This window comes from Streptomyces lincolnensis, assembly GCF_021173675.1.
Taxonomy (GTDB): Bacteria; Actinomycetota; Actinomycetes; order Streptomycetales; family Streptomycetaceae; genus Streptomyces; species Streptomyces lincolnensis_B.
This window is the reverse complement of the sequence record NZ_JAIHON010000017.1, coordinates 111,212-218,433: the sequence shown is the minus strand read 5'-3', so window position 1 is coordinate 218,433 and position 107,222 is coordinate 111,212. Positions and strand designations below refer to the sequence as shown.

The following is a 107,222-nucleotide window of genomic DNA, read 5'->3' as shown; positions in this document are numbered from 1 at the left end:
ATAGTGTTTCGGTGGTTATAGCGTGAGGGAAACGCCCGGTTACATTCCGAACCCGGAAGCTAAGCCTTACAGCGCCGATGGTACTGCAGGGGGGACCCTGTGGGAGAGTAGGACGCCGCCGAACAATCTTTAGAAAAGCCCCGTGCCATTGGCACGGGGCTTTTTGCATTTCTGGAGGCCCCCGCTCGGGCTCGCTCGGGGCGGCTAAAGCCGCCCCGCCGACTTCAGTGCCAGGTATGCGTCTGCCAGTGCCGGTGCCAAGTCGTCGGGGGTGGCGTCGACGACAGTTACGCCGTGGCGGCGGAGCTGCTCTGCCGTGCGATGGCGTTCTGACTGCGCCTGGGCTGCTGCTGCGGCCTCGTAGACGGCTTCGGCGTTTCCGCGGGCCGTTGCCATGCGGGCGATGTGGGGATCTGCAACTGAGGCCAGTAGGACTGTGTGGCGCTGGGTGAGCTGCGGGAGGACGGGGAGCAGGCCCTCCTCGACCGGAGCTGCGTCGAGGGTCGTGAGCAGGACGATCAGGGAGCGGCGAGGGGCCGACCTGAGCGCCGTAGCCGTAAGGCCTCGGGAGTCTGTTTCGACCAGTTCGGGTTCCAGGGATGCCATGGCGTTGACCAGGGACGGCAGGACGTCGCCTGCGGTGCGGCCCTGGACCAGGGCGCGGACGCGGCGGTCGTAGGCGAGGAGGTCGACGCGGTCGCCGGCGCGGGAGGCGAGGGCGGCCAGGAGGAGGGCCGCGTCCATGGAGGCGTCGAGGCGGGGGGCGTCGCCGACGCGGCCCGCGGAGGTGCGGCCGGTGTCGAGGACCAGAAGGATGTGGCGGTCGCGCTCGGGGCGCCAGGTGCGTACGGCGACCGTGGTCTGGCGGGCCGTGGCGCGCCAGTCGATCGAGCGGGTGTCGTCGCCGGGGACGTATTCACGCAGGCTGTCGAATTCGGTGCCTTCGCCGCGGGTGAGGACGCTGGTGCGGCCGTCCAGTTCGCGCAGGCGGGCCAGCTTGGAGGGCAGGTGCTTGCGGCTGGTGAACGGCGGCAGGACGCGGACCGTCCAGGGAACCTGGTGGGTGCCCTGGCGGGAGAAGAGGCCGAGAGGGCCGTAGGAGCGGATCGTGACGCGGTCCGCTTGGCGGTCGCCGCGGCGGGTTGGCCGTAGACGCGTGGTCACGCGGCGGCGTTCGCCAGGGGGCACTGTGAGGCGGTGGCGGGATGCCTCCACCTCTGTGCCGGGCTGCCAGCTGCTGGGGGGCCAGGCGTCGCGCAGGTGGGCGCGGAGGGGGCGGCGGGAGGTGTTGGAGACGGTGAGGGTGACGTCGGCGGTGTCGCCGAGGCGTACGGAGGTGTCGCCGGAGCGGGTCAGGCCCAGGCGGCGTACGGGTGCCGCCAGCGCGAAGTCGCAGGCGCACGCGAGGGCGAGGGGGGCGTTGACCGCGAGGATGCCTGTCCAGCCGGGTTCCCAGATGCCTACGGGGAGGGAGCCCAGGGCGGCGAGGAGGGCGGCGCGTCCGGTGAGGGCCATCAGCGGGGGACCGGGACGTGGGCGAGGATCGCGTTGATCACCGAGTCGGGCGTCACGCCTTCCATTTCGGCTTCCGGACGGAGCTGGACGCGGTGGCGGAGGGTAGGGAGGGCGAGCGCCTTGACGTCGTCGGGGGTGACGTAGTCGCGGCCGGTCAGCCAGGCCCAGGCGCGGGCCGTGGCGAGCAGGGCCGTCGCGCCGCGCGGAGAGACTCCGAGGGTGAGGGACGGCGACTCGCGGGTGGCGCGGCAGATGTCGACGACGTAGGCGGTGATCTCCGGGGAGATCGATGTCTTCGCCACGGCGGCTCGGGCCGCTTCGAGGTCGGCGGGGCCCGCTACGGGGCGTACGCCGGCGGCGTGCAGGTCACGCGGGTTGAAGCCCTCGGCGTGGCGGGTGAGGACGTCGATCTCGTCCTGGCGGGAGGGGAGGGGGATGGTGAGTTTGAGGAGGAAGCGGTCCAGCTGGGCTTCCGGGAGGGGGTAGGTGCCCTCGTACTCCACCGGGTTCTGGGTGGCCGCGACCAGGAACGGGTCGGGGAGTGGGCGGGGGGTGCCGTCGACCGTGACCTGGCGTTCCTCCATGGCCTCCAGGAGGGACGACTGGGTCTTGGGCGGGGTGCGGTTGATCTCGTCGGCGAGGAGCAGGTTGGTGAAGACCGGGCCGGGCTGGAAGGAGAACTCGGCGGTGCGGGCGTCGTAGACGAGGGAGCCCGTGACGTCGCTCGGCATCAGGTCGGGAGTGAACTGGACGCGCTTGGTGTCGAGTTCGAGCGCGGAGGCGAGGGCGCGGACCAGGAGGGTCTTGGCGACGCCGGGGACTCCTTCGAGGAGGACGTGTCCGCGGCACAGGAGGGCGACGACGAGGCCGGTCACGGCGGGGTCCTGGCCGACCACGGCTTTGGCGATCTCGGCGCGCAGGGCTTCCAGGGAGGCGCGGGCGGTGTCCGCGTCCCCGGTCTTCCCGGCGTTGTCAGTGGTCGGGTCCATCATGGACGGCGTACCTCTCTTTCGAGGGCGTCGAGTTGGTCGGCGAGCGAGATCAGTGCCGCGTCGTCGCTGGGCGGCGGGCCGAAGAGGAGCGTGTGCATGGCCTGTCCGTCTCCGGGTGTGTGGAGGTGGGCGGACAGGGCGGGGAGCAGGGCCTCGGGCGCGTGCGCCTGGGTGACGGGGACACCGACGAGGGGGGCGAGGCGCGTGCGGGTGGTGGAGCGAAGAGCGGTGGCCGCGCGGTCGCGGGCGTTCGCCTTGCGGTAGAGGCGGGCCCGGCCTTCGACGGATTCGGAGGCGCGGATCGCCACGGGGAGTTTTTCGGGCACGAGGGGGCCCAGTCGGCGTGCCCGCCAGAAGGCGGCGAGGCCCGCGGCGATGAAGAGCTGGAGCGTGCCCCAGAGCCAGCCCGAGGGGAGCAGGTCGAAGAAGCCCTTTTCGTCGTCCGGGTCGGCGGCGGAGCTGTCGGAGAGCGAGGGGAGGTACCAGACCAGATGGGGGCGGGAGCCGAGGAGTTGGAGGGCGAGCGAGGCGTTGCCCTGCTTGTCGAGGTGATTGTTGAAGAGGATGTCGGGGGCGCCGAGCACGACGGTGTCGCCGGCGCCGGTGTCCGCCGGGAGGCGCACCAGGGTGGCCAGGCGTTCGCTGGGGTAGCACTTGTCGGCGCCGGGGCGTGTGACGGTGTAGCGGATGCCGCCGGTGTCGGCGCTGCCGGCGCGTCGGGCCGCGGGCAGGTCGCAGGCGGGGGAGAGCGTCGAGTCGAGGCTGGTGGCGGGGGCGGCGACGATGCCGGGGGCGAGCCGTTCGACGGAGGTGCCGCCGGGGGCGACGAGGACCGTACGGCCCGCGGATTCGGCGGTCGCGGAGTAGAGCCGGCCCTGTTGGCGCTCGGTCAGCAGGTCGGGGACGGCGACCAGGAGGGTGGTGTCCGGGCCGGCCGCGGCGCGGGCCTCGTCGAGGGTGGTGACTACGCGCGTGGAGACGCCCCGGTCGGCGAGGAGTTCGGCGACGGCGCGGCTGCCGTAGGGGTCGGCGGAGCGGGGGTCGAGTTCGCCGTGGCGGGCGTCGGAGCGGACGGCCGCGATCGCGACGGCCGCCGCCAGGAGCACCACGAGGGCGAGGACGACGCCTCGCGCGCGGGTCCACACCTGGCGGGCGGTGGGCGAGGCCGAGGTGGAGGGGAGCGTGGCCTCGGTGGTCATTCGGCGGCTCCCTGGCGGGTGGTGGGGGCCGTGCTGGGGCTGCTGCTGCTCGCGAGCTGGGGCTTGGTGCGCTCCAGGTCGCGGTCGAGTTCGGCGATGCGGTGGTACGACTGCTCGCTCGCCCTGCGGCCGCCGTATGTCACGTCGTCGAAGTCCCGGGCGGCGGAGCGCAGTCGGTCGGACTGTGAGGGCAGGGTGCGGCCGGCTTCCGCTGCTGCCTCGTCGGCGGTGCGGCCGGGGCGGGTGTCCAGGAGGGCGCGTTCCTCCAGGGAGCGCACGATGGCCCGCATGCGTTCCTGGACGGCCTGGTTCCAGTGGCCCTGGGCGGCGTGTGCCTCGGCGGCCGCGCGGTGTTCGGCGGCGCTGCGGGGGCGGTCGTCGAACAGGGTCGGGGCGGACGCCGGTTCACGGCGTGGGGTGCCCAGGCGCCACCACAGGGCGCCCAGGACCGCGATGACGACCAGGATGACGACGACCAGGCCGAGCGGGCCGCCAGGGGTGGCGGCCGACGCGCTGTCGAAGAGCTTGCCGACCCACTCCCAGAAGGCGTCGAGGGCGCGTTGGAGCAGGCTGGGGTCGTTCTCGTGGTACATCCGCTTGGTCAGCTCACGCCGGGCGGCTTCCCGCGCGGGGTCGCGCGGGGTCGTCAGCGGCGGGGCGTCGTCGGAGCGTGCGAGCGACAGGACGGACGCGGTGTCCGCGGCGCGCAGGACGGCACGCAGGGATGTGTCGCCGACGTGCAGCGCGATGCGTACGGTCGAGTCGGCGGCGTGCGGCAGTGCCGGTACCGCTGTGAGACCTCCCCCCGCCAAGCTCACGGCATCAGCTCCCGGGGGTGGGGCCGGTGCCGTAGCCCTGGACGCCGGCGGCGCGGGCCAGGTCGAGGTCGAGGGCCTCGCGGCGGATGCGCTGGTCGATGTAGAGCAGCACGGTGACGCCGGCCGTGATCGGGAAGGTGATCATGGAGCCGATCACCGAGCCGACGCCGCTGACGACCAGGAAGGTCCAGCCGAGGTCGCCGGTGCCGTCGAGGAACCCGCCGATGCCGTCGCCGCCCAGTGCCGCGGCGAGGAAGGTGAAGGGGATGACGACGATCGCCGCGACGATGTTCGCGATGATCGTCGCGAGCAGCTGGATGCCGAAGACCCGCCACCAGGAGCCGCGGACCAGCTTCGCGGAGCGGCCCATCGACTTGGTGATGCTCTGCTTCTCCAGCATCAGCGCGGGGGAGGCCAGGGAGTAGCGGACCGCCAGCCACAGGGCGAGGATGCCGGTGCCCAGCATGCCCAGGAAGGCGAGTACGACGCCGCCGGTGGTCTCTCCGGAGACGACCACGAGGATGCCGGGCAGCGCGCCGGCGAAGACGACGCCGACGGTGATGAGGAGCAGCAGGAGGATCAGGCCGAGCAGCTTCAACACCTGCGGGCGGGCGTCGCGCCAGGCCTCGGCGGTGGTGACGGACTTGCCGAGGACGGCGCGGCTGGTGACGGTCGTGAGCAGGGCGGTGGCCGCGACCGTGCCGATCAGCGAGATCACGAAGAGGACGCCGGAGCTGAGGGCCGCGTCGCCCATGGCCCGGGAGAGTTCGTCGAGCGTGGCGCTCGGGTCGTTGAGTGCCTCGGTGTCGGCGCTGTCGTTCAGGACGAAGCCCTGGAGCAGGATGGCGACGACCTCGGTGAGGACGGCGACGGTCAGGGAGATGCCCAGGACCGTGCGCCAGTGGGTGCGCATGGTGGAGACCGCGCCGTCGAGGATCTCGCCCACGCCGAGGGGGCGGAGGGGGATCACGCCGGGTTTGGCGGCGGGAGGGGGGCCGCCCCAGCCGCCGTAGGCACCGTAACCGGGGTAGCCGCCGGGAGGGCCGTAGCCGCCTCCCCAGCCGTTGTGACCGCCCGGTCCGCCGCCGGGTCCACCGGGCCCGCCGGGAGGGCCGTAGCCGCCGGGGCCGCCAGGGGGTGGCGGGGGCGGGGTGCCCCAGCCGGGGCCGGGTGGTGGGGGCGGCGAGGCCTGGTCCGGGGCTGCGGGGCCGGTGGGGGCGGACCACTGGGCCGGCGGCGGCTGCTCCTTGGACCACTTCGTGCCGGGGCTCTCAGGATCCGTGCCGGGCTGATCCGCGGGGTTCGCGGGGCCGGGGCGGTCGGTCGGCTCGGTGGGGCCGGACGCACCGGGCTCCTGCCCGTCGGACGGGGCGGATCCGGGCGAGGCCCAGCCCGGAGTGTCGTTCATCGTCGCTCCTTCACGGTGCCCGTCCGCGGTCGCGGTGGCAGGTTGGCGCCCATCGTGCCATGGGGTGGTCACCGAGTGACCAGCCGCGGTACGGGCTGCACACCTTCAATTGTCCGCCGGATAAGGGGCAGACTGACCGCATGGCTGATCAGCACGCGCAATCCGGCGAGGACAGCAGGCCGACCGAGATACAGGCGATCCGTTGGGAGGAGCCACCAGAAGGTCCCGTACTGGTACTTCTCGACCAGACGAGGTTGCCGGCCGAGGAGGTCGAACTGGTCTGCACGGACGCACCCGCGCTGGTGGAGGCGATCCGTTCGCTCGCGGTGCGCGGGGCGCCGCTGCTCGGCATCGCGGGGGCGTACGGTGTCGCGCTCGCCGCCGTGCGCGGCTTCGACGTGGACGACGCGGCGAACTCGCTCGCGGGTGCGCGTCCCACCGCGGTGAACCTCGCCGTCGGTGTGCGCCGGGCGCAGTCCGCGTACCACGCCGAGCTCGGCAAGGGCGGTGACGTCCGGCAGGCCGCCGAGGCGGCGCTCGCCGCCGCGCGCAGGCTGCACCGGGAGGACGCCGAGGCCAGCGCACGGATGGCCGAGCTCGGGCTGGCTCTCCTGGACGAGCTGTTGCCCGGTGGCGGGCACCGCATCCTCACCCACTGCAACACCGGATCGCTGGTGTCCGGTGGTGAGGGAACGGCGTTCGCGGTGGCCCTCGCGGCGCACCGGGTGGGGCGGCTGAGGCGGCTGTGGGTGGACGAAACGCGCCCGTTGCTGCAAGGTGCTCGCCTGACGGCGTACGAGGCGGCTCGCAGCGGTATGGCGTACACCTTGTTGACGGACAACGCGGCGGGCTCGCTGTTCGCGGCCGGAGAGGTGGACGCGGTGCTGATCGGGGCGGACCGCATCGCGGCCGACGGCTCGGTGGCGAACAAGGTGGGAAGCTATCCGCTCGCGGTGCTCGCTCGGTACCACCACGTGCCGTTCATCGTGGTGGCACCGGTGACCACGGTCGATCCGGACACGCCGGACGGGGCGTCCATCGAGGTGGAGCAGCGCCCCGGTCATGAGGTGACCGAGGTCACAGCACCCCAGGTGCCGGTGGCCGGAACGGAAGCGGGAGGCGGGATTCCGGTGGCACCCCTGGGGACCCAGGCGTACAACCCGGCGTTCGACGTGACGCCGCCCGAGCTGGTGACCGCGATTGTCACGGAAGAGGGCGCCGTTTCGCCCGTGACCGCAGAGGCTCTTGCCGAGCTGTGTGCCAGGTCACGCCAGGTAACGATTAGCTAATGGGATGATGTCGTTTATGAAGGGACGAGTCCTTGTCGTCGACGACGACACCGCACTGGCCGAGATGCTCGGCATTGTGCTGCGTGGTGAAGGTTTTGAGCCGTCTTTCGTAGCCGACGGCGACAAGGCGCTGGCCGCTTTCCGTGAGTCCAAGCCCGATCTGGTGCTGCTCGATCTGATGCTGCCGGGGCGGGACGGTATCGAGGTGTGCCGCCTGATCAGGGCGGAGTCCGGGGTGCCGATCGTGATGCTCACGGCCAAGAGCGACACCGTCGACGTCGTCGTGGGCCTGGAGTCCGGCGCCGACGACTACATCGTGAAGCCGTTCAAGCCGAAGGAACTCGTGGCCCGGATCCGGGCGCGGCTGCGGAGGTCGGAGGAGCCGGCTCCCGAGCAGCTCGCCATAGGTGATCTGGTCATCGATGTGGCCGGTCACTCGGTGAAACGGGACGGGCAGTCGATCGCGCTGACGCCGCTGGAGTTCGATCTGCTGGTGGCGCTGGCGCGCAAGCCGTGGCAGGTGTTCACGCGTGAGGTGCTCCTGGAGCAGGTGTGGGGCTACCGGCACGCCGCGGACACCCGTCTGGTGAACGTGCATGTGCAGCGGCTGCGCTCCAAGGTCGAGAAGGACCCGGAGCGGCCGGAGATCGTGGTGACCGTGCGTGGTGTGGGATACAAGGCAGGACCCAGCTGACATGTCCGGAGACAGCGCCGCTTCGTCGCCCGGGCGGACCGGGGCTCGCGCGGGGCGGCCTGTCGGCCGGAAGACGGCGGGTTCCCGCTGGGGACGCTTCCTGGAGGGCGGATTGCTCCAGGGCGGCGTCCAGGGCAGCCCGGTCCTTCGGCTGTTCATGCGGTGGGTGCGGCGGCCGCTGCTGCCCGTCATGCGGCTGTGGCGGCGCAACATCCAGCTCAAGGTCGTCGTCACCACGCTGCTGATGTCCCTGGGTGTCGTGCTGCTGCTCGGGTTCGTCGTGATCGGGCAGGTGCGCAACGGGCTGCTCGACGCCAAGGTGAAGGCCTCGCAGAGCCAGGCCACCGGCGGGTTCGCGGTGGCCAAGCAGAAGGCCGACGAGGCGGGGGCCGGGACCGGTGAAGACGGCACCGCCGTGGACGAACGCACCGACCAGAACGTCATCCAGTGGATGAGCGATCTGGTGGAGTCGCTGTCCAGCGGTGGTCAGGGCGCCTTCGACGTGGTGACGCTCCCCGCCGCCGGCGATGCCAGCGGCGGCGGTCGCGGACCGCGCGCCTCCGGTGACGTGGACTGGGCGGCCAGCGTGCCCGAGGCCCTGCGCGAGCGCGTCGACAGCAGTACGGCGGCGGCCCAGAGCTACACCCGGATCGCCTACGACGACGACTCCGGCAAGGCGTCCCAGCCGGGCCTCGTCATCGGCAAGCAGGTCAGCGACCCGAACGACGACCCGTACCAGCTGTACTACCTCTTCCCGCTCACCCAGGAGGAGAAGTCGCTGAGCCTGGTCAAGGGCACCCTGGCGACGGCCGGCCTCTTCGTCGTCGTACTCCTCGGAGCCATTGCCTGGCTGGTCGTGCGGCAGGTCGTCACCCCGGTGCGGATGGCGGCCGGGATCGCGGAGCGGTTGTCCGCCGGGCGGCTCCAGGAGCGGATGAAGGTCACCGGCGAGGACGACATCGCGCGGCTCGGCGAGGCCTTCAACAAGATGGCGCAGAACCTCCAGCTGAAGATCCAGCAGCTGGAGGACCTGTCGCGGATGCAGCGGCGGTTCGTGTCGGACGTGTCGCACGAGCTGCGGACGCCCCTGACGACCGTACGGATGGCCGCGGACGTCATTCATGAGGCGCGGGAGGATTTCGACCCGGTGACCGCGCGGTCGGCGGAACTGCTCGCCGACCAGCTGGACCGGTTCGAGTCGCTGCTCGCGGACCTGCTGGAGATCAGCCGTTTCGACGCGGGCGCGGCGGCGCTGGAGGCGGAGCCGATCGACCTCAGGGAGGTCGTACGGAGGGTCGTCAGCGGGGCCGAGCCGCTCGCCGAGCGCAAGGGCACGCACGTCCGTGTGGTGGGCGACCAGCAGCCCGTCGTCGCCGAGGCGGACGCCCGGCGGGTGGAGCGGGTGCTGCGCAATCTCGTCGTCAACGCCGTGGAGCACGGCGAGGGCAGGGACGTCGTCGTCAAGCTCGCCGCGGCGGGCGGGGCGGTCGCGATCGCGGTGCGCGACTACGGCGTGGGGCTCAAGCCCGGTGAGGCGACCCGCGTCTTCAGCCGCTTCTGGCGGGCCGACCCGGCACGCGCGCGTACCACCGGCGGTACGGGTCTGGGGCTGTCCATCGCCCTGGAGGACGCGCGGCTGCACGGCGGCTGGCTGCAGGCGTGGGGCGAGCCGGGCGGCGGGTCGCAGTTCCGGCTGACGTTGCCGCGGACCGCGGACGAGCCGCTCAGGGGCTCCCCGATACCGTTGGAGCCCAAGGACTCCCGGCGCAATCGCGGGCTCGACGACGCCGGTCTGCCGCGTGGGAACGCGGAGAAGGCGGCCACCGTGCCGGCCCAGCCGAGCCGTGACCCGGTGACGTCCCGGGACCCGATCGCGCCGCGCACGAGTGCCGTGGTGGCCACCGCGGATCCCACGGCGCTGCCCGGCAACGGCGCGCGCGTGGTGCCGCGGCCCGCCTCGGGCGTACGGCAACAGGACGACACGTCGGGCGGGGACGCGCCGCGCGGTGGGGCGGCGGCCGGTCCGGGCAGCGGGCCGGAGGCCTCGCGAAGGCGCCCGGAGGACCCGCACGGGCACCCGAAGGACCCGAACGTGCACTCTGAGGACGACCCGTCCGAGCAGGCGCGGGGCTCGTACGGACAACAGGACTCGCACAGCCAAGGGGAGGCATTTCGTGGGCGCTGACCGCGAGGGACGCGCCCGGCGCGGACCGGGGCGCGCGGCCGCGTACGCCGCCTGTGGGGTCGTCCTGCTGGCGGGATGCGCCTCCATGCCCGACAGCGGGGATCTGCGCGGCGTCGACTCCACACCGCGTCAGGACGGACAGGTACGGGTCTTCGCGATGCCGCCCCAGGAGGACGCCACGTCGGGGGAGATCGTGCAGGGCTTCCTGGAGGCCCTGACCAGTGACGATCCGAACTACGAGACGGCGCGCCGGTACCTGACCGCCGAGGCGGCGCGGACCTGGCATCCGGAGCTGTCCACCACGGTGCTCGCGGAGGCGCCGGACATGGACCCCCGGCGGGCGGGCGGCCGGGAGGACACGGCCGACGACCTGTACACGCTGACCGGCACCAAGGTGGCCACGGTGGACGCGCAGCAGTCCTACGAACCCGCCAAGGGGGCCTACGACCAGTCGGTGCACCTGATCCGTGACCCGAAGACCAAGCAGTGGCGTATCGACGGGCCGCCGGTGGGCGTCGTCATGGGCAAGTCGGACTTCCAGCGCAACTACATGTCCGTCAACAAGTACTACTTCGCCGACCAGCCGCTCTCGGGGACGAGCCCGACGACCGTGGCCGTCGCCGATCCCGTGTATGTGCGTGAGCGCGTCAACCCCATGACACAGATGGTGCGTTCGCTGCTGAACGGGCCCACGTCCTGGCTCGAGCCGGTCGCCAGGTCGAGTTTCCCCACGGGGGTGCGGCTCCCGGAGGACGCCTCGCTGACGCCGGACGACCAGAACAAGCTGACCGTGCCGCTGAACGACAGGGCCGCCCGGGTCGGGGTGTCGGTGTGCCACCGTATGGCGGCCCAGATCCTGTTCACCCTGCAGAACCTCACGCCCGCTGTGGACGAGGTCGAACTGCGCGCGGACGGCAAGCAGTTGTGCACCCTGGGGGAGGACGAGGCGCCCGCCGTCGCCACGCAGGGCTCGGAGGAGCAACCCCAGTACCTGTACTTCGTGGACGCCAGGAAGCGACTCGTGCGGATGGCGGCCGACAGCACCGGCAGGCAGCACGATCCGGTGCCGGGCGCGCTGGGCGACGGCGACAAGGCCCTGCAGTCGGTGGCCGTCTCGCGCGACGAGCACAAGGCCGCCGGGGTCGCCGCCGACGGCAAGGAGCTGTACGTCGCGTCGCTGGCGGCGGCCGGGTCGCTCGGTGACGCGGTCCTGACCAGCAAGGGCGCGACGGCGAACGACCGGCTGACGACACCCAGTTGGGACGCGCAGGGCGACCTGTGGGTGGCCGACCGCGACCCGCGTGACGCGCGTCTGCTGCTGCTGGAGGACGGTGGGGGCGATCCGCTCACGGTGGACACCCCGGGGCTCGACGGGCGGATCAAGGATGTCCGGGTGGCCGCCGACGGGGTGCGGATCGCGCTCGTCGTGGAGAAGGGCGACGAGCAGTCCCTGCTCATCGGCCGGATCGAGCGCGGCGAGAAGAGCGAGCGGCCCGCCGTCGCGGTCCGGGAACTGCGCTCCGCCGCACCCGAGTTGGAGGAGGTCGCGGCCATGTCGTGGGCCGGGGACAGCCGGCTCGTGGTGGTCGGGCGCGAGCAGGGCGGTGTGCAGCAGATGCGGTACGTCCAGGTCGACGGCTCCACACCGGAGGGGCCCGCGCCCGCCGCGCTGACGGGGGTGAAGGAGATCGCGGCGTCCGAGGACGACCAGATGCCGTTGGTGGCGTACTCGGAGGACGGGATCGTCCGGCTGCGGACCGGGACGCAGTGGGAGAAGGTCGACGCGGAGGGGATGGCGCCGGTTTATCCGGGGTGAGGTGTGGGCGCGGGGTGGCCGGAAGGCCGGGGCTGGGAGGCCGGGGCCGAGTGGTCTGGGCTGAAGGCCTGGGCATAGAGCCCAGGGCTGAGAGGTGGGCGGCCGCTTCTGTCGGGAGATCCCGGGGGAGGCGGCTGTTTTCGTTGCGTGCGGGGCGGATGCGGGGCGAGCACGGGTGCGGGGCGAGCACGGGGGTGTCGGACGCCGACCGCTTCGGGGCTCCGAGCCGGGCTCCGAGCCGGGCTTCGATCCGGGGCTCGGAGTTGTCCACAGGGAGTTATCCACAGGGGTGGCCGGGTGGCGGCCGGGTTGGCACAGTGGTGGGCATGCGGGGGTGGTGGCAGGACCTCACCGACCTGGTGCTGCCGGCCGAGTGCGGAGGCTGCGGGAGGCCTCGTGCGGTGCTCTGCCCGGAGTGCCGTGGCGTTCTGGGCGGAGCCGTGCCGCGCCGGGTGCGGCCGGTGCCGGAGCCGCCGGGGCTGCCGGTCGTGCACGCGGCGGCTCGGTACGCGGACGAGGTGCGGGCGGCACTGCTCGCCCACAAGGAACGAGGCGCCCTGGCGCTCGCGGCACCGCTCGGCGCTGCCCTCGCGGGAGCCGTGCGAGCGGGGCTCCAGGAGGCCCGGGGACGGGCCGAGAGGGGCGACGTGGCCGAAGGGACGGGGATGAGGGTGGACGGCCGGGAGAGGAGGGCCTGGGGGCGCGACGGGGCTGCGTGGGGCGGGACGCGGGGTGGCCACGGTCGTCTCCACGGCCACATGCCTGATCACGCTCACCGCCGTGGGCGGATGGATGCGGCCGGCGGGACCGTCCTGCTCGTTCCCGTGCCGTCCGCGCGGCGGGCGGTCCGGGCGCGGGGGCACGACCCGGCGCGGCGGATCGCGCTCGCGGCGGCCGGTGAACTCCGGCGGTCCGGGACGCCCGCCCGGGTGCTCGCCGTGTTGCGGCAGGGGCGGCACGTGGCCGACCAGGCGGGGCTCAACTCCTGGCAACGGCTGGAGAATCTCGCGGGCGCGTTGGAGGTGGCCCCGGGTGCCGGACGGCTCCTCCACGAGGGGCCGGTGGTTCTCGTCGACGACCTGATGACGACGGGGGCGTCCCTGGCGGAGGCGGCCCGCGCGGTCCGGGCGGGGATGGCGGAGGGAGCGGAGCGTGAGGCGGACCGCGGAGGAGCGGGGCGCGGTCGGCGGGTGGGCGGACGCGGCGGTACGGCCGTATCTCGGGCGGCGTTCGCGCGGGGCGTGTCGGTCGGGGCGGGTGAGCGTGAAGAGGTGGCGAGGGCGGTGTACAGCGCCGTGTCTCGGGAAAGCACAGGGGAACGGATGACCGTGGTGACGGAGGAGGAGACGGCGGCGGTGCCCCCTCGGCCGGGAATGACGGGCGTCGGGTCCGCTCATGACGTGATCTGCGCGGCCGTGGTCGCGGCATCACCTGATTCTTTCGAAATAAACCGGAACTGACTGCGAACTTGCATCGTTGCAGGTAATGACAGGACCAATTCACCTGAACGGAGGTACGCCGCAGTAGAGGGTGACGACATCCGTCCAGGCGAGATATGTTCGGTTGTGAGAGAAAGGCGCAGGCCACACCTCTCGTATCCGATTGCGGCGCCGCGGGATTTTCAGCGTCACCCGCGTCGGTGGAATGGAGATCTTGCCCGCGGGGGAGGAGGTGGGAGTCACCGAGTCCGAGGTTCCGGGGCTCACCGGAGCCTGGTGCAAAAGGGAGATGCTCCGCAGCGAGGCGGAGCGATCCGGGAACGGAGTTCTGCGTGGACATCGTCGTCAAGGGCCGCAAGACCGAGGTGCCCGAGCGGTTCCGCAAGCACGTGGCCGAGAAGCTGAAGCTGGAGAAGATCCAGAAGCTCGACGGCAAGGTGATCAGCCTCGACGTCGAGGTGTCCAAGGAGCCGAACCCCCGACAGGCCGACCGCTGTGACCGAGTGGAGATCACGCTCCGCTCCCGCGGTCCGGTGATCCGGGCGGAGGCGGCAGCCAGCGACCCGTACGCGGCACTCGACCTGGCGGCGGAGAAGCTGGACGCCCGCCTGCGCAAGCAGCACGACAAGCGCCACACGCGTCGCGGCGCACGCCGACTCACGGCGGCCGAGGTCCCCGACCACGTTCCGGGCGCGGCGACACTCAACGGCAACGGCCACACCGTCCGGGAGGAAGAACCCGACGGAGTGCCCACCAAGAAGATCGGCTCGCTGGAGATCAAGGGCGAAGGCCCCCTGGTCGTCCGTGAGAAGACCCACGTCGCTTCCCCGATGACCCTCGACCAGGCCCTCTACGAGATGGAACTGGTCGGCCACGACTTCTACCTCTTCATCGACTCCGAGACCAAGGAACCGAGTGTCGTCTACCGGCGACACGCCTACGACTACGGCGTCATCCACCTCAGCACGGACCCGATGGTCGCCCAGGCACAACCCCCGGCGGCGGGGGGCACGCTGGGTGGCTGATCACCCGGCAGGCGGTTGAGCAGGTGCCCCTGGTGCGCGTGTGCGCCCCCAGGGGCACCGGTGTGCGACCACTTCGCGCCCCGCTCCGTGACCGCAGTGTCGCCCGGGCGTGAAATCATGGCCGCATCGGCCCAACCGGTGGGCCGAAGCCTTGGGTTGGCGATGGCGCAGGACCACAGGCCACAGCCTTCAGGGGGAGGAACGATGGCGGACAGCTTCGGACCGATGCAGGACGAGGGCGCCGGCGACGGCGCCGTCGGCATGGGGCCGGACGAGGGCTCTCCACGCAAGGAGCCGATCCGTGTCCTGGTGGTGGACGACCACGCCCTCTTCCGCCGGGGCCTGGAGATCGTGCTCGCGGCCGAGGAGGACATCCAGGTCGTGGGTGAGGCCGGGGACGGCGCGGAGGCCGTCGACAAGGCCGCCGACCTGCTGCCGGACATCGTGCTGATGGATGTGCGGATGCCCAAGCGGGGCGGGATCGAGGCGTGCACCTCCATCAAGGAGGTGGCGCCCAGCGCGAAGATCATCATGCTGACGATCAGCGACGAGGAAGCCGATCTCTACGACGCGATCAAGGCGGGTGCCACCGGATATCTCCTCAAGGAGATCTCCACGGACGAGGTGGCCACCGCCATTCGCGCGGTGGCCGACGGACAGTCGCAGATCAGCCCCTCCATGGCGTCGAAACTGCTCACCGAGTTCAAGTCGATGATCCAGCGCACCGACGAGCGCCGACTCGTGCCGGCGCCCCGGCTGACGGACCGTGAGCTGGAAGTGCTCAAGCTGGTCGCCACCGGGATGAACAACCGGGACATCGCCAAGGAGTTGTTCATCTCCGAGAACACCGTGAAGAACCACGTGCGCAACATCCTGGAGAAACTGCAGCTGCACTCCAGGATGGAGGCTGTGGTGTACGCGATGCGGGAGAAGATCCTCGAAATCCGGTAAGGGCGGGTAGGCGTCCGGCAGGGGTCAGGGCGTCGCGCGGGTGAGTTCCCGTGCGAGGGCCTCGCGGAGTTCCGGGGCGTCCACCTTCTCCACGCGTACGTCCGTGCAGTTCACCCAGCTCGCCGCCTCGACCAGGGCCTGCGCGACCGCCGGAACGGCCTTCGGGCCGTCCAGCGTGACCTGCTTGGCGACCAGGGTGCTCCCCTCGCGGGCCGGGTCCACCCGGCCGACGAGGTGGCCGCCGGCGAGCACCGGCATCGCGAAGTAGCCGTACACCCGCTTCGGCTTGGGGACGTAGGCCTCCAGGCGGTGGGTGAAGCCGAAGATGCGTTCCGTGCGGGCCCGTTCCCAGATGAGGGAGTCGAAGGGGGACAGGAGCGTCGTACGGTGGCGGCCGCGCGGCGGTGTCTGCAGGGCCGCGGGGTCGGCCCAGGCGGGCTTGCCCCAGCCCTCGACCGTGACCGGGACCAGACCCGAGTCGGCGATCACCGCGTCGACCTGCTCGCCCTTGAGGCGGTGGTAGTCGGCGATGTCGGCGCGGGTGCCGACGCCCAGGGACCGGCCGGCCAGGCGGACCAGGCGGCGCAGGCACTCGGTGTCGTCGAGGTCGTCGTGCAGGAGGGAGTCGGGCACCGCGCGTTCGGCGAGGTCGTAGACGCGCTTCCAGCCGCGGCGCTCGACGCAGACCACCTCGCCGTACATCAGGGCGCGCTCGACGGCCACCTTCGTGCCGGACCAGTCCCACCACTCGCTGGTCCTCTTCGCACCGCCCAACTCCGTCGCGGTGAGGGGGCCCTCGGCGCGGAGCTGCTTGATGACCTGGTCGTACACGCCGTCCGGAAGCTGGTGGTTCCAGTGCGGGCGGTTGCGGTAGGCGCGGCGGCGGAAGGCGAAGTGGGGCCACTCCTCGATGGGGAGGATGCAGGCGGCGTGGGACCAGTACTCGAAGGCGTGCGTGTCTGTCCAGTAGGCCTTCTCGACGGTCTTGCGGTCCACGGCTCCCAGGCGGGCGTAGGGGATGAGCTCATGGGAGCGGGCGAGAACCGAGATGGTGTCGAGTTGGACCGCACCCAGATGACGGAGGATGCCGCGGACGCCGGCCTTGCGGTCGGGGGCGCCGAGGAAGCCTTGTGCCCGCAGGACGATACGGCGGGCCTCGTCTGCCGAGAGCTGGTTGGTCGGAGGCGGGGTGGTCATGGGCCGCACGATAGGGGGTAGCACTGACAACAGGCGCTGAGCTGCTGATTCATCCAGAAATGCCCACGGTGGCGGCCGACCCGCGACGACGGCTAGGCCGGCTGTACCGGCGCCGGCAGATAGGGCGCCGTCGACGGCAGTGCGAGGTCCGACGGGAGCAGGGCGCCCACCCAGCAGTCCCGGCGGGCGCCCCGGTGGATGATCGCGGAGCGCATGACGCCCTCGAGGACGAACCCGGCGCGTTCGGCGACCGCGAGGGAGGGCGTGTTGCCGACCTCCGCCCGCCATTCGACGCGATCGAGCGACAGGTCGGTGAAGGCCCAGCGGGCCACGGCGAGGACGGCCTCGGTGACGTAGCCGCGGCCGCGGTGCTGCCCGGCGCTCCAGAAACCGATCTCGGCCGCGCCCAGGGAGCGCATGGTGAGGCTGAGCATGCCCACCAACTCCTCCCCTTCGGGGAGGAAGAGGCCCCAGGTGAGCATCGAGCCGTTCGCCCAGCCCTCGGGGACCATCTCGTCCGTGAAGCCGCGGGCGTGCTCGGGCAGGTACGGCGACGGGATCGTGGTCCAGCGCTGGATGTCGGGATCCTGCGCGGCGGCGTACACGGCGTCGGTGTCCTGCGGGCCGACCGTGCGCAACAGGAGACGGTCGGTGGTGAGCGTGACGGGGTCCATCGGCCGATTCTGCTCAGGAGGCCGACGAGGACGCCATCTTTTAGCCGTGTGTGAGCGGGCGATCACAATTCGCGCAATTCGTGGCCGGGGCGCGGCACCATCGGCGTCGCCCGTCCGTTGTCCCCTTTGAAGCAGATTTGAAAGAGCTGACAGTCGGCCTACCCGGCAGGCCTCCCGGCGCGGTGGGGTCCTCGCATACGATGGCCGTTGCTCAGTGAGTCAAATGGAAACCGACCGTCCCAGGCCCGACCGGCAAGGAGACCAACCCCCGTGTCCGTCCTCTCGAAGATCATGCGTGCAGGCGAAGGCAAGATCCTGCGCAAGCTGCACCGCATCGCGGACCAGGTCAACTCCATCGAAGAGGACTTCGTCGACCTCTCCGACGCCGAGCTGCGAGCCCTCACCGAGGAGTACAAGCAGCGCTACGCCGATGGCGAGACCCTGGATGACCTGCTTCCCGAGGCGTTCGCCACCGTCCGTGAGGCCGCCACGCGCGTTCTCGGCCAGCGCCACTACGACGTGCAGATCATGGGCGGCGCCGCCCTCCACCTCGGCTACGTGGCCGAGATGAAGACCGGCGAGGGCAAGACCCTCGTCGGCACGCTCCCCGCGTATCTGAACGCGCTGTCCGGCAAGGGCGTCCACCTGATCACGGTGAACGACTACCTGGCCGAGCGCGACTCCGAGATGATGGGCCGGGTCCACAAGTTCCTGGGCCTGGAAGTGGGTTGCATCCTCGCGAACATGACGCCGTCCCAGCGTCGTGAGCAGTACGCGTGCGACATCACCTACGGCACGAACAACGAGTTCGGCTTCGACTACCTGCGCGACAACATGGCCTGGTCCCAGGACGAGCTCGTCCAGCGCGGCCACAACTTCGCCATCGTCGACGAGGTCGACTCCATCCTCGTCGACGAGGCCCGTACGCCGCTGATCATCTCCGGCCCGGCCGACCAGGCCACCAAGTGGTACGGCGACTTCGCCAAGCTGGTCATCCGCCTGAAGAGGGGCGAGGCCGGCAACCCGCTCAAGGGCGTCGAGGAGACCGGCGACTACGACGTCGACGAGAAGAAGCGCACGGTCGCCATCCACGAGTCCGGTGTCGCCAAGGTCGAGGACTGGCTGGGCATCGACAACCTCTACGAGTCGGTCAACACGCCTCTGGTGGGCTACCTGAACAACGCCATCAAGGCGAAGGAGCTCTTCAAGAAGGACAAGGACTACGTCGTCATGGACGGCGAAGTCATGATCGTCGACGAGCACACCGGCCGTATCCTCGCCGGCCGCCGGTACAACGAGGGCATGCACCAGGCGATCGAGGCGAAGGAAGGGGTGGACATCAAGGACGAGAACCAGACGCTCGCCACGATCACCCTCCAGAACTTCTTCCGCCTCTACAAGCGCCACGACCACAACGGCAAGGAACAGCCCGGTCTGTGCGGCATGACCGGTACGGCGATGACCGAGGCCGCCGAGTTCCACCAGATCTACAAGCTCGGCGTGGTGCCGATCCCGACCAACCGGCCGATGATCCGAAAGGACCAGTCGGACCTGATCTACCGCACCGAGGTCGCGAAGTTCGAGGCGGTCGTCGACGACATCGCCGAGAAGCACGAGAAGGGCCAGCCGATCCTCGTCGGTACGACGTCGGTCGAGAAGTCCGAGTACCTCTCGCAGCAGCTGTCCAAGCGCGGTATCCAGCACGAGGTGCTGAACGCCAAGCAGCACGACCGTGAGGCGACGATCGTCGCCCAGGCCGGCCGCAAGGGCGCCGTGACGGTCGCGACGAACATGGCCGGCCGTGGTACGGACATCAAGCTCGGCGGCAACCCCGAGGACCTCGCCGAGGCGGAGCTGCGCCAGCGTGGCCTCGACCCCGAGGAGCACATCGAGGAGTGGGCCGCGGCCCTGCCCGCCGCCCTGGAGAAGGCCGAGCAGGCGGTCAAGGCGGAGTTCGAGGAGGTCAAGGACCTCGGCGGCCTCTACGTCCTGGGCACCGAGCGGCACGAGTCGCGCCGTATCGACAACCAGCTGCGCGGTCGTTCCGGCCGTCAGGGCGACCCGGGCGAGTCCCGCTTCTACCTCTCCCTCGGTGACGATCTGATGCGCCTGTTCAAGGCCCAGATGGTCGAGCGCGTGATGTCGATGGCGAACGTCCCGGACGACGTGCCGATCGAGAACAAGATGGTCACGCGCGCGATCGCGTCGGCCCAGTCGCAGGTCGAGCAGCAGAACTTCGAGACCCGTAAGAACGTCCTGAAGTACGACGAGGTCCTCAACCGCCAGCGCGAGGTCATCTACGGCGAGCGGCGCCGCGTCCTGGAGGGCGAGGACCTGCACGAGCAGGTGCAGCACTTCATGGACGACACCATCGACGCCTACGTCGGCGCGGAGACCGCCGAGGGCTTCCCGGAGGACTGGGACCTCGACCGGCTGTGGGGCGCGTTCAAGCAGCTCTACCCGGTGAAGGTCACCGTCGAGGAGCTGGAGGAGGCGGCCGGCGACCGGGCCGGGCTGACCGCCGAGTTCATCTCCGAGTCCATCAAGGACGACATCCACGACCAGTACGCGGCGCGTGAGGCGCAGCTCGGCTCCGAGATCATGCGTGAGCTGGAGCGCCGGGTCGTGCTGTCGGTCCTGGACCGCAAGTGGCGCGAGCACCTCTACGAGATGGACTACCTCCAGGAGGGCATCGGCCTGCGCGCGATGGCGCAGAAGGACCCGCTGGTCGAGTACCAGCGCGAGGGCTTCGACATGTTCACCGCCATGATGGAGGGCATCAAGGAGGAGTCCGTCGGCTACCTGTTCAACCTGGAGGTCCAGGTCGAGCAGCAGGTCGAGGAGGTCCCGGTCGAGGACACCAAGCCCTCGCTGGACAAGCAGGACGCGGTGCCGGCGCAGGCGGGCGCGCGTCCCGAGATCCGGGCCAAGGGCCTCGATGTGCCGCAGCGGCGCGAGCTGCACTTCTCGGCGCCCACCGTGGACGGCGAGGGCGGTGTCATCGAGGGCGACTTCGCCGAGGACGAGCCGGTGCGCTCGGAGTCCGACGGCCTCACGCGTGCGGAGCGGCGCAAGCAGTCCCGTGGTGGGCGGCGTCGCAAGAAGTAATGAAGTGACGGTGCGGCCGCCTGTGGCGCCGTAGCGGAGTGAGGGGCCGGATCACCCGAGGGTGGCCCGGCCCTTACGCGTTCCCCGGGCTCAGTCGTCGTCCGTGCGGGGCCTGCGGGGGCCGCCCAGTTCCACCGCTGTGCAGCGCCAGCGCAGGTCGGGGCCCTGTTCCAGCCGGAAGGCCATGGCGCGCAGCTGGTCGCCTGCGCTGATACGCGCGAACGCCTCGATGGCGCCGGGCCGGGTGACCTCGTAGCCGATGTCGCGGACGACGGGCACGGTGCCCCGGGTGGTGCGCAGGGGGCCGCGTTCGGCGAGCCAGGCCAGTTCGTCGTAGGCGCGGCCCGCGGTGTGCCGGAGCATGCAGTGGACGGGGCGGCGGCCGCTGAGGACCGCGAGGAGGAGGTCGGCGAAGCGGTCGGTGGGGCGGGGCTGCGGGACCGTCGACCTGCGGGAGGCCTGAGCCGGGACGGTGGGGGTGGAGAGGGCAGCGGTGGAGGCGCTGGGGGTGGCGACCGCCGTGAGGGTCGGTGGGCGGCTGTCCGCGGGCCTGGTGCGGGCGGACCGTCCTCCGCCGCCCGGTGAGCCCGGAGGCCGGCCTCCCGGGGCCGTGGTGCGGGCGGGGCCGCCGCCCGGCGTGCGAGGCGGTGTACCACCCGGGCGGCGCAGGTCACGGCGGTTCGGCGGGCGGGTGCCCGGGTGGTGGTTCGCCCTGGTCATGACCTTGGTCATGGCTGTCCCCGTTCGGGTCGGCCCGGATGGTACCGGGCGGTAACTTCTGGCTTGGGGATCTTGTACGGGGTCATGGAGCGCGACGGCAAGCGGTCGCGGGGCCCGGTCGGGGCGGTCGACCGGTTCACCTATCAGGGTGGTTCGGGTGGGTAAAAGCCCGTGAGAACGGGGGTGGGGCGGGTGAGTTTCGCGGCGTCGGGTTGACGCCCGCGGAGGCGTGGGCAGGGACTCGAAAGGGGACGCCCCGCACGTATCCTGAAGGTCTTCGGGAGACGCCGACGGCCCTCACGGAACCCGTGCGGAGTCCCTCCGACGACTACTCGACCGACTCAACCGACGACGAAAGCGGCAGGCCATGCGCGTCTACGTCCCCCTGACCCTTCCCGGTCTCGCCGAGGCGTACAAGACGGGAGAGCTGGGGCACGGGCCGATCGTCGCGTACGCGGTCACGCCGGCGTTGCGCGAGTGGTACCTCTCCGACGACATCGAGGAACTGGAATACGCGGCGCTGAACCGGGCCGCGCTGGCCTCCCTGCGGCTGGTGGCGTTGGATCCCGGGGCGGTCCGACGCCGGGTGGTCGTCGCCGTGGACGTGCCCGACGGCGCGGCGACCGCCGACCCCGACCGGGCGCTCGATCCGACGGCGCTCGGCGAGGTGCGGGTCGCCGGGCCCGTGCCGCTGGGCAAGGCGGCGGCCGTGCATGTCGACGCGGCCGACGCGGAGGCGGATGTGACCGCGGCGGCCGACGCGCTCGGGGCGGCGGACAGCGGGGACGACGACGCGCAGTTCGTGGTGGACGGGGCAGAGGACCACGAGCTGCTGTGGTTCGCGACGCAGGAGATCCCGAACCTGGTGGGGCTCGGGGACTGAGCGTCCGCCTGCGGCCGTAGCGCTCTGCTGCCCCACCCCGACCTGCGGATCTCTTGATTGTCAGTGGGGGCGGGTACGGTTTTTCTCATGGGGAAGCAGAGCGACGCGCACATTGTCTGGGACTGGAACGGCACGCTGTTCCACGACAATGACGCGATCATCGGGGCGACGAACGCGGCGTTCGCGGAGTTGGGGCTGGCGCCGATCACGATGGAGCAGTACCGGGCGATGTACTGCGTGCCGGTGCCGAAGTTCTACGAGCGGCTGCTGGGGCGGTTGCCCACCGAGGCCGAGTGGGTGGTCATGGACGAGACCTTCCACCGGTACTACGCCGAGCACCGGGTGGGGTGCGGGCTCACGGCGGGAGCGGCGGAGCTGCTCGCGGGGTGGCGGTCGGCGGGCGGCAGTCAGTCCCTTCTCAGCATGTATGTCCATGACGAACTCGTGCCGCTGGTGCGGGGGTTCGGGATCGAAACGCACTTCATACGCGTGGACGGGCGGACCGGCCCGTCCGGGGGGAGCAAGGCGGAGCACATGGTGCGGCACCTCGCGGCCCTTTCCGGGGTGAACCCCACGCGTACGGTGGTGATCGGAGACGCCGCGGACGACGCGGTGGCGGCCCTGCACGTGGGGGCGCGGGCCGTCCTGTACACCGGGGGGTCGCACAGCCGGGCGAGCCTGGAGGTGGTGGGCGTGCCGGTCGTGGACACGCTGGAGGAGGCCGTGACAGAGGCGCAGCGGTTGGCGGCGTAGGGGCTGCCGGGCCGGCCCCCGTCCTTCCCGTCATGTCATGTCACGTCACCGGTGCCTTGGCCCGCAGCACCGTCAGGAACTCCCGCATCCAGCGGGAGTGGTCCGGCCAGGCCCGCGCGGAGACGAGGGTGCCGTCGACCACGGCCTCGGCGTCCTGGAAGGTGGCGCCGGCGGCCTGCATGTCGAGTTCCAGGGCGGGGTACGCCGTGACGCGGCGGCTGTCGATCGCGGCGGTGAGCAGAGGACCGTGGCAGATCTGGGCGACGGGTTTGTCGGAGTCGAAGAAGGACTTGAGGATCTTGCGGAGTTCGGGGTCGTTGCGCAGATACTCGGGGGCGCGGCCGCCGGGGATGACGAGGGCGGCGTACTGGCCGGGATCGACCTCGGCGAAGGCCAGATCGGCGGGCCAGGTGTAGCCGGGTTTCTCGGTGTAGGTGTCGAAGCCGGGTTCGAAGTCGTGGACCACGAACCGGAGCTTCTTGCGGGCGGGGGCGGCGATGTGGACGTCGTAGCCCTCCTCGCGGAGGCGCTGGTAGGGGTACAGGACCTCCAGCGACTCCGCTGCGTCGCCGGTCACGATGAGGATTTTCGCGGTCATGTCGGCAACGTGCATCCGCGGCGCGGACTTGCCAAGGGGGCGTGCAGGGCGGCCGGGGCCGGAGCCGCGCGCAGACACTGTGCAGAGTGTCAAAGTTCCAGCCCTGGTTTTGTACACATACGGCTCGTGACGGGGCCCCTGTAAGGAGCGATAGCCTTGGTGGCGTGATCAGCGCGATAGCTCGCGGGGGCACTGGTGCCCCTGCCCTGCGCCCGGCGAGCACGGAACATCTCCGTGACCGGGCGGCGGTCGCTGGTCTTCGCGGGCGGGACGGGGCCGGAAGGGCTCCCGGGATGCCACACACCACCTGGGGACGGGCGCCGCAGAGAGTAGCGTCACACCCCCTGGTCAGCTCAAAAGTGGCTCATATTTCACCGCCCATCTCACCTTGCGGCATAGCGTCGGACCAGACCGGAGACCCCGGGCCGTGGCGTCGAGCCGCAGGGGAAGAGACCGTACTTCCTTCTACGTCACGCAACGGCGCGCGACAGGAGCCAGAGGACAATGCAGACCAAGCTGGACGAAGCCAAGGCCGAGCTGCTCGAGAGGGCTGCCCGGGTAGCTGAGAACAGCCCGGTCGGTGGGCACCTACCGACCGGGACGACGGACGAGAGCACACCCGGCACCCCGGACAGTGAGACCGTGCTCGCGTTCCTCCAGCGCTACTACCTGCACACCGCCCCGGAGGACCTCGACGACCGTGACCCGGTCGACGTCTTCGGCGCCGCGCTCTCCCACTACCGGCTGGCCGAAACCCGCCCGCAGGGTACGGCCAACGTGCGGGTGCACACCCCGACCGTCGAGGAGAACGGCTGGACGTGCAGCCACTCCGTCGTCGAGGTGGTCACCGACGACATGCCCTTCCTCGTCGACTCGGTGACGAACGAGCTGACGCGGCAGGGGCGGGGCATCCACGTCGTCATCCACCCGCAGATCGTGGTCCGGCGCGATGTCACCGGCAGGCTCATCGAGGTGCTCACCGCACCGGCCACCGGCGACCTCCCGCACGACGCGCACACCGAGTCCTGGATCCACGTCGAGATCGACCGGGAGACCGACCGCGGCGACCTGAAGCAGATCACCGCCGATCTGCTGCGCGTCCTGTCGGACGTCCGTGAGGCCGTCGAGGACTGGGACAAGATGCGGGACGCGGCCATGCGCATGGCCGACGAACTGCCCAAGGAGCCCATCGCCTCGGACCTGCGCGAGCAGGAGATCGAGGAGGCCCGCGAGCTGCTGCGCTGGCTGGCCGCCGATCACTTCACCTTCCTCGGCTACCGCGAGTACCAGCTGCGGCAGGACGACTCCCTGGCCGCCGTGCCCGGCACCGGCCTGGGCATCCTGCGCTCCGACCCGCACCACGCCGAGGGCGACAGCCACCCGGTCAGCCCGTCCTTCGAGCGGCTGCCGGCCGACGCCCGGGCCAAGGCCCGCGAGCACAAGCTCCTGGTGCTGACCAAGGCCAACAGCCGGGCCACCGTGCACCGGCCGTCGTACCTCGACTACATCGGGGTGAAGAAGTTCGACGCGGACGGCAATGTCGTCGGCGAGCGGCGGTTCCTCGGGCTGTTCTCCTCGGCCGCGTACACCGAGTCGGTGCGCCGCGTGCCCGTCATCCGGCGCAAGGTCGCCGAGGTGCTGGAGCGCGCCGGGTTCTCGCCCAACAGCCACGACGGGCGCGACCTGCTCCAGATCCTGGAGACCTACCCGCGCGACGAGCTCTTCCAGACCCCGCCGGACGAGTTGCAGGCCATCGTCACCTCGGTCCTGTACCTCCAGGAGCGCAGGCGGCTGCGGCTGTACCTGCGCCAGGACGAGTACGGGCGCTACTACTCGGCCCTCGTCTACCTGCCGCGAGACCGGTACACCACCGGCGTACGCCTGCGGATCATCGACATCCTCAAGGAGGAACTCGGCGGCACCAGCGTCGACTTCACCGCCTGGAACACCGAGTCGATCCTGTCCCGGCTGCACTTCGTCGTCCGGGTCCCGCAGGGCACCGAGCTGCCGGAGCTGTCCGACGCCGACAAGGACCGTATCGAGGCGCGGCTGGTGGAGGCAGCGCGGTCGTGGGCGGACGGGTTCGCGGAGGCGCTGAACGCCGAGTTCGGCGAGGAGCGCGCCGCCGAACTGCTGCGCCGCTACGGCAACGCCATCCCCGAGGGCTACAAGGCCGACCACAATCCGCGTGCCGCGGTCGCCGACCTCGCGAACCTCGAACAGCTCAGCGAGGAGAAGAGCTTCGCGCTCAGCCTGTACGAGCCGGTGGGGGCCGCGCCCGAGGAGCGCCGGTTCAAGATCTACCGCAAGGGCGACTCCATCTCGCTGTCCGCGGTGCTGCCGGTCCTCAACCGGCTCGGCGTCGAGGTCGTGGACGAGCGGCCGTACGAACTGCGCTGCTCCGACCGGAGCGTGGCCTGGATCTACGACTTCGGGCTGCGCATGCCCCAGCCGAAGAGCGGGAGCGGCGACTACCTCGGCGACGACGGACGCGAGCGGTTCCAGGACGCCTTCGCCGCCACCTGGACCGGGCAGGCGGAGAACGACGGGTTCAACGCCCTGGTGCTGAGCGCCGGCCTGAACTGGCGTCAGGCGATGGTGCTGCGGGCGTACGCCAAGTACCTGCGGCAGGCGGGCTCGACGTTCAGCCAGGACTACATGGAGGACACCCTCCGCAACAACGTCCACACCACCCGGCTGCTCGTCTCCCTGTTCGAGGCGCGGATGTCGCCGGACCGGCAGCGGGCCGGGCACGAGATCGTGGACGCCCTGCTGGAAGAGGTCGACGCGGCCCTCGACCAGGTCGCGAGTCTCGACGAGGACCGGATCCTGCGGTCCTTCCTGACCGTCATCAAGGCGACGCTGCGCACGAACTTCTTCCAGGAGGCGGCGGGCGGCAGGCCGCACGACTACGTCTCCATGAAGTTCGACCCGCAGGCCATCCCCGATCTGCCCGCGCCGCGACCGGCGTTCGAGATCTGGGTGTACTCGCCGCGGGTGGAGGGCGTGCACCTCAGGTTCGGGAAGGTCGCGCGCGGCGGACTGCGCTGGTCCGACCGGCGTGAGGACTTCCGGACCGAGATCCTCGGCCTGGTCAAGGCGCAGATGGTGAAGAACACCGTCATCGTGCCGGTCGGCGCCAAGGGCGGCTTCGTCGCCAAGCAGCTGCCCGACCCGAGCGTGGACCGGGACGCCTGGCTCGCCGAGGGCGTCGCCAGCTACAAGACCTTCATCTCCGCGCTGCTCGACATCACCGACAACATGGTGGCCGGCGAGGTCGTCCCGCCCGCGGACGTGGTCCGGCACGACGAGGACGACACCTACCTCGTCGTCGCCGCCGACAAGGGCACCGCGACCTTCTCCGACATCGCCAACGGGGTCGCCGAGCAGTACAACTTCTGGCTCGGCGACGCCTTCGCCTCCGGCGGCTCGGCCGGCTACGACCACAAGGGCATGGGCATCACCGCCCGCGGCGCCTGGGAGTCCGTCAAGCGGCACTTCCGGGAGCTGGGCGTGAACACGCAGGCCGAGGACTTCACGGTCGTCGGCATCGGCGACATGTCCGGTGACGTGTTCGGCAACGGCATGCTGCTCAGCGAGCACATCCGCCTGGTCGCCGCCTTCGACCACCGGCACATCTTCATCGACCCGAAGCCGGACGCGGCCGTCTCCTACGCCGAGCGCCGTCGCGTCTTCGAGCTGCCCCGCTCCAGCTGGGCCGAATACGACACCGGCCTCATCTCCGCGGGCGGCGGCGTCTTCCCGCGCACCGCCAAGGCGATCCCGGTCAACGCGCACATCCGCGAGGCCCTCGGTATCGAGGGCAAGGTCGCCAAGATGACGCCGGCCGACCTCATGAAGGCGATCCTCAAGGCGCCGGTCGACCTGCTGTGGAACGGCGGCATCGGTACGTACGTCAAGTCCGGTACGGAATCGCAGGCCGACGTCGGTGACAAGGCCAACGACCCGATCCGCGTCGACGGCGCCGACCTGCGCGTCAAGGTGGTCGGCGAGGGCGGCAACCTGGGCCTGACCCAGCTCGGCCGGATCGAGTTCGCGCTGCACGGCGGCAAGATCAACACCGATGCCATCGACAACAGCGCGGGCGTGGACACCTCCGACCACGAGGTGAACATCAAGATCCTGCTCAACGGCCTGGTCGCGGACGGCGACATGACGGTCAAGCAGCGCAACAAGCTGCTCGCCGAGATGACCGACGAGGTCGGCCGTCTGGTCCTGCGCAACAACTACGCGCAGAACACCGCCATCGCCAACGCGCTCGCCCAGTCCAAGGACATGCTCCACGCCCAGCAGCGCTACATGCGCCACCTGGTGCGCGAGGGCCGCCTGGACCGCGCGCTGGAGTTCCTGCCCACCGACCGCCAGATCCGCGAACGGCTCGGTGCCGGGCAGGGGCTGACCAGCCCGGAGACGGCCGTCCTGCTGGCGTACACGAAGATCACGGTCGCCGAGGAGCTGCTGCACACCTCGCTGCCGGACGACCCGTACCTGCGCGGCCTGCTGCACACGTACTTCCCGGCCGCGTTGCGCGAGCAGTTCGCCGAGCGCATCGACGGTCACCCGCTGCACCGCGAGATCACCACGACCGTCCTGGTCAACGACACGGTCAACACGGGCGGTACGACCTATCTGCACCGCTTGCGCGAGGAGACCGGCGCCTCGCTGGAGGAGATCGTGCGGGCGCAGACCGCGGCCCGGGCGATCTTCCGCTCCGGTGTCGTGTGGGACGGGGTCGAGGAACTCGACAACCGGGTCGAGGCCGCCGTGCAGACCCGGATCCGGCTGCACTCGCGGCGGTTGGTGGAGCGCGGCACCCGCTGGCTGCTCAACAACCGGCCGCAGCCGCTCCAGCTCGCCGAGACCGTCGACTTCTTCGGCGACCGCGTCGAGCTGGTGTGGTCGCAGCTGCCGAAGCTGCTCAGGGGCGCGGACCTGGAGTGGTACCAGAAGATCTACGACGAGCTGAGCGCCGCCGGGGTCCCGGACGAACTGGCCACCCGCGTGGCCGGGTTCTCCTCCGCCTTCCCGACGCTCGACATCGTCTCGGTGGGCGACCGCATGGGCCGGGACCCGATGGACGTCGCCGAGGTCTACTACGACCTCGCCGACCGCCTCCACATCACCCAGCTCATGGACCGCATCATCGAGCTGCCCCGCGCCGACCGCTGGCAGTCCATGGCCCGCGCCTCCATCCGGGAGGACCTGTACGCGGCCCACTCGGCGCTGACCGCGGACGTGCTCGCCGTCGGCAACGGCACCTCGACTCCCGAGCAGCGCTTCAAGGCCTGGGAGGAGAAGAACGCGGCGATCCTCGGCCGGGCGCGCACGACCCTGGACGAGATCCAGGGCTCGGAGACCTTCGACCTGGCGAACCTGTCGGTGGCGATGCGGACCATGCGGACGCTGCTGCGGACGCATTCGTAGGCGATACGGCCATACAGCGGTACGGCATACAGCAGGGCGCCCCGGGCCATGACGGCTCGGGGCGCCCTCGTGTACTTCAGGACCCTCGTGCAGTTCGGGACCGGCGGCGCCGCGGTGTGGACCGCCCCGCCCTCAACGGGCCGCCGCGGCGGCCGCCTTCGGCTTCGGCGCGGCCTTGTCCGGGCCGCCGGTGAAGGCCTCGTAGGCCTCCAGGACCTCGTCGGTGGGGCCGTCCATGCGCAGTTCGCCGCGCTCCAGCCACAGCACGCGGTCGCAGGTGTCGCGGATCGACTTGTTGCTGTGGCTGACCAGGAACACCGTGCCCGCGTGCTTGCGCAGCTCGCGGATCCGGGCCTCGGAGCGCTTCTGGAAGGAGCGGTCGCCGGTGGCGAGGGCCTCGTCGATGAGCAGGACGTCGTGGTCCTTGGCGGCGGCGATGGAGAAGCGGAGGCGGGCCGCCATGCCGGAGGAGTAGGTGCGCATCGGGAGGGTGATGAAGTCGCCCTTCTCGTTGATGCCGGAGAAGTCGACGATCTCCTCGTAGCGGTCCCTGACCTGCTCGCGGGACATGCCCATGGCGAGGCCGCCGAGGTAGACGTTGCGCTCGCCGGTGAGGTCGTTCATCAGGGCGGCGTTGACGCCGAGCAGGGAGGGCTGGCCGTCGGTGTAGATCCGGCCGTTCTCCACCGGGAGCAGGCCGGCGACCGCCTTGAGCAGGGTCGACTTGCCGGAACCATTGGTGCCGATCAGGCCGATCGCCTCGCCCTTGTACGCCACGAAGGACACGTTCTTCACGGCGTGCACCTTGCGGACGCCCGCCGCCTTCTCGGTCTGCTTGCGGCGCAGCATGCGGTTGAGGGCGGCGGTGGCGGAGCCCTTGCCGGCGCCGGTGCCGTTGACGCGGTAGACGATGTCGACGCCGTCGACGACCACGGTGGGGATCTTCTCGTTGTCAGCCACGACCGTACGTCTCCTCGGCCTTCCAGAAGTAGATGAAGCCGCCGACTCCGGCGAGCAGGGCCCAGCCGATCGCGATCGCCCACACGTGGTGCGGCAACTGGCTGGAGTGGAAGCTGTCGATCAGGGAGTACCGCATCAGGTCGATGTAGATGGCCGCCGGGTTGGCCTGGAGGACGGGGACCACCCAGGACGGCCAGTCGTGGTGGCCCTTGGCCAGGTGGTCGATGCTCCACATCACGCCCGAGACGTACATCCACGTGCGCAGGACGAACGGCATCAGCTGTGCGATGTCCGGCGTCGACGCCCCGAACCGGGCCATGATCATCGAGACACCGGTGTTGAAGGTGAACTGCAGCACCAGGGCCGGGATCGCCAGCAGCCAGGACGCGGAGACCGGTACGCCGAAGCAGAGCAGGATGACGACCAGGGCCCCCATCGAGAACAGCAGCTGCTGGAGCTGCTGGAGGCAGAAGGAGATCGGCAGGGCCGCCCGCGGGAAGTGCAGGGCGCGCACGAGGCCGAGGTTGCCGGAGATCGCCCGGGTGCCCGCCATGATCGAGCTCTGCGTGAACGTCCAGATGAACACACCCGTGACCAGGAACGGGATGTAGTCCGGCACGCCCTTCTTGGTGCCGAGCAGGATGCCGAAGATGAAGTAGTAGACCGCCGCGTTCAACAGCGGGGTCATCACCTGCCAGACCTGGCCCAGTTTCGCCTGGCTGTACTGGGCGGTGAGCTTGGCCGTCGAGAACGCGGCGATGAAGTGGCGCCGCGCCCACAGCTGGCGGACGTACTCGGGCAGCGAGGGACGGGCACCGCTGACCGAGAGGCCGTGGCGGGTCGCGAGGGCCGTGAGGTCGTCGGCGGCGGGTGCCGTCGTCGGGGGCGGTGTGTGGAGGACCTGACTCACATCCGCTGCTTTCGCTCGGGGGGTGGTGTGGGGCGTGGGGTGACGCGTGGTGCCGGTGCGGGTCGATGCGCTCGTCGTCCGGCGTTTCCTTACGCGTCTCTTGCCGTTTTCTTACGTCGGGACGGGACCGTATCGTCGCAACGTGAGAGTAGGCCGATCGCACGTCGGAACGCAACCGTTTCGTCGTGACGGATTCCGAGGGGACGGTACCGTTTCGTCGTGACGCCGTCCGTCGGCACGGCACGGTTTCGTCGTAACGCTTCGCGTCGGGACGGGACCGTTTCGTCGTAACGCCCTATGCTGGGGCGCATGACGACCAACGCCGAGGAGTCGCAGACGCGTCCGCGCCGCCGGGCCCCCGCGGGAGCCGCCGTGCTCCGGGAGGATGTGACGGAAGCCATTCGGGCGGCCGTCTTCGAGGAGCTCGCGGCCGTCGGCTACGCGCGGATGTCCATCGAGGGCATCGCGCGCCGCGCGGGCGTGGGCAAGACCGCGGTCTACCGACGCTGGCGCTCCAAGCTGCACCTGGTGCTCGACGTGGTGTCCGCGATCGCGGTGATGGGCCTGCCCGTGCCGGACACGGGCTCCCTGGAGGGCGACCTGCGGCTGCTGTACGAGGTGACCTCCCGCGCCCTGCGGCACCCCGTGGCCTCGCAGATCATCCCCGATCTCCAGGCCGAGGCCGCCCGCAACCCCGAGATCGCCGAGGCCCTCCAGAAGGCCCTGCGCGAGGGGCAGGAGGGCGTGGCCAGCAAGATCGTGGTGGCGGCGGAGCAGCGGGGTGAGATCCGGCGCGGCTTCGACGAGGAACTCGCCCTGGACCTCATCTCGGGCCCCCTGTACTGGCGCTCGGTCGTGATCCGCAGCCCGAAGCTCCCGAAGGGCTACCTGGAGGCCCTGACCCGGGCCACCGCGGGGGCGCTCAAGGCGCTGTGAGCGCCGCGCGGGGGAGGAGGCGCTCCCTCCCCCGGCACCGGGCGGGTGTGCTTCAACGCCGGCCCGCGCGCAGGGCGAGCAGCTCCGGGGCGACGATCCGGATGCGTCCGGGGTCGGACCAGCGGATCAGGCCGTCGTGGCGCAGCCGGGACAGGGCGCGGTTCACCGTGACGCGGGTGACGCCCAGGAGGTCGGCCAGTTCGCGCTGACCGCCGGGCAGGTCGACCTCGCCGGCCGTGGCCTGCCGTTCCAAGAGCCAGGCGGCCAGGCGGGCCTCGCACGGCAGCGCGACCGTGTCCGTCAGCCGGTGCTGCTGGGCGCGCGCCTGGGCCGCCAGGAGGCGGAACACATGGGCGCGGACCGCCGCCGAGTCGTCGAGCAGCGCCGTGAACCGGGCCCGCGGTACGGCCCGTACGGTGCACGGGGACACCGCCGTGAACGTCGCCGTGTGGCCCGCCCCGTCGAGCAGCGCCACCTTGTCCAGCGCGCAGGGCGCCGCCCAGGTGCCGAACCCGACGACCCGTCCGCCCGCGGTCGTGGCGGAAGCGGCCGTGCGGCCCTCCAGCAGCACGAGCAGGTGATCGGCGGGGGAGCCCTGGACGCGCAGGGTCTCTCCGGAGTCGTATCGGCGCGGTACGGAGACGCTCCACAGGGCGCTCAGGGTGTCGTCCGGCAGCGCCGCGAACAGGGGCACGTCCCGCAGCCGCCGCCGGCCGAGCCCGCCGTCCCCGTCCATGCCCCGTCCTCCGCCCTCGTCGTGCCCCTCACCCCGCCTCGTGCCCGCCTGTATCGCGCGATACAGCACACCCCCGGACGCCGAGCCTAGCCTCGCCGAAGTCGCCCTTCACCGAGCCGGGTCAACCGTAGGAGGAACCCCCATGCACGTCGTCGAACTCGCCTTCACCCCCGCCCCCGAACGCCTCGCCGCCCGCCCGGTGCACCGTGAGACCCTCGCCCGCCTGCACGCCGAGGGCAGCCTCGTCACGGCCGGCCCCTGGGCCGACGACAGCGGCGCGCTCCTGGTGTTCGCCCTGGACAGGCCTGCCCTGGAGGCGGTGCTGCGGGACGACCCGTACTACCGGCGCACGCCCGGTGTCGAGGTGCGGTCGGTCCGGGAGTGGAAGCCGGTCGTGGGGGACCGGCGAAGCGAGGTGTGACGTACGGCTGCCGCACGGCCCGTACGGCCTCAGGCGCGCGTCGGGATGCAGCCGTACCCACCTCAGGCGCGCGCCGCCTCCGGATGCAGCCGTACCCAGCCCTCCCACGCGGAGGTGATCATGTCCTCGATGTCGTGCTTGGCGGTCCAGCCGAGTTCGGTGGCGGCGCGGGCGGCGGAGGCGACGACGCGGGAGGGGTCGCCGGGGCGGCGGGGGCTGACGGTGGGGGGCAGGTCGTAACCGGTGAGGGCGTTGATGCGGTCGATCATCTCGCGGACCGAAACGCCTTCGCCGCGGCCGATGTTGAGGGTCAGGTCGCGGCCGGGGGAGGACTGGAGGGCGTGGGCGGCGGCGACATGGGCGTCGGCGAGGTCGACGACGTGGATGTAGTCGCGCACGCAGGTGCCGTCCGCGGTGGCGTAGTCGGCGCCGAAGATGCGCGGGGGCGCGTGGTCGGTGAGCCGCTCGAAGACCATCGGGATGAGGTTGAAGACGCCTACGTCGGCGAGGTCGGGGCCGGCGGCGCCCGCCACGTTGAAGTAGCGCAGCGAGGCCGTGGCCAGGCCCGTCGCCCGGCCCGTGGCCCTGACCAGCCACTCGCCGGCCAGCTTGGTCTCGCCGTACGGCGACATGGGGAGGCAGGGCGTCTCCTCCGTGACCAGGGGGACGTCCGGCATGCCGTAGACCGCCGCGGAGGACGAGAACACGAAGGACGGCACGCGCGCCTCCGTCACGGCCTCCAGCAGGACGCGCAGACCCTCGACGTTCTCGCGGTAGTAGTGCAGCGGCAGCTCCACCGACTCGCCCACCTGCTTCTTCGCGGCCAGGTGGACCACGCCGGTGACCTCGTGGTCGGCGAGGGTGTGCGCCAGGTGCTCCCCGTCCAGGGTCGAGCCCCGCACCAGGGGTACGTCCTCGGGGACGCGGGCGGCGATGCCGGTGGAGAGGTCGTCGTACACCACGGTCCGCTCGCCCGCCGCCGTCATCGCCCGTACGACATGTGCCCCGATGTAGCCGGCGCCACCGGTGATCAGCCAGGTCATGTGCGGCCGTCTCCTCGTCAGTTGGACCGTCTTGGTGGTGCATGCGTGTGTGCGCGTGCGTTCATCAGTGAAGCAGGCGGCGGGGGTGTACGGAGGCGACTTCGATGACTCGTTGTGAACGTCCGGCGACTCACGGTGTGTCATGTACGCGGAGCGTCGACGGGCCGACCAGCGGGTCGACTACCGGCACCCCGGCGTCTCCTCCAGCGCCGCCGGGTCCAGCCCCGCCGAGTCCAGAGTCTCCGTGAGCCGGTCGAGGCGTTCGCGCAGGTCGTTGATCTCGCGGGGGTCGAGGCCGGTGGCCTCGGCGATGCGGCGGGGCACCTGGAGGGCGCGCTCGCGCAGGGCCGCGCCCTCCTCGGTCAGCCGCACCTCCACCGAGCGCTCGTCGCGGGCGCTGCGCTCACGTCGTACGAGACCGGCCGCCTCCAGGCGCTTGAGGAGCGGGGAGAGTGTGCCCGAGTCGAGGCGCAGGTGCTCGCCGAGCTTCTTCACGGGGAGTTCGTCCTCCTCCCACAGCACCAGCATCACCAGGTACTGCGGATAGGTCAGTCCGAGCTCCTTGAGGGTCACGCGGTAGACGCTGTTGAAGGCGCGCGAGGCGGCGTGCAGGGAGAAGCAGATCTGGTTGTCCAGGCGGAGCCACTCGGCTGAGGCTGCCGCCGGTGTCGGCGTCGGTGTCATGTCTCCAGGATAGACCCGGTGGGCCATTTAGTTGTGTGCAATTGAATTGTGTGCTCTACTAGTCGTCGTGAGGGCGGCCGGACCGGGCCGCCGGACCCCACCACGTGATCTCCGAGAGGGATGGTTCTCCCATGGACGCGCTCTACACCGCCGTCGCCACCGCCACCCACGGCCGGGACGGCCGCGCCTACACGAACGACGGCAAGATCGACGTCGCTCTCGCGCCGCCGGCGGAACTGGGCGGCAACGGCCAGGGCACCAACCCGGAGCAGCTCTTCGCCGCCGGCTACGCCGCCTGTTTCGGCAGCGCCCTCGGTCTCGTCGGCCGCCAGGCCAAGGTGGACGTGAGCGACGCCGCCGTCACCGCCGAGGTCGGCATAGGCAAGCAGGGCGAGGGCTTCGGCCTCAAGGTCGCCCTCCGCGTCGAGCTGCCGGACTCCGTGGACCAGGAGACCGGCCGCAAGCTGGTCGAGCAGGCCCACCAGGTCTGCCCCTACTCCAACGCCACCCGCGGCAACATCGAGGTCGACCTCGTCATCGAGTAACCACCCCACCAGGTCTCACCCCACCGGGTCTCACCCGACCCGCGCCAGCACCTCCCCCGTCCGCTCGCTCCACGCCACCACCACCGCCTCCTCGGGCACCGGGTGCCAGCGGGTCAGCAGCAGCCACCGCACGTGATGGCGGCGGGCGACGGCGGTGCGCTCGGCGCGGGTCGAGGTCGGGGCGAGATAGGCGCGGACGTCGGCGGCCCGCCGCAGCCGCTCCCGTTCGTCGAGGGCCGGGTCGGGCCAGGCGGGGGCGGCGAGGTTCGGGCCGTACCCCGCGATGGCGTGGACGGCGTAGTAGCCGTCGGTGATCACGACCTCGCCGGGCCCGATGTGCCGCGCGGCCCACTCGTACGTCGGCCAGCGCGGCGGCTGCGCGAAGCCGACCGGGTCCAGCGCGCGCGGGACGACCGCGCCCGCCTGCACGGTCAGGAACCCCACGCAGGCCCCGACCGCCGCTGCCGCGCCGAGCACCTTCCGCCGGACGGGCCACGGCCGCGGCGCCGCCAGCTCCACGGCGAGCGCGAACTGCAGCGGCACCAGCGTCAGCCCGAGGATCCTGCCGTACGTGTAGTGCCCGCTGATCCAGCCGTACGCCACGACCAGACAGTCGAGCGCGAACATCAGCACCAGCGGATCCCGCCACGAGCCGGAGCCCCCGCGCGTGCGCAGCCACAACGCCGGCAGGCCCAGCAGCAGCGCCAGCCCGAAGTGCCCCCCGAGGTTCAGGTACAGCGTCCGGTGCATCGCGTCCACGCTGCCGTTCCCGGCCAGCGCGAACACGTCGAAGTACGGCCAGCAGACCGCGACCGGCAGGGCTGCGGCCCCCGTGGCCGCCCAGCGCCCGACGACAGCTCCGGACCACCCCCGCTGCCACCCCGCGACCAGGGCCACCGCCCCCAGCAGCGCCGCCACCGCCGTGATCGGGTGCACCAGCAGGATCACCCCGTACAGCGCGCCCGGCCCCGCGTACCCGAGGAGCCCCCGCGGACCGCCGCGCGCCCGCGCCCCCGTCAGCGCCCAGGCCCAGAACGTCAGCCCGATCGCGAACGCCGACGGGTACGCCAGGTTCCCCGTCATCGACATCAGCCCGAGATACCCGCTCCACCAGGCCCGCTCGGTCCCCCACAGCAGCGTCATCGCGGCCAGCGCGAGCACCGGCGCCCACTGCCTGGGCGTCAGCACGCGGACGAAACGGCCGAGGCCGGTCAGCAGGACGAGCAGGTTCACCGGACCGGCGAGCTTGACCACCTCCCAGCCGCCCAGCCCGGTCAGCCGGGCGAACACGCCCTGCGCGACCGCGTAGGGGGAGTAGTACGGGCTGCCCGCGCCCGGCAGGTCGGCCATCGGGTGGCGGGGCCGGAGCAGATGGCTCTTGAGGCGTTCGACGACCGCCGCGTGCTGGCCGGCGTCGCAGCACAGCGGCACCCGCCAGTAGGCCAGCGTCATCACGAGCCAGAACAGGAAGCCGAAGACCTGGTACGGGGTGGGGCGCCACGGGCGGCCGCCGCGGAGGGCGGTCGCACCGCGCGCGGTCCGCCGGACGAGGAGCGTTGAGGGCATCTGCCGTATGTTCCCGAGGGGGTCAACGACATGACGTCACGTCACCTCAACGAGTGAGCCCGATCGGGGGGTCCCTGGGCCGGCAGGAGGACCCGCTCCCGCGCGACCCGCTCCAGCAGCAGCGGCACCCCCACCACCGGCAGCAGCCACGCCAGCACGATCAGCCGACCGCCCCAGATGGTGATGTCCGGATGCGCGGCCTGGGTGAGGATCCCCGTGCCCGCCGCCGCGACCAGGAAGGCGCCGAAGACGGGCCGGCGCAGCGCGCCCCACGCCCCGGCCGCGAGCGCCGCGACGAACAGCGGCTCCCAGAGCTGGCGGCGCAGCCACTCCACCCAGAAGGTGAACTCCAGGTGCAGGAACTCCCGCCAGGGACGCGTCCGGTCGGGACGGGTGAAGTGCGCGGTCAGCAGGTCCTGGAGGCTCTCCGACTCCGACGGGTAGCGCAGGGCACGGGCCAGCAGCACCGTCCCGAGCGCACCGGCCAGGCCCACCGCGACGATCGCCCCCACCCCGCGCCCGCCCCGCCGCCGGGCGAGCAGCACGGCACCCGCCCCCGCCAGGCACAGGCCGAGGAACAGCGCCTGCGAGTGCTTGACCGAGAACAGCGCCAGCAGCGAGCCGCCGATCAGCGCGAGCCCGGACCGCGGCCGGTGCGCGTGCAGGACCAGCGCGCAGCCCCACACCGCGACCAGTGTCGCCGCCAGCAGCAGCCCCTCCGTCATCGGCCGCATGGCGGTCGTCCCGCACGGCAGCACGTAGTACAGCGCCTGGCCGGTCAGCGCGAACGGCACCGGCACGGACAGCGTGCGCAGGATCAGGTACACCAGGACCCCGCCCGCGACCGTGATCACGACCCCGGCGGCCCACACGCCCCACGTCATCCCGAACGCGGTCAGGAACGGCACCAGGAACGCCGGATACCCGGGCCGCACCTCGAAGATCCGCATGAACCGCTCCGGCATGAACGGCACGGTGTGCCCGCCGGTCTGCCCGGCCCGCAGCCGCGCCTCCACACCCCGCCACTCCGCCGCCCTGCACGACTCCTCGACCCGTCGGGTGGGGCTCGGGGCGTGGAAGCGGATCACGTCGACGCTCTGGTTGCGGCGCGCGATCGACGCCCGGCCCGCGCAGGCGTAGTCGATGGTGGCGGCGGCCGCCTCCCGCTTGCCCTCACCGCGCAGACTCAGGGCGTACGACAGGTAGTTCTTGGTGTCGGGGGTGTCCCGGCCGGTGACGTTCGCGAGCTGGAGCACGGCGAACACCGCGGCCAGGACCAGCACCCAGGTGCGCGGCCTCACGACGAGGAGGTCAGCAGGTCACGGTCGGCGGCGGCGGGCACCGCCGGGGACTCCTCCGCCGGCGAGGGCCCGGGCACCCAACCGTCCTCGCCGAGCAGCAGCGTCCGTACGACGCGTTCGGCGGCGTGGCCGTCGTCGTACTCGCAGAACCGGTCCCGGAAGGCGGACCGCAGGCGTGCCGACTCCTCGTCCCGCCAGGTCCCGGAGGCGAACAGCCAGGCCAGTTCCCGGTACGAGCGCGAGACATGGCCCGGGGGCTCGGCGGTGAGGTCGAGGTAGACGCCCCGGCTCGCCGCGTAGGCGCCCCAGTCGTCGGCGTGGACGACGATCGGCCGGTTCAGCAGGGCGTAGTCGAACATCAGGGAGGAGTAGTCGGTGACCAGCACGTCGGCGGCGAGCAGCACGTCCTCGACGTGCGGTTCGTCGGTCGCGTCGACCAGGACCCCGCGCCGGTGCAGCTCGGCCAGGCCCAGCCCGCGCGCGGGACCGGCGGCGAGGCCGGGGTGGAGCCGGACGACGAGGGTGTGGCCCGCGCCCAGGTCCTCGGCGAACCGGGCCGGGTCGAACCGGTCGACATGGCCGCCCCGGCGGTAGTCGCGGCGGGCCGGCGCGTACAGCACGACCCGGTGGCCGGCCGGGATGCCGTGCCGCAGCCGGAACGTGGCCCCGCCCTCGGAGGTCCCGCCCGCACGCTCCCCGTCGACCAGGACGTCGTTGCGCGGGCTGCCCGTGCGCACCGAGGTGAAGTGGCAGGGGTACGCCCGCTCCCACACCAGCTCGGAGTGCCGGTTGGCGACCAGGCTGTAGTCCCAGCGGTCGGCGCGCCGCAGCAGCCGCGGCACGTCGAGGCCGAGCCGGGCACCGGGCTTGTCCAGCAGGTCGGCGCCCAGGTACGCGAGTGGGGTGCCCTGGTGGGTGTGGATGTGGACGCTGCCCGGGCGCTTGGGCAGATCGCCGGGCCAGTTGACGTCGTTGACGAAGTACATGGCCCGCGCGGCCAGCCGGCGGTGGCGCGGCGAGTCCAGGAGCACGTGCTCGACGTCCGGCGGCAGCAGCCCCGCCGTGGCCGCCTCCTCCTCGTCCCGCACCACCCACACCCCGCGCAGGTGCGGCGCGATCTCCCGCGCCTTGCGGTGGATCGCGGCCGGGTCGCCGAGGACGCCCCGGTGGGAGGAGGCCGCGTACAGGACGAGGTCCGGGTCCAGCGGGCGGTGGGCCGCCAGGACGGACCCCGCGCGCGCCGCCCGTACCGCGGCCGCCCCGCGTGCCTGCCGGGCGCGCCGCGCGAGCTCCCGGCCGGCCCGCCCCGCCTGCCGCTTGACCCGGTACGCCGCGTAACCGCCCTCCAGCACCCGCAGTTCGGGCGGGACGACGGCACCGTCCGGCCTGTGCCCGCGGAACAGCTCGGCCGTACGGCGGAAGAACTCGGCCTTGTCGGACGGGGGCAGCCGGTCCGGCTTGGAGAGGATGTCCAGGCAGTGTTCGCCCATCTTGGCGTGCAGGTACGGGCGCCAGCTCGCGAGCGCGGGGCGGGAGTCGAGGAACGCGAAGACCCGCTCGTACTGGTCGTGGATGTCGAAGTGCCTGCGGCTGGTGGTGGTCAGGATGTTGCCCTGCCGGCGCTGGCGGTAGTTCAGGCAGATCCGGTCGAGCGTGGCGATCCGCTCCGCGCTGAGCATGACCGGGAACGTCCAGGGCGTGTCCTCGTAGTAGCCCGGCGGGAAGGTGAAGCCCTCGCGCTCGACGAAGTCACGGCGGTAGACCTTGTTCCACACCACCATCAGCAGGTCGAGGATCTCGGGGCGTTCGGCGGCCGTGAAGGTGCCCTCGGCGGCCTGGGCGAGCAGGTGGGCGAGGACGTTGCGGCGGGTGCCGCCCCACCAGTAGGTGCGGGCGTAGTCGAAGACCAGCACGTCCGGGTCGGAGGTCTCGGCCAGCCGGTCGGCCATCGCGCGCAGGGCGCCCGGGGTGAGGGTGTCGTCGCTGTCGAGGAAGAACAGGAAGTCGCCCGTGGCGTGCGGCATCCCGGCGTTGCGGGCGCGGCCGAGACCGACGTTCTCCGGCAGGTGCAGCACCCGCACCCGCTCGTCGCGCGCCGCGTACTCGTCGAGGATCGCGCCGCAGGCGTCCGGCGAGCAGTCGTCCACGGCGATGACCTCGATGTCCCGGTAGGACTGCTCCAGGACCGAGTCGAGGCACTCGCGCAGGAAGCCCTGCACCCTGAAGACGGGCACGATGATGCTGAAGCGGGGCACGTCAGCTCCTTACGAGGGTCGTCGCGGCGGGGGCGGGCACACGCTCGGCGAGGGGGATCACCGGCGGGATCGCCTCGGGCGGCTCGCCCAGCAGCACCCGCCGCACGACCCGCTCGGCGGCCCGCCCGTCGTCGAACTCGCAGAACCGGGTGCGGAACGCGGCCCGCGCGGCCGCCGACTCCGGGCCCCGGTAGGAGCCGTCGCGGAAGACCCGCGCCAGCTCCTCCGGTGTGCGGGCCACCGGTCCCGGCGGTGCCGCGAGCAGGTCGAAGTAGACGCCCCGGGTCTCCCGGTAGACCTCCCAGTCGTCGGCGTACACGACGATCGGGCGGTCGAGGTTGGCGTAGTCGAACATGATCGAGGAGTAGTCCGTGATCAGCGCGTCGGCGGCCAGGCAGACGTCCTCCGAGGAGCGGTGCGCGGTGACGTCGATGATCCGGCCGGTGGCCCGGGACAGGCCGCGGTCGTAGAAGTAGTGGGCGCGCAGCAGCACGACCACGTCCTCGCCGGCCTCCTCGCAGAACGCCTCCAGGTCCAGGGCGGTCTCGAAGCCGGTGTGGTGGTCGCGGTGGGTGGGGGCGTACAGCACGGCCGTGCTGCCCTCGGGGACGCCCAGCTCGCGCCGGACGCGGGCCACGTCCTCGGCGGTCGCCGTGCAGAAGACGTCGTTGCGCGGATAGCCGTACTCCACCTGCTCGTACGAGCCGGGGAAGGCGCGCTCCCACATCTCCGTGGAGTGGCGGTTGGAGGAGAGGTTGTAGTCCCAGCGGTCCACGCGTCCCAGCAGCTTGGCGAAGCTGCCGGTCGCGGCGGCCACCACGGGGTACGTCGACTGGTCGACGCCCATCTTCTTCAGCGGGGTGCCGTGCTGGGTCTGCAGGTGCACGCTGCCGCGGCGCTTGACCACGCCCTCCGCGAAGTTGGCGTTGTTGATCAGGTACGTGGCGCGCGCCAGGACCTCCCAGGAGCGGCGGCTGCCGATCACGGCGTACTCGACGCCCTCGGGCACGGCGTGCGCCTGGCCCGGCTCGACCAGGAACACCGAGCGGATGTGCGGGGCCAGTTCGCGGGCCTTGGCGTGGATCGCGGCCGGGTTGCAGGCGTAGCCGCGGCCCCAGTACGCGCAGTACACGGCGAGGTTCGGATCCAGCGGGCGGCTCAGGTGCAGGCGGTAGAGGAGGCGGGTGCGCAGGCCGCGGGGGCGGGGGACGGCCGCGATCGCCCTCGCCGCCCGCTGGTTGGCGCCGCGCAGTACCCGGAAGGCGGTGTACGCCCCGGACGCGAGCAGCCGGTGCTGAACACCCGGGCTGCCGCCCGGCACCCGGTACCCGGCCGGACGGTGGAGGCGGTACAGGCGGCTCGCCCGGCGGAAGAAGGCGCGGCGCCGCGAGGGCAGCCGGCGCGGATGCGCGGCCGTCTTCAGGACCGCCGCGAAGAGCTGCTCGAACAGTTCCTTGTACCGCTCCCCGGACAGCCCCTCCTCCACGGCCCGCGTCAGCAACGCCTCCGCCTGGTCGAGGAGTTCGACGTGGTGCTCGCCCGGCAGGTTCAGCCGGCTGCCCTGCCGGCGCACCAGATGCCGTACGACGACCGAGCGCAGCACCGCGACCCGCTCGGCGCGCAGCGCGCTCAGGCCGGCGAAGCCGATGTCCGTGAAGTGGCCGTCGGGGAAGGCGAGCCGGTGCTCGGCGACGAACGCCCGACGGTAGGCGGCGCTCCAGGCGGGCAGCCGGACGCCGGTCAGGTGCGGGGCCTCCTCGGGCGAGAACGCGCCCTTCGGTGTCCTCGCGAGGACCTGCGCGGCCGGGTTGGTGGGCTCGCCCTCCCACCACGGGGTCCGCTCGTGCTCGAAGTGCAGCACGTCGACGCCCCCGGTCGTCTCCAGCCGCGCGGCCAGCTCCGCCAGCGCTCCCGGCACGAGGACGTCGTCACCGTCGAGGAACAGCAGATACGCCCCGGTCGCCGCCCGCATCCCGGTGTTCCGCGCCCCGGCCGGTCCCGCCGACGGCGGCGAGTGCACCGGGGCCACCCGGGAGTCCCGGCGGACGTACCCGGCGACGACGTCCGCGGCCGGGGACCGAGGGCCGTCGCAGACCGGGATCAGCTCGAAGTCGCCGAAGGACTGGGCGAGGACCGAGTCCAGCGCCAGGGACAGCCGCCCCACGACCCCATGGGACGGCACGATGATGCTGAAGCGGGGCATTCTGCTCTTTCTGTCGGTGGTCCCAGGCTGTCGGTGGTCCCGGGGAGGGCGTCAGACACCGCGGCGGCCGGGCCGTCCCGCCGGACGCCAGGTGTGGGGCCGGGTCGGAGTGGGCCGCGAGGGACTGGAGGGCATGACGGACTCCCCGGTGCGGGATCGGCGGTCGGGCGCGGTCGGGCGCGGTCAGATGCGGTCAGGCTCGGTCGGTGAAGGTGCCCGCCGTGAAGGCGCCGTCGACGAAGGCGTCCTCGGGGAAGGCGCGATCGCCGGCCGTCGACAGCTCGGTGGGCTGCGGGGAGTGCGGGAGGGACGCGGCGGCGGAGGGCACCGGGTGGCGCTCGGCCGGCGGGATCACCGGCGGCAGCGCCGACTCATCCTCGCCCAGCACCACCTGGCGTACGACCCGCTCGGCGGCGCGGCCGTCGTCGTACGGGCAGAAGCGCGTCCGGAACGCGGCGCGCAGCTGGGCCGAGCGCGAGCCGCGCCAGTGGCCGGTGGCGAAGATGTCGATCAGCTCGTCCTCGGTGCGCGCGACCGCGCCCGGCGGGAAGGACCGCAGGTCGAAGTAGGTGCCCCGGGCCGCCTCGTACGCCTCGCGGTCCTCGGCGTGGATCACGATCGGGCGGTCCAGGTTGGCGTAGTCGAACATGAGGGACGAGTAGTCGGTGACCAGGGCGTCCGAGGCCAGGCAGAGCTGCTCGACGCTCGGGTGGCCGGTGACGTCGACGACCCGCGCCGAACCCCGGGCCAGGGGCGTGCCGTGGACGGGGTGGGCGCGGGCCAGGACGACGAAACGGGGGCCGAGGCGGCGCAGGACCCGCTCCAGGTCGAGGCCGGGCGGCTGGGCGCGGCGGTAGTCGCGATGCGTGGGCGCGTACAGGATCGCCACCGAGCCCTCGGGGATGCCGAGGGACTCGCGCAGCCGGGCCACGTCCGCCGAGGTGGCCTGCTGGAAGACGTCGGTGCGGGGCTGGCCGTGGCAGAGCGAGCGGTAGGCGCCGGGGAAGACGCGCTCCCAGGTCAGGGCGGAGTGGCGGTTGGCGGACAGGACGTGGTCCCAGGTGTCCACCGAGCGCAGCATCAGGTCGAAGTCCGTCTCCCGGGCGGCGGCCGGGCGCTCCCGGAGGTCGAGGCCCATGTGCTTGAGCGGGGTGCCGCGCTGCGTCTGGACGACGATCTGGCCGGGCCGCTTGACCTGCCGGGGGCCGAAGTCGGCGTCGGTCACCAGGTACTTGGAGCGGGCCAGCGCCGTCCAGTACGCGGCCGTGCCCGGGGTGAGGCGGCGGGTGGCCGTCGGGATCGTGTGGTGGTGCTCGGGGCGGGCGATCCACGCCGTGCGGATGTGCGGCGCGAAGGTGCGGAACGCGGTCTCCAGGGCGCCGGGGTTGCAGCCGTGCCCGAGGCCGCCGTACGCGGCGAACACCGCCCGGTCGGCGCGCACCGGCAGCCGGAGCTGGACACGGTAGTGCGCGCGCAGGGCGACGGACCGCAGCACCCTCAGCAGATCCGCGGCGGCCCCGCCGGTGCGGCGGCGCAGCGTCGCGGCGCCCTGCAGCGTGCGGAAGGTGCGGTGCATGCCCAGCCGGACCAGGGTGTGCCTCAGGCGCGAGCTCACCGGGACGGGGTGGCCCGGGGTGCGGTAGCGGCGGCAGTGGGTGCGGGCGGTGCGCAGGAACTCGGCCCGGCACGCGCGCGGCAGCCGGTCGCGGTCCGCGAACACCGTGGCCAGGTGGTCGACCATGCGGCGGAACAACACCGGGCGCCAGGAGGCGAGTTCGGGGTGCGCGTCGAGGTGGGCGAAGACCCGGTCGTACTGTTCGAAGACGTCGAAGTGGTCGCGGCCGGGGGTGGTGGGGGCGGCGCTCTGCCGTGGCTGCAGGGGCCGGCGGGGCTGTCGGCGTTGCCGCTGGTGCACGCACACCCGGTCGAGCGTGGCGATCGACTCGGCGCCCATCAGGACCGGGTACGTCCACGGGACGTCCTCGTAGAGCCCGGACGGGAACGCGAAGCCGCCGTGCTCGACGTACTCCCGGCGGTAGACCTTGTTCCAGGCCACCGGGAGCAGGTGCAGCAGGCCGGGGCGGTCCTCCAGGCGGAAGGGGGCCGGGCCCTGCTCGGTGAGCTGGACGGCGGCCCGGTTGCGGACGGTCTCGCCGTTCCAGTGGGCGCGCGCGTAGTCGTGGACCAGGACGTCCGGCTCGCCCGTCTCCTTCAGCCGGTCCGCGATCGACCGCAGCGCGTGCGGGGTGAGGGTGTCGTCGCCGTCCAGGAACAGCAGGTAGTCACCCGTCGCCACGTCCGTGCCGGCGTTGCGCGCCCGGCCCGGCCCCTGGTTCTCGGACAGATGGACGGCCTTCACACGTGGGTCGCGAGCCGCGAACTCGTCGATGATCACGTCGCAGGCGTCCGGCGAACGGTCGTCGACCGCGATCAGCTCCAGATCCGGATACGACTGGGACAGCACCGATTCCAGGCACTCGTGCAGGTACGCCTGAACCTGGTACGCGGGGACGATGACACTGAACCTGGGCAAGGGACATCCAAGGGTCGTCGCGGGCGTTCTGCCCGGGAACGCCCGATGAGGCCACCTGGTTACGCTCCGTACGGCATACGGGGGATTGTCGGTGAACGGGAAAGGGCGGACCGGTGACGGTCCGCCCCTTCGTCGATCCTCTTGTCGTACGGGCTACTTGACCGCGCCCGCCATCACCCCGGAGACGAACTGCCGCTGGAACGCGAAGAACACGGCCAGCGGGATCACCATGGAGATGAAGGCGCCGGGGGCCAGGACGTCGACGTTGTCGGCGAAGGCCCGCATCTGGGTCTGGAGCGCGACCGTGATCGGCTGGCTGTCGGCGTTGGAGAACACCAGCGCGATCAGCATGTCGTTCCACACCCACAGGAACTGGAAGATGCCCAGGCTCGCGATCGCGGGCCCGCCGAGCGGCATCACGACCCGCGCGAACAGGCGCAGTTCACCGGCGCCGTCCAGCCGGGCCGCCTCCAGCAGCTCCTTGGGGATCTCGGCGAAGAAGTTCCGCAGCAGGAACACCGCGAAGGGCAGACCGAAGCCGGTGTGGAACAGCACCACGCCCAGGATGGAGCCGAACAGGCCGATCTTGCCGAAGAGTTCGGCGACCGGGATCAGCGCCACCTGCACCGGCACCACCAGCAGGCCGACCACGCCCAGGAACCACCAGTCACGGCCCGGGAACTCCATCCACGCGAACGCGTAGCCCGCGAGCGCGCCGATGACGACGACGAGGACCGTCGCCGGGACCGTGATCAGCACGGTGTTGACCAGCGAGTTGGTGATGTCGCTGTTCTGGAGGAGCTTGTCGTAGCTCTCCAGGGTGAGTTGGGACGGCTTGCTGAAGACCTCCCACCAGCCGCTCGCCGTCATCTCCTGCGGCGGGCGCAGCGACGAGATCAGCAGACCGATCGTCGGGACCAGCCAGAACAGGCCGACGACGATGAGGAAGATCCGGACCGCGCCCCCGCTGACGGCTTCCGCCAGCCGCGCGCCGACCGACCGCTTCGCCCTCACCTCGGTGGTGTCCGGCGGTGCCGCCTTGGTGAGACTTCCGGCGTCCGCTGTCATCGCCGCACCTCCCGCCTGAGCCTGCGGATGTTGAACCACATGACGGGGATGACGAGCAGGAGCAGGAACACCGAGATGGCGCTCGCGATGCCCGGCTGGTCCTCCGAGAAGCCCTTGCGGTACAGCTCCAGGGCGAGGACGTTGGCGTCGTCCTGCGAGGAGCCCGGGGCGATGATGAAGACCAGGTCGAAGATCTTCAGGACGTTGATCATCAGGGTCACGATGACGACCGCGAGGACCGGCGCGAGCAGGGGCACCGTGACGCGCCGGAACACCTGCCACTCGGTCGCGCCGTCGACGCGGGCCGCCTCCAGGAGCTCGCGTGGAATGCCCGCGAGTCCGGCCGCGATCAGCACCATCGCGAAACCGGCCCACATCCAGACGTACGAGCCGATGATGGCCGGGGTGACCAGGGACGGGCCGAGCCAGTCCAGGCCGTTGTACGGCTCCTTGAAGTTGCTCGCGGGCAACCGGAGTTGGGCGCCGTCGGCGGAGGCGGGCAGCGTGAAGGTGCCGTCGTCGGCGGCCTTCGTCGACGCGACGACCTTGCCGTCCTTGACCGCCTCGATCTTCATCCCGGGGTAGCCGAACTCGGACGCGTCGACGCCGCCGAGCGTGCCGACGCCCTTGCCGCGGGTGAAGTCCTGCCAGGTCGTACCGGTGATCTTCCCCGGGTCGGCCTGCGGGGCCGCGGCGGCCTTCGCGCTGTCCGGCATCTGGTCGGGGGCGACCCCCACCAGGGGCAGGGCGACGGCCTCGCCCGTGCGCACGGGCTCCTTGGTGATGAACCCGCCGCTCTGCGCCACCAGCGGCGACTCGCGGCCCGGGTGGGCCTTCGGGAACGCGGACGACTCGGCGAAGGTGTCGTGGATGCCCACCCACACCGCGTTCGCGAACCCCTTGTCCGGGTCCTGGTCGTAGACCAGCCGGAAGATGATGCCCGCCGCCAGCATCGAGATCGCCATCGGCATGAAGACGACGAGCTTGAACGCCGTGCCCCAGCGCACCCGTTCGGTCAGCACCGCGAAGATCAGACCGAGCGCGGTGGCGACCGTCGGGGCGAACACCACCCAGATGATGTTGTTCTTCAGCGCCGTACGGATCCCTTCGTCCGTGAAGAGCGCCTCGTAGTTGTCGAACCCGGCGAAGCCGCTGCCCGACTGGTTGTAGAAGCTGCGGATCAGCGAGTACCCGATCGGGTAGACGACGAGCGCGCCCAGCAGCACGAGAGCGGGCAGCAGGAACAGCACTGCCACGCTCTTGCGGGTGCCGGTCACGCTCTTGCGCGACTTGGGAGCGGCAGGGGTCGGTGGGCCCCCTGCCGCCGTGGCGGACGTCATGCCCTCAGCCTCCGTAGGCGGCCGCCGCGTCCGCCTCCAGCTTCTGCTGGGTGCCCGCGATGTCCTTCGGGTTGTTCAGGAAGTCCGTGAGCGCCTTCCACTCGCCCTTGCCGGGCGTGCCGCCGAAGGCCTGCGGGGCCTGGTCGGACATGTCGAAGCGGAAGTCGTCACCCGAGTCGATCAGCGCCTTGGCGATCTTCTGCTGCACCGGGTTGGGATACGCCGACATGTCCACGCTCTTGTTCGGCGAGAGGTAACCGCCCAGCTTCGCCTGGATCGTCGCCGCGTCCGGGGAGGCCAGGAAGGTGGCCAGTGCCTGCGCCGCCTCGGAGTCCTTCAGGATCACGGCCGCGTCGCCGCCGGAGACCACGGGGGCCGTGTCGCCCACCGCCGGGAACGGGAACACCTTCGCGTCGGTGCCCACCTTCGCCCCGGCCGTACCGATGTTGACCTGCGCGAAGTCGCCCTCGTAGACCATGGCCGCCTTGGGCTGGTCACCGCCCTTGAAGGTCTGGGTGACCGAGGCCGGGAAGTCCGTCTGGAGCGCGCCGGTGGCGACGTAGTCCTTCTTGCCCCAGACCTGGGCCAGGGTGGTGAGCGCGTCCTTGACGGACGGGTCCGTCCACTTGATCTCGTGCTTGGCGAGCTGGTCGTACTTCTCCGGGCCGGCCTGCGAGAGATAGATGTTCTCGAACCAGTCGGTCAGGGTCCAGCCCTCGGCGCCGCCGACGGAGAACGGGGTGACACCGGAGTCGTACACCGTCTGGGCGGTGGTGAGCAGCTCGTCCCAGGTTTTCGGCTCGGTGGCGCCCGCGTTCTCGAAGACCTTGGCGTTGTACCAGATCAGCGACTTGTTGGCGGCCTTGTAGTACACGCCGTACTGCGTGCCGTCGACCTTGCCGATGTCCTGCCAGCCCTGCGAGTAGTTCTTGGCGAGCTCCGCCTTGGCCGCGGTGCCGATCGGCTTGGCCCACTTCTTGTCGACGGCCTGCTTGATGGCGCCGGGCTGCGGGAGCATCGCGACGTCCGGTGGCTGGCCGCCCGCGATCTTCGAGCCGAGGAAGTTGATGATCGGGTCCTGCGCCGGTACGAACGTCACCTTCGCGCCGGTGCGCTTCTCGAACTCCGCGAGGACCTTCTTGAAGTTGGCCTGCTCCGCGCCGGACCAGACGGCGGCGACCTCCAGGCTCTTGCCGTTCAGCTTGGGCAGGGTGACGGTGGCGCCGGTCTCGGTACCACCGGTCGCGCCGGTGTCACTGCTCTTGTCGTCATCGCCGCCGCACGCGGTGAGCGAGAGGGCTCCCGCGAGGAGGACGGCCACGGCTGGGATGAACCTGCGTGTCCGGTATGTGCTGCTCGTGCTGCGCATCACGACCCCGTTCTTCGTGCCTCGTCGAACGTTGGAGCGCTGTCCCGTGCGGTCTGGTCTACGCCTGGGATGTTGTGGTCGGCAAGGGCGCGTTCGCTGTCAAGGGCGGGATCGTGATCCGCCTGTGACCAGGTGCCGCGTGTCTTGGTGGCCGAGTCTGGGGGCTGCCGCCCCCAGGCCCCCGCTTCGGCCCTGAAGGGGCCTCGTCCTCAAACGCCGGACGGGCTGGTGGTGCTGGACGTGGGCTGGGGAGCCGACCGTGGCTGGGGAGTGCCCGGGGGTACTCCTGTGGTGTCTACAGCAGCGAAGGTACCTCCGCCGCCGACACCTCGCGCGCCGCGCGCTCCAGGGCGCTGGCCAGGAGGGCCAGGTCGGTGGGGCCGTTGCCCAGTTCCCGTACGGGGCGACGGGCCGGAGGATCACCCATCCGGTCCCACTCCAGGGGGACGACGGTCGGTCGCAGGGTCGCGGTGCGGGGGATGCGGCCCGTGACACGGCCGCCCTGGAAGGGGGTCGTACGGCCGTCCGCCCAGGACAGCCGACCGCGGCCGGGGGCCGGTTCGTCCGGGCCGGGGGTCGGGGCGTCGAGCGTGACGCGCAGGGCGGCGCGCTTGGCGGGCTCCGACTCGGCCGTACGGCCACCGGCGGTGGCCGCGGCGACGAGGTGCACGCCGAGCCGCTCGCCGTCACGGGCCACGGCCTCCAGCGCGCGTATCACCGAGCCCGCGGCGGGCCTGCCCGGGGAACCCAGCGCGGGGGAGACCAGGGCGTCGAGATCGTCCACGACCACGACCAGCCGGGGGAGTGGCGGTGCCGTCTCCGTCCGGCGGCGGGCCGCCGCGGGGCGCAGCCGGATCGTGGAGCTGGGCGGGGTGTCGAGATCACCGGTGCCCTCGCCGGTGGAGTGGCCGCGCGCCGCCGTGGTCCGTTGCGTGACCATGCGGCCCGACACCTCCCGGCCGGTGTGCCACTCGGCGAAGTCGGACCGCCCCAGCAACTCCGCGCGCCGCTTCAGCTCAGCGCTCAGGGACTGGGCGAACTCCCGCATGCGCACCGGGTCGTTGGCGGTGAGATGGGTCGTGACATGCGGTACGTCCGTACAGACCCGCAGGCCCTCGCCGTGTCCGCCGCCGTCCGTGCCCACGCTGTCCCGGCCGTCTATCAGCACGACGCTCAGCCGGTCGGGACGCTCGGCGGCGGCGAGCGAGGCGACGAGGGCGCGCAGCAGTTCCGTACGGCCGCTGCCCGACGGCCCCTCGATCAGCAGGTGCGGGCCCTCGGCCGCCAGGTCCGCGCAGACCGGGCCGCGCGGTCCGGCGCCGAGCACGGCCCAGGCCCGGCCGCCCAGCGACTCGGTGTCGTCGGCCGCGTCCGCCCAACGGGCCATCAGGGACGCCGGGGTGGCCCGGGCCAGCCCCAACTCGTCCAGCAGCCGGGCCGCCTGGGGCAGCGGCGCCGACACACGCGTGTGCCGCTCACCGGCGGTGCCCTCGGCGCGCAGCGGTGCCAGTGCCCGCGCGAACCGCTCGGCCCAGGCGAGCGAGACGGCGTCCACGGCGGCGACGGTGCCGTGGCCGACGGGGCCGGAGCGGAGCGTGTCGGGGGTGGCCGCCCCGGCTGCTCCGGTGTGCTCGGTGCCGGTGCGGGCCACGCGCATCAGGCGCAGCGCGGTCGCCACGTCTCCGCTGAGCAGCGCCACGGCACCGCACTCCCGGAACGGTGGGACCGCCGCGCAGGCCGCCTCGTACGTCTCGGTCACCGGCGACGCGGGGGACGCGGGCGCGGTCTCGGCGAGGCACACGACATGGATCCCGGCCCGGGGGCCCTCCAGGGCCAGCCGCGCCACCGCCTCCCGCACGGCGGCGCCGCCGGGGTCGCCGTCCACGACGACGACGGTGTACGGGCCTGTGAAGCCTCCGGTCAAGTCCTCCGCGTCCTCGTCCCTGGCCCAGGAAGGGCGTCGGGCCGGCGGGCGGGAGGTGGTCGGGGTCTGCCGCGCGGGTCCGGCCGCCCCTGCCGCGTCCGTCAGGTGGTCCTCCAGACGGCGCAGGAGCTCGTCGGTGCGGGCCGTGGCCTGCTCGCGGTCGTAGGCGAGCAGGAGGCGGCAGTCCTGGCCGTGGCCCGGGCGGACATGGGGGAGCCAGCCGAGCCAGGACCACTCGGCGGTGCGCTCCTGGAGCGAGCGGGAACGGTCGGTGCTGATCAGCACGACTTCCAGGGCGTCCGGGGAGTGCAGCGCGGTGAGCTGGGCGACGACCGCGCGGGCCAGCCCGGCGAGCCGCGCGCGCGGTCCGGCGAGCCCCAGGGCGCCCGCCTCGCGGAGATCCGCGGTCACGGGGACGGCCGGCAGCAGGCCCGAGCCGTCGGGCGCGGCCCGGTCGGCGGTGCCCAGCCGGACGGTGAGCGCCTCCTTGTGGCCCGGAGCGCGTTCCCACAGGCGCGGTCCGGGGCCCAGTGCCGTCAGCAGCAGGGCCGCCGGGTCCGGCCAGGTCTCGGGCGCCTGGGTCGGGGCGGCCGGGGGTGCGGTCGCCTCCTCGTCACGGGCGCTGCTCCCGGTCTCCTCGTACGTCCCGCCGTCGGCCGGCTCCCGCTCCCCGCGCCCACCGGTCAGCCGCCGCGCCCACGCCGACAGCCCACCGCGCTTCCGCACACCCTGCGGCACGTCGGTCCCGCGCAGCGGGGTGCCCTTGCGCCGGCTGCCCTCCGCCGAGACCGCATCCCCGTCCGCCCGCCCCGCCTCTCGCGCGGCGTCGCGCGGGTCCCTCCCGGAGGGCGCGCTCGGACCCTGGCCACGCGGATCCCGCTGCGCGGGGTCGCCGAGGGCTTGGCCGTGCGGGGTGGTGGAAGAGGGGCCGGCAGGGGCCCGGTGCTGTGGATCGGTGGCTGAAGGGCCACCGTGGGTCTGTCCCCCGGGGGTGGTGGCCGAGGGGTCGCCTTGAGTCTGCCCCCGTCGGTCCGTGGCCGAAGGGCCGCCGTAGGTCCGTTCGCGGGTGTCGGCCGACGAGGGGGTACCGGGGGCCTGGCCCCGTGGGTCCGCTCCCGCCGGGCCGCCGGGCGCCTGTCCCCGAGGGGCAGCCGTGGGGTCGCCGTGGGCCCTGCCGCGCGGGTCGGCCGAAGCGGGGTTGCCGGGGGCTTGGCCACGCGGGGCGGTGGAAGAGGGGCCGCCGGAGGGCCGTCCTGCGGCGCTGTCGGTCGGCGAGCCCTCAGGGGCGCGTCCGTGTGGGGCGGTCGGCGAGGAGGCGCCGTAGGACGGTCCACGCGGGTCCGTGCCGGACGGGTCGCCGGGCCTCTGGCCCCGGGAGTGGGGCGCCGAGGGGTCGCCGTGGGTCTGACCGCGCGGGGCGGCTGTCGCCGGGCCGTTGGGGCTCTGGCCCCGGGGGTCGGTGGCCGAGGGGTCGCCGTGGGCACCTCCGCGCGGGTCGGCCGGAGAGGGGCTGCCGGACGCCTGGCCTCGGAGGCCGCTCGGTGCGGAGGCATCGTAGGACGGTCGGCGCGGGTCCGTGCCCGACGGGCCGCCGGGCCGTCGGCGCTGTGGGTCGGTGGCCGAAGAACCACCGTGGGTCTGGCCCCGGGGGTCGGTGGCCGAGGGGTCGCCGTGGGCACCTCCGCGCGGGTCGGCCGGAGAGGGGCTGCCGGACGCCTGGCCTCGGAGGCCGCTCGACGACGAGGCGTCGTAGGACGGTCCACGCGGGTCCGTGCCGGACGGGTCGCCGGGCCTCTGGCCCCGGGAGTGGGGCGCCGAGGGGTCGCCGTGGGGCCGTCCGCGTGGGGCGGTGGGGGAGGAGTTGTAGGGCGTCTGGCCCCGGAAGGCGGTTGCCGGAGGGGTGCCGTCGGCTGAGGGCGGCGCGTCGGACGTACCCGCGCCGGGCAGGTTCCCGCGCGTCCCTGGGGGGTTTCCGGGGGTCGGGGGTCGGGAGGCGGTCGTCCCGGTCACGCCGGATCGGCCGGCGTGGGTCGTCCCGCTGTCGCCGGGACCGGTGCCGGAACCCTGTCGGGGGACGGCCGGCCGTGCTCCCCGTGCCTCGATGCGCGGGGCTCCGCCCTGGCCCGGGACGACGAGCGGTGCTGCGGCGGGGCGGTGGCCCTGGGCGTCGGAGGTGGCCGCGGAGGTGCCCCAGCCCGCGGTGCCGTAGGCATGGTGGGTCTTGCCGGACGGTCCGCCGGCCGTGGTGGATGCCGAGGGCGTCGGCGCGGAGCCGTCGGGCGTGGGTCCCGCTGCCTCGCCGCTCTCGCCCTCCGGAGCCGTCTCCACGCGCACGTGTCCCTCGCCGTCGGGAGCCGTGTGCACGCGGGCCCCCGGGCCGCCGGTCGGCGCGAGGCGCAGTGCCGACTCGCCGATGCGGAGCAGCGCGCCCGGGGTGAAGCGGACCGGGCGGGTGCCCACGCGGACGCCGTCCAGCGTGGTGCCGTTGGTGGAGTCGAGGTCGGCGACCGAGACGCGGCCGTCGGCGCCGACGGTGACCGCGCAGTGCAGACGGGAGACGTCCGGGTCGTCGAGCGGGACGTCGGCGTCGGCGGAGCGGCCGATGTGGATCTGGCCGCCGTGCAGGAGGTGGACCCCGCCCGCGTCGGGCCCGGCGATCACATGGAGCTGGGTCGGGGCGTCGTCGAGCTCGGGATGGGCCTCGGGCTCGCCCGGGGTGCCCAGGGACAGCACGGCGCCGTCTATGAGCGGGGGCTCGCCGAGCGTGCAGCGCTGGGTGTCGAGGCGCTCCTCGGCGGCGTAGAACACGACCTGTCCGCCGCCGCGTTCGGACTCGCCCGCGCGCGAGGTGCCCGCGCCGGAGACCGCCGAGGCGAGCGCCGAGGCGACCGCGGCCAGGGCGGTGCCCGCGGGCGCGGTGACCAGCACGTCACAGCTCGCGGCCCGGCCCGACGCCGGATCAGGGGGGCCCAGCGGGTCTATGACGGTCAGCCGGATCTGCATCGCCGTCAGGGGTCCCTTCCGCACGGGCGCCCGAACGGGTACGGAGCCACCCCGCGGTCCCCCACCGCGGACTTCCCCCACCGCCACGAGCACATCGGCCAGTACTGGAGGCATCCTCGCACCTGCCACTGACAACGCGCCCGCCGCCCGGCATCAAATGATCTTGATTGGTCGGCTCTGCCCGCAAAAGTGCCTGACCGGTGGCGCACTGGTGACCGCTTGAGATCGATCACGTCCGCCCGCGGCAACCAAGCCGACCGAGCCGAGCGTCTTTCCTTCGAACGGAGACGGGAACCGGTACGTAAGACGCACAGAAAGGCGACAAGGGGCCGTCGCGCGTGACGGCACTACAGTGGGTCGGAATACTCGGAACATCGGAACACTCGGACACAAGGCATGCAGCAGGCAAGCAGCAGGGAGTGCATGACGTGCGGCCGGTAGGCAGCAAGTACTTCCTCGAGGAGCCGATCGGACGCGGCGCCACGGGGACCGTCTGGCGAGCCCGCCAGCGCGAGGCCGCCGGCGCCGAGGCGGCGGTGCAGGGCCAGCCCGGGGAGACCGTCGCGATCAAGGTCCTCAAGGAGGAGCTCGCGAGCGACCCCGACATCGTCATGCGGTTCCTCAGGGAGCGCTCCGTCCTGCTCCGCCTGACCCACCCGAACATCGTGCGGGTGCGTGACCTGGTGGTCGAGGGCGATCTGCTGGCCCTGGTCATGGACCTCGTCGAGGGCCCCGACCTGCACCGCTACCTGCGTGAGAACGGGCCGTTCAGCCCGGTCGGCGCCGCGCTGATGACCGCGCAGATCGCCGACGCGCTCGCCGCCAGCCATGCCGACGGCGTCGTCCACCGCGACCTGAAGCCCGCCAACGTCCTGCTGAGGCAGTACGGCGGCCAGATGCACCCGATGCTGACCGACTTCGGCATCGCCCGTCTGGCGGATTCGCCCGGACTGACCCGTACCCACGAGTTCGTGGGCACGCCCGCGTACGTCGCGCCCGAGTCCGCCGAGGGCCAGCCGCAGACCTCCGCCGTCGACATCTACGGCGCCGGCATCCTGCTCTACGAGCTGGTCACCGGCCGTCCGCCGTTCTCCGGCGGCTCCGCCCTGGAGGTCCTGCACCAGCACCTGAGCGCCGAACCGCGCCGCCCCTCCACGGTCCCCGACCCGCTCTGGACGGTCATCGAGCGCTGCCTGCGCAAGAACCCGAACGAGCGGCCCAGTGCCGAGAACCTCGCGCGCGGTCTGCGTACGGTCGCCGAGGGCGTCGGTGTGCACGCGAACTCCGCGCAGATCGCCGCCGCGGAGAGCGTCGGCGTCCTGCTCGCCCCCGACCCGGCCCCGGCGGCCGTCCCGGGCGTCCCCGGCGCCGCCGACCCGACCCAGGTGCTGCCGCACGGCGCGGGCGCCTACGACCCGAACGCCGCGACCTCCGTCATGCCGCACACCGGCGGCCCGGCCGGCGCCGCCGACCCGACCGCCGTCATGCCGCCGGTGCCGCCCGGGCAGCCCGGCCAGGGCGGCCAGGGGGGTCCCGAGGACCCGCACCCCTGGCAGAACCAGCTCCGCGCCGCCCGCGACCGCAACGAACAGACACAGGTCCAGTACCTCGACCCGAACGAGGACCCGCTGCGCCGCCGCCCCCAGCGGCAGGTGGCCCGTCCGCAGCAGCGGCCCCCGCAGCGCCCGCCGCAGCGACCCCAGCAGGGCTACGGCCATCCGCAGCAGCAACAGCCCCAGCAGTACGCCGCACCGCAGCAGCAGCCCCGGCAGCAGCCGCAGCCGCAGCGGTACGCGCCGCCGCCCCAGCCGGAGCCGCGGCGGCCCGCGCGCGAGCCCCGCGAGCCGCGCCAGCGCAGCTCCAACCCGATGAAGATCCCCGGGCTCGGCTGCCTCAAGGGCTGCCTGTTCACGATCGTCATCCTGTTCGTCGCGAGCTGGCTGGTGTGGGAGCTGAGCCCGCTCCAGGACTGGATCGGCACGGGCAAGGGCTACTGGGACCAGCTCGGCGACTGGTTCAGCACGGTGTCCGGATGGTTCGAGAAGCTGGGCGGGAGCTCCTCCTCCCAGTAGCTCCCCGTGGTTTCCGTGACTTCTCGTGGCGAGCTTGGGGATTTGTCGACACCTGGCGGGTGATTTCCGTCTCCGCGGTGAAGGTTGGCTCTTCCGACGCGTACTTTTAACCGCAACACGCGTCTGTAGGAGCAGCCTTGGCACGGAAGATCGGCAGCCGGTACACCGCACACCAGATCCTGGGGCGGGGCAGCGCCGGCACGGTGTGGCTGGGCGAGGGGCCCGAAGGGCCCGTCGCCGTCAAGCTGCTGCGCGAGGACCTCGCGTCGGACCAGGAACTCGTCGGCCGCTTCGTGCAGGAGCGCACGGCACTGCTCGGCCTGGAGCACCCGAACGTGGTCTCCGTACGGGACCTGGTGGTCGACGGCAACGACCTCGCGCTCGTCATGGACCTCGTCCGGGGGACGGATCTGCGCACCCGGCTCGACCGCGAGAAGCGGCTCGCCCCCGAGGCGGCGGTCGCGATCGTCGCGGACGTCGCCGACGGACTGGCCGCCGCGCACGCGGCCGGGGTCGTGCACCGCGACGTCAAGCCGGAGAACGTGCTGCTGGACATGCAGGGGCCGCTCGGCCCCGGCGGGGCGCACCCGGCACTGCTGACCGACTTCGGTGTGGCGAAGCTGATCGACTCGCCGAAGCGGACGCGCGCCACGAAGATCATCGGGACGCCGGACTATCTGGCGCCGGAGATCGTCGAGGGGCTGCCGCCGCGGGCCTCGGTCGACATCTACGCGCTGGCGACCGTCCTGTACGAGCTGCTGGCGGGCTTCACCCCCTTCGGTGGCGGACATCCGGGCGCGGTGTTGCGCCGGCATGTCACCGAGACGGTCGTTCCGCTTCCCGGCATTCCCGACGAGCTCTGGCAGCTCGTCGTGCAGTGCCTCGCCAAGGCGCCGGCCTCGCGGCTGCGGGCCTCCGAGCTGGGGGCGCGACTTCGGGAACTGCTGCCGATGCTGGCCGGGATGCCTCCGCTGGACGTCGACGAGCCGGACACCGAGGCGGAGGAGGACGCGGGGGAGGCCGCCGTGCCGTCAGGGCCGGTGGCCTCCTCGCGGGTGCGGCGGGGGGCTGTGCCGCTGGTGCCGGGGGCGAAGCCGGCCGACTCCAACCGGGACACGCATACGTCGATGCGGGTGCCGGCGCCGGACGAGTTGGCCGGGGGTGCGCGGGGGACTGCGCGGGCGCCGCGGGCCACCGGGGCGCCGCGGCCGGGGTCGGCGCGGAATCGGGCGGCCGCTCGGCGGCGGCGGGTGGTGTTGGGAGTTGGGGCGGTGGTGCTGGCCGCGGCGGTTGGGATGGGGGCTTGGGCGGCCACGGCCGGGGATGATGGCGGGGGGAGTGCTCCCCAGGACACGAAGAACTCGGCGCCGTCGTCGCCGTGACCCCGGTGGGGCAGACGCAGGACGTTCTCGCCCCCGCCGCCCCTACCCGTCCCATCCTGAAGGGGCTCCGCCCCTTCGACCCCGTTTCGGGGGCCGGCCCCCGGACCCCCGCTCCTCAAACGCCGGAGGGGCTGATCTTCCCCGCACCTCTCAGCGCCGGTCAGGCAATCTCAGCCCGTCCGGCGTTTGAGGACGAGGCCCCTTCAGGGCCGATCGGGGGTCTGGGGGCGGAGCCCCCAGGGACGGGATCCGGGGATGAGGCTCGGCGGAGCTTCGTTGCGGTTGCCGTTAGGCTGGAGGCGTGGCAGTCGTCGATGTATCCGAAGAGCTCAAGTCCCTCTCCTCGACCATGGAGTCGATCGAGGCCGTTCTGGACCTCGACAAGCTGAGGGCAGACATCGCCGTGCTCGAGGAGCAGGCGGCCGCGCCGTCCCTGTGGGACAACCCGGACGAGGCGCAGAAGATCACCAGCAAGCTGTCCCACCTCCAGGCCGAGGTCAGGAAGGCGGAGGCGCTGCGCGGCAGGATCGACGATCTCTCCGTGCTCTTCGAGATGGCCGAGGAGGAGGACGACCCGGACACCCGCGCCGAGGCCGAGTCCGAGCTCACCGCCGTCAAGAAGGCACTGGACGAGATGGAGGTCCGGACGCTGCTGAGCGGTGAGTACGACGCCCGCGAGGCGCTCGTGAACATCCGCGCCGAGGCCGGTGGCGTCGACGCCGCCGACTTCGCGGAGAAGCTCCAGCGGATGTACCTGCGCTGGGCGGAGCAGAAGGGCTACAAGACCGAGGTCTACGAGACGTCGTACGCCGAGGAGGCCGGCATCAAGTCGACCACCTTCGCCGTGCAGGCGCCGTACGCCTACGGGACGCTCTCCGTCGAGCAGGGCACGCACCGGCTCGTGCGCATCTCGCCGTTCGACAACCAGGGACGCCGGCAGACCTCCTTCGCGGGCGTCGAGATCCTCCCCGTGGTCGAGCAGACCGACCACATCGAGATCGACGAGTCCGAGCTGCGGGTGGACGTGTACCGGTCGTCCGGGCCCGGTGGCCAGGGCGTCAACACCACCGACTCCGCGGTGCGGCTGACCCACCTCCCCACCGGCATCGTGGTCTCCTGCCAGAACGAGCGCTCGCAGATCCAGAACAAGGCGAGCGCGATGAACGTGCTCCAGGCCAAGCTGCTGGAGCGGCGCCGCCAGGAGGAGCAGGCCGCGATGGACGCGCTCAAGGGCGACGGCGGCAACTCCTGGGGCAACCAGATGCGTTCGTACGTCCTGCACCCGTACCAGATGGTCAAGGACCTGCGCACCGATTTCGAGGTCGGCAACCCCGAGGCCGTTTTCAACGGTGAGATCGAGGGATTCCTGGAGGCCGGCATTCGCTGGCGCAAGCAGCAGGAGAAGTAAGTTTGTCGACAAGGCAACCGCCGCCCGCCGGGCGGCGGTTGCCTTTTCCGTGCCCGGTTCTATGCCTGATGTCTGGGTTTTACGTCACACTCACACACTCCATCTCCCGGCAAAGATCCCGAAGCTGGACATTGCGCGCGCAATGGCCTTGACGTTGCTTTGAAAAATGGGAAGGGTGACGCTCGGCATGCGTATCTCTGGGGCGCATGTGAACCGGGGGATCTGAAACGCAGTTGTCTCCCCCCGTCGATCACGGCCCCCGAGCGCCGCCTCATTGACGATGAGCTACTGGGGGTAGCAACCACATGACGAAGAAGACGCGGATCCGGATCGCGCGCATAGCCGCCGGTGCCGTGATCGCCGCCGGCGCCTCACTGACCGCTGCCGGCGCTGCTTCCGCGCTGGAGATCGGTGTGAGCGTGGGCGAGAGCGGGGTCGGCGTGAACGTCGACACCGGCCTCGGCGACGGCGACCCGACCGACCCGACCGACCCGGGTACGGGCATCCCGACCGAACCCAACGAGCCGCCGACCACCCCGCCGGTCACCGAGGACCCGACGGACCCCGAGGAGCCGCCGACCACCCCGCCGGTGACCGAGGACCCGACCGACCCGACGGACCCCACTGACGAGCCGACCGAGCCCACCGAGGACCCGACCGACCCGGGCAACGGGAACGGCAATGGGAACGGCAACGGCGGCGGCAACGGCAACGCCGGTGGCGGCAACAGCAACACCGACCCCGACGGCGGTTCCGGCACCTCCGCCCAGGAGGAGGGCTCCTCGGCCCTCACCGACACCGGCACGGACACCTCGTCCGAGACGTCGGCCCAGGGCAACGGCGCCGAGCTCGCCGAGACCGGTGCCGCGCAGACCACCTTCCTGGTGATCGGTGCCGCCACGATGATCGCCGGTGGCATCGGCTTCCGCATCCTGCCGCGCCTGGTGGGCGGCCGGGGTGGCGCCGTCGCCTGACGGTAGCCGTCCGATGATCCACCGTATGCGTGACGTACGGTGAAGGGCCCGGAGCGAGACCTCGCTCCGGGCCCTTCGTATGCCTCGTACGCCCTCGCGGACCGCGCGCTAGGCGGTCTGGTGCGCCAGCAGCGCCAGGGCCGCGATCAGGACCGCCAGCAGCACGATCAGCGCCATGGGGTTCAGTCCGGCGAAGGGGTTGTCCTGCTGCAGCCGCTCGCGGTTGGCGCGGCACACGGGGCACCGGCCCTCGCTCACGGGCGCCGCGCAGTTCGCGCACACCAGCCGGTCGTACGTCATGCGCCTCGCCCTCCTAGCACCGGTTCCATGTGTGTCAACGCTCTCGGGAGTCAGAACGTTCCCCCTCCCCTACTGTGCCAGGTTCCTCCGGGGGCTGCCTGTGCGCTCCCGGAAGGCGCTGTACAAAAGGGCACAAGCTCCACGCAACCGCGACCGGTGCCTGCGCCGGTACACCCGGTTCGCGTATGGTCACGCTCATCTACCCCCGGCGACCCGTGGTGCATCCGTGATCCGATTCGACAACGTATCCAAGGTCTACCCCAAGCAGACCCGCCCCGCACTCAGGGATGTGTCCCTGGAAGTGGAGAAGGGCGAGTTCGTGTTCCTCGTCGGGTCCTCCGGCTCCGGAAAGTCCACCTTCCTGCGGCTGGTCCTTCGCGAGGAGCGGGCCAGCCACGGTCAGGTGCACGTCCTGGGCAAGGACCTCGCGCGCCTGACCAACTGGAAGGTGCCGCAGATGCGGCGCCAGCTGGGGACGGTCTTCCAGGACTTCCGGCTGCTGCCCAACAAGACGGTCGCCGAGAACGTGGCCTTCGCGCAGGAGGTCATCGGCAAGTCGCGCGGCGAGATCCGCAAGTCCGTTCCCCAGGTCCTCGACCTCGTCGGGCTGGGCGGCAAGGAGGACCGGATGCCCGGTGAGCTCTCCGGTGGTGAACAGCAGCGGGTGGCGATCGCGAGGGCCTTCGTCAACCGGCCGAAGCTGCTCATCGCCGACGAGCCCACCGGCAACCTCGACCCGCAGACCTCCGTCGGCATCATGAAGCTGCTGGACCGGATCAACCGGACCGGCACGACCGTGCTGATGGCGACGCACGACCAGAACATCGTGGACCAGATGCGCAAGCGCGTCATCGAGCTGGAGAAGGGCCGTCTCGTCCGCGACCAGGCACGCGGCGTCTACGGCTACCAGCACTGACGACCGATCTGCTCCACGGAAAGGCTTAACCAGACGCCATGCGCGCCCAGTTCGTACTCTCCGAGATCGGTGTCGGTCTCCGCCGCAACCTGACGATGACCTTCGCGGTGATCGTCTCCGTCGCCCTGTCGCTCGCCCTGTTCGGCGGGTCGCTCCTGATGAGCGACCAGGTCAACACGATGAAGGGCTACTGGTACGACAAGGTCAACGTCTCGGTCTTCCTCTGCAACAAGAGCGACGCCGAGTCGGACCCGAACTGCGCCAAGGGCGCGGTCACCGACGAGCAGAAGCAGCAGATCAAGTCCGACCTGGACAAGATGTCCGTCGTCCAGACGGTGACGTACGAGTCGCAGGACGCGGCGTACAAGCACTACAAGGAGCAGTTCGGCGACTCCCCGCTGGCGGCCTCCCTCACGCCGGACCAGATGCAGGAGTCGTACCGCATCAAACTGAAGGACCCGGAGAAGTACCAGGTCATCGCGACCGCCTTCGACGGGCGGGACGGTGTGCAGTCGGTGCAGGACCAGAAAGGCATCCTGGACAACCTCTTCGGGCTGCTGAACGGCATGAACTGGGCCGCGCGCGCGGTGATGGCGCTGATGCTGGTCGTGGCGCTGATGCTGATCGTCAACACCGTGCGCGTCTCGGCGTTCAGCCGTCGGCGCGAGACCGGGATCATGCGGCTGGTCGGCGCCTCGGGCTTCTACATCCAGGCGCCGTTCATCATGGAGGCCGCGGTCGCCGGTCTCATCGGCGGGACGGTCGCCTGCGGGTTCCTGGTGATCGCCAGATACTTCCTCATCGACCACGGCCTCGCCCTCCAGGAGAAGCTGAACCTCATCAACTTCATCGGCTGGGAAGCCGTCCTGACGAAGCTGCCGCTCATCCTGGCGACGAGTCTGCTGATGCCCGCGTTGGCGGCGTTCTTCGCGCTGCGCAAGTACCTGAAGGTGTGACGCACGCCAAGAGGGCCGTACGGTCAACCGACCGTGCGGCCCTCCGCGTTGTCCTAGACTCACCGGCATGTCAGGCCGAGACCTGTTCTGCCAGCCCCGCCGCATCCGCCGCGGGGCCGCCCTGACATTGGTCTTCGCGAGCGTGCTGATGGCCGGTGCGGCGACCGGTTCCTTCCCGGAGGCCGACCGCCCCGGCCGGAAGACGCCCGCTGACCCCGGCCGTCCCACCGCCCCCGTGAACACGCACGAGGACGTGGCGCAGGCCGCCCAGGAGGCCATGGCCGCCGGCACGTCCCCCATGGAGGCCGCCGAACGCGCGGTCAGCCGCAGCGGGGACCGGTGGGGCGCCGTCTACTCCCAGGGGGAGTACGAGGAGTTCGAGGAGGCCCTCGACGGCCAGTACACCGGCGTCGGCCTGTGGGCGCGGCGCGAGAGGGACGGCCGTATCGAGGTCGCCAGGGTGCGTTCCGGGTCGCCGGCGGCCGCCGCCGGGATCCGCGAGGGCGACCGGCTGCGCAGTGTCGACGGCAGGAAGGTCGACGGACGTCCGGTCACCGACGTGGTCTCCTTACTGCGCGGTGACGCCACGGACGCGGCCGCCGGTACGGCCGTCCGGCTCGGACTGGAACGCGGCACGCGCGCGTGGCAGCTCACCGTACGGCGGGCCCTGCTGTCCACCGACTCGGTCACCGTTCGCACGCTCGACGGCGGGATCACCGTCGTCAGGATCTCCGCCTTCACCAAGGGCTCCGGCGACGCCGTCCGCACCGCGGTACGGCAGGCCCCGGCCGGTGCCGGGATCATCCTCGACCTGCGCGGGAACTCCGGCGGCCTGGTCACCGAGGCCGTCACCACCGCCTCCGCCTTCCTCGACGGCGGCCTCGTCGCCACCTACGACGTCGAGGGCGACCAGCGCGCCCTGCACGCCGAGCCCGGCGGCGACACCACCAGACCCCTGGTCGCGCTCGTCGACGGCGGCACGATGAGCGCGGCCGAGCTGCTGACCGGTGCCCTGCAGGACCGCGGCCGCGCGGTCGTCGTGGGCTCCCGCACCTTCGGCAAGGGCTCGGTCCAGATGCCGAGCCGGCTGCCCGACGGTTCCGTCGCCGAGCTGACCGTCGGCCACTACCGCACCCCGTCCGGCCGCGGGGTCGACGGCCGGGGCATCACGCCCGACCTGGAGGTCGAGCGGCAGGTGCTGGAGCGGGCCGAGACGGTACTGAGCGGCCTCGGGCAGTGAGCCCCGCTCCCCTCCCTCTTTAATGCGCTTCCCGTACACCCCCCGCGTAGTGCGAAAATGGACGGCACTATGAGCAAGGGAATGTACGTACCCAAGGAGTCCCAGCCCAAGCAGGGTGGGGCGGCCGCCAAGTCCAGGGACGGCGAGAAGGGCGGCAAGCGCAAGATCGTCGCCCAGAACAAGAAGGCCCGGCACGACTACGCGATCATCGACACCTATGAGGCCGGCCTGGTCCTCATGGGCACCGAGGTCAAGTCGCTGCGCGAGGGCCGGACCTCCCTGACCGACGGCTTCGTCCAGATCGACCGGGGTGAGGCGTGGCTGCACAACGCCCACATCCCCGAGTACCACCAGGGCAGCTGGACCAACCACTCCGCGCGCCGCAAGCGCAAGCTGCTCCTGCACCGCGAGGAGATCGACAAGCTGGAGGCCAAGGCCCAGGAGACCGGCCACACCATCGTGCCGCTGGCCCTGTACTTCAAGGACGGCCGGGCCAAGGCCGAGATCGCCCTCGCCCGCGGCAAGAAGGAGTACGACAAGCGCCAGACCCTCCGCGAGAAGCAGGACCGGCGGGAGTCGGACCGCGCGATCGCGGCGGCGAAGCGGCGGCAGCGGGGCCAGTAGGAGGCGCCGGGAATACGGTGGCATCGACGTGCGTTGGTCACGTACGATGGCATCAACACCGGCCAAGGTCGGTGGGCTCATTGATAAAACAACATGGGGATGATCGGTTTCGACAGCGGCTGTCGAAGCAGGGGAAGCGTGTCGAGGAAGCGGCAATGATCTCGTAAACCATATGTCGCAACCAATAATCGCCAATACCAAGAGCGATTCCCGCGCCTTCGCCCTCGCTGCCTAATAAGCAGTGAGTGAAGGCCCTAACGGGTGTCAGACCGGGGATGTTCCCGACCCGGACCCTGGCATAATTTAGGGGACTAAACCATCGAGCCCGGTCACGGGGCCCGATGGGAAATCAAACAGTGACTGGGCCCGTCGGCGACTTGTTCGCGTGATCGCCGGGGCCGAGAAAATCGCAGCGAACTGCACACGGAGAAGCCCTGATTCCGCACCGTTGGACGCGGGTTCGATTCCCGCCATCTCCACTCACCCACACCGATGGGTACCCCATGTGGGCAAAGGCCCCGTCGCTTCGAGCGGCGGGGCCTTTGTCATGCGCTCAGCCGTGGACCAGCGGGGAGCCGAGGAGCTGGACCGTGGTGGCGCCCTTGCCGTCGCCGGCGATGTCGTAGACGACCGTGGAGTCGGAGGACCACCAGACCTCGCCGTCGTAGGTCGTGGACGGGGCGGCACAGGTGTTCTGCGGCTCGATGACGAACCACGAGTAGTTGGCGTTGACCAGCTGGGTCAGGTCGCAGGTCTTCGATGCCTCGATGACGTCGGCGCTGTCCTTGCCAGGTCTGGACTCCAGCCGGTTGGTGATCTTGAAGCTGGTGAAGCGGGTGGAGTTGTCCACCACCTGGTCGTCGATGATCTGCCAGCTCACGACCGACTTGACGGTGATCTTCCCGGAGACCACCTTGGCCTCGTTGTCGACGTGGTACATCTGCTGCGGACGCGCGTCGGGGTAGACGACGTCGAAGGTGGTGCTCGCCGAGACGGCGGCGGCCGGGGAGGCGGTCAGGACGCCGGCGGCGAGGGCCGAGGCGGCGAGGCCGAGGACGGCCAGGGGCTTGCGCATGATGCGGTCTTCCTTCGGTGTCGGCCGGATGCGGCGATCACCATACGTACATGTCAAAGGGGCGCGGCAAGAGAAGGACGGACGCGTGGCGCATTGCCGCCAGCCGGTGCCGACGGCCCTGCGCCACGCGCCTGTTCAGCGGATACTGAACGTCGAGAGCCGCACACCCCCGCTCAGCACCAGGTACACGTCCGCCCGCCCCCGCTCGACCCCCGCGAGCCCGACGGTCACCGTCTCGTAGGTGTACGGCGACGACGTGCCGGAGAAGCGGGCCGTACCGGCGAGCGGGCCCGTCGGTGAGCCCAGGCGGACTTCCAGGGTGCCGGGCGCGCCCGCGAGGCGTGCCGTCACTTCACCCGCGCCCCCGCCCAGTCGGGTGTCCGCGAACTTCAGCCACCCGCCGTCGGCGGACGTGCCCACCGCCGTCCCGCGCACCTTGGACTCGTCGACCAGCCGGACACCGGAGTAGTCGTCGAAGTTCTCGGCGCGGGTGGTGCGGGCCAGGTCGCGGGGCGGGATCGTCTCGCCGCGTACGGTCCACGCCGTGCGGGCGCGCAGGTCCGTGGCCGAGGCGCCCGCCATGACGTCGTAGGTCCCGCTCTCGGTCACCCAGCGGGAGCGGGTGACGTCCCAGTGGGCCAGGTCCCGGGCGGTCAGCGGCAGCCGGACCGTCCTGGACTCGCCCGGCTTGAGCGAGACCTTCTCGAACGCCTTCAGCTGCTTCAGGGGCTGCTTGTCGCGGGAGACGCGCTGATGGACGTACAGCTGCACGACCTCGGCGCCCGCGCGGCTGCCCGTGTTGGTGACCCGCACCTGGTAGCCGTCGCCCACGCGCTTGAGGTCGCCGTAGCGGAAGGTCGTGTACGACAGGCCGTGGCCGAAGGGGTAGAGGGGCCGGCCCTTGAAGTACTGGTAGGTGCGGTCGGACTTGATGATGTCGTAGTCGAGGATCGACGGGAGGTCGGACTCGGAGCGGTACCAGGTCTGGGTGAGGCGGCCGGAGGGGTTGGCGTCGCCGTAGAGGAGGTCGGCGAGCGCGTTGCCGGTCTCCTGGCCCGCGTGGGAGGTCCAGAGCAGGGCCGGGACCTCCTGCTGGAGGGCGCCCAGGGTGGTGGGGTAGCTGTTCTCGACGATCACGACCGTGTGCGGGTTGGCCTGGTGGACTGCCTTGACCAGGGCTTCCTGGGCGGGGGCGAGGCTCATGTCGGTGCGGTCGTGGGCCTCGCGGCCGTTGATCGACGGGTTGGAGCCGACCACGACGACGGCGGTGTCCTTGCCCTTCACCGCGGCGACCGCCTCGGCGATGCCGTCACGGACGACGTCCTTGGTGTAGCGGGCGGCCTTGTCCTTCGCGACCAGGCCCAGGGTGCCGTCCGCGTCCGTCGGGCCCACGTAGACCGGGTTCGACCACCAGGGCTCCTCGGTCTCGTAGCCGGCGTACCGGAGCAGGTGGGTGCCGTCGGGCTGGGCCTCCAGCTTGAACTGCTGCTGGGCGAACCAGCCCCCCGGCTGCACCTGGTCGTTGACGAACGAGGACCAGTTGTAGCCCACGTACTTGCCGTTGGCGGCCGAGCGCAGGGTCACCACGCCGCCGCCCCAGTCGAAGACGTCGAACTGGGCGCTGGTGTCCGAGGCCGACGTCTCCTTCAGCGGCTCGCCGTCCGCGTCCGTGCCCGCCGTGACGTACGTGCCGGTCGCCGCGTTCTTCAGCGCGATCCGGTCGACGCCCTCGCTCTGCGCCACCTGCGGAACGCCCAGCTTGGCCGCGATGCCGTCGGCGGGGGTGACCGCGTAGGGCAGGGTGCCGGAGTACCAGTCGGTGTAGAGGGTGTCGGCGAGCGGGCCGACGACGGCCACGTCCTTGGCGGACTTCTTCAGCGGGAGCGCGCCCGCCTGGTTCTTCAGCAGCACCGCGCCCTCGGTCGCGGCCTCGCGGGCCAGCTTCTGGTGGGCCGGGCTGTTGATGACGGACTTGTCGATCGAGCCGTACCTGCCGCCGCCCGGGTCGAACTCGCCGAGCCGGACCCGGACGGACAGGATGTGCCCGGCGGCCTCGTCGACGTCCGACTCCTCCAACAGGCCTTGCTGCAGAGCCGACTTGACCGCTCCGGTCGTCACCGACGAGTTCGCGTCGTTGTCCGTGAAGCTGTCGAGACCGGCCTTCATCGCGGCCGCGTCACCCTCCACCACGCTCGGGAAGTACTTCTGGTCGCCGTGGAGGTTGCCGGGGGCGAAGGCGTCGGAGACGTTCAGCAGGTCGTACGAGGTCCACTTCCGCACGACGTCGTTCAGGTCCGGATTCACCGTCGCGGGGCGGCCGTTGACGAGGTTGTAGGAGGACATCACGCCGGTCGCCGCGTTCGCCTGGATCGCCGGTTTGAAGGCCGCCTCGTCGTACTCCTTGGCGACGCGCGGGCGCAGGTCGGAGGAGGTGGTGGTGCGGTGCCACTCGTTGTTGTTGGCGAGGTAGTGCTTGAGGGTGGGGGCCGTCTTGAGGTGGTCGGGGTCGCCGCCGGTCAGACCCTCGCCGTAGGCCGTCGACAGGGCACCGGTCAGCCGCGGGTCCTCGCTGTAGCCCTCCTCGTTGCGGCCCCAGCGGGGGTCGCGCAGCGGGTTCACCACGGGCGCCCACAGGTTCAGGCCCCAGCCGGCCGGGCGTTCCTGCTGGAAGCCGCGGGCCTCGTCGCCGACCGCCGAGCCGACCCGCTCCATCAGGTCCGGGTCCCAGGTCGAGGCCAGCCCGACGGCCTGCGGGAAGACGGTGGTCTCGCCGAGCCAGGCGACACCGTGCAAGGCCTCGGTGCCGGTGCGGAAGGACTGGATGCCCAGGCGGGGGATCGCGGGCTGGTACTGGTGGAGCAGGGAGATCTTCTCGTCGAGGGTGAGGCGGTCGAGCAGGTCGTCGACGCGGCGGTCGACGGACAGGGCGGGGTCGCGGAAGGGGAGCGGGGCCTCGGCGTGGGCGGGTGCGGTGGCGCCGAGTCCCGCGATCAGGACCGGCGCCAGCAGCAGGATCACGCTACGTCTCTTTCTGCCTTTCATGTCACGGCTCCTTCAAGTAGGGCCTTGCACGCGGGTGTTGCCGGACATCAGGGGGCGGCGCGGGGCCCCGTGCTCGCCCGTGCCGTCAGCCGGGGCGGCAGCAGCGTCTTCTCGGGCACGGTGGATCCGCCCCCGAGTTTGCGGATCAGCAGCTCCACGGCCCGGGTGCCGATCTCGGCGGAGGGCAGGGCGACGGAGGTGACCGGGACGCGGACGGACTCGGCGAGTTCGTCGGGGCAGATGGCGGTGACGGACAGGTCGCCGGGCACGCGCAGCCCGAGCTGCTCGAAGGCGTCGATCAGCGGTTCCAACAGGGGTTCGTTGTGGACGACGACCCCGGTCAGCGCGGGCTGTTCACGCAGCAGCCGTTCGGCGACGGCACGGGCGGAGCCGGGTGTCGCCTCGCAGGGGTGGACCGTGGAGGAGAGCCCGTTGCGGTCGGCGGCGGCCGTGAAGCCCTGTACCACGCGCTGGGCGAACGCGGTCTGCCGCACGTACACCTCCGGTGGCGACCCGACCAGTGCCACCACCCGGTGACCGAGCCCCGCCAGATGCTCCACGCACCGCTCGCCGGCCGCCTTGAAGTCGAGGTCGATGCAGGTCAGGCCCTCGGAGGAGGCGGGGAAGCCGATCATCACGGAGGGCCGTTCCAGGGTCCGCAGCAGGGGCAGCCGGGGGTCGTGCAGCTGGACGTCCATCAGGATCAGCGCGTCGACCAGGGCCGTGTCGGCCACCCGGCGCAGGCCCTCCTCGCCCTCCTCCTGGGTCAGGAGCAGGACGTCGTGGTCGTAGCGTCTGGCCGTGGTGACGACCGACACCGCGAACTGCATGACGACCGGTATGTGGATGCCGGCCCGCAGCGGGATCACCAGCGCCAGCACATTGGACCTGCTGCTGGCCAGGGCCCGGGCGCCCGCGTGCGGACGGTAGCCGAGCTCGTGGATGGCCTCGTGCACCCGGCGCCGGGTCTCCTCGGAGATGGGCCGCTTGCCGCTGAGCGCGTAGGACACGGTGCTCGGGGAGACCCCGGCGTGCCGTGCCACGTCCGTGATCTTCACCATCAGGCCCACTCCACCGTCAGAAAACCGGTCCCGGCCTCCGCCCGTACCTCGCGCTCGCCCACGGCCAGCCCCCAGGGCGCCGCCGGGTGGCTGCACGAGGCCCGCAGCAGATCGCCCTCGCGGACGACGGTGAAGGTCACGTCCCCGACCCGGACCGTCCTCTGGTCGCCCCGCCGGAGGTTGTACGCCCGCAGGACGACCCCGTCGGCGTGGTCGTAGTCGGGCCGGTCGGCCACCGCGCCCACCGGGATCACCGCGCCCGGCCGCACCAGCAGCGGGGCGCTCAGGAAGTCGTGCTTCTCCCGGGTCCAGCGCGGCCCGGTGACCGTCTCGCCGGTCACGAAGTGGGTCCAGGTGCCCTCGGGGACGTAGTAGGAGACCTCGCCCTCGTCGCTGAAGACGGGCGCGACCAGCAGATCGGGACCGAGCATGTACTGCCGCTCCAGATGCGCGCACCCCGGGTCGTCCGGGAACTCCAGCACCATCGCCCGCATCACCGGCACGCCCTCGGCCCGGGCGGTGCGCGCGGCCTCGTACAGATAGGGCATGAGGCTGAGCTTCAGCCGGGTGAAGTGCCGCAGCACGTCCACCGATTCCTCGTCGAAGAGCCACGGGACCCGGTAGGAGGAGCTGCCGTGCAGCCGGCTGTGGGAGGAGAGCATGCCGAAGGCCAGCCACCGCTTGAAGAGCGCCGGGCTCGGGGTGCCCTCGAAGCCGCCGATGTCGTGGCTCCAGAACCCGAACCCGGACAGGCCGAGGGAGAGCCCGCCCCGGAGCGACTCGGCCATCGACTCGTACGTCGACTCGCAGTCGCCGCCCCAGTGCACCGGGAACTGCTGGCTGCCGGCCGTCGCCGAGCGGGCGAAGACCACCGCCTCCTGCTCACCGCGGTGCTTGCGCAGCACCTCGAAGACCGTGCGGTTGTAGAGGTACGTGTAGTAGTTGTGCATCCGCTCCGGGTCGGAGCCGTCGGACCACACCACGTCCACCGGCACCCGTTCGCCGAAGTCGGTCTTGAAGCAGTCCACGCCCTGCGCGAGCAGCGCCTCCAGCTTGGCCGCGTACCAGTCGCGGGCCGCCGGGCTGGTGAAGTCGACCAGCGCCATCCCGGGCTGCCACAGGTCCCACTGCCAGACGCTGCCGTCCGGCCGCCTCAGCAGATGGCCGAGCGCCTTGCCCTCCGCGAACAGGGGGGACCTCTGGGCGATGTACGGGTTGATCCACACGCTCACCCTCAGGTCCCGCGCGTGCAGCCGGGCGAGCATGCCCTCCGGGTCGGGGAAGACCCGCGGGTCCCACTGGAAGTCGCACCAGTTGAACTCGCGCATCCAGAAGCAGTCGAAGTGGAAGACGGACAGCGGCAGTTCGCGCTCCCGCATCCCCTCGATGAACGACGTCACCGTCTCCTCGTCGTACGACGTGGTGAACGACGTCGACAGCCACAGACCGAACGACCAGGCCGGCGGCAGGGCCGGGCGGCCGGTGAGGGCCGTGTACTTGCGCAGGATCTCCTTGGGGCTCGGGCCGTAGACGACGTAGTACGTCAGTTCCTGGGTCTCCGCGCTGAACTGCACCCGGGAGACCGTCTCCGAGCCGACCTCGAAGGAGACCTTGCCCGGGTGGTCGACGAAGACGCCGTAGCCCGCGTCGGTGAGGTAGAACGGCACGTTCTTGTAGGCCTGTTCGGTGGCGGTGCCGCCGTCGGCGTTCCAGATGTCGACGACCTGGCCGTTCTTGACCAGCGGGCCGAAGCGTTCACCGAGGCCGTACACCGAGGTGCCGACGCCGAGGCCGAGCTGTTCGCGCAGGTAGTGGGCGCCGGTCGCGTCCCGCATGATGCCCATGCCCTTGGGGCCGCTGCCGGTCAGCACCCGGCCGCCCGCGAGGAAGTCGACGTGCCAGGAGCCGGTGCGGGCCACCCGCACCGACAGCGCGCCGGAGGTGAGGGTGGCGTGCTCCTCGTCGTACTCCGTGTGCGGGGTGTGGTTCTCCTTGCGCACCTCGAACTCGGGGCCGGCGGACTGCTCGCCCTCGAAGTGGGTGAAGGTGACGCCGATGACGTCGGGCATCGGGGCGTGGGCGCTGATCGTCACGACCGGTCCCTTCAGCAGGTCGCCGCGGCGGCGGATGGGCTGGGTCGGCGCGAGGACGTCCAGCCGGCCGTCCGCCGAGGTGACCTCGTGGACCGCGGCCGGATGGGCGGCGGTGACACCCTCGCGCAGCAGCCAGTAGCCGTCGGAGAACTTCATGTGGGGGGATCCTTACTTGACTGCACCCACGGCGATGCCGCGGGTGAGGGTCCGCTGGAACACGAGGAAGAAGACGATCGCGGGGAGGATGCCGAGCAGGGCGGCCGCGTTGGTCATCGTGGCGTCCATCAGACGCTGGCCCTGGAGGACGCCGAGGGCCACCGACACCGTCTGGTTGTCGTTGGAGATCAGCATGACCAGGGGAAGCAGGAACTCGTTCCAGGTCCAGATGAAGAAGAACACCAGCAGCACACCGAGGGTGGGGCGGCTGACGGGGACCACGATCCGCCACAGCACCTGCCATTTGCCGGCCCCGTCGATCCGGGCCGCCTCCAGGATCTCGCGCGGGAACTGGCCCAGTACGGAGGAGAGCAGGTAGGTGCCGAAGGCGGCCTGGATCACCGTGAACACGATGATCACGCTGAGCCTGGTGTCGTAGAGACCGGCCTCCTTGCTCAGGTAGTAGATCGGGTAGACCAGCGCCTCCTGCGGCAGCATGTTCGCCAGCACGAAGAAGGCGAGCACCCAGGTGCGGCCCTTGATCCGGCCGATGCCGATCGCGTACGCGTTCAGCACCGACAGCACGACCGCGAGCACGGCCACCGCCCCACTGATCAGCACCGAGTTGACGAGCTTCTGGCCGAAGTCGACGCGCTCCCAGAAGTCCTTGATCCCGTCGAGGTAGAGGCCCTCGGGGAGGCTCAGGGGCCCGTTCTGGGCGTACTCCGTCGGCGACTTGACCGCGTTGACGGCGACGATCGCGAACGGCACGACCATGAAGAGGGCGCCGATGCACAGGGCGATCAGCACCGGATAGCGGCGCAGGGCAGTCGTCATGCGCGGGCTCCTTCCTGAGAGCCTGTCCGCGAGCCCCCGCCTGCGCTGCGACGCCCGGCACGCACGCTCGCGGCGTTGCCGGAACGCCCACGTGGCTCCTCCCCCACGCTCGAATGCGCTCGCGCGGGGGGACCCCCATCGAGGTCGCTCCGGCGCCTTGCGATCGCACGCACCGGACGCCGCAGCGCCCGTCCTGCGGGCGGACGACGGGGGCTCGCGGACAGGCTCTCCGCGTCCTCGGCACGGGTCTGGAGCTTGAGGCCGATCAGGGAGAGGGCGAGGATGATCACGGTGAGCACGGTGGAGATCGCGGCGCCGTAACCCACCTGCGTCTTCTCGAAGAACGTGGCGAAGGAGAAGTAGGAGGGCACGTTGGTGGCGCCGCCCGGCCCGCCCTTGGTCAGGACGTAGACCGCGCCGAACACCTTGAGCGCGGCGATCGTGCACCAGGTGAGGACGACGTAGATCTCCGGCCGGATCTGGGGCAGCGTGATGTGCCAGAAGCGGCGCCACCAGCCGGCGCCGTCCAGCTCGGCCGCCTCGTGCAGCTGGGGGTCGACGCGCTGGAGTCCGGCCATGAAGATGACCAGCGGGAAGCCGAGCTGCACCCAGACCATCACGCCCATCACGCTGTACAGGGCGATGTCCGGGTCCCCGAGCCAGTCCTGCTGCCAGGAGGAGAGCCCCACGGCCTTCAGGACCTCGTTGAGGGAGCCGTTCTCGGGGGCGAGGATCCAGCTCCAGACGATGCCGGCGACCGCGATGGGCAGCACCTGGGGGAGGTAGAAGCAGGCGCGGAGCACGGCCGCGACCTTGCTGCCGAAGTGCCTGCCGACGTAGTCGAACAGGGCCGCGGCCAGCACCAGCCCGATCGCCGTCGGTACGGCGGCCATCGCGACGACCATGAAGAGGCTGTGCCGGAACGACGCCCAGAACTCGGAGTCGTCCATCAGCTCGCGGTAGTTGGCGAGCCCGGTCCACTCCGGGGAGCCCACGCCCTGCCAGTCCGTGAAGCTCACACCCGTGTTCATCAGGAACGGCACGACGATCACGGTCAGGAAGGCGAGGGCACCCGGCAGCAGGAACAGGGCGTAGGAGGAGCGGGGGCGGCGCGGGGGCCGGGCGGCGGTGCCCTTGCCGACCGCCCGCGCACCCCGTTCGACGGTCACCGTCATGGCTTCGGCGCGTCCTTGTCGTACGCCTCCTGCAAGGCGTCCAGATAGCCGTCCGGCTTCTCGCCGCCCGTCATCAGCTTCTGGGTCTCGGAGACCAGGACGTCGTAGTAGCCGGGGGCCGGCCAGTCCGGGTAGAAGGCCAGGCCGTCGCGCTGGGAGACGGTGTTGAAGTTGGCGATCAGCTCCTTGGACCTGGGGTCGGTGATGGCACTGGCGTCGGCCGCCACCGGGACGCCGCCCTTGTCGCCGAGCAGGTTCTGGATCTTCTTCGACATGGTGATGTCGATGAAGTCGTAGGCGAGCTTCTTGTTCTTGGCGCCCTTGGGGACCACCCAGAGGTTGCCGCCGGAGCCCAGGGTGAGGGTGGAGTCGGGCCACAGGGTGGTGCCCCAGTCGAACTTCGCCTCGTCGGCGAAGCGGCCGTACCACCAGCTGCCGGAGAAGAAGATCGGTGCCTTGCCCTGGATGAAGGAGACGCCGGCGTCCTCGGCCTTGGCGCTGGTGGAGGCCTTGGCGATGTATCCCTTGCGCACCCAGTCGGCGAAGGTCTCGGCGCCGTAGCTCCAGGCGGCGTCGTGGAAGTCGGGCTTGCCCTTGTAGAGCTGGTAGGCGTCGACCCAGGAGCGGTCGGCCTTCGACAGGGCGAGTTGGTAGAGGTACTGGTGGGCGGGGTACTCCGCGCCGCTGTTGGCGAGCGGGGTGATCTTGTTGCGGACGAAGACGTCCATCGCGGCCGTCAGGTCGTCGAGCGTCTTCGGTTCGGGGATCTTGTACTTGGCGAAGAGGTCCTTGTTGTAGAAGACCATCGTGTACTCGGCGTAGTTGGGCACGCCGTACCACTTGCCGGAGCCCATGACGCCCTGGGCGTCGTACTGGCTGGTGGTGCGGACGCCCGCGCTCAGCTTCTTGTCCCAGCCGCGGGTCGTCACCTCGGAGGTCAGGTCCGTCAGCAGGCCCTGCTTGGACAGCAGGCCCGCCGTCGCGTTGCCCTTGTTGTACTCCATCACGTCGGGCGCGTCGGAGGAGTTCAGGACCATCGGGGCGGTCTTCTGGATCTGTTCGAAGCCCTTCGCCTCGAACTCCACCTTCACACCGGGGTGCTTGGCCTTGAACTCCTTGATCGCCTCGTTCCAGGCCTGCCCCATCGCGCTGTTGGGGGCCTCGTAGTGCCAGAGCCGCAGGGTCTTGCCGTCCTCGGACGACCCGCTGTCCGAGTCACCGCAGGAGGTCAGGAGCAGCGCGCCGCTCAGGGCCGCCGCGGCCAGGGCCGTCACACGCCTTCGTGCCGTCAACATTCCGTGCCTCCATGACGTCGGAGCCGGATGGGTCTCGGGGCGTCGCGCAACGATCGTCGAATCGGTTCGATGCCAGACGTCGAAGCGCTTCGACGGGCGAACGTATGTGTCCCCTGTGGAGGCGTCAATGGGGCGCGTAGGAATCGGTGAGCGAATCGGTGAAGCGATTCGAGGGGCCGAACGGCCGGAGCGGGGTTGTCGGAGCGGGGTCACGGGAGCGCGGTCGCCGGGAGTGAGGTCACCGGAGTGCCGTCATCGGAGCGCGATGATGAGTGCCACCGTGGCCGCCGTGACCGGCACGCCGTATCCGGCCGTCGCCGACACGTGCTCCACCGTCCAGCCTCCTACGGCGCTCCCGCAGGCGATGCCGCCGAGCAGGCCGGTGACGGCGAGCGTCATGCCCTCGTTCAGGCGGCCCTCGGGGGTGCGCTCCTGGACCAGGGCCATGCCCGTGATCATCGTCGGGGCCGTCGCCATCCCGGCGACCAGCAGCGCGGCCGCCAGCACGAGCAGGGAGCCGGTCAGGAAGGCGGCGAGCAACGGGAGGGTCAGCAGCGCGGTCATGGCGGCGACGCACCACGGAAGGCGGTGCTCGGCGGGCCCTCTCGGCCGCACGGCCCCGTACAGCAGGCCCGCCGCGCAGGAGCCCGCCGCCTGGAGGGCGAGGACCACGCCGGCCGTCGAACGGTGTCCCTGCGCGTCCGCGAAGGCGATCGTGACGATCTCCGTCGCCCCGAACACCGTCCCCATGGCGCAGCAGATCGCGAGCAGCGCGGGCATGCCGGGGGCGCGCAGGGGAGCCCTCGCGGGGGCCCGGTCGCGCACCGGCGGTTCCGTCGAACGCTGGGCGGCGAACAGCAGGATGCCGCTCACGAGCAGCGCGACGCCGACGAGGGTGCCCGCCTCCGGGAAGAGCGTCCCGCACAGCAGGGCCGCGAGCACCGGGCCCAGCATGAAGCAGAGCTCGTCCGCGGCCTGCTCGAAGGAGTTCGCGGTGTGCAGGGACTCCGGCTTCCCGGCCAGCAGATGGGCCCAGCGGGCGCGGGACATGCCCCCGGTGTTGGGGGTCGTGGCGGTGGCCGCGTACGACACGAAGAGCGTCCAGGCGGGCGCCCCGGACCGCACGCACAGCACCAGCGCCAGTGAGCCCAGCGCCGCGAGCAGCGTGGCGGGCACGGCGATCCGGGCCTGCCCGTACCGGTCGACGAGCCGCGCGGTCCACGGCGCGACCACCGCGGTCGCCGCCAGGCCGGTCGCGGTGACGGCACCGGCGAGGGCGTACGACCCCCGGGTCCCGGCGATCATCAGGACCGCGCTGACGCTGAACATGCCCATGGGGAGGCGGGCCAGCAGGTTCCCGACGGTGAAGGCGCGGGTGCCGGGGAGGGCGAACAGGCGACGGTACGGACCGGGTTCGCGGGCTGTGCGTGCCTCGCGTGTTCTACGGGTTCTGCGGGTTCTGCGGGGTCCGAAGTCGACGGCGACGAGGGTGTCGGCGGTGACGGTGAGCAGGGGAGGTCTTCCGGGGGTCCCGGACGTGGGGCGCGATGTGGGATGCGGCATGGATCAACGGTCGCCCGTGGGCGATCAAGGGGTCCAACACCTGCTCGGCCCGCATTCACGCACCCCGGTTGTGAATTCCCGTACCGATTCACGCACCCGGGTTGTAACTTCGCCGGATGCCCGCCACCGGTCACCCACTCGACCCCCGTCTCCTGCGCGCCTTCCTGGCCGTCGCCGAGGAACTGCACTTCACCCGCGCCGCCACCCGGCTCTACGTCGCCCAGCAGGCGCTCAGCCGGGATGTGCGGCGGCTGGAGCGGGAGTTGGGTGTCGAGCTGTTCGTCCGGACGACCCGGCGGGTGACGCTGACCGCCGAGGGCGAGCGGCTGGTGCCGTACGTGCGCCGGGTCCTGGCGGCGCAGGAGGAGCTGCTCGCCGCCTTCGGGCAGGCCCGGCCCCTGCTGGTGGACCTGAACCACCCGGATCTCGGCACCAGTCGGCGGGTGCTGCACCGGGCCCGTGAACTCGCGCCCGAGCACGAGCTGATGGCCCGCTACGAGAGTGGGCTGACCGGGGCGGCGGGCGAGCTGCTCGCGGGCCGGCTGGACGCCTCCTTCGGGCGGTTCGCCGGGCTGGACCCGGCGCTGCGGGCGGGCCTCGACCACCAGCTCGTACGCCTGGAACCGATGGCCGTCGCGCTGCCCGAGGAACACCCGCTGGCGGCGCTGGAGGCGGTGCCGCTCGACGCGCTGGCGGGGGAGGCGGTGTACGCGGGTGCCGGGAATCCGCGCACACCGGAGTGGACCGATCTTGCGTACCGCCTCTTCGAGGGGCGGGACATATCGGTCGCGCCGCCCGCTCCGCTGGCCGTGGGGCACGAGGAGTTCTGGCGGATGATGGCAAAGAGGCGCGACCCGATCCTCGCGGTGGTGGATTTTCCGGCCATGCCCGGGAGGGTGCTGCGTCCGCTCATAGATCCGATTCCCCTGTCGCCGGTGTCACTGGTGTGGCGGAAGGGGCTGGTCCATCCCGGCTTCGACGCGCTGCGTCGGGCCGCTGTCGAACTCGCTGTCGAACAGGCTTGGCTGCGCCGACCTGCGGACGGATGGATTTCAGCCACTGATGTGGACCTGATGAGTGTCCACGATTGACCACGCGGCAAACACGGAACCTCCATGTGCGCTACATTCGAGGCCTGAGCACAGTGTGATAAAGGGGGCGCTCGGACCGGGTGGGGGCTCGGTTCGGCCGACGGGTGCTCGAGTCGAAAGCGCACCTGGAACCGTCCCGTGGGGGGATAGCGTGCGCGTGAAGAAGTGGCGGGAAGACGCCCAACCGGAATGGCCCGAGGCCGCGTCGGAGCAGGATCCTTCGCCCACCGGGCGAGGTACCCAGGCGTTCCCGGAGACCAGTGGAACGAAGATCCCGGCCCAGCCCGGAAGCGGAATCCCGGGCGGGAACGGCCGGTCTGCCTCCGTGGCGGACGGGACGAGAGATCTCGGCCGGGACGTCCGGCGTGTCCCGGACACCGGCCGGGCCGGCCGGGCCGACGTCCTCGCGTCGCCCGGCGGGGCCGTGGCGGGTGTGAACATCGCCGGTTCTACGGCCGCCGTCCGTGACCCGTGGCAGGAGTCCGACGCGTCGGGTTCCGGCCAGGAGGGCGCTGTCGGGGGGACCCCGCCCGCGCATGATCCGCACGAGGTGACCGTCCAACTCGACAACATAGGTGAGCAGTTGGAGGACCTGCTCGTGCGGCAGGCCAAGGGGGGCGGACCGGGCGGCGGACCCGCGGGCGCCCAGGACGGCTCCGACGGGCCCGTCTTCGTCGACGAGTCGGGCCGCCGCAGCCGCCGCTTCCGCCGGATCGGCACAGCCGTCGGCCTCGCCTGCGGGACGTACGCCGTCGTCATCGTCGCCACCCTGCTGTCCGGCAACTCCAACGCGGCCTGGCTGCCCGTACCGGGCCAGGACGAGGGCAAGCCGGCCGGCAAGGTCGACACCCCGCCGCTGCCGGCCGAGTCGGCGCCGCCCTCCGGCGTGGCGGGCGTCTCTCCCGGGCCCACGCCCACCGCGGGGCAGGCCACCGGCACCGCTCCGGCGCCCGGCGCCAGCGCGCCCGGTGCCACCACCAGCCCCGGCCGGCAGGGCACACCCACGGCCACCGCGCCGACCCCGACCGGTACCGCCACGGGTCCGGGCACCAACCCGAGCGTGCCCAACCCGACGCCGACGACGACCCCGCCGGTCACACCCACGCCCACCCCGACCCCGACCGTCACCGGCCCCACCGCCACGCCGACCCCGACCACGGGCCCCGGCGACAGCGGCGGCCCCGGCACCGTGGCCGACGGACCGCCCACCCCGGCCCCCGTCGCCACGGAACCGACCACCACCGACCCCGCCCCCTCGACGTCCTCCTCGTCCACAACGCCCATCGCCTGATGACAGTGCCTTTCCCGACACGCCCGGAGCGAGGCGGGTCCAGCGGAGTGGCGAGGCCCGGCGTCGGCCGCCCACTGACGGCCGGCGGCCGGCGGCCGTGGAGCGAGGACGAACAAGGCGACGGCAGCTGGGCCCTCACGGGACTTCCCGGTGCCGGTGCGGGTCGCTCCGGATTCCGGCGGCCCGTGGTCTGCGCCGGGCGGTCCGCTACTGCTGCCGTCTCCGTCCCCGGTTGTCGGTGGACGTGGGTCGGCGGTGGGCGAGCCGGAGGGCGGGCGGCCACGGGACTCCCTGGTCCCGGTGTCCCGTGCTCCGGACTCCGCCGTCACTGGCGGTCGTCGGTCCACAGTGGGCTGGGCGGCGGAAGTTCGGTGGCCGTGGAACCTCTGGGTCCCGGACTTGGCGCTGGTTGTCCGCGGTCGCCGAGATCCTGCCGCGTGCTCTCCGGCGCCCATGCCGGTCGTCCCGAACCTCGCCGCCCCACGGCCCGCGCCCGGCAGCCCGCCACCGCCACCTGCGGCCCGAGACCCCGCGTCCGGCGTCCACTCGTCGCCGGCGTCGGCGGGCCCAGACCCCGCTTACGTGGACCTGGCCCGGGAGACACCGCACCCCGGTGCCCGACCACGGCAGGACCCGTGCCGCTGGTGCCTCTGGACCAGGGGCGCCCGCACACCGTATGCCCCGACCCAGGGTCGCTCGGACTCCCGGTGCCTCTGACCTAGAGGAGTCCGGACTCCCGGTGCCTCCACCCCAGAGGCTCCGGCACCCTCGGCGTCCCCACCCGGCGGCCCCCGAAGGACCGGTGCCCCACCCAACGGCACCCCCCCGGTGCCCCACCCAACGGCACCCACCCCCCCCGTGCCCCACCCAACGGCACGCGCACACCCGGTGTTCATCCTCTGATGGCACTCCCGAACCCGGTGCACATCCTCTGATGGCATCCCCGTCCCCGGAGCACAACCTCTGATGGCAACCCGCACCCGCCGTCCCGGGGCCGCGACCGGAGCCGCCGACGGCTCCCGGCGTCGCCGCCTGCCCATGCGTCTGCTGCTGCCCGTACTGGTTCTCGCCGCGCTGATGGCGATGCTGATGCTGCGCGGCTACGTGCACAGCGAGATCCTGGCCGACCACAGAGTCCGGCCTGCGGTGGCGGCCGACAAGGTGCCGCAGAAGATCATCGACGGTGGACCGGTCATCGACACCCGGGGCGAGAACCCGGCCACGCTGAGGGTGCCCGACCAGCGGATGGTGCTCACCTTCGACGACGGCCCGGACCCGGCCTGGACCCCGAAGGTCCTGGACGTGCTGAAGGAGCACAAGGCGCACGCCGTCTTCTTCGTCACCGGCACCATGGCCTCCCGCTACCCGGACCTGGTCAGGCGCATGGTCGACGAGGGCCACGAAATCGGCCTGCACACCTTCAACCACCCCGACCTCTCCTACCAGTCGAAGAAGCGCATCGACTGGGAGCTGTCCCAGAACCAGCTCGCCATCACCGGCGCCGCCGGCATCCGCACCTCGCTCTTCCGGCCGCCGTACTCCTCCCAGGCCGGCGCCATGGACAACCAGTCGTGGCCGGTCACCCAGTACATCGGCAGCCGCGGCTACATCACCGTCGTCACCAGCGTCGACAGCGAGGACTGGCGCAAGCCGGGGGCCGCGCGGATCATCCGCAACATCACCCCGAAGGGCGGCGAGGGCGCCGTCGTCCTCCTGCACGACTCCGGCGGCGACCGCCACCAGACCGTCGAGGCCCTGGACCGCTTCCTGCCGCAGATGAAGGCGGAGGGCTACGCGTTCCACAACCTCACCGAGGCCCTGGACGCGCCCACCGCGCACACCGAGGTCGCCGGCCTCGACCTGTGGAAGGGCAAGGCCTGGGTCTTCCTCGTGCAGGCCTCGGACAACATCACCGCCGTCCTCGTCGTCGGCCTCGCGATCATCGGCTTCCTGGTCCTGGCCCGTTTCGGCCTGATGTTCCTGCTCTCCGGCATCCACGCCCGCCGGGTCCGCCGCCGCGACTTCAGCTGGGGGCCACCGGTCACCGAACCGGTCTCGGTGCTGGTGCCGGCGTACAACGAGGCCAAGTGCATCGAGAACACGGTCCGCTCACTGATCGCAGGCGAGCATCCCGTCGAGGTCATCGTGATCGACGACGGCTCCAGCGACGGCACCGCCCGGATCGTGGAGAACCTCGCCCTGCCCGGCGTGCGCGTGGTCCGCCAGCTCAACGCGGGCAAGCCCGCCGCCCTCAACCGCGGTGTGGCCAACGCCCGCTACGACCTGGTCGTGATGATGGACGGCGACACCGTCTTCGAACCCTCCACGGTCCGCGAGCTCGTCCAGCCCTTCGGCGACCCCCGCGTCGGCGCGGTCGCCGGCAACGCCAAGGTCGGCAACAAGGACACCCTCATCGGCGCCTGGCAGCACATCGAGTATGTGATGGGCTTCAACCTGGACCGCCGTATGTACGACGTCCTGCAGTGCATGCCCACCATCCCGGGCGCGGTCGGCGCCTTCCGCCGCACCGCCCTGGAACGGGTCGGCGGCATGAGCGACGACACGCTCGCCGAGGACACCGACATCACCATGGCCATCCACCGCGACGGCTGGCGGGTCGTCTACGCCGAGAAGGCCCGCGCCTGGACCGAGGCCCCCGAGTCCGTCCAGCAGCTGTGGTCCCAGCGCTACCGGTGGTCGTACGGCACCATGCAGGCCATCTGGAAGCACCGCCGCGCCCTCTTCGACAAGGGCCCCTCGGGCCGCTTCGGCCGCGTCGGCCTGCCGCTGGTCTCCCTCTTCATGGTCCTGGCCCCGCTGCTCGCGCCCCTGATCGACATCTTCCTCGTCTACGGCCTGGTCTTCGGCCCCACCGAGAAGACGATCCTCGCCTGGTTCGGCGTCCTGGCCGTCCAGGCGGTCTGCGCCGCGTACTCCTTCATCCTCGACCGCGAGAAGCTCACCCCGCTGATCTCGCTGCCCCTCCAGCAGATCCTCTACCGGCAGCTGATGTACGTCGTGCTGCTCCAGTCCTGGATCACCGCCCTCACCGGCGGCCGCCTGCGCTGGCAGAAGCTGCGCCGCAAGGGGGGCGTGTCCGCCCCGCCGAGCGAGGCGGCCGGACGCGGCGGACAGGTCGTGGGCGGGAGGACGGTCGCATGAGTACGACGCCGTACGAACCCCAGGCACCCGCACTGCCGGACGAGCCGCTCCCGGACGTACCGGAGCAGCGGAGCCCCGCCGCCGGCCCCGGCCGTGACCGCTACTTCGACCTGCTGCGGGCGATCGCCCTGTTCCGGGTCGTCTTCTACCACCTGTTCGGCTGGGCCTGGCTCCCGGTGATCTTCCCGTCCATGGGCGTGATGTTCGCCCTGGCCGGCAACCTCATGGCCCGCTCCCTCGGCAGGCGCCCCGCCGTGGAGGTCGTACGCGGCCGGATGCGCCGGCTGCTGCCGCCGCTGTGGCTGCTGGGCGCGGTCGGCGTGACCGGCATGCTGCTCCAGGGCTGGGGACCGGACGCCGAGGGCCGCCCGGGCTGGTGGTGGCTCCACCTCGGCTACTGGATCCTCCCGCTGAGCGATCCGCCGTACGGCGAGGGCCTGCACGGCGTCAGCGGGCTGATCGGGCCCGAGTGGGCCGAGCAGATGGCCGTACCGCTCTGGTACATCCGCGCCTACCTCTGGTTCGTGCTGCTCTCGCCGCTGCTGCTGAAGGCGCTGCGCGCGCTGCCGTGGCCGACGATCCTGTCGCCGATCGCGCTGTCGGCGCTGCTGGAGACCGGCTGGCTGAGCGTGCCCAGCTGGCGGATCGACTCCGCCCTGGTCGACTTCGGCGCGTTCGGTGCCTGCTGGCTGCTCGGCATGGCCCACCAGGAGGGCATCCTCCAGCGGCTGCCCCGCTACCTCGTGCCCTCGATCGCGCCCGTGATCGGCTGTGTGGGCCTGTGGTACATGCTCACGCACGGCTTCAAACCGGACCACGACCTCGACGACATCCCCTTCGCGCAGTCCCTGTGGTCCTTCGCCACCGTGCTGCTGCTCCTGCACCTGAGCCCCTCCTGGTCCCAGTGGCCGCGTCCGCTGCGCCGGTGGGACCGGCTGATCGCCCTGTTCAACTCCCGCGCGGTGACGATCTACCTCTGGCACAACCTGTGCATCGTCGTCGCCCAGTCCCTGTGGGACCACCTGTGGAACGTGCCGCTGCTGGAGCAGAACGTCCCCTGGCTGCTGGAGAGCTCCTGGCCGCTGCTGGCCGTCGTCTGGGTCCTCACCGTCGGCTGCGTCCTGTGCTTCGGCTGGGTGGAGGACGTGGCGGCGAAGCGGAAACCGCGGCTGTGGCCGAACGGCAGGCGAGGCGGCCGCGGCGGCGCGGAAGGGGGTCGCAGCGGCCGGCACCGGTGACCTCATCCGCCCTGCCCGTGTTCGCTCCGGTATGAACCGGGTCACATGGGGTTCCGAAACCTCTCATCCCGCCTCCACTCTCGGTGAGAGCAAAGTTCCTTACCGGTCACTCGCTGCCACAGCCCGGAAACGCGCCCTCCCTACCGTCGGGACTCAGCCACTCCCTTGAACGACCGAGCCCCGTCGCACCGTGGAGGCGTCATGACAGCCCCGAGCACAGCCCCCGCACCCCCGAGCAGGGGCGGCCGCTGGATCGAGCAGTGGGATCCGGAGGACGAGACCTTCTGGAAGCAGACCGGAGAGAAGGTCGCGCGCCGCAACCTCATCTTCTCCGTCCTCTCCGAGCACATCGGGTTCTCGATCTGGACCATGTGGTCCGTGCTGGTGCTCTTCATGGGCCCGGAGTACGGGCTGACCCCGGCCGACAAGTTCCTGCTGACCTCGTTCGTGACCCTGGTCGGAGCCGTCGTCCGGGTCCCCTACACCTTCGCCGTGGCGATCTTCGGCGGCCGGAACTGGACCATCGTCTCGGCCGCCCTCCTCCTCGTGCCCACCGTCGCCGCCTTCACGGTGATGGAGCCCGGGACCTCCTTCAACACCTTCCTGCTGGTCGGCCTGCTGGCCGGTATCGGCGGCGGCAACTTCGCCTCCTCGATGACCAACATCAACGCCTTCTTCCCGCTCCGGAAGAAGGGCTGGGCCCTCGGGCTCAACGCGGGCGGCGGCAACATCGGCGTCCCGGTCATCCAGCTCGTCGCGCTCGCGATCATCGGCGCCAGCGGCGGTCCCCGCGTGCTGCTCGGGATCTACATCCCGCTGATCGTCGTCGCCGCGATCCTCGCCGCGCTGTACATGGACAACATCGCGTCCGTGAAGAACGACACCGGTGCCGCCAAGGACGCCGCGAAGGACGTCCACACCTGGATCATGTCCTTCCTCTACATCGGCACCTTCGGCTCCTTCATCGGCTACAGCTTCGCCTTCGGGCAGGTGCTCCAGAACCAGTTCGGACGCACCCCGCTGGAGGCGGCCTACGTCACCTTCATTGGCCCCCTGCTCGGCTCGCTGATCCGTCCGGTGGGCGGCTCGCTGGCCGACAAGTACGGCGGCGCGAAGATCACGCTGTACAACTACGTCGGCATGGGCGTCGCCACCGCCGTCCTCATCGCCGCCAGCATGGAGAAGTCGCTGGCCCTGTTCACCGTCGCGTTCGTGGTGCTGTTCGTCCTCACCGGCCTCGGCAACGGCTCGACGTACAAGATGATCCCCGGCATCTTCCAGAACAAGGCCCTCGCCAAGGGGCTCCAGGGCGAGGAGGCCGCCGCCTACGGCCGCCGTCTCTCCGGCGCCTCCATGGGACTCATCGGCGCGGTGGGCGCGCTCGGCGGTGTCGGCATCAACCTCGCCTTCCGCCAGTCCTTCCTCTCCTACGGCTCCGGCACCGGCGCGTTCGTCGCCTTCCTCGCCTTCTACGCCGCATGCTTCGCGGTCACCTGGGCCGTATACCTTCGCCGCTCGGCCGCCAAGACCGGGACCACGGCAGCCACAGAAGCGAACCCGCAGCTCAGCTACGCCGAGGTGTGACGTAACACTGGCGACATGAAGCCGAACCGAGCCTGTCACGAGCCGTTGACAGGCTCGGTCGGCATGCTGGTGCCCTCACCTGCTGGGTAGGTGCAAAACGACTCCGGGACGAGAAGTTATGTACGACGAACAACAGCGACCGGACCACGGACCCCTCGCGGGGTTCACCGTGGGTGTCACCGCCGCGCGCCGGGCCGACGAACTGGGCGCGCTGCTTCAGCGTCGCGGCGCCGCCGTGCTGCATGCCCCCGCTCTGCGCATCGTGCCGCTCAGCGACGACAGCGAACTGCTCGCCGCCACCAAGCAGGTCATCGACCAGGCGCCCGACGTGGTGGTCGCCACGACCGCGATCGGCTTCCGCGGCTGGGTCGAGGCCGCCGACGGCTGGGGACTCGGCGAGGACCTGCTGACCCGGCTGCGCGGGGTGGAACTGCTCGCCCGCGGCCCCAAGGTCAAGGGCGCCGTACGCGCGGCCGGCCTCACCGAGGAGTGGTCGCCGTCGTCGGAGTCCATGGCCGAGGTGCTCGACCGGCTCCTGGAAGAGGGCGTCGAGGGCCGTCGGGTCGCCGTACAGCTGCACGGCGAGCCGCTGCCCGGGTTCGTGGAGGCCCTGCGCGCCGCGGGAGCGGAGGTGCTCGGGATCCCCGTCTACCGGTGGCTGCCGCCGGAGGACATCGGGCCGGTGGACCGGATGCTGGACGCGGCCGTCTCCCGGGGCCTGGACGCGCTCACCTTCACCAGTGCCCCGGCGGCGGCGTCGCTGCTGTCGCGGGCCGAGGACCGCGGGCTGCTGCCCGAGCTGCTGGCCGCCCTCAACCACGATGTCCTGCCCGCCTGTGTCGGGCCGGTCACCGCGCTGCCGCTCCAGGCCCGCGGTGTCGACACGGTCTCGCCGGAGCGGTTCCGGCTCGGGCCGCTGGTGCAGCTGCTGTGCCAGGAACTGCCCGGACGGGCGCGGTCGTTGCCGATCGCGGGGCACCGGGTGGAGATCCGCGGGCACGCGGTGCTGGTGGACGGGGAGCTCAAGCCCGTGCCGCCCGCCGGGATGTCGTTGCTGCGCGCGCTGTCCCGGCGACCAGGGTGGGTCGTGCCGCGGTCCGACCTGCTGCGGGCGCTGCCGGGTGCCGGGAAGGACGAGCACGCCGTGGAGACGGCGATGGCTCGGCTGCGGACCGCCCTGGGGGCGCCGAAGCTGATCCAGACGGTGGTGAAGCGGGGGTACCGGCTGGCGCTGGACCCGGCGGCCGACGCGAAGTATTCCGACACGTGAGAAGCCACCCGGCGTCTGGGTGACCGTATCTGGGGGCTGCCGCCCCCGGACCCCCGCTGTCGGCCCTGAAGGGGCCTCGTCCTCAAGCGCCGGACGGGCTGGGATTGTCCGGGCCGGTGAGGGGATTGCGCGGGGTGGCGCCGAGGTGGTCCTGATCGGCGTCGGAAGCCCAACCGCCGTCTGGGTGACCGTATCTGGGGGCTGCCGCCCCCAGGCCCCCGCTGTCGGCCCTGAAGGGGCCTCGTCCTCAAGCGCCGGACGGGCTGGGATTGTCCGGGCCGGTGAGGGGATTGCGCGGGGTGGCGCCGAGGTGGTCCTGATCGGCGTCGGAAGCCCAACCGCCGTCTGGGTGACCGTGTCCGGGGGCTGCCGCCCCCAGGCCCCCGCTGTCGGCCCTGAAGGGGCCTCGTCCTCAAGCGCCGGACGGGCTGGGATTGTCCGGGCCGGTGAGGGGATTGCGCGGGAGGGTGTTGAGGTCGTCCGGACCGGCGCCTGCATCCGAACCGCGTTGCGAACCGCCGTGCAGCATCAGTGCCCGTGCCAGGCACCCCAGTGCCACCGTCGAGAGCAGTGCCCTTACCGCGTTCCACGCGACCCAGGGGTCCTCGTAGGCCTCGCGGAGGGCCGTCGGGTCACCGGTGGCGTGCAGGTCGTTGTTGAGGGGGATGTTGAACGCGACGGTGACGAGGAAGCCCAGGGCGTAGGCGACGAACGCGGCCGCGGCCCAGCGCAGGTGGGGCGTGCCGCGGGACTGCCAGGTGGTGATCGCCGTCAGTAGGAGGGCGCCGTTGAAGGTCAGCAGGAAGGCCGGGTTCTGGATCACGTCGTCGATGTCCCGCATGACCTGGACGAAGACCCGGTCGTCGCTGCGCGCCAGGGCCGGCATCACGGCGAGGACGAAGATGTAGAAGGTTCCGGCGATCAGGCCCGTGGCGACCGTGGCCACGCCCAGAACGCCTCCGGCGGTGCTGTTCTTCTGCTGTGTCATGTCCTTCAGTCAAGGACCGGGCCGGCCGCCGGAACATGGCCGACGCTCGCGCCCGCATACGCGGGCGTCCACAGCCGTCCGCCCGTACGAGGGGTTCCGGCCGCGAGAGCGGGCAGGCACTGTTAGAGGGAACGGTTCACCAGCCCTCCTCACTGGCATCTCACCCACCCCGCCCTCCCGGGGTGACCTCTAGGCGGTGACAGGCACATGGCATTGGGTACGGCCACGGTCGCGTACGAGCTGCGGTTCGACTCCGGGCGGACCTGTCTGGATCTCCTCGCGACCACTCACCCCGTCGAACGCCTCGACTCCGTCACGGTGCTGTGCGCCTGGATCACCGGTTCGGGACTCGTCCCGGCGGGCACCCCACTGACCCACGCCGACGCCTCCTGGCTCGTCGGATTCCGCGAACTGCGCGGCCGTATCGGACAATTGGTGCCCGGCGGACTCGCGCCGGAGGGCCGGCCGTACGACGTCGCGCTGGCGCGGGTCAACGAGATCGCCCGTGCCGCGCCGCCGGCGCCACGGGCCGTGCCCGGTGAGGACGGCGCGCTGGTGCGGGAGTTGGCCGGTCCGCCGGGGTGCGAGGCGCTGCTCGCCGCCGTCGCCCGGGACGTCGTGGAACTGCTCACCGACCCGGTCGCCCGAGCGGGGCTCAGGCAGTGCGAGGGGGACAACTGCCCGATCGTCTATCTCGACACCTCACGGGGACGCAGGAGGCGTTGGTGCTCCAGTGAGGTCTGCGGAAACCGCGAAAGGGTGGCCCGGCACCGGCGTCGGGCGGCCCTCGCCCGCGCCTGAGAGAGCGTTATGTCCCTTCTGTGGAGGGGCTGTCGAAGTGATTTCGATTACACGCCGTTTACTTTCCGGCCGCTCCGGGCAGCTGGCTTGATTTTGTCGATGTGGCGAAAATGTAAAGATCACGCGGCGGGAATGTGCTGTCATGTCCGGCCTCGTCACGACACCCACAGGAAAACTGTCGCGCGACTTTGAACACACAACTGCCCGCGTCCGTACCCGTGGAGGAGCGACCGACTGGGGGAACCCCCGGACATCGGAGGTGGGCGTGCGCAAGGATTCCGTCGTGGCCAATGAACGTGGATCGAGGGCCCGACATCGCATGTCCCAGCCCTCGGAACCAGATGAGGAGCTGATGCGTGCGCTGTACAGAGAGCACGCCGGACCCCTCCTTGCGTACGTCCTCCGTCTTGTCGCCGGCGACCGGCAGAGAGCCGAGGACGTGGTGCAGGAGACACTCATCCGTGCCTGGAAGAACGCCGGCCAGCTCAATCGAGCGACCGGATCGGTACGCCCCTGGCTGGTGACGGTCGCACGCCGCATCGTCATCGACGGCCACCGCAGCCGGCAGGCCCGGCCGCAGGAGGTCGACCCGTCGCCGCTGGAGGTCATCCCCGCGGAGGACGAGATCGACAAGGCGCTGTGGCTGATGACGCTGTCCGATGCGCTCGACGACCTGACCCCGGCACACCGGGAGGTGCTCGTCGAGACGTATTTCAAGGGGCGTACCGTCAACGAGGCGGCCGAAACCCTGGGCATACCCAGCGGAACCGTCCGCTCCAGGGTCTTCTACGCCCTGCGCTCGATGAAGCTGGCTCTGGAGGAGCGGGGGGTGACGGCGTGATGAGTGTTTACGGGGGAAACCAGGGATTCGGTACAGGTGGGTCGGGTATGTCTGGAGCCATGATGGGATCTCCGGGCCCGAGTGAGCATGAGACCGTCGGCGCCTACGCCCTCGGGATCCTCGACGACGCCGAGGCAACCGCTTTCGAGGCCCATCTCGCCACCTGCGAATGGTGCGCCCAGCAACTCGACGAACTCGCCGGCATGGAGCCGATGCTGGCCGCGCTCGCGGACCTGCCCGGATCCGGCACACCCGCCATCGGCGAGTCGCTCTCCGCCAAGCCCAGCCCCCGGCTGGTGAACAAGCTGGTGGACGACGTCGCCGAGAAGCGCGCACAGAAGCGCCGGCGCAGCTTCTACATGGTGGCGGCCGCGGCCGTACTGATCATCGGCGGCCCGTTCGCGGCCGTGGCGGCCAACGGCGGCGACTCGGGCGGCGGTGCCAAGTCCGGCGAGACCTTGGCGGCGAACCCCGCCAAGGACCTCTTCGAGGACATCAACCCCGGCGACAAGGTCTCGGTGACCGACGCCACGACGAACGTCAGTGCCACCGTGGCCATGCAGGAGAAGGCCTGGGGCATCAACTCCGTGCTGGAGCTCAAGGGCGTCAAGGGCCCGCTCAAGTGCTCCCTGATCTTCGTCAGCAAGAGCGGCGAGCGCGAGACGGCCGCCTCCTGGTCGGTCCCCAAGTGGGGCTACGGCATCCCGGACGCCAAGACCGAGCAGGCCAAGAACCCGCTGTACATCGGCGGGGGCGTGGCCATGGAGAAGAGCCAGCTGGACCACATCGAGATCATGACGTTCGAGGGCAAGAAGCTCGCCCAGATCGACGTGTGAATCGCTGAGAGCGGACACATAGCTTCCCGGGCCCCCCTTCGCGTACGGTTGACGGCTGCCCAGCACGTCAGAAGGGGGCCCGGTGGCCGCTCAGGCTCAGCAGGAAACCGCGGTTCACGGCTCCGCACAGGACTCCACCCAGGATTCCGTGCGGGGGCGGGAGATCAGCGTCGAACAGGAACACCTGGACCGGGTGTACCGGCGGCTTGAGGAGAAGATCCACGAGGCCGAGTTCCTCATGAACGACGCGGCCAAGCGCGGCCAGGTCGGCACGCCCGGCGCACTCGCCGAGCGGGACGCGCAGGTCTTCCGGGCCGGTGTCCACCTCAACCGGCTGAACAACGAGTTCGAGGACTTCCTCTTCGGCCGGATCGACCTGCTCCTCGGCAAGGACGGCAAGAAGGGGCCCGACGGCGCCTACACCGCCGTGGAACCCGCCGAGGGCGCCGTGCGGGAGGACAACACCGCCGACATCGCCGAGACCCTGCACATCGGGCGGATCGGGGTGCTCGACCAGGACTACGCCCCGCTGGTGATCGACTGGCGGGCCCCGGCGGCCGCCCCGTTCTACCGCTCCACCCCGGTCGACCCAGGCCGGGTCGTCCGCCGTCGGGTCATCCGCTCCAAGGGGCGCCGGGTGCTCGGCGTCGAGGACGACCTGATGCGCCCCGAGCTGAAGGCCTTTCTCGGCGGCCACGAACTGCCCGTGATCGGCGACGGCGCCCTGATGGCCGCCCTCGGCCAGGCCCGCACCCACACCATGCGGGACATCGTCGCCTCCATCCAGGCCGAGCAGGACCTCGTCATCCGCGCCCCCGCCTCCTCCGTGACCTACGTCGAGGGCGGCCCCGGCACCGGCAAGACGGCCGTCGCCCTGCACCGCGCCGCCTACCTGCTCTACCAGGACCGGCGCCGCTACTCGGGCGGCATCCTCATCGTCTCCCCGACCCCGCTGCTGGTGGCGTACACCGAGGGCGTGCTGCCCTCCCTCGGCGAGGAGGGCCAGGTCGCCATCCGGGCCATCGGCTCGCTCGTCGACGGCGCCGAGGCCACGCTGTACGACTCCCCGTCGGTGGCCCGCGCCAAGGGGTCGTACCGCATGCTGAAGGTGCTGCGGAAGGCGGCCCGGGGGGCGCTGGAATCGGGCTCCTCCCCATCGGGCTCCTCCCCGGGCGGCACCGCCTCGGGCCAGCTCGCCTTCGGGGACGACGACACCGGGCCCCAGGCGCCGGCGGGTCCGCCCACCCGCCTGCGGGTGGTCGCCTTCGGGCGCCGGCTCGAACTGGAGGCGGCCGCGCTGGAACGTGTCCGCCACACCGCGCTCAGCGGCACCGCCCCCGTCAACCTGCTGCGCCCCCGGGCCCGCAAGCTGCTCCTGGACGCCCTGTGGGAGCAGTCCGGGGCGGGCTCCCGGCACACCGACCCGGAGCTGGCCGCCGAGCTGCGGTCGTCGTTCGACGAGGACGTCGCCTCCGAGGACAGCTTCATCGCCTTCCTCGACGCGTGGTGGCCGGAACTGACCCCGAGGGCCGTCCTCACGGCGATGACCGACGAGCGGCGCCTCGGCCGCTGGGCGCGGCGCATCCTCAACCCCGGCGAGGTCCGCAAGGTCGCCCGCTCGCTGCGGCGCGAGGGCCTCTCCGTGCACGACATCGCCATGCTGGACGAGCTCCAGGCGATCCTCGGCGCCCCGGCCCGCCCGCGCCGGAAGCGCGACCTCGACCCGCTCGACCAGCTCACCGGCCTCGAAGAGCTGATGCCGGTCCGCGAGGAGTCCCAGCGCGAGCGGGCCGAGCGGCTCGCCCAGGAGCGCACCGAGTACGCACACGTCATCGTCGACGAGGCCCAGGACGTCACGCCCATGCAGTGGCGCATGATCGGCCGCCGCGGCCGACACGCCACCTGGACGGTCGTCGGCGATCCGGCCCAGTCCTCCTGGTCCGACCCCGACGAGGCGGCCCAGGCCCGCGACGAGGCCCTCGGCACCCGGCCCCGGCGCCGCTTCCAGCTGACCGTGAACTACCGCAACCCGGCCGAGATCGCCGAGCTGGCCGCCAAGGTGCTGGCGCTGGCCATGCCGGGGGCCCAGTCCCCGTCGGCCGTACGGTCCACGGGCGTCCGGCCGCGCTTCGCCGTCGTACAGAAGTCACTCGCGGAGACCACCCGTGCGGAAGCGGCCCGGCTCCTCGGTCTCGTCGACGGCACGGTCGGCGTCGTCGTCGCCATGAACCGCCGCGAGGAGGCCAGGCGCTGGCTCACCGGACTCGGCGACCGGGTCGTGGCCCTCGGCAGCCTGGAGGCCAAGGGACTGGAGTACGACGCCACGGTCCTCGTCTCCCCGGCCGAGATCGCCGACGAGTCCCCGGCCGGCCTCAGGGTGCTGTACGTCGGCCTCACCCGGGCGACCCAGCAGCTCACGGTGGTCTCGGGGGACCGGGACCAGCCGGACGCGAACGGGGTTCCCGATCTGCTGAGAGATTGAACTCCCGGTGAGGGAATGGCCTTACGGGATCCGTTTGTTAGCCTGGGTGTGACACCGGCCCGATCCAAGCCCCCGGGCCCAACCTTCGTCGCTACGAGCGACCACTTGCCGCGAGGCGAGCATGGCGGGTCGGTGTCACTGAACTGAGTCACAGAACCGAGAGAGGCCCGCGTCACACGGTGACGCGGGCCTCTTCTTGTCGAGTTCTTGTTGAGAACAAAACGTTCGCAACCCCACCCGGCTAACGCCTACTCGACGGTAGGTGCGACGATCGGACGGCATCCAGCACCACAGGTGAAAGCAGAGGAAGTCGGCCATGGCAACGGCGCCCAGCGTCTCCTACTCGATGACGGTCCGGCTGGAGGTGCCCGCGAGCGGAACCGCGGTCTCGCAGCTCACCGGGGCCGTGGAGTCCCACGGAGGCTCGGTGACCGGCCTCGACGTGACCGCGTCCGGCCACGAGAAGCTTCGTATCGACGTCACCATCGCGGCGACCTCCACGTCGCACGCGGACGAGATCGTCGAGCAGCTGCGTGGCATCGAGGGCGTCACCCTCGGCAAGGTCTCCGACCGTACGTTCCTCATGCACCTCGGCGGCAAGATCGAGATGCAGTCCAAGCACCCCATCCGCAACCGTGACGATCTCTCGATGATCTACACGCCGGGTGTGGCCCGCGTCTGCATGGCGATCGCCGAGAACCCCGAGGACGCGCGCCGCCTCACCATCAAGCGCAACTCCGTTGCGGTCGTGACGGACGGCTCCGCCGTGCTGGGCCTCGGCAACATCGGCCCCAAGGCCGCGCTGCCGGTCATGGAGGGCAAGGCGGCCCTCTTCAAGCGGTTCGCCGGCATCGACGCCTGGCCGCTGTGCCTGGACACCCAGGACACCGACGCGATCGTCGAGATCGTGAAGGCGATCGCCCCCGGCTTCGCGGGCATCAACCTGGAGGACATCTCCGCGCCCCGCTGCTTCGAGATCGAGGCCCGGCTGCGTGAGGCCCTCGACATCCCCGTCTTCCACGACGACCAGCACGGCACGGCGATCGTCGTCCTCGCGGCCCTGACCAACGCGCTTCGCGTGGCCGGCAAGGAGATCGAGAACATCCGGGTCGTCATGTCCGGCGCCGGCGCGGCCGGTACGGCCATCCTCAAGCTGCTGATCGCCGCGGGCGTGAAGAACGCCGTCGTCGCCGACATCCATGGCGTCGTGCACGCCGGCCGCGAGGACCTCGTCGACGCCGCCGCGGACTCGCCGCTGCGCTGGATCGCCGACAACACCAACCCCGAGGGCCTCACCGGCACGCTCAAGGAAGCGGTGCGCGGCGCGGACGTCTTCATCGGCGTCTCGGCTCCCAACGTGCTCGACGGCGACGACGTGGCCGCCATGGCCGACGACGCCATCGTGTTCGCGCTCGCGAACCCCGACCCCGAGGTCGACCCGGCGATCGCCCGCCAGACCGCGGCCGTCGTGGCCACCGGCCGCTCCGACTTCCCGAACCAGATCAACAACGTGCTGGTCTTCCCGGGTGTCTTCCGCGGTCTGCTGGACGCGCAGTCCCGCACGGTCAACACCGAGATGATGATCGCGGCGGCGAAGGCCCTCGCCGACGTGGTCACCGAGGACGAGCTGAACCCGAACTACATCATCCCGAGCGTCTTCAACGACAAGGTCGCGGGCGCGGTGGCCGGTGCGGTGCGGGAGGCGGCCAAGGCGGCGGGCGCGACGGCCTGACGGCCCGACAGGCCCATCGGTCCCGGGCCCGGGGGACTCCACACGGGTGGCCGGGGCTGTGAGGATCGCCACGGCAAGGCCTTGCATCGGCGCGTCGTGGAACCGGGGGCCGCTGACGGGCGTTTATCGTGTCGGCCAGGCTCCGTCCCCTCTTTCCGTGTGACTCCCAGGGGTGTTCTAGCGCCTCCTGGGGGTGCCGGATTGGCTTTCCCGCCGCAGGTAGGGGCAGGATGCGTCCCTGGGCGCGAGGGTCTGACGACGGACCCGGGTCCGGGGACTCACCGAGGACCCTGGCAGCATCGGCTTTCGCAGCGCCTGGCATGCGGCTCCGCCGCGTGGCACGCCTCAACGGCAAGTTAGACACGGGAGTAACAACATGAACCGCAGTGAGCTGGTGGCCGCGCTGGCCGACCGCGCCGAGGTGACCCGCAAGGACGCCGACGCCGTTCTGGCCGCGTTCGCCGAGACCGTCGGCGAGATCGTCGCCAAGGGCGACGAGAAGGTCACCATCCCCGGCTTCCTGACCTTCGAGCGCACCCACCGTGCCGCTCGCACCGCGCGCAACCCGCAGACCGGCGACCCGATCCAGATCCCGGCCGGCTACAGCGTCAAGGTCTCCGCGGGCAGCAAGCTCAAGGAAGCCGCCAAGGGCAAGTAAGCCTTCGCGTACGCGACGGGACCTGCGTACGAGGCTCAGTAACGCGAATGGGGCGACCACCTGAGGGTGGCCGCCCCATCGTCGTACGCGGGTTGTGGGCTATCCGAGTGCCTTGCCCGGCAGCTCTACCTTCGCCCCCAGTTCCACGAGCTTCTCCATGCTGTGTCTATCCGGGGGATAACCCCCGGACCCCCAGCCGGGGGTGCTGCCCCCGGGCCGGAGCGACGAGCGTGCGGTTTAGCCGAGCGCCTTGCCCGGCAGCTCTACCTTCGCCCCCAGTTCCACGAGCTTCTCCATGCTGTGTCTATCCGGGGGATAACCCCCGGACCCCCAGCCGGGGGTGCTGCCCCCGGGCCGGAGCGACGAGCGTGCGGTTTAGCCGAGCGCCTTGCCCGGCAGCTCTACCTTCGCCCCCAGTTCCACGAGCTTCTCCATGAAGTTCTCGTAGCCGCGGTTGATGAGGTCGATGCCGTGGACGCGGGAGGTGCCCTGGGCGGCCAGCGCGGCGATCAGGTAGGAGAAGCCGCCGCGCAGGTCGGGGATGACCAGGTCGGCGCCCTGGAGCCGGGTGGGGCCGGAGACGACCGCCGAGTGGAGGAAGTTGCGCTGGCCGAAGCGGCAGTTCGAGCCGCCCAGGCACTCGCGGTACAGCTGGATGTGGGCACCCATCTGGTTCAGCGCGGAGGTGAAGCCGAGCCGGGACTCGTAGACCGTCTCGTGGATGATGGACAGGCCCGTGGCCTGGGTGAGGGCGACCACCAGTGGCTGCTGCCAGTCCGTCTGGAAGCCCGGGTGGACGTCCGTTTCGAGCGCGATGGACTTCAACTGGCCGCCCGGGTGCCAGAAGCGGATGCCCTCGTCGTCGATCTCGAAGGCACCCCCCACCTTCCGGTAGGTGTTCAGGAACGTCATCATCGAGCGCTGCTGGGCGCCGCGGACGTAGATGTTGCCCTCGGTCGCCAGCGCCGCGGACGCCCAGGAGGCGGCCTCCAGGCGGTCCGGGAGGGCCTTGTGGTTGTAGCCGCCGAGCGAGTCCACACCGGTGACGCGGATGGTCCGGTCGGTGTCCATCGCGATGATGGCGCCCATCTTCTGCAGCACGCAGATGAGGTCCTCGATCTCCGGCTCCACCGCCGCGTTCGAGAGCTCGGTGACACCTTCGGCGAGGACCGCGGTGAGCAGCACCTGCTCGGTCGCGCCGACCGACGGGTACGGCAGCCGGATCTTCGTACCGCGCAGGCGGCGGGGCGCCTGCAGGAACTGCCCGTCCGCGCGCTTCTCGATGGTCGCGCCGAACTGCCGCAGCACCTCGAAGTGGAAGTCGATGGGCCGGCCGCCGATGTCGCAGCCGCCGAGGCCGGGGATGAACGCGTGGCCCAGCCGGTGCAGCAACGGGCCGCACAGGAGGATCGGGATACGGCTCGATCCCGCGTGGGCATCGATGTCGGCGACGTTGGCGCTCTCGACGTGGGTGGGGTCCATCACCAGCTCGCCCGGCTCCTCACCCGGACGGACCGTCACCCCGTGCAGCTGGAGCAGACCGCGTACGACCCGCACGTCACGGATGTCCGGAACGTTGCGCAGTCGACTCGGCGAGCTGCCGAGCAGTGCGGCGACCATGGCCTTCGGTACGAGGTTCTTCGCACCGCGGACACGGATCTCGCCCTCCAGCGGGGTTCCGCCGTGGACGAGCAGTACGTCGTCATTGCCGTTGACGGTCATGTATCTCGCGTTCCGATGAGTCGGGCAGGGCCAGAAGGGAAAGGGTAATCGCCGCCGACCCCCCTTCCGTAAGCCCAAGTGCGGTGCGGGGACGTCATAGCTGTGTCACAACACGAACCGTTCCGCTTCGGGCACATGCGGTCACGGGCGTGGTGCGTGCGCGTGGGGCGCATCGGTGCGCCCTCCCGTCTCCCACCACCACCCTCAAACGAGGCCCTGACGGGCCGCTTCTTTTGATTCATGGCTGCATCCACTGCCGTAAGCGCATTGCCTCCCCACTTCACGGGAAGATGCGGGATCATGTCTGGCATGACCGAGGTGTCCTCGCTCACAGGGCGGTTGCTCGTGGCAACGCCCGCCCTGGCGGACCCGAACTTCGACCGTGCGGTGGTGCTCCTTCTCGACCACGACGAGGAGGGCTCCCTCGGTGTCGTCCTCAACCGGCCCACTCCGGTGGACGTGGGCGACATCCTGGAGGGCTGGGCGGATCTCGCCGGCGAACCCGGTGTCGTCTTCCAGGGCGGCCCGGTCTCCCTGGACTCGGCGCTCGGCGTCGCCGTCATCCCGGGCGGCGGTTCCGCCGACCGGGCTCCGCTGGGCTGGCGCCGGGTGCACGGCGCGATCGGTCTGGTCGACCTGGAGGCACCGCCGGAGCTGCTCGCCTCGGCCCTGGGCTCCCTGCGGATCTTCGCCGGATACGCCGGCTGGGGCCCCGGCCAGCTGGAGGACGAGCTGGTGGAGGGCGCCTGGTACGTCGTCGAGTCCGAGCCCGGAGACGTCTCCTCCCCGTCGCCGGAAAGACTCTGGCGCGAGGTCCTGCGCCGTCAGCGCAACGAACTCGCGATGGTGGCCACGTACCCGGACGACCCTTCGCTCAACTGATGCGTGTGACCTTCAGTACCCTTGGCATTTATGAGCACTCTTGAGCCCGAGCGCGGGACTGGTACGGGGACCCTCGTAGAGCCGACGCCACAGGTGTCCCACGGCGACGGCGACCACGAGCGCTTCGCCCACTACGTCCAGAAGGACAAGATCATGGCGAGCGCCCTCGACGGGACCCCCGTCGTGGCGCTGTGCGGCAAGGTCTGGGTGCCCGGCCGCGATCCGAAGAAGTACCCGGTGTGCCCCATGTGCAAGGAGATCTACGAGTCCATGGGCTCCGGCGACGACAACGACAACGGCAAGGGCGGCGGCGGCAAGTAGCCCCCTTCCGCCGGGGTTCCGGCCGAGGTTCGGGCTGGGGTTCCGAAGGCCCCCGGACGCGCTGAGGTGCGTCCGGGGGCCTTCGTGTGTCACGAAGTGGTTGAGACCTCTTGCGGACATGTTCATGTAGTCCATAGCCTCCGTTGCGTTGTGCAGAGCGAAACCGTCATTGCATATGTTGCAACGCACGTCCGGAGGATCACTCCATGAAGCTCTCTCCCCGTCTCCCCGCCCTGCTGCTGGCCGCCCTCGTCGTCACGGCCTGCGCACCCCAGACCTCCGACAACACCTCCTCCGACAAGGACGAGAAGACCGGCACCCTGCGCGTCTGGCTCTTCCAGGAGGTCGGCAACAAGCCCAAGGAGAAGGTCGTCGACTCCGTCGTCACCGACTTCCGGAAGGCCCACAAGGACACCAAGGTCGAGGTCGAGTACATCCCCGTCGAGACCCGCGCCCAGCGTGTGAAGGCCGCCTTCAACGACCCGGCCTCCGCCCCCGACCTCATGGAGTACGGCAACACCGACACCGCCGGCTACGTGAAGGACGGCGGACTCCTCGACGTCACCCGGGAGTTCGGCGCCTGGAACGAGTCCAAGGACACCGACCCCACCGCGAAGACCTCGGTCACCGTGGACGGCAAGGTCTACGGCTCGCCCTTCTACGTCGGCGTCCGCGCCCTGTACTACCGCACGGACGTCTTCGAGGAACTCGGCCTGCGCGTCCCGAGAACCATGGCCGAGCTGGCCTCCACCGCCCGCGAGATCCGGGCCGCGAAGCCCGACCTGTACGGCCTCGTCGTCGGCGGCGCCTACACGTACGGCGCGATGCCGTTCATCTGGGCCAACGGCGGCGAACTCGCCACCGGCAAGGGCGGGTCGTACGCCTCCGCCATCGACAGCGCCGCCGCCCAGAAGGGCATCAAGGCGTACACCTCGTTGTTCGGCGACGACAACTGCCCCGCCGCCAAGTGCGCGGGCATGGGCGGCAACGACACGATCACCGCGTTCGCGGCCGGCAAGGCCGGGATGGCGATCGGGGGCGACTTCAGCCACACCGCCGTGGAGGCGGGGAAGGTCAAGGGGAAGTACGCGGTGGTGCCGCTGCCCGGGGTTTCCGGCGGGTCGATCGCTCCCGCGTTCGCCGGGGGCAACAACATCGGTGTCCTCAAGAGCACCTCGCACCGGACGCTCGCGGTCGATCTGATGGAGCGGCTGACGTCGAAGAAGACGCAGGCGTCGATGTTCGACGCGATGGGGTTCCTGCCGACGTTCGGGGACGTGCGGCGGGATGCGGCGGCACGGGAGCCGTATGTGAAGCCGTTCGCCCAGACGCTGGCGGCGGGGACGAAGTTCGTGCCCGCGTCGCCCGCGTGGGCGCAGATCGACTCGTCGTTGGTGTTGCCGACGATGTTCCAGTCGGTGATCAGCGGTAAGGCGAGTGTGGGGGTGGCTTCGCGGGGGGCGGCGCAGAAGATGGACGCGGCGTTCGGCTCCGCCGGATGAGCGGCGCGCCTACGGGGGTGGGGGGTTCTGGGCGTGCGCGGCTGACGGTTGTTCGTGGCTTGTCGCGCAGTTCCCCGCGCCCCTCAGGGCGTTCGGGTGCACCTTGGCTGTATCTGGCCCCTGCCCTGGTCGTCCTGGGCGGGTTGCTCGTCTACCCCATTTACCAGCTCGGGTTGATCTCCTTCTTCCAGTACACCCAAGCCCAGGTCAGTGGCGGTGAACCCACCACCTTTCGGGGGTTCGCCAACTACGCCGAGCTGTTGGGGGACTCGCAGTTCTGGCAGGTGTTGCTGGCGACCGTGGTGTTCGCGGCGGCGTGTGTGGTGTCGACGTTGGGGGTCGGGTGTGCGTTGGCGGTGTTGTTGACGCGGGTGCGGGCGGTGCCGCGGCTGGTGTTGATGCTGGCGGCGTTGGGGGCGTGGGCGACGCCGGCGGTGACCGGGTCGACGGTGTGGCTGTTTCTGTTCGATCCGGACTTCGGGCCGGTGAACCGGATCCTCGGCCTGGGTGACTACTCGTGGACGTACGGGCGGTTCAGTGCCTTCTTCCTGGTGCTGCTCGAAGTCGTGTGGTGCTCCTTCCCGTTCGTGATGGTGACGGTGTACGCCGGGATCCGCTCGGTCCCGGGTGAGGTGCTGGAGGCCGCCGCGCTGGACGGTGCCTCGCAGTGGCGGATCTGGCGGTCGGTGCTCGCGCCGATGCTGCGGCCGATCCTGACCGTCGTCACGATCCAGTCGGTGATCTGGGACTTCAAGATCTTCACGCAGATCTACGTCATGACCAACGGCGGCGGCATCGCCCAGCAGAACCTCGTCCTGAACGTCTACGCCTACCAACAGGCCTTCGCGTCCTCGCAGTACAGCCTCGGCTCGGCGATCGGCGTGGTGATGCTGCTGATCCTGCTCGCGGTCACGCTGGTGTACCTGCGGCTGCTGCGGCGCCAGGGGGAGGAACTGTGAATCTTCTCCGTGCCCAGGTGCGACGCCCGTGGCGGCTGGCCGCCGAGGCCTCCGCGCTGCTGATCGCGGTCGTCGTCGCCTTCCCCCTCTACTGGATGGTGCTCGGCGCCTTCAAACCGGCCGGGGAGATCGAGTCCTCCGAGCCGCGGCCGTGGACTGTGTCGCCCTCGCTGGACTCCTTCCGGCGCGTCTTCGAGCAACAGGAATTCGGCCGTTACTTCCTCAACAGTGTGGTCGTGGCATGCACGGTCGTGATCGTCTCGGCGTTGATCGCGTTTCTCGCGGCGACCGCCGTGACACGATTCCGGTTCCGCTTCCGGACCACCTTGCTGATCATGTTTCTGGTGGCCCAGATGGTGCCCGTGGAAGCCCTGACGATCCCCTTGTTCTTCCTCATGCGGGACGCCGGACAGCTGAACACGCTGGGCTCCCTGATCCTGCCCCACATCGCCTTCTCGCTGCCCTTCGCGATCTGGATGCTGCGGGGTTTCGTGAAAGCCGTACCCGAGGCGCTGGAGGAGGCCGCGTACATCGACGGGGCGAGCCGGGCGCGATTCCTGTGGCAGATCCTTTTCCCACTGGTCTTCCCCGGCTTGGTGGCCACCAGCGTGTTTTCCTTCATCTCCGCCTGGAACGACTTCCTGTTCGCCAAGTCGTTCATCATCAGCGACACCTCGCAGTCCACCCTGCCGATGGCGCTGCTGGTCTTCTTCAAACCGGACGAGCCGGACTGGGGCGGTGTCATGGCCGCCTCCACGGTGATGACGATTCCGGTGCTGATCTTCTTCGTACTCGTACAGCGACGGCTGGTCTCGGGACTGGGTGGCGCGGTCAAGGACTGAAAGGTCTGATCATTCATGGATCTCATTCCGGCACCCCGCCGGACCGAGCGGACCGAACGTTTCCTCGAACTCGGCGACGGCTTCGGGATCGAGGCCGGTCCGGGCACCGAGGACACCGCGCGATGGCTGCGCGCGACGCTCGGCGCGGCGACCGGGCTCGCGCTGCCGCCCAAGAAGGGGGACGAGTACGACGTCCTCCATCTGTCCGTCCGGCCCGGTCTCGACGCCGAGGCCTACCGCCTTGTCGTCGCCCCTCACGGCGCCCACCTCCAGGGCGGCTCGCCCGCCGGCGTCTTCTGGGGCGCCCAGACGCTGCGCCAGCTCCTCGGCCCCGACGCCTTCCGGCGCGCACCCCTTCCCGGCCGTACCTGGCGGCTGCCCCTGACGGAGATCACGGACGCGCCCCGTTTCCGCTGGCGCGGCCTCATGCTCGACGTCTCGCGGCACTTCATGCCCAAGGACGGCGTGCTGCGCTACCTGGATCTGATGGCGGCCCACAAACTCAACGTCTTCCACTTCCACTTGACGGACGACCAGGGCTGGCGGATCGAGATCAAGAGGTACCCCCGCCTCACCGAGGTCGGCTCCTGGCGGGCGCGCACGAAATTCGGCCACCGGGCCTCACCGCTGTGGGAGGAGAAGCCGCACGGTGGCTTCTACACCCAGGACGACATCCGGGAGATCGTCGCCTACGCCGCCGAGCGGCATATCACCGTCGTCCCCGAAATCGACGTACCCGGCCACTCGCAGGCCGCCATCGCCGCGTACCCGGAACTCGGCAACACCGATGTCGTCGACACGGCCTCCCTCTCGGTCTGGGACAACTGGGGCGTCTCTCTGAACGTACTCGCCCCCACTGACAACACCCTGCGCTTCTACGAGGGGGTGTTCGAGGAAGTGCTGGAGCTGTTCCCCTCCGAGTTCATTCACATCGGCGGCGACGAATGCGCCAAGGAGCAGTGGCGGGAGTCACCCACCGCGCAGGCCCGCATCGAGGAACTCGGCCTCGCGGACGAGGACGAGTTGCAGGCGTGGTTCATCGCGCACTTCGACAAGTGGCTCTCCGCGCGCGGGCGCAGGCTCATCGGCTGGGACGAGATCCTGGAGGGCGGGCTCGCCGCGGGGGCGGCCGTCTCCTCGTGGCGCGGGTACCGGGGCGGGATCGTCGCCGCGCGGGCCGGCCACGACGTGGTCATGTGCCCCGAGCAGCAGGTCTACCTGGACCACCGGCAGCACGCCGACCCCGGCGAACCGGTCCCCATCGGCTACGTCCGCACCCTGGAGGACGTCTATCGGTTCGAGCCCGTTCCACCGGAGTTGACGCCCGAGGAGGCCCGGCACGTCCTCGGCGCCCAGGCCAACGTGTGGACCGAGGTGATGGAGGACCAGGGGCGCGTGGACTACCAGACCTTCCCCCGGCTCGCGGCCTTCGCCGAGGTGGCCTGGAGCGGCCTGCCCGTCCCGGCGGAACGGGACTTCGCCGACTTCGAGCGGCGGATGGCCGTGCACTACAGGCGACTTGACGCCCTGGGGGTCGGGTACCGGCCACCGGCGGGACCGTTGCCGTGGCAGCGGCGGCCCGGTGTGCTCGGCCGCCCGATCGAGGGGGCGCCCCCGGAAAGGTAGCCCGCACCGAACAGGCGGCCCGCTCCCCGAACAGGTAGGGGAAAACCGTCGCAAGCATCACCGAAGAGTGGCAATTCGCGCGCACCGATGATCTCGTGAGAAAACGGACCACTCGCTGGTGAGGTGGGCGAATGCCTCCTAGCGGACCCCGTTCTTCGGGTCCTGCGAAGATGTGCCAGAGTTGCCACGTCCGCCCTGTCAGCACGTACCGTACGGCAGCAACAGGCGGGACCAGCTGGGACCAGGTGGGGCAGCGGGAAGGGGCAGCCGGTTTGACCACGCACGCACCGCAGGCGGCGCAGGCCGTCACCCTGCCCACGACACTGGACGAGGCGGTGGCGGCCCTCATCGCCATGCCCGCCGCGGTACCCGTGGCGGGCGGCACCGACCTGATGGCCGCCGTCAACTCCGGACAGCTCAGGCCCGCCGCCCTGGTGGGCCTCGGCAGGATCAGCGAGATCCGCGGCTGGCAGTACCAGGACGGCCACGCCCTGCTCGGCGCCGGTCTCACCCACGCGCGGATGGGCCGCCCCGACTTCGCGGCCCTGATCCCGGCGCTCGCCGCCGCCGCGCGCGCCGCCGGCCCGCCGCAGATCCGCAACGCGGGCACCCTCGGCGGCAACATCGCCTCCGCGGCACCCACCGGGGACGCGCTTCCCGTGCTGGCCGCCCTGGAGGCGACCCTGATCATCGCGGGCCCGGGCGGAGCCCGCCGTGAGATGCCGGTCTCGCACCTGCTGGCCGGTATGGAGATGCTGCGCGCGGGCGAACTCATCGGCTACGTGCGCGTGCCGCTGCTGCACGCCCCGCAGGTCTTCCTCAAGGCGACCGGCCGTACCGGTCCCGGCCGGGCCATGGCGTCGGTCGCCCTGGTCCTCGACCCCGCCCGGCGCGGAGTCAGGTGCGCCGTCGGAGCCATAGCGCCGATGCCGCTCCGGCCCCTGGACGCCGAGCAGTGGGTCGCCCGGCTGATCGACTGGGACAACGGCCGCGCGATCGTCCCGGAGGCGCTGCACGCCTTCGGCGAGTACGTCTCCGCGGCCTGCATCCCCGACATGGCGCCGGCCGAGGACGGCTCCGTACCGCAGCATCCGCCCGCCGTACTGCACCTGCGGCGCACCGTCGCCGCGCTGGCCCGACGAGCACTGGGGAGGGCGCTGTCGTGACCGACGACCAGCACGGAGAGGGCACGCCCCGCAGCCCGGGCCGCTGGGACCCGCTGCCCCAGGGCGACTACGACGACGGCGCCACCGCCTTCGTGAAACTCCCCGAGGGCGGTGTCGACGCCCTCCTGGCCTCCGCGGACACCCCGCTCGCCGCGCCCGGTCACGGGTACGTACCGCCGCAGATAACGTCGAACCCGGCCGGCCTCGCGGGCGCCGACCCGGCGGGCCCGGACTCCTGGGCGATGCCCGCCGCGCCCCCGGCCGAGAGCACCCAGTGGCCCGACCCGAACGCGGTGCCCCAGGGCTCCGGGGACGACCGGTTCACGTACGACCCGGTCGCCACCGGGCACTGGAACTTCGAGGACACGACCGCGGCGGATTCCGCCCAGGCCGCTCCGGCCCCCGGCCACGACGTGACCGGCCAGTGGTCCATCCCCGTCGCCGGCGGCGAACTCCCGGACGAGTCGGGCGAGTTCACCACGTCGTCCCTGGTCGAGCAGTGGGGCGGCACCCCGCCGGCCACGCTCCCCGGCGGCGCACCCGCCCCCTGGGCGACCGAACCGACGGGCCAGCCCTGGGGACAGCCGCCGGGCACGGCGGAACAGGCCCCGGCGGCAGGTCCCGCGGCGGGCCACGGCCCCGAGGCACCCACGGGCACCGAGCACGGCTACGACCGGCCGACGGGACCCGGCTACGACCGGCCCGACGGTTCCGAGTTCGCGCACGGACGGCCCACGGACGGCGGCCCCGGGCCGCAGCGGGCCGAGGAATTCGACGGCGCGCCGGGCCAGGAGGCTTCGGCTTTCGAGGGCGCGCCCGGCCAGGAGGGCGCGGTTTTCGGTGGCGTGCCGGGCCAGGCCGAGGCGCACGGCGCGGTGCCGCCCCTCGCGCACCCGGGGGAGCGGCACGCACCGGACCGGCACGCGCCGCGACCCCCCGGGCCGGAGGGCTACCCCGGGGAGCGGCCCGCGACCGACGCCCACGCGCCCCTGCCGACGGGGGGTGACGCCCACGCGCCCGTGGAGCCGCGTCCCGCCGGGGCCGAGCGTGAGCAGTCCGGTCCGCAGGGCGCCGAGCAGCCCCAGGCGCCCGCGTCCGAGCACCCTCGGCCGCTGCCGCCCGAGCAGCCGCCCGCCGAGGCCCGTGCCGAAGCGTCCGCCGCAGCCGTCGTAGAGGCCTCACAGGCCGCCCACGAGGCCGGTGAGGCCATGGAGGCCGCCGAGCACCCCGAGGCCGCCGCGAAGGGCGAGGAGACCGCCGTAGCGGCCGCCGAGGGGGCCGGTGAGGCGGGCGCGGAGGCCGAGCCGACGGAGCCTGCGGCCGACGGTCCGGAGTCCGCGGACCCGGCGCCGCCCGCGATGCCGGGCGAGGAACACCCGCTGGCCTCCTACGTCCTGCGGGTCAACGGCGTCGACCGGCCCGTCACCGACGCGTGGATCGGCGAGTCGCTGCTCTACGTGCTGCGCGAGCGGCTCGGCCTGGCGGGCGCCAAGGACGGCTGCTCGCAGGGCGAGTGCGGGGCCTGCAACGTCCAGGTCGACGGCCGCCTCGTGGCGTCCTGTCTGGTGCCCGCCGTGACCGCGGCCGGCAGCGAGGTCCGTACCGTCGAGGGCCTGGCCGTCGACGGACAGCCCTCCGACGTGCAGCGGGCGCTCGCCCGGTGCGGCGCCGTGCAGTGCGGCTTCTGCGTCCCCGGCATGGCGATGACCGTGCACGACCTGCTGGAGGGCAACCCGGCGCCGACCGAGCGGGAGACCCGCCAGGCGCTGTGCGGCAACCTGTGCCGCTGCTCCGGCTACCGCGGAGTGGTGGACGCCGTCCAGGAGGTCGTCGCCGAACGCGAGGCACACTCCGCCGCGGACGCTGAGACGGACGGCGACGAGGCACGTATTCCGCATCAGGCGGGTCCGGGCGCCGGCGGTGTCAACCCGTCCGCGTTCGAACCGGCCCGACCGCATGACCAGGCGTACGGGAACGGGTCCGGCAACGGACCGGGACAGGACGGAGGCCAGGCGTGAGCAACGAAGCCGCCACCGCGACCACCGCCGCGGAGGCAGCACCCGCCCCCGAGCCGATCCCGCACGGCCTCGGCGCGTCCCTGCCGGCCGCCGACGCCCGGGCCAAGACCGAGGGCACGTTCCCGTACGCGGCCGACCTGTGGGCCGAGGGACTGCTGTGGGCGGCCGTCCTGCGCTCACCGCACCCGCACGCGCGCATCGTGTCCATCGACACCTCCCACGCGCGCGAGATGCCCGGCGTACGGGCCGTCGTCACCCACGAGGACGTGCCCGGCTCCCCGGTGCACGGCCGCGACAGGGCCGAGCGTCCGGTCTTCGCCTCCGAGGTCGTGCGCCACCACGGCGAGCCCCTCGCGGCCGTCGCCGCCGACCACCCCGACACCGCCCGCATGGCCGCGGCCGCCGTCATCGTCGAGTACGAGGTGCTCGACCCGGTGACCGACCCCGAGCAGGCCTTCGAGGCCGAGCCGCTGCACCCCGACGGCAACCTGATCCGGCACATCCCGCTGCACCACGGCGACCCGGAGGCGGCCGGCGACATCGTCGTCGAGGGCCTGTACCGCATCGGCCGCCAGGACCCCGCCCCCATCGGCGCGGAGGCCGGCCTCGCCGTGCCGCGTCCCGACGGCGGGGTCGAGCTCTACGTCGCCTCCACGGACCCGCACAGCGACCGCGACGCCGCCGCCTCCTGCTACGGCCTGGAACCGGAGCGCGTGAAGGTCGTCGTCACCGGCGTCCCCGGCGCCACCGCCGACCGCGAGGACCAGGGCTTCCAACTGCCGCTCGGCCTGCTGGCGCTGAAGACCGGCCGCCCGGTCAAGCTCACCGCTACGCGCGAGGAGTCCTTCCTCGGCCACGCGCACAGACACCCGACCCTGCTCCGGTACCGCCACCACGCCGACTCCGAGGGCAAGCTGGTGAAGGTGGAGGCGCAGATCCTGCTCGACGCGGGCCCCTACGGCGACACCTCCTCGGAGTCGCTCGCCGCCGCCGTCTCCTTCGCCTGCGGCCCCTACGTCGTCCCGAACGCCTTCATCGAGGGCTGGGCCGTCCGCACCAACAACCCGCCCTCCGGCCATGTGCGCGGCGAGGGCGCCATGCAGGTCTGCGCCGCCTACGAGGCGCAGATGGACAAGCTCGCCAAGAAGCTGGGCCTGGACCCGGCGGAACTGCGCCTGCGCAACGTCATGGCGACCGGTGATGTCCTGCCGACCGGCCAGACGGTGACCTGCCCCGCGCCGGTCGCCGAACTGCTCCAGGCCGTACGGGACTTCCCGCTGCCGCCGCTGCCGAAGGACACCCCCGAGGAGGAGTGGCTGCTGCCCGGCGGCCTCGAAGGCGCGGGCGAACCGGGCGCGATCCGCCGGGGCGTCGGCTACGGCCTCGGCATGGTGCACATGCTGGGCGCCGAGGGCGCCGACGAGGTCTCCACGGCGACCGTCCGGGTCCAGGACGGCGTGGCGACCGTGCTGTGCGCGGCCGTCGAGACCGGCCAGGGCTTCACCACGCTGGCCCGGCAGATCGTCCAGGAGACCCTCGGCATCGACGAGGTCCACGTGGCCCCCGTCGACACCGACCAGCCACCGGCCGGCGCGAGCTGCCACGGCCGCCACACCTGGGTGTCCGGCGGCGCGGTCGAACGCGCGGCCAAGATGGTCCGTACGCAGCTCCTCCAGCCCCTGGCGCACAAGTTCGGCATGTCCACCGAGCTGCTCCAGATCACCGACGGCAAGATCACCTCGTACGACGGGGTCCTGTCGACCACCGTCACCGAGGCCATGGACGGCAAGGAACTGTGGGCGACCGCCCAGTGCCGCCCCCATCCGACCGAGCCCCTGGACGAGGCCGGCCAGGGCGACGCCTTCGTGGGCATGGCGTTCTGCGCGATCCGCGCGGTCGTCGACGTCGACATCGAGCTGGGCTCCGTCCGCGTGGTCGAGCTCGCGCTCGCCCAGGACGTCGGCCGGGTGCTCAACCCCGCCCAGCTGGCGGCCCGGATCGAGGCGGGCGTCACCCAGGGCGTGGGTATCGCGCTCACCGAGAACCTGCGCAGCGCGCGCGGGGTGATCCGCCATCCCGACCTCACCGGGTACGCGTTGCCCACGGCCCTGGACGCGCCGGACATCCGGATCGTGAAGCTGGTCGAGGAGCGGGACGTGGTCGCCCCCTTCGGGGCGAAGGCGGCCAGCGCGGTACCGGTGGTGACCTCCCCGGCGGCGATCGCCTCCGCGGTGCGCGCCGCCACGGGGCGGCCGGTGAACCGCCTGCCGATCAGGCCTCAGGCGGCGGTCGTGACGGCGCAGTGAGCACACCCGAGGCCCGGCCCGGTACGGACCCCGAGGACCAGCCGCGGTACGAGCCGCCGCCGGGTGTCGGCAAGCTGGTGCTGTGGATCCTGCTGTTCCTGTTCGCCGGGATCGTGGTCGTGGCGGGCGGCGTCTACTTCGGGTGAACGGCGTCGTCCTGGTCACCGGGGTGATGGCGGCCGGGAAGTCGACGGTGGTGCGGGCGCCGGCCGGGGACCGACTCCGGTCG

The 107,222-nt window shown here is 71.4% G+C and carries 77 protein-coding genes, 1 rRNA gene, 1 other RNA gene and 2 pseudogenes (1 of these 81 cut by a window edge); 47 read left to right on the top strand and 34 right to left on the bottom strand.

Translation table 11 applies throughout. From position 1 onward, the window contains the following. Window positions 1-7: 7 nt before the first annotated feature. Window positions 8-124, top strand: a 5S ribosomal RNA gene (gene rrf / locus K4B79_RS39970). Between the two features lie 80 nt (window positions 125-204). Here rrf and K4B79_RS39965 read toward each other — a convergent pair. From K4B79_RS39965 to K4B79_RS39945, 5 genes are read right to left on the bottom strand one after another with little or no spacing between them, the layout of a single operon-like run. Further along, window positions 205-1,515 carry a DUF58 domain-containing protein gene (locus tag K4B79_RS39965; RefSeq protein WP_232032329.1) on the bottom strand — a complete coding sequence of 437 codons (1,311 nt, stop codon included), beginning with the start codon at window positions 1,513-1,515 and terminating at the stop codon, window positions 205-207. Further along, the gene (locus K4B79_RS39960; RefSeq protein ID WP_232032341.1) at window positions 1,515-2,504 is read right to left on the bottom strand and encodes an AAA family ATPase; all 990 of its coding nucleotides are present in this window, start codon (window positions 2,502-2,504) and stop codon (window positions 1,515-1,517) included. Before K4B79_RS39960 ends, K4B79_RS39965 begins: the two co-directional genes overlap by 1 nt. After that, on the bottom strand, window positions 2,504-3,706 hold the full coding sequence (locus K4B79_RS39955) for a DUF4350 domain-containing protein (protein ID WP_232032328.1): 1,203 nt from the start codon (window positions 3,704-3,706) through the stop codon (window positions 2,504-2,506). Before K4B79_RS39955 ends, K4B79_RS39960 begins: the two co-directional genes overlap by 1 nt. Next, window positions 3,703-4,524, bottom strand: a complete 822-nt coding sequence (locus K4B79_RS39950) for a DUF4129 domain-containing protein (protein WP_232032327.1) — start codon at window positions 4,522-4,524, stop codon at window positions 3,703-3,705. Before K4B79_RS39950 ends, K4B79_RS39955 begins: the two co-directional genes overlap by 4 nt. Window positions 4,525-4,528: 4 nt before the next feature. After that, window positions 4,529-5,932 carry a hypothetical protein gene (locus K4B79_RS39945; RefSeq protein WP_232032326.1) on the bottom strand — a complete coding sequence of 468 codons (1,404 nt, stop codon included), beginning with the start codon at window positions 5,930-5,932 and terminating at the stop codon, window positions 4,529-4,531. A gap of 140 nt (window positions 5,933-6,072) precedes the next feature. On the opposite strand from K4B79_RS39945, the gene mtnA reads away from it, so the two are divergent. The 7 genes from mtnA (at window position 6,073) to K4B79_RS39910 (ending at window position 15,331) form a co-directional block, all read left to right on the top strand. Next, window positions 6,073-7,221 (top strand): S-methyl-5-thioribose-1-phosphate isomerase, encoded by a 1,149-nt coding sequence (gene mtnA / locus K4B79_RS39940; RefSeq protein WP_232032325.1) that lies wholly within the window; start codon window positions 6,073-6,075, stop codon window positions 7,219-7,221. A gap of 4 nt (window positions 7,222-7,225) precedes the next feature. After that, complete coding sequence (gene mtrA / locus K4B79_RS39935; RefSeq protein ID WP_187284748.1) at window positions 7,226-7,915, top strand: two-component system response regulator MtrA; 690 nt, start codon at window positions 7,226-7,228, stop codon at window positions 7,913-7,915. A 1-nt stretch (window position 7,916) separates the two neighbouring features. Beyond that, complete coding sequence (gene mtrB / locus K4B79_RS39930) at window positions 7,917-10,100, top strand: MtrAB system histidine kinase MtrB (protein ID WP_232032324.1); 2,184 nt, start codon at window positions 7,917-7,919, stop codon at window positions 10,098-10,100. Further along, window positions 10,090-11,916, top strand: a complete 1,827-nt coding sequence (locus K4B79_RS39925; RefSeq protein WP_232032323.1) for an LpqB family beta-propeller domain-containing protein — start codon at window positions 10,090-10,092, stop codon at window positions 11,914-11,916. Before mtrB ends, K4B79_RS39925 begins: the two co-directional genes overlap by 11 nt. A 326-nt stretch (window positions 11,917-12,242) precedes the next feature. Next, window positions 12,243-13,376: a ComF family protein gene (locus K4B79_RS39920; protein WP_232032322.1), complete on the top strand. Its 1,134-nt coding sequence runs from the start codon at window positions 12,243-12,245 to the stop codon at window positions 13,374-13,376. A gap of 311 nt (window positions 13,377-13,687) precedes the next feature. Next, a complete protein-coding gene (hpf, locus tag K4B79_RS39915; protein WP_232032321.1) occupies window positions 13,688-14,380 on the top strand; it encodes a ribosome hibernation-promoting factor, HPF/YfiA family in 693 nt (230 codons plus the stop codon). 204 nt (window positions 14,381-14,584) lie between these two features. Further along, window positions 14,585-15,331: a response regulator gene (locus K4B79_RS39910; RefSeq protein ID WP_232032320.1), complete on the top strand. Its 747-nt coding sequence runs from the start codon at window positions 14,585-14,587 to the stop codon at window positions 15,329-15,331. Window positions 15,332-15,355: 24 nt separating this feature from the next. On the opposite strand, the gene K4B79_RS39905 is transcribed toward K4B79_RS39910, so the two are convergent. Both K4B79_RS39905 and K4B79_RS39900 read right to left on the bottom strand, forming a co-directional pair. Then, the gene (locus tag K4B79_RS39905) at window positions 15,356-16,528 is read right to left on the bottom strand and encodes a winged helix-turn-helix domain-containing protein (protein ID WP_232032319.1); all 1,173 of its coding nucleotides are present in this window, start codon (window positions 16,526-16,528) and stop codon (window positions 15,356-15,358) included. A 92-nt stretch (window positions 16,529-16,620) separates the two neighbouring features. Next, a complete protein-coding gene (locus K4B79_RS39900; RefSeq protein WP_232032318.1) occupies window positions 16,621-17,202 on the bottom strand; it encodes a GNAT family N-acetyltransferase in 582 nt (193 codons plus the stop codon). A gap of 270 nt (window positions 17,203-17,472) precedes the next feature. Between K4B79_RS39900 and secA the strand changes: the two genes are divergently transcribed. After that, the gene (secA, locus tag K4B79_RS39895; protein WP_232032317.1) at window positions 17,473-20,310 is read left to right on the top strand and encodes a preprotein translocase subunit SecA; all 2,838 of its coding nucleotides are present in this window, start codon (window positions 17,473-17,475) and stop codon (window positions 20,308-20,310) included. Between the two features lie 90 nt (window positions 20,311-20,400). Here secA and K4B79_RS39890 read toward each other — a convergent pair whose 3' ends face one another. Beyond that, window positions 20,401-21,042 carry an Rv3235 family protein gene (locus K4B79_RS39890; protein WP_232032316.1) on the bottom strand — a complete coding sequence of 214 codons (642 nt, stop codon included), beginning with the start codon at window positions 21,040-21,042 and terminating at the stop codon, window positions 20,401-20,403. A gap of 355 nt (window positions 21,043-21,397) precedes the next feature. Between K4B79_RS39890 and K4B79_RS39885 the strand changes: the two genes are divergently transcribed. Continuing rightward, window positions 21,398-21,913 (top strand): DUF6912 family protein, encoded by a 516-nt coding sequence (locus tag K4B79_RS39885; protein WP_232032315.1) that lies wholly within the window; start codon window positions 21,398-21,400, stop codon window positions 21,911-21,913. 87 nt (window positions 21,914-22,000) lie between these two features. Then, entirely contained in the window at window positions 22,001-22,666 is a 666-nt protein-coding gene (locus K4B79_RS39880) for an HAD family hydrolase (RefSeq protein ID WP_232032314.1), read from the top strand. A gap of 40 nt (window positions 22,667-22,706) precedes the next feature. Here the strand turns inward: K4B79_RS39880 and K4B79_RS39875 are convergent, their stop codons facing one another. Then, complete coding sequence (locus tag K4B79_RS39875; RefSeq protein WP_232032313.1) at window positions 22,707-23,264, bottom strand: DJ-1/PfpI family protein; 558 nt, start codon at window positions 23,262-23,264, stop codon at window positions 22,707-22,709. Between the two features lie 504 nt (window positions 23,265-23,768). Here K4B79_RS39875 and K4B79_RS39870 point away from each other — a divergent pair. After that, window positions 23,769-28,709, top strand: a complete 4,941-nt coding sequence (locus K4B79_RS39870; RefSeq protein WP_232032312.1) for an NAD-glutamate dehydrogenase — start codon at window positions 23,769-23,771, stop codon at window positions 28,707-28,709. Window positions 28,710-28,841: 132 nt separating this feature from the next. Here the strand turns inward: K4B79_RS39870 and K4B79_RS39865 are convergent, their stop codons facing one another. Together K4B79_RS39865 and K4B79_RS39860 are read right to left on the bottom strand one after the other, a co-directional pair. Then, window positions 28,842-29,669 carry an ABC transporter ATP-binding protein gene (locus tag K4B79_RS39865; protein WP_232032311.1) on the bottom strand — a complete coding sequence of 276 codons (828 nt, stop codon included), beginning with the start codon at window positions 29,667-29,669 and terminating at the stop codon, window positions 28,842-28,844. Then, entirely contained in the window at window positions 29,662-30,579 is a 918-nt protein-coding gene (locus tag K4B79_RS39860; protein WP_232032310.1) for an ABC transporter permease, read from the bottom strand. The genes K4B79_RS39865 and K4B79_RS39860 overlap by 8 nt, the downstream gene beginning before the upstream one ends. Window positions 30,580-30,876: 297 nt before the next feature. On the opposite strand from K4B79_RS39860, the gene K4B79_RS39855 reads away from it, so the two are divergent. Beyond that, on the top strand, window positions 30,877-31,515 hold the full coding sequence (locus tag K4B79_RS39855; protein WP_232032309.1) for a TetR/AcrR family transcriptional regulator: 639 nt from the start codon (window positions 30,877-30,879) through the stop codon (window positions 31,513-31,515). 52 nt (window positions 31,516-31,567) lie between these two features. Here K4B79_RS39855 and K4B79_RS39850 read toward each other — a convergent pair whose 3' ends face one another. Further along, window positions 31,568-32,251 (bottom strand): Crp/Fnr family transcriptional regulator, encoded by a 684-nt coding sequence (locus tag K4B79_RS39850; protein WP_232032308.1) that lies wholly within the window; start codon window positions 32,249-32,251, stop codon window positions 31,568-31,570. 142 nt (window positions 32,252-32,393) lie between these two features. Here K4B79_RS39850 and K4B79_RS39845 point away from each other — a divergent pair, with 142 nt between their 5' ends. Further along, complete coding sequence (locus tag K4B79_RS39845) at window positions 32,394-32,672, top strand: YciI family protein (RefSeq protein WP_232032307.1); 279 nt, start codon at window positions 32,394-32,396, stop codon at window positions 32,670-32,672. A gap of 62 nt (window positions 32,673-32,734) precedes the next feature. On the opposite strand, the gene galE is transcribed toward K4B79_RS39845, so the two are convergent. Both galE and K4B79_RS39835 read right to left on the bottom strand, forming a co-directional pair. Then, complete coding sequence (gene galE, locus K4B79_RS39840; RefSeq protein WP_232032306.1) at window positions 32,735-33,715, bottom strand: UDP-glucose 4-epimerase GalE; 981 nt, start codon at window positions 33,713-33,715, stop codon at window positions 32,735-32,737. Between the two features lie 180 nt (window positions 33,716-33,895). Continuing rightward, window positions 33,896-34,399 carry a MarR family winged helix-turn-helix transcriptional regulator gene (locus K4B79_RS39835; protein WP_232032305.1) on the bottom strand — a complete coding sequence of 168 codons (504 nt, stop codon included), beginning with the start codon at window positions 34,397-34,399 and terminating at the stop codon, window positions 33,896-33,898. 131 nt (window positions 34,400-34,530) lie between these two features. Between K4B79_RS39835 and K4B79_RS39830 the strand changes: the two genes are divergently transcribed. Beyond that, entirely contained in the window at window positions 34,531-34,944 is a 414-nt protein-coding gene (locus K4B79_RS39830; protein ID WP_232032304.1) for an organic hydroperoxide resistance protein, read from the top strand. Between the two features lie 30 nt (window positions 34,945-34,974). Here K4B79_RS39830 and K4B79_RS39825 read toward each other — a convergent pair whose 3' ends face one another. The 9 genes from K4B79_RS39825 to K4B79_RS39785 all read right to left on the bottom strand — a co-directional run bounded on the left by K4B79_RS39825 (window position 34,975) and on the right by K4B79_RS39785 (window position 53,506). Further along, window positions 34,975-36,510: a hypothetical protein gene (locus K4B79_RS39825; RefSeq protein WP_232032303.1), complete on the bottom strand. Its 1,536-nt coding sequence runs from the start codon at window positions 36,508-36,510 to the stop codon at window positions 34,975-34,977. A 41-nt stretch (window positions 36,511-36,551) separates the two neighbouring features. Continuing rightward, window positions 36,552-37,811 carry a hypothetical protein gene (locus K4B79_RS39820; RefSeq protein ID WP_232032302.1) on the bottom strand — a complete coding sequence of 420 codons (1,260 nt, stop codon included), beginning with the start codon at window positions 37,809-37,811 and terminating at the stop codon, window positions 36,552-36,554. Continuing rightward, window positions 37,808-40,066 (bottom strand): bifunctional glycosyltransferase/CDP-glycerol:glycerophosphate glycerophosphotransferase, encoded by a 2,259-nt coding sequence (locus K4B79_RS39815; RefSeq protein ID WP_232032301.1) that lies wholly within the window; start codon window positions 40,064-40,066, stop codon window positions 37,808-37,810. The genes K4B79_RS39820 and K4B79_RS39815 overlap by 4 nt, the downstream gene beginning before the upstream one ends. Window position 40,067: 1 nt before the next feature. After that, window positions 40,068-42,269, bottom strand: a complete 2,202-nt coding sequence (locus K4B79_RS39810) for a bifunctional glycosyltransferase/CDP-glycerol:glycerophosphate glycerophosphotransferase (RefSeq protein WP_232032300.1) — start codon at window positions 42,267-42,269, stop codon at window positions 40,068-40,070. A gap of 193 nt (window positions 42,270-42,462) precedes the next feature. Then, a complete protein-coding gene (locus K4B79_RS39805) occupies window positions 42,463-44,802 on the bottom strand; it encodes a bifunctional glycosyltransferase/CDP-glycerol:glycerophosphate glycerophosphotransferase (protein ID WP_232032299.1) in 2,340 nt (779 codons plus the stop codon). Between the two features lie 153 nt (window positions 44,803-44,955). After that, entirely contained in the window at window positions 44,956-45,870 is a 915-nt protein-coding gene (locus K4B79_RS39800; protein WP_232032298.1) for a carbohydrate ABC transporter permease, read from the bottom strand. Further along, the gene (locus K4B79_RS39795; RefSeq protein WP_232032297.1) at window positions 45,867-47,210 is read right to left on the bottom strand and encodes a carbohydrate ABC transporter permease; all 1,344 of its coding nucleotides are present in this window, start codon (window positions 47,208-47,210) and stop codon (window positions 45,867-45,869) included. Before K4B79_RS39795 ends, K4B79_RS39800 begins: the two co-directional genes overlap by 4 nt. Before the next feature lie 4 nt (window positions 47,211-47,214). Continuing rightward, window positions 47,215-48,579 carry an ABC transporter substrate-binding protein gene (locus K4B79_RS39790; protein WP_232032296.1) on the bottom strand — a complete coding sequence of 455 codons (1,365 nt, stop codon included), beginning with the start codon at window positions 48,577-48,579 and terminating at the stop codon, window positions 47,215-47,217. Window positions 48,580-48,874: 295 nt separating this feature from the next. Further along, window positions 48,875-53,506 (bottom strand): FtsK/SpoIIIE domain-containing protein, encoded by a 4,632-nt coding sequence (locus K4B79_RS39785; protein WP_232032295.1) that lies wholly within the window; start codon window positions 53,504-53,506, stop codon window positions 48,875-48,877. 428 nt (window positions 53,507-53,934) lie between these two features. Here K4B79_RS39785 and K4B79_RS39780 point away from each other — a divergent pair, with 428 nt between their 5' ends. The 4 genes from K4B79_RS39780 to K4B79_RS39765 all read left to right on the top strand — a co-directional run bounded on the left by K4B79_RS39780 (window position 53,935) and on the right by K4B79_RS39765 (window position 59,342). Further along, complete coding sequence (locus K4B79_RS39780) at window positions 53,935-55,578, top strand: serine/threonine-protein kinase (RefSeq protein ID WP_232032294.1); 1,644 nt, start codon at window positions 53,935-53,937, stop codon at window positions 55,576-55,578. A 137-nt stretch (window positions 55,579-55,715) separates the two neighbouring features. Beyond that, entirely contained in the window at window positions 55,716-56,960 is a 1,245-nt protein-coding gene (locus tag K4B79_RS39775; protein ID WP_232032293.1) for a serine/threonine-protein kinase, read from the top strand. Window positions 56,961-57,261: 301 nt separating this feature from the next. Next, the gene (gene prfB, locus K4B79_RS39770; RefSeq protein WP_232032292.1) at window positions 57,262-58,368 is read left to right on the top strand and encodes a peptide chain release factor 2; all 1,107 of its coding nucleotides are present in this window, start codon (window positions 57,262-57,264) and stop codon (window positions 58,366-58,368) included. 305 nt (window positions 58,369-58,673) lie between these two features. After that, complete coding sequence (locus K4B79_RS39765) at window positions 58,674-59,342, top strand: hypothetical protein (RefSeq protein WP_232032291.1); 669 nt, start codon at window positions 58,674-58,676, stop codon at window positions 59,340-59,342. Between the two features lie 108 nt (window positions 59,343-59,450). Here the strand turns inward: K4B79_RS39765 and K4B79_RS39760 are convergent, their stop codons facing one another. Further along, window positions 59,451-59,642, bottom strand: coding sequence for a hypothetical protein (locus tag K4B79_RS39760; protein ID WP_232032290.1), 192 nt, complete (start codon window positions 59,640-59,642; stop codon window positions 59,451-59,453). A gap of 226 nt (window positions 59,643-59,868) precedes the next feature. Between K4B79_RS39760 and ftsE the strand changes: the two genes are divergently transcribed. The 5 genes from ftsE (at window position 59,869) to ssrA (ending at window position 63,860) form a co-directional block, all read left to right on the top strand. After that, window positions 59,869-60,558 carry a cell division ATP-binding protein FtsE gene (gene ftsE, locus K4B79_RS39755; RefSeq protein ID WP_067433658.1) on the top strand — a complete coding sequence of 230 codons (690 nt, stop codon included), beginning with the start codon at window positions 59,869-59,871 and terminating at the stop codon, window positions 60,556-60,558. A gap of 38 nt (window positions 60,559-60,596) precedes the next feature. Further along, a complete protein-coding gene (ftsX, locus tag K4B79_RS39750) occupies window positions 60,597-61,514 on the top strand; it encodes a permease-like cell division protein FtsX (RefSeq protein WP_232032289.1) in 918 nt (305 codons plus the stop codon). 67 nt (window positions 61,515-61,581) lie between these two features. Further along, window positions 61,582-62,754 (top strand): S41 family peptidase, encoded by a 1,173-nt coding sequence (locus tag K4B79_RS39745; protein ID WP_232032288.1) that lies wholly within the window; start codon window positions 61,582-61,584, stop codon window positions 62,752-62,754. An 81-nt stretch (window positions 62,755-62,835) separates the two neighbouring features. Continuing rightward, window positions 62,836-63,378: an SsrA-binding protein SmpB gene (gene smpB, locus K4B79_RS39740; protein ID WP_232032340.1), complete on the top strand. Its 543-nt coding sequence runs from the start codon at window positions 62,836-62,838 to the stop codon at window positions 63,376-63,378. Between the two features lie 95 nt (window positions 63,379-63,473). Beyond that, window positions 63,474-63,860: a transfer-messenger RNA gene (gene ssrA / locus K4B79_RS39735) on the top strand. Between the two features lie 71 nt (window positions 63,861-63,931). On the opposite strand, the gene K4B79_RS39730 is transcribed toward ssrA, so the two are convergent. The 8 genes and pseudogenes from K4B79_RS39730 to K4B79_RS39695 all read right to left on the bottom strand — a co-directional run bounded on the left by K4B79_RS39730 (window position 63,932) and on the right by K4B79_RS39695 (window position 75,675). Beyond that, on the bottom strand, window positions 63,932-64,453 hold the full coding sequence (locus K4B79_RS39730; protein WP_232032287.1) for a hypothetical protein: 522 nt from the start codon (window positions 64,451-64,453) through the stop codon (window positions 63,932-63,934). 135 nt (window positions 64,454-64,588) lie between these two features. Further along, a complete protein-coding gene (locus K4B79_RS39725) occupies window positions 64,589-67,495 on the bottom strand; it encodes a glycoside hydrolase family 3 C-terminal domain-containing protein (RefSeq protein ID WP_232032286.1) in 2,907 nt (968 codons plus the stop codon). A gap of 47 nt (window positions 67,496-67,542) precedes the next feature. Next, entirely contained in the window at window positions 67,543-68,556 is a 1,014-nt protein-coding gene (locus K4B79_RS39720; protein ID WP_232032285.1) for a LacI family DNA-binding transcriptional regulator, read from the bottom strand. After that, the gene (gene yicI, locus K4B79_RS39715; protein WP_232032284.1) at window positions 68,556-70,805 is read right to left on the bottom strand and encodes an alpha-xylosidase; all 2,250 of its coding nucleotides are present in this window, start codon (window positions 70,803-70,805) and stop codon (window positions 68,556-68,558) included. The genes K4B79_RS39720 and yicI overlap by 1 nt, the downstream gene beginning before the upstream one ends. A 12-nt stretch (window positions 70,806-70,817) precedes the next feature. Then, the gene (locus tag K4B79_RS39710) at window positions 70,818-71,642 is read right to left on the bottom strand and encodes a carbohydrate ABC transporter permease (RefSeq protein ID WP_232032283.1); all 825 of its coding nucleotides are present in this window, start codon (window positions 71,640-71,642) and stop codon (window positions 70,818-70,820) included. A gap of 227 nt (window positions 71,643-71,869) precedes the next feature. Next, a pseudogene (locus tag K4B79_RS39705) lies at window positions 71,870-72,817 on the bottom strand (carbohydrate ABC transporter permease); the annotation flags it as partial. Next, entirely contained in the window at window positions 72,814-74,112 is a 1,299-nt protein-coding gene (locus K4B79_RS39700; RefSeq protein ID WP_232032282.1) for an ABC transporter substrate-binding protein, read from the bottom strand. The gene K4B79_RS39700 and the pseudogene K4B79_RS39705, both read right to left, overlap by 4 nt. A 252-nt stretch (window positions 74,113-74,364) precedes the next feature. After that, window positions 74,365-75,675, bottom strand: a complete 1,311-nt coding sequence (locus K4B79_RS39695) for an MFS transporter (protein ID WP_232032281.1) — start codon at window positions 75,673-75,675, stop codon at window positions 74,365-74,367. 116 nt (window positions 75,676-75,791) lie between these two features. Here K4B79_RS39695 and K4B79_RS39690 point away from each other — a divergent pair, with 116 nt between their 5' ends. From K4B79_RS39690 to K4B79_RS39665, 6 genes are all read left to right on the top strand, one after another. Next, window positions 75,792-76,766, top strand: coding sequence for a LysR family transcriptional regulator (locus K4B79_RS39690; protein ID WP_232032280.1), 975 nt, complete (start codon window positions 75,792-75,794; stop codon window positions 76,764-76,766). Window positions 76,767-77,091: 325 nt separating this feature from the next. Then, window positions 77,092-78,057 (top strand): hypothetical protein, encoded by a 966-nt coding sequence (locus K4B79_RS39685; RefSeq protein WP_232032279.1) that lies wholly within the window; start codon window positions 77,092-77,094, stop codon window positions 78,055-78,057. 966 nt (window positions 78,058-79,023) lie between these two features. Continuing rightward, entirely contained in the window at window positions 79,024-81,219 is a 2,196-nt protein-coding gene (locus tag K4B79_RS39680) for a glycosyltransferase (protein ID WP_232032278.1), read from the top strand. Next, a complete protein-coding gene (locus K4B79_RS39675) occupies window positions 81,216-82,457 on the top strand; it encodes an acyltransferase family protein (RefSeq protein WP_232032277.1) in 1,242 nt (413 codons plus the stop codon). The genes K4B79_RS39680 and K4B79_RS39675 overlap by 4 nt, the downstream gene beginning before the upstream one ends. A 201-nt stretch (window positions 82,458-82,658) precedes the next feature. Then, a complete protein-coding gene (locus K4B79_RS39670) occupies window positions 82,659-84,041 on the top strand; it encodes a nitrate/nitrite transporter (protein ID WP_232032276.1) in 1,383 nt (460 codons plus the stop codon). 118 nt (window positions 84,042-84,159) lie between these two features. Beyond that, window positions 84,160-85,311, top strand: coding sequence for a uroporphyrinogen-III synthase (locus K4B79_RS39665; RefSeq protein WP_232032275.1), 1,152 nt, complete (start codon window positions 84,160-84,162; stop codon window positions 85,309-85,311). Between the two features lie 412 nt (window positions 85,312-85,723). Here K4B79_RS39665 and K4B79_RS39660 read toward each other — a convergent pair whose 3' ends face one another. Next, window positions 85,724-86,299 (bottom strand): anthrone oxygenase family protein, encoded by a 576-nt coding sequence (locus tag K4B79_RS39660; RefSeq protein WP_232032274.1) that lies wholly within the window; start codon window positions 86,297-86,299, stop codon window positions 85,724-85,726. 207 nt (window positions 86,300-86,506) lie between these two features. Between K4B79_RS39660 and K4B79_RS39655 the strand changes: the two genes are divergently transcribed. The 6 genes from K4B79_RS39655 (at window position 86,507) to K4B79_RS39630 (ending at window position 93,649) form a co-directional block, all read left to right on the top strand. After that, complete coding sequence (locus tag K4B79_RS39655) at window positions 86,507-87,100, top strand: CGNR zinc finger domain-containing protein (RefSeq protein WP_232032273.1); 594 nt, start codon at window positions 86,507-86,509, stop codon at window positions 87,098-87,100. 319 nt (window positions 87,101-87,419) lie between these two features. Further along, window positions 87,420-87,941: a sigma-70 family RNA polymerase sigma factor gene (locus K4B79_RS39650; protein ID WP_010039908.1), complete on the top strand. Its 522-nt coding sequence runs from the start codon at window positions 87,420-87,422 to the stop codon at window positions 87,939-87,941. 47 nt (window positions 87,942-87,988) lie between these two features. Continuing rightward, complete coding sequence (locus tag K4B79_RS39645; RefSeq protein WP_269464512.1) at window positions 87,989-88,777, top strand: anti-sigma factor family protein; 789 nt, start codon at window positions 87,989-87,991, stop codon at window positions 88,775-88,777. Window positions 88,778-88,859: 82 nt separating this feature from the next. Then, window positions 88,860-91,259, top strand: coding sequence for a HelD family protein (locus K4B79_RS39640; protein WP_232032272.1), 2,400 nt, complete (start codon window positions 88,860-88,862; stop codon window positions 91,257-91,259). A 316-nt stretch (window positions 91,260-91,575) separates the two neighbouring features. Further along, window positions 91,576-92,991, top strand: coding sequence for an NAD-dependent malic enzyme (locus K4B79_RS39635; RefSeq protein WP_232032271.1), 1,416 nt, complete (start codon window positions 91,576-91,578; stop codon window positions 92,989-92,991). A 376-nt stretch (window positions 92,992-93,367) separates the two neighbouring features. Next, window positions 93,368-93,649 (top strand): HU family DNA-binding protein, encoded by a 282-nt coding sequence (locus tag K4B79_RS39630; RefSeq protein ID WP_007382399.1) that lies wholly within the window; start codon window positions 93,368-93,370, stop codon window positions 93,647-93,649. 375 nt (window positions 93,650-94,024) lie between these two features. On the opposite strand, the gene murA is transcribed toward K4B79_RS39630, so the two are convergent. Next, window positions 94,025-95,371 carry a UDP-N-acetylglucosamine 1-carboxyvinyltransferase gene (gene murA, locus K4B79_RS39625; protein ID WP_067433600.1) on the bottom strand — a complete coding sequence of 449 codons (1,347 nt, stop codon included), beginning with the start codon at window positions 95,369-95,371 and terminating at the stop codon, window positions 94,025-94,027. Between the two features lie 309 nt (window positions 95,372-95,680). On the opposite strand from murA, the gene K4B79_RS39620 reads away from it, so the two are divergent. The 11 genes and pseudogenes from K4B79_RS39620 to K4B79_RS48750 all read left to right on the top strand — a co-directional run. Beyond that, complete coding sequence (locus tag K4B79_RS39620; protein ID WP_232032270.1) at window positions 95,681-96,253, top strand: YqgE/AlgH family protein; 573 nt, start codon at window positions 95,681-95,683, stop codon at window positions 96,251-96,253. A 30-nt stretch (window positions 96,254-96,283) separates the two neighbouring features. Further along, complete coding sequence (locus K4B79_RS39615; RefSeq protein ID WP_232032269.1) at window positions 96,284-96,574, top strand: DUF3039 domain-containing protein; 291 nt, start codon at window positions 96,284-96,286, stop codon at window positions 96,572-96,574. 206 nt (window positions 96,575-96,780) lie between these two features. Next, on the top strand, window positions 96,781-98,076 hold the full coding sequence (locus K4B79_RS39610) for an extracellular solute-binding protein (RefSeq protein WP_232032268.1): 1,296 nt from the start codon (window positions 96,781-96,783) through the stop codon (window positions 98,074-98,076). After that, window positions 98,073-99,035, top strand: a complete 963-nt coding sequence (locus K4B79_RS39605) for a carbohydrate ABC transporter permease (RefSeq protein WP_232032267.1) — start codon at window positions 98,073-98,075, stop codon at window positions 99,033-99,035. The genes K4B79_RS39610 and K4B79_RS39605 overlap by 4 nt, the downstream gene beginning before the upstream one ends. Beyond that, the gene (locus tag K4B79_RS39600; RefSeq protein WP_232032266.1) at window positions 99,032-99,877 is read left to right on the top strand and encodes a carbohydrate ABC transporter permease; all 846 of its coding nucleotides are present in this window, start codon (window positions 99,032-99,034) and stop codon (window positions 99,875-99,877) included. Before K4B79_RS39605 ends, K4B79_RS39600 begins: the two co-directional genes overlap by 4 nt. Before the next feature lie 15 nt (window positions 99,878-99,892). Next, complete coding sequence (locus tag K4B79_RS39595; protein WP_232032265.1) at window positions 99,893-101,503, top strand: beta-N-acetylhexosaminidase; 1,611 nt, start codon at window positions 99,893-99,895, stop codon at window positions 101,501-101,503. A gap of 272 nt (window positions 101,504-101,775) precedes the next feature. Continuing rightward, window positions 101,776-102,669 carry an FAD binding domain-containing protein gene (locus K4B79_RS39590; RefSeq protein ID WP_232032264.1) on the top strand — a complete coding sequence of 298 codons (894 nt, stop codon included), beginning with the start codon at window positions 101,776-101,778 and terminating at the stop codon, window positions 102,667-102,669. Then, complete coding sequence (locus tag K4B79_RS39585) at window positions 102,666-104,687, top strand: 2Fe-2S iron-sulfur cluster-binding protein (RefSeq protein WP_232032263.1); 2,022 nt, start codon at window positions 102,666-102,668, stop codon at window positions 104,685-104,687. Before K4B79_RS39590 ends, K4B79_RS39585 begins: the two co-directional genes overlap by 4 nt. Continuing rightward, window positions 104,684-106,993, top strand: coding sequence for a xanthine dehydrogenase family protein molybdopterin-binding subunit (locus K4B79_RS39580; protein WP_232032262.1), 2,310 nt, complete (start codon window positions 104,684-104,686; stop codon window positions 106,991-106,993). The genes K4B79_RS39585 and K4B79_RS39580 overlap by 4 nt, the downstream gene beginning before the upstream one ends. Beyond that, window positions 106,990-107,139, top strand: coding sequence for a hypothetical protein (locus tag K4B79_RS39575; RefSeq protein ID WP_232032261.1), 150 nt, complete (start codon window positions 106,990-106,992; stop codon window positions 107,137-107,139). Before K4B79_RS39580 ends, K4B79_RS39575 begins: the two co-directional genes overlap by 4 nt. A 26-nt stretch (window positions 107,140-107,165) precedes the next feature. Next, window positions 107,166-107,222, top strand: a pseudogene (locus K4B79_RS48750) (hypothetical protein); it runs 347 nt beyond the window's last position.

Excerpts from the sequence above, each read along its gene's own strand:
- K4B79_RS39635 (WP_232032271.1), top strand. The coding sequence starts at position 91,576 with ATGGCAACGGCGCCCAGCGTCTCCTACTCGATGACGGTCCGGCTGGAG.
- K4B79_RS39650 (WP_010039908.1), top strand. The coding sequence starts at position 87,420 with ATGTCCCAGCCCTCGGAACCAGATGAGGAGCTGATGCGTGCGCTGTAC.
- K4B79_RS39905 (WP_232032319.1), bottom strand. The coding sequence starts at position 16,528 with ATGACCACCCCGCCTCCGACCAACCAGCTCTCGGCAGACGAGGCCCGC.
- K4B79_RS39880 (WP_232032314.1), top strand. The coding sequence starts at position 22,001 with ATGGGGAAGCAGAGCGACGCGCACATTGTCTGGGACTGGAACGGCACG.
- K4B79_RS39825 (WP_232032303.1), bottom strand. The coding sequence starts at position 36,510 with ATGCCCTCAACGCTCCTCGTCCGGCGGACCGCGCGCGGTGCGACCGCC.
- K4B79_RS39760 (WP_232032290.1), bottom strand. The coding sequence starts at position 59,642 with ATGACGTACGACCGGCTGGTGTGCGCGAACTGCGCGGCGCCCGTGAGC.
- K4B79_RS39690 (WP_232032280.1), top strand. The coding sequence starts at position 75,792 with ATGCCCGCCACCGGTCACCCACTCGACCCCCGTCTCCTGCGCGCCTTC.
- K4B79_RS39810 (WP_232032300.1), bottom strand. The coding sequence starts at position 42,269 with ATGCCCCGCTTCAGCATCATCGTGCCGTCCCATGGGGTCGTGGGGCGG.
- K4B79_RS39965 (WP_232032329.1), bottom strand. The coding sequence starts at position 1,515 with ATGGCCCTCACCGGACGCGCCGCCCTCCTCGCCGCCCTGGGCTCCCTC.
- K4B79_RS39695 (WP_232032281.1), bottom strand. The coding sequence starts at position 75,675 with ATGCCGCATCCCACATCGCGCCCCACGTCCGGGACCCCCGGAAGACCT.
- K4B79_RS39605 (WP_232032267.1), top strand. The coding sequence starts at position 98,073 with ATGAGCGGCGCGCCTACGGGGGTGGGGGGTTCTGGGCGTGCGCGGCTG.
- K4B79_RS39675 (WP_232032277.1), top strand. The coding sequence starts at position 81,216 with ATGAGTACGACGCCGTACGAACCCCAGGCACCCGCACTGCCGGACGAG.
- K4B79_RS39835 (WP_232032305.1), bottom strand. The coding sequence starts at position 34,399 with ATGACACCGACGCCGACACCGGCGGCAGCCTCAGCCGAGTGGCTCCGC.
- K4B79_RS39745 (WP_232032288.1), top strand. The coding sequence starts at position 61,582 with ATGTCAGGCCGAGACCTGTTCTGCCAGCCCCGCCGCATCCGCCGCGGG.
- mtnA (WP_232032325.1), top strand. The coding sequence starts at position 6,073 with ATGGCTGATCAGCACGCGCAATCCGGCGAGGACAGCAGGCCGACCGAG.
- K4B79_RS39875 (WP_232032313.1), bottom strand. The coding sequence starts at position 23,264 with ATGACCGCGAAAATCCTCATCGTGACCGGCGACGCAGCGGAGTCGCTG.
- K4B79_RS39790 (WP_232032296.1), bottom strand. The coding sequence starts at position 48,579 with ATGCGCAGCACGAGCAGCACATACCGGACACGCAGGTTCATCCCAGCC.
- K4B79_RS39960 (WP_232032341.1), bottom strand. The coding sequence starts at position 2,504 with ATGGACCCGACCACTGACAACGCCGGGAAGACCGGGGACGCGGACACC.
- K4B79_RS39700 (WP_232032282.1), bottom strand. The coding sequence starts at position 74,112 with ATGTTGACGGCACGAAGGCGTGTGACGGCCCTGGCCGCGGCGGCCCTG.
- K4B79_RS39620 (WP_232032270.1), top strand. The coding sequence starts at position 95,681 with ATGACCGAGGTGTCCTCGCTCACAGGGCGGTTGCTCGTGGCAACGCCC.
- K4B79_RS39680 (WP_232032278.1), top strand. The coding sequence starts at position 79,024 with ATGGCAACCCGCACCCGCCGTCCCGGGGCCGCGACCGGAGCCGCCGAC.
- K4B79_RS39730 (WP_232032287.1), bottom strand. The coding sequence starts at position 64,453 with ATGCGCAAGCCCCTGGCCGTCCTCGGCCTCGCCGCCTCGGCCCTCGCC.
- K4B79_RS39845 (WP_232032307.1), top strand. The coding sequence starts at position 32,394 with ATGCACGTCGTCGAACTCGCCTTCACCCCCGCCCCCGAACGCCTCGCC.
- mtrA (WP_187284748.1), top strand. The coding sequence starts at position 7,226 with ATGATGTCGTTTATGAAGGGACGAGTCCTTGTCGTCGACGACGACACC.
- K4B79_RS39785 (WP_232032295.1), bottom strand. The coding sequence starts at position 53,506 with ATGCAGATCCGGCTGACCGTCATAGACCCGCTGGGCCCCCCTGATCCG.
- K4B79_RS39665 (WP_232032275.1), top strand. The coding sequence starts at position 84,160 with ATGTACGACGAACAACAGCGACCGGACCACGGACCCCTCGCGGGGTTC.
- K4B79_RS39800 (WP_232032298.1), bottom strand. The coding sequence starts at position 45,870 with ATGACAGCGGACGCCGGAAGTCTCACCAAGGCGGCACCGCCGGACACC.
- K4B79_RS39885 (WP_232032315.1), top strand. The coding sequence starts at position 21,398 with ATGCGCGTCTACGTCCCCCTGACCCTTCCCGGTCTCGCCGAGGCGTAC.
- K4B79_RS39660 (WP_232032274.1), bottom strand. The coding sequence starts at position 86,299 with ATGACACAGCAGAAGAACAGCACCGCCGGAGGCGTTCTGGGCGTGGCC.
- ftsX (WP_232032289.1), top strand. The coding sequence starts at position 60,597 with ATGCGCGCCCAGTTCGTACTCTCCGAGATCGGTGTCGGTCTCCGCCGC.
- K4B79_RS39910 (WP_232032320.1), top strand. The coding sequence starts at position 14,585 with ATGGCGGACAGCTTCGGACCGATGCAGGACGAGGGCGCCGGCGACGGC.
- K4B79_RS39630 (WP_007382399.1), top strand. The coding sequence starts at position 93,368 with ATGAACCGCAGTGAGCTGGTGGCCGCGCTGGCCGACCGCGCCGAGGTG.
- K4B79_RS39795 (WP_232032297.1), bottom strand. The coding sequence starts at position 47,210 with ATGACGTCCGCCACGGCGGCAGGGGGCCCACCGACCCCTGCCGCTCCC.
- K4B79_RS39610 (WP_232032268.1), top strand. The coding sequence starts at position 96,781 with ATGAAGCTCTCTCCCCGTCTCCCCGCCCTGCTGCTGGCCGCCCTCGTC.
- yicI (WP_232032284.1), bottom strand. The coding sequence starts at position 70,805 with ATGAAGTTCTCCGACGGCTACTGGCTGCTGCGCGAGGGTGTCACCGCC.
- K4B79_RS39945 (WP_232032326.1), bottom strand. The coding sequence starts at position 5,932 with ATGAACGACACTCCGGGCTGGGCCTCGCCCGGATCCGCCCCGTCCGAC.
- K4B79_RS39955 (WP_232032328.1), bottom strand. The coding sequence starts at position 3,706 with ATGACCACCGAGGCCACGCTCCCCTCCACCTCGGCCTCGCCCACCGCC.
- K4B79_RS39710 (WP_232032283.1), bottom strand. The coding sequence starts at position 71,642 with ATGACGACTGCCCTGCGCCGCTATCCGGTGCTGATCGCCCTGTGCATC.
- K4B79_RS39830 (WP_232032304.1), top strand. The coding sequence starts at position 34,531 with ATGGACGCGCTCTACACCGCCGTCGCCACCGCCACCCACGGCCGGGAC.
- K4B79_RS39920 (WP_232032322.1), top strand. The coding sequence starts at position 12,243 with ATGCGGGGGTGGTGGCAGGACCTCACCGACCTGGTGCTGCCGGCCGAG.
- K4B79_RS39850 (WP_232032308.1), bottom strand. The coding sequence starts at position 32,251 with ATGGACGGGGACGGCGGGCTCGGCCGGCGGCGGCTGCGGGACGTGCCC.
- K4B79_RS39855 (WP_232032309.1), top strand. The coding sequence starts at position 30,877 with ATGCTGGGGCGCATGACGACCAACGCCGAGGAGTCGCAGACGCGTCCG.
- murA (WP_067433600.1), bottom strand. The coding sequence starts at position 95,371 with ATGACCGTCAACGGCAATGACGACGTACTGCTCGTCCACGGCGGAACC.
- K4B79_RS39765 (WP_232032291.1), top strand. The coding sequence starts at position 58,674 with ATGACGAAGAAGACGCGGATCCGGATCGCGCGCATAGCCGCCGGTGCC.
- mtrB (WP_232032324.1), top strand. The coding sequence starts at position 7,917 with ATGTCCGGAGACAGCGCCGCTTCGTCGCCCGGGCGGACCGGGGCTCGC.
- K4B79_RS39720 (WP_232032285.1), bottom strand. The coding sequence starts at position 68,556 with ATGGTGAAGATCACGGACGTGGCACGGCACGCCGGGGTCTCCCCGAGC.
- K4B79_RS39900 (WP_232032318.1), bottom strand. The coding sequence starts at position 17,202 with ATGGACCCCGTCACGCTCACCACCGACCGTCTCCTGTTGCGCACGGTC.
- K4B79_RS39645 (WP_269464512.1), top strand. The coding sequence starts at position 87,989 with ATGTCTGGAGCCATGATGGGATCTCCGGGCCCGAGTGAGCATGAGACC.
- galE (WP_232032306.1), bottom strand. The coding sequence starts at position 33,715 with ATGACCTGGCTGATCACCGGTGGCGCCGGCTACATCGGGGCACATGTC.
- K4B79_RS39615 (WP_232032269.1), top strand. The coding sequence starts at position 96,284 with ATGAGCACTCTTGAGCCCGAGCGCGGGACTGGTACGGGGACCCTCGTA.
- smpB (WP_232032340.1), top strand. The coding sequence starts at position 62,836 with ATGTACGTACCCAAGGAGTCCCAGCCCAAGCAGGGTGGGGCGGCCGCC.
- K4B79_RS39670 (WP_232032276.1), top strand. The coding sequence starts at position 82,659 with ATGACAGCCCCGAGCACAGCCCCCGCACCCCCGAGCAGGGGCGGCCGC.
- K4B79_RS39655 (WP_232032273.1), top strand. The coding sequence starts at position 86,507 with ATGGCATTGGGTACGGCCACGGTCGCGTACGAGCTGCGGTTCGACTCC.
- K4B79_RS39595 (WP_232032265.1), top strand. The coding sequence starts at position 99,893 with ATGGATCTCATTCCGGCACCCCGCCGGACCGAGCGGACCGAACGTTTC.
- K4B79_RS39870 (WP_232032312.1), top strand. The coding sequence starts at position 23,769 with ATGCAGACCAAGCTGGACGAAGCCAAGGCCGAGCTGCTCGAGAGGGCT.
- K4B79_RS39725 (WP_232032286.1), bottom strand. The coding sequence starts at position 67,495 with ATGAAAGGCAGAAAGAGACGTAGCGTGATCCTGCTGCTGGCGCCGGTC.
- K4B79_RS39890 (WP_232032316.1), bottom strand. The coding sequence starts at position 21,042 with ATGACCAAGGTCATGACCAGGGCGAACCACCACCCGGGCACCCGCCCG.